The following is a 115343-nucleotide window of genomic DNA, read 5'->3' as shown; positions in this document are numbered from 1 at the left end:
ATCGACAAGGCGCAGAGGGCCCGGGGCGCGGCGCAGACCGCGGCGTTCCGCGAGATCAACTCCTACCTTCAGGACAACGCCTTCAACGCGCCCTGGGATGTGCTGGACGCCGTCCAGGGCAACTCCAAGAAGATCGAGGTGACGCCCCGGGCCTTCGTCTCCGCGGTACCGATCTACGACATGGCCCCCGCCGGCTGACGCGGAAGGAAAGAACGCGATGCTGACCTTTCTCGTGCGCCGCGTCGCGGCCGGTCTGGTGCTCCTCTATGTACTCGCGACGACGGCGTTCGCGATGATGAGCCTCACCGGGACCGACGCCGCGCGCAACATCGCCGGCACGATGGCGACGCCGGAGCAAATCACCGCCAAGAGACATGAGTTGGGCCTGGACCGGCCATGGATCAGCCAGTACGGACAGTGGCTGGCCCACGCGGTCCGGGGCGACTTCGGGACCTCCTGGTTCGGCGGTGACTCCGTCTCCGAAAGCCTGGTGCTCAAGGCACCGGTGTCCCTGTCCATCGTGGTCAGCGGACTGCTGCTGGCCACCGTCCTCAGTGCGGTGCTCGGTGTGGCCGCCGCCGTACGACGCGGATGGGTCGACCGGGTGGTCCAGGCGACCGCCATCGTCGGGTACGCGGTACCCAGCTTCCTGATGGCGCTGATGCTCTCCGCCACCTTCGCCGTCCAGCTGGGCTGGCTCCCCGCCACCGGATATGTGCCGCTCGCCTCCTCCCCCTCCGGCTGGCTCCGGTCCATCACCCTCCCCGCCGTCTCGCTCGCCATCGGCGCCATCGCCGCCACCGCCCAGCAGGTGCGCGGGTCGGTCATCGACGTACTGCGCCAGGACTTCGTGCGCACGCTGCGCAGCCGGGGGCTGAGCGAGCGGAGGGTGCTCTTCCGGCATGTGCTGCGCAACGCGGCACCCCCGGCGCTGACCGTGCTCTCCCTCCAGTTCATCTCCCTGGTCGGCGGCGCCGTCGTCATCGAGAAGGTCTTCGGACTCCCCGGAGTGGGCTCCGCCGCGGTGACAGCGACCGTCAATGGCGACACGCCCCTGGTCATGGGCGTCGTGGTCTACCTCGTCCTCATCGTCGTGGCGGTCAATCTGCTGGTGGACCTCGCCTACGGCTGGCTCAACCCGAAGGTGCGTGTCCGATGACGCATTCCGCGACCCGCGATACCCCCGGCACACCCGATTCCGCGCCGGGCACCACCCGCAGACGCGGCCATCCGCTGGGCCGTCTGCTCCGCCATCCGATGGCGGTGGTGTGCCTGGTCCTGCTGGCCCTCATCGTGGCGGCCAGTGTCTGCGCGCCCCTGCTCACCTCGGCCGGCCCCACCCGCGCCACCCTGGCCGACGCCTTCGCCCCGCCCGGTGGCGGCCACCCGCTCGGCGCCGACAGCGTCGGACGGGACGTGCTCGCGCGGCTGCTGTACGGCGGACGGGTCAGCCTGCTCGGCGGGTTCATCGCCGTCGCGGTCGCCCTGCTGATCGGTGTGCCGACCGGGTTGCTCGCCGGCTACTACCGGGGCCGGTCCGACGCCGTCATCAGCTGGCTGGCGAGCCTCGTCATGGCCGCGCCCGCCATCATGGTGCTGCTGGTCTCCATCGCCGCGATCGGCCCCGACACCAACGCGACGATGGCGGTGCTCGGCATCATCCTCGCTCCCGGGGTCTTCCGCCTCGTACGGGCCTCGGTCACCTCGGTGCGCGAGGAACTGTACGTCGACGCCGCCCGGGTCTCCGGACTCGGCGACACCCGTATCGTGCGCCGGCACATCCTGCCGGTGGTGCAGGCACCCACCATCGTCCAGTCGGCGCAGATGTTCGGCGTGGCCGTGGTCATCCAGGCGGGCATCGAGTTCCTCGGCCTCGGCTCGGCCGGGCAGGCCAGCTGGGGCGCGATGCTCAACGACGCGTTCGCCAACCTGTACACCAAGCCCTCCCTGCTGGTGGCCCCGGGTCTGGCGATCGTGATCACCGTGGCGGCACTCGGTCTGCTGGCCAACGCCCTGCGGGACGCGCTCCTGGAGACGGGCGCCCCGGCGGCGCGGCGGCCCGGACGCCCCGGGGCGGCACGGCCCAGCGCTCTCCCGGCGGGCGGTGACGACAGCCTCCTCGCGGTCGAGAACCTGCGGGTGACCTACCCCGCCCGGGACGGCGAGCGCACCGTGGTGGACGGGGTGTCGCTCACCGTACGCCGTGGTGAAGTGGTCGGTCTGGTCGGCGAGTCGGGCTCGGGCAAGGGCCAGACGGCGTTCGCGATCCTCGGACTGCTGCCCCCGGAAGGCCGGAGCGAGGCCGACCGGCTGAGCTTCGACGGCCGCGATCTGCGGGGGCTCGGGCGCAAGGAGCGGAACGCGCTGCGCGGCTGCCGCGTCGCCTACGTCCCCCAGGAGCCGATGTCCAACCTCGACCCGGCCTTCCGCATCGGCACCCAGCTCATCGACCCGATGCGGCGGCATCTGAAGGTGACGGCCCGGGAGGCGCGGGAGAAGGCCCTGGGCCTGCTGGAGCGGGTCGGCATCGCCGAGCCGGAGCGCGTCTACCACGCCTATCCGCACCAGATCTCCGGCGGCATGGCCCAGCGGGTCCTCATCGCGGGCGCCGTGTCCTGCGACCCCGATCTGCTGATCGCGGACGAGCCCACCACGGCGCTGGACGTCACCGTCCAGGCGGACGTCCTCGATCTGCTGCGGGAGTTCCAGCAGGAGCGGCGGATGGGTCTCATCCTGGTGACACACAACTTCGGCGTGGTCGCGGACATCTGCGACCGGGTGGTCGTCATGCGGACCGGCCAGGTCGTCGAAACCGCCCCGGCCGGGCGGCTGTTCGCCGAACCGCGCCACGAGTACACCCGCATGCTGCTGGACTCGACGCTGGAGGACGCCCCGCCCCGCGCCCCACTCCGGCAGGCCCCGGCGACCGGCACGTCCCTCCAGGAGAAGGTATGAACACCACCCCGGCCAATGTGCTGGAAGTCGACGGGCTGGTCGTGGCGTACGCCGTCAAGGGGCGGCGCGCCCAGCCGTTCCGGGCCCTGCACGGTGTCTCCCTGGACATCCGGCCCGGTGAGACGGTGGGGCTGGTCGGCGAATCGGGCTCGGGCAAAACCACGCTCGGGCGCGCGGTGCTCGGACTCGCCCCGGTGGCCGAGGGCGAGATCCGCTATGCGGGCCGGGTGATCTCACGGCTGAGCGCGCGGGAGCGGCGCGCGCTCAGCGCCGAGATCCAGGTCGTCTTCCAGGACCCCTACACCTCGCTGAACCCGGCGATGACGGTGGGCGACATCCTCACTGAGCCCCTGCTGGTCTCGGGCACCGCCCGCGCCTCCGCCGAGGAGCGGGTCCGCGGACTGCTCGACCAGGTGCGGCTGCCGGCCGACGCCGCACACCGGCTGCCCCGGGAGTTCTCCGGCGGTCAGCGCCAGCGCGTGGCGATCGCGCGGGCCCTGTGCCGCGAGCCACGGCTGATCGTGTGCGACGAACCGGTCAGCGCGCTGGACCTGTCCACCCAGGCGCGGGTGCTGGAGCTGTTCGTGGAGATCCAGGAGCGCACGGGTGTCGCCTATTTGTTCATCACCCACGATCTGTCGGTGGTGCGGTGTGTCAGTCATCGCGTGGCCGTGATGCACCGTGGCCGGATCGTGGAGTCGGGCGAGGCGACGGCCGTGACCGGCGACCCGCGGGACCCCTATACGCGACGGCTCATGCTCGCCGCCCCCGTACCGGACCCCGAGCGCCAGCGGGAACGCCGTGAGCGGCGTCGGAGCCTCAAGGCCGCGGCGGCGGAATGAGGAGCATGGACAACGCATACGGATTCACGGCGTACGGCGGCCCCGGCGTGGAGCGCTTCCTGGACCTTCCGCTCCCCTCCCCCGGGCCGGGGGAACTGCTGGTCGAGGTGTATGCGGCAGGTGTCAATCCGGTCGACTGGAAGGTGCGCGAGGGGATGCACCGGTCGTTCCTGCCGCTCGGCCTCCCGGCGGTGTTCGGGCGCGAGGCGGCCGGGGTGGTGGTGGCCCTCGGCCCCGGGGTCGAGGGGTTCGCCGTGGGCGACGCGGTGTTCGGCAGCAGTGCGCGTGGCTGCGGCGGCTATGCCCACCACGCCGTCCTGACCGCCGACTTCACGATCGTCAAGCCGGAGGGGCTGTCGTACACCGACGCGGCGGCGCTCCCCGTGGCGGCGGGGACCGCGTACGACTCCGTGCGCGGACTCGAGGTGACCGCCGGGGAGACCCTGCTGATCCTGGGCGCCGGAGGCGGGGTCGGGGTGGCGGCAGTCCAACTCGCCGCGTCGGAGGGGGTGTCGGTGGTCGGCACCGCGTCCGGTGCGAAGCGGGAGTTCGTGTCGTCCCTGGGCGCCACCGCCGTTCCGTACGACGGTGACGACACCGCGGACCGGCTGGCCGCCGCGCTCCCGAACGGTGCGGACGCCGTACTGGACCTGGTGGGCGGCGACGCCCTGGACACGGTCTCCGGGCTGATGTCCACGGGCTGCCGGGTCCTCACGGTCGCCGACCCGGAGACCGCGGCCCGCTTCGGTGCCCGGCAGCTGTCCCGTGGCAACCGGGCGGAGACCCTGGGCGAACTCGCCCGCCGGGTCCGGGACGGCCGGCTCGACCCCCACGTCCGGCAGGTCTTCCCCTTTGCCGAGGCCCCGGCCGCCCTCCGCGCGATCGAGTCCGGCCACCCGTGGGGAAAGGTGGTGCTGGAGATGCGGACCAGGACTCGATGACCTTCTCACCCAGGTACCAGCGGTGTGGCGTCCAGGCGGTGGAACGCCCGGTTGAAGTAGACGAGGCTCTGCCCGCCCGAGCGGGTGCGGATCTGCTCGATGTCGACGAACAGCACGCTGTGGGAGCCCATGGGGACGGCGTGCGTGATCGTGCCGATGACGCTCACCAGGGCGTCCTCGAGCACCGGCACATCGTGGGTCCGGTCCCAGACGTCCCAGGTGAAGCGCTCGGCCATCGGCACCTTCGTGGCCCCGGCGAAGTGCAGGGCCAGTTCCTGCTGGGCGCCGCCGAGCACATTGACGCAGACCCTTCCGTTGGCCCGGAACACATCGTGCATGGCGCTGCCGCGGTTGACGCAGACCAGAACGGTCGGCGGATCGTCGGTCACGGAGCAGACCGCGCTGACGGTGATGCCACAGCGGCCGTTCGGGCCGTTGGTGGTCAGGATGTTGACGGCTGCCGGGAGATGCGCCATCGCCTCCCGGAACTGGGACGGGTCGGGGGTCACGGCGGGGCCCCTCCTCTGCTGCCTCGTTTTCGGATTCAGTCAAGTGGGCGCGGTGCTCCGGGGGAACGTCAGCGCATGTACAGACCGCCGTTGGCGTCCCAGCACGCGCCGGTGACCGCGTCCGCATGGTCGGCAGCGAGCAGCACGGCCATGTCGGCGATGAACTCCGGACGTCCCAACCGCCCTACGGGGATGGCGCGTTCGAAGGCGTCGATCTTGTCCGGCGAGATGATGTCGCGGACCACCGGCAGGTCCAGGGGGCCCGGGGAGATGGCGTTCACCGTCACCCCGTGCGGCGCGAGTTCGCGGGCGAAGACCTTGGTCAGAGTGGCCACTCCGCCCTTCGCCGCCGCGTAGTGCGCGCCGGTCCCCGTACCGCCGTTCTGGCCGGCGACGGACGCGATGTTGACGATGCGCCCATAGCCCCGTTCGGCGAAGTAGCCGCCGAAGACCTGACAGCCGAAGAAGGCGCCGTTGAGGTTGGTGGACACGACCCGGTCGAAGCTCTCGGGGCTGATGTCCATCACCGATTCGGCCTTGGTCAGTGCGGCGTTGTTGACCAGCACATGGACGGCGCCCCAGCGGTCGACGAGCTGTTCGCGGACGGCCCCGAAGGCGCTCTTCTCGCGCACGTCCAGGGCCAGCCCCACGGTGGCGCGGCCCTCCGGGTCGAGGTCCGCCGCGGCCTGCACCGCGCCCTCCTCGTCCAGGTCGGTGAGGGCGACGCGGTAGCCCTGGCCGTGCAGCCGCCGGGCGATGCACTCGCCCAGGCCACGGGCGGCCCCGGTGACGAGGGCGACGCGGCGGGTCTCCTCGGTCATCGGGTGGCCTCCGGCTCGGGCAGCGGACGGCCGGCGCGCGCCTCGATCTTCATATAGCGCCACAGGCCGTGCTCGCCGACCTGGACGGTGCGGAAGAGGTCGCAGGCGGCGGCGACCGTCGGCTGGTCGGCGACGTCGGCGAGGACGTAGCAGGTCCAGGGCCAGGAGTCGGAGGGGCCGACCATGTGCTGGTCGTCGTCGATGGTGCCCAGGACGGTCACTCCGGGCAGTTCGTACAGCTGCCTCAGCATGGATGTGAAGCCATCCCAGACGATCTTGCTCCGGCCCGTGGGCAGGTCGAAGAAGTTCTGGTTGACGCCGATGCAGAACAGCACGCGCAGGGGCGCCTCGGGAGAAGCGGACATGATGGATTCCTGCCTTTCGGAAGTGGCCGGGCCACAGGTGCCGGGCCACAGGTGCCGGGGCGAAGGTGACCGGGTCAGAGGTAGCCGGGGAAGGGCTGAACGCCCATGAGGACCGCGCCCGCGCCGTCGTACATGCCCTCCTGCAGGAAGGCGTGCTGCGGGACGACCGAGGCATCGCGCAGACAGCGCTCCATGGGATTGCCGTCCGCGATGGCGGCGATGCCACCGAGCTGGTAGGCGGCTCGGACGACCTCGAAGGAGGTCTTCGCGAGGTGGGCGGAGGCGAGCCGCAGCGAGCTGGCCTGTCGGGCGCTCGCCGGGTCCCCCGCCGTCACGGTGGCCCATACCTCCTCGGTGGTTTCGTAGAAGTAGGCCCGCGCGGAACGGAGTTGGGCCTCGGCCTGGCCGACCGCGATGCGATAGGTGGCACGCTCGGCGGGGACCGGGGCGCCCGTGTAGCTCGCGCGTCCGCCCTGGGCGATGACGTGGTCGAGCGCGGCCCGCGCCACCCCGAGGCCGACGACGGCCAGCACCTGGGCGGCGTAGGGGACGGACGGGTAGCGGTAGAGCGGTTCGTCCACGGTGGGCTCGCCGCCGCGGACGAACGTCCACTCGTCGGGGACGACGGCCCCGTCCACCACCAGATCGTGGCTTCCGGTGCCGCGCATCCCGATGACGTTCCAGTTCTCGACGATCTCCACCTGCTCGGGCCGCAGCACGGCGGTGAGCGGACAGCCGCCCCCGTCCTCCCCGCCCTTGATGCCCACGCCGAGCACGTCCGCGCCCAGGCAGCCGCTGGCGAACCTCCAGCGGCCGGAGACCCGGTGGCCACCCGGAACCCGCTCGGCGGGCCGCACCGGGAACAGTCCGCCGGCGAAGACCAGATCGGGCCCGTCGGCGTACAGCCCGGCCTGGGTCTGAAGCGGAAGCGCGGCCAGGTAGATCAGGGACGAGCCGAAGCTGGCGACCCAGCCTGCCGAGCCGTCGACGACCGCGATCCGTTCGATGAGCCGGAGGAATTCGGCGGGCGGCAGGGCGTCTCCGCCGAATTTCTTCGGTGTGCTCGCCCGGTAGATTCCCGCGTTCTTGAATTCCTCGATCACATCCCGCGGAACATGCCTCTTCTCATCGAATTCGGCACGCCGCCGTTCGACCACGTCCAGCACCCGGTCGAAGGCCGCTCCGGAGGCCGACCGCCCTGCGGCCGCCGCCTTGGCGGCATCCAGCGTCTGCGTCATGAGCGAATCCCCTCGCATTGCCGGGCGCTTGTCCCGCCCGCCTTGTCATCACGCTAGGCGTGGCCGCTCATGGGCCTCAATTGGGCGTTGGATTCATCGCGTAGGGGATTTCCCCTATGCAGGAGTACCAACTACCGGCCGGGAACGGCCATGGGCAGCGTGAAACGGAAGGCCGCGCCGCGCGGCTGGTTCGCTCCGGCCTCCATCCGGCCGCCGTGACGGGTGATGATGCGGTGGCTGAGGGCGAGGCCGATGCCGCTGCCGTTCTCCTTCGAGGTGAAGACACCGTCGAAGAGCCGGTCCCCGGGCGGCGGTCCGTTCCCCCGGTCCCGGACCTCCAGCACGGCGGATCCGTCCCCGCCCCGCCGGGTGGTGACCCGCACCTCTCGTTCCGCCTCCGGCCAGTCGGCCATCTCGTCCACCGCGTTGAAGGCGAGGTTCATCACGACCTGCCCGATGAGTACGTTCTCGCACAGCACCGGCAGCGGCTCGCCGGTGAGGTCGTACTCGACGGCCACCGCGTGCTCCCGGGCCCTGAGCTCGATGAAGTACGCGCAGTCGCGCACGATCGCGTTGAGGTCGGTCCGTTGCTCGGACTGCTCCAGGCGGCCGACATAACCGCGCAGGCTGCCGAGGATCCGCCGGGCCCGCTCGATCTGCCGGACGGCGTTGTCCAGTCCCCAGGCCACGGCCTCGTCGCCGTCTCCGAGCCGGCCGCGGGCCCCCTCCACGAAGTTGTAGGCGGCCGCGAGCGGCTGGCTCACCTCGTGCGCGATCGCCATCGCCATGTCGCCCATGGCGTTGTTGCGGGCCAGGTGGTTCAGGCGCTGGGTGTCACGGCGGTGCTCCTCCTCGGCGCGGACCCGGTCGGTGATGTCGTAGAAGAGCAGCATCCGGCCGTGCAGATCGCTCTCGATCTCGATGTACTGGCAGGTGGCCGCGTACCAGCGGGGCTCGTCGCCGGGTGCGGCGAACCGGTAGCGGCCCTCGCGGTCGGGTACGGGTCCGTCGTGGCAGTAGCCGGCGAAGTCCGCCCCGTGGAGATCGCCGCCGAGCAGCCTGGCCGCGGATTCGCTGGCGAAGACCACCCGGTCGGCGTCGTCGAGGACGACGATCCCCTCGGCCAGGCCGCTCAGAAAGGCCCGCAGCCTGCTCTCGGTGCGGGACAGATCGCGCCGGACCGCCTTCTCCTCGGCGATGTCCCGGAACTGGACCATCACCACGGTCCGTGCCGGCAGGGCGACACGGATGGCGATCGCCTCGGTGAGGATCTCCTCGCCGCTCCGGGAGCGATAGCACCACTCGGTGGCGCTGATGCCGTGCCGCGCCGCGTGCCCGAGCCAGCGGTGCCCGAGTTCACGGCTGTACTGCCGGGCGTTCTTGCTCATGTCCGGTGCCTTGAGGGGCTTCAGCTCATCGACGGTCCAGCCGAGCAGTTCGCAGGCCGCCCGGTTGGCCCAGAGGATCTCGTACGTCCGGGCGTCGTGCAGCAGGACGCAGTACTTCAGGGCCTCCATCAACGTCCGGAAGCCCGCGGCGGGAAGACGGCCCGTGGCGGTGTCCCTCATCGCTCCGCCGGGGGCCGCAGCCCCAGCCGGAGGATGTCGTGCACGAGGGTCGCGATGGTCTCGGCGCCGGTCTTCTCCCGGATCCGGGCGCGGTGCACATCGACGGTCTTGGCGCTGATGCCGAGCCGGGTGGCGATGCGCTTGTTGGGCACGCCGTCGACGGACAGTGCGAGCACCTCCCGTTCACGGGCGGTCAGCCGGTCCAGGCCGGCCCGCAGTTCCCGCTGGACGGCGACCCGCTCGAAGCGTTCCCGCGCGGTGCGCCGCGCGGCCTGCACGACGTCCAGCATGTGCTGGGGCTCGTAGGGCTTCTCGAGGAAGTCGACCGCGCCGTTCTGCAGGGCGCGTACGGACATCCGGATGTCGCCGTGCGCGGAGACGAAGACGACGGGCATCGGCGTGCCCGTCTCGTTCAGCAGCTGCTGTACGTCGAACCCGCTCAGCTCGGGCATGCGGACGTCGAGGACCAGGCAGGCGGGACGGTCACGGTCGTAGGAGCGCAGGAAGGTCCGGGCGTCGTGGAAGCGCTCGGAGCGGATGCCGACCGACTCGAGGAGCCAGGCGAGCGATTCGCTCAGCTCCTCGTCGTCGTCCAGGATGTAGACGAGGGACATCTCAGTCGGCCCGCCGGTGGACCCGGTCGAGTCCCCGGGTGCGGAAGGTCATGAGGCGGCCTCCTTCAGCCGTTCGGCCCGGCGCCGCGCCTGGCGGTCGGGGTCCGGCACCGGCGCCGCGAGCAACAGCCGCCGCGTATAGGCGTGTTCCGGTGCCTCGGTGACCTGGGCGGCGGCTCCCGTCTCCACGATGTCGCCACGGTACAGCACGGCCACCCGGTGGCTGATGTGCCGGACCACGGACAGGTCATGGGTGACGAACAGATACGCCACGCCCGTGGCCTCCTGGATCTCGGTGAACAGGTCGAGCACCCGGGCCTGCGTCGTCAGGTCGAGGGCGCTGACCGGTTCATCGCAGACGATCAGCCTGGGGTCCCGGCACAGGGCGCGCGCGATGGCGATCCGCTGGCGCCGGCCGCCGGAGAACTCCCGGGGCAGCCGGTGCACCGCAGCATCATCCTGGCCGGTCCGTTGAGCGAACTCCGCGACGACCTGGTCTCCGCCGTACGAGCCGTCGTGTACCAGCGCGCCCTCCCCCTGGCCACCCGCAAACTGACCATCACCGCGACACAGCTCAAGGGCGGTTCCGGGCTCCACGGCGGCATCGCCCTCGCCACCCAGGATGTCTTCGGGCCGGCGGGCATCGTACGGCTGCTGGCCGACATGTCCGGAACGGGCGAGTAGGCGGACCGCTTCCGGACGGGTCCGGAAGCGGGACCGTTGTGGTGGCGGGTGTCAGACCACCGGGGCGGGGTAGGTCGGGTACTCCACCCCGGAGACGTACTGGACGACGCGGATGACCTGGCAGGAGTAGCCGAACTCGTTGTCGTACCAGAGGTAGAGGATCGCGTTGTCGCCCTCGACCTTGGTGGCGCCCGCGTCGACGATCGAGGCGTGGCGCGAGCCGATGAAGTCGTTGGAGACCGCGTCGGGGGCGCTGATGAAGTCGATCTGGCGCTTGAGCGGCGAGGTCAGGGACACATCGCGGAGATAATCCAGGACTTCCTCGCGGGTGGTCTCGCGCTCGAGCTGCAGATTGAGGATCGCGATCGAGACGTCCGGCACCGGAACGCGGATCGAGCTGCCGGTGATCTTCGCCTTGAGGTCGGGCAGGGCCTTCGCCACGGCGGAGGCGGCACCGGTCTCGGTGATGACCATGTTGAGCGGCGCGGAGCGGCCACGGCGGTCGGACTTGTGGTAGTTGTCCAGCAGGTTCTGGTCGTTGGTGAACGAGTGGACGGTCTCCACATGGCCGCGCAGCACGCCGTACTCGTCCGCCATCGCCTTCAGCGGCGGGACGATCGCGTTGGTGGTGCACGAGGCGCAGGACAGGATCTGCTCGTCCGGCTTGATCGTGTCGTGGTTGACGCCATGGACGACGTTGGGGACATCGCCCTTGCCCGGCGCGGTCAGCACCACCTTGTCGATACCGGGGCGCAGATGCCTGGACAGCCCTTCGCGGTCGCGCCACTTGCCGGTGTTGTCGATGAGGATGGCGTCCTTGATGCCGTACGCCGTGTAGTCCACCGACGTCGGGTCGTCGGCGTAGATCACCTTGATCTCGTTGCCATTGGCGATGATCTTGCCGTTCGTCTCGTCCACGGTGATCGTGCCCTGGAACTGGCCGTGGATGGAGTCGCGGCGCAGCAGCGAGGCCCGCTTGACGAGATCCTCACCGGCCCGCCCGCCGCTCCCGCGGACGACGATGGCCCGCAGCCGCAGCCCGTTGCCGGACCCGGCCTTCTCGATGAGCAGCCGGGCGACCAGCCGCCCGATCCGCCCGAACCCGTAGAGGACGACATCGCGCCCCTCACGGCACTCGATCTTGTTGGCGCCGGTGGCCCCGGCGACGGCCCCGGCGGTGAACTCCTCCACGGAGAGACCGCGGTCATCGGCCCGGTGCGTCTCGGCGAGCATGCCGATGTCGATCTGGGAGGGGCCGAGATCCAGCGCGGTGAGCGCCCGCAGGAACGGCAGAGTGTCGGTGACCGAGAGCTCCGCACCGGCGATCTGACGGGCGAATCGGTGGGTCTTCAGGATGCTGACGACCGACTTGTTCACCAAGGAGCGGCTGTGCAGCAGGACCGTGACGTCCCGCTCCCGATGCAGCTTCCCGATGAGGGGGATCATCGACTCCGCGATCTCCTCGCGGTGCTTCCAGTTGGTGAACGAGTCCTCGTTGAGAGTCACAAGTTTATCTTTCGAGCTAGGTGGCGCTCATATGCTAGCTCCCCAGGTCATGGGGGTCGTCGGCGCCCCCAACCATCCGCACCACGCGGGCTCTCGGCGCGGCTCCCACATGCTTGCCGAACGACACGCGAGCTCTTTAACCCCGGCCACCACCCATGTGCCGCGACCCATCACGGAGGGCCGGGGCCGGCACGGAGCCGTTCCTCCTCCTTCGTATACCGCCGGTCATTCCTCGATGAATTACGACGCGGATATCAGCCGTAAAATAGTGACTTAGTGGGCGTCGTTTTTCGGACAGCACGCATGACGAAACTTACCATTAACAGGAATTTACCAGTGAGAAATACCACTCCCCCGGAGATCAGCTCCCGGTAGCGATCCCCCTCCGGAGAGGTAGATGGTTTTCACAGGCAACCATCTCCCGCTGAGTGAAAGGGATGATCACTGTGTGCGGCATCACCGGCTGGGTCTCCTACCGTCGCGATCTGACCTCCCACCGCCACGTCCTCGACACCATGACGGAGACGATGGCCTGCCGGGGCCCGGACGCGGCCGGAGCGTGGGTGACCGGCAGGGCGGCGCTCGGGCACCGGAGGCTGGCCGTCATCGACCTGCCCGGCGGGGCGCAGCCCATGGTGGTCGACACGGCCGACGGCCCCGTGAGCATGGTCTACTCCGGTGAGGCGTACAACTTCACCGAGCTGCGCGACGAACTGCGCCGCAGGGGCCACGGCTTCACCACCGACTCCGACACCGAGGTCGTCCTGCGCGGCTATGTCGAATGGGGCGAATCCCTCACCGAGAAGTTGAACGGCATGTATGCCTTCGCCATCTGGGACTCCCGCACCGAGAAACTGGTGATGATCCGGGACCGGATGGGCATAAAGCCGTTCTACTACTACGAGACCGACGACGGCGTCCTCTTCGGATCCGAGCCCAAGGCCATCCTCGCCAATCCGCTCGCCGCCCCCGAGGTCGGTCTGGACGGGCTGCGGGAGATCTTCTCCTTCGCCAAGACCCCGGGCCATGCGATCTGGAAGGGCATGAAGGAGCTGCGCCCCGGCCACATCGCCGTCGTCGACCGCAATGGACTCCGCGAGCAGGCGTACTGGCGGCTGGAGGTCTCCGAGCACACCGATGGTCAGGAGGCGACCGTCGCCCATGTGCGGGAGCTCCTGGAGGACATCATCGCCCGTCAGCTCGTCTCCGACGTGCCCCGCTGCACCCTGCTCTCCGGGGGGCTCGACTCCTCGGCGATGACCTCGCTGGCCGCCCGCAAGCTCGGTGAACACGGCGAAACCGTCCGCAGCTTCGCCGTGGACTTCCCCGGGCAGGCGGAGAACTTCCGCGCGATCGACGTGGCGCCCAGCATCGACACGCCGTATGTGCACGCCGTGGCCGAGCATGTGAAATGCGACCACCGGGACATCGTGCTCGACGGCTCCGCCCTGTCCGACCCGGCCGTCAGGCGGGCGGCCATCGCGGCGAGGGATCTGCCCATCGGGCTCGGCGACCGGGACAACTCCCTCTATCTGCTGTTCAAGGCCGTTCGCGAACAGTCGACCGTGGCCCTGTCGGGCGAGTCGGCCGATGAGGTCTTCGGCGGCTACCCGTGGTTCCACGACGAGCGGCGCGAGGCCGACACCTTTCCCTGGCTCGCCGGAGGACTGACGCTCGGCGAGACCAAGGATCTGCTGTCCCAGGACCTCACCGAGAAGCTCGACCTGGACACCTACCTGCGCGACCACTACCTCAGCGCCCTGGACGAAGTCCCGCTCAAGGACGGAGAGACCGGTCTGGAGAAGCGCATGCGGCAGGTCTGCTATCTGCACCTCACCCGCATGGTCAACACCCTGCTCGACCGCAAGGACCGGATGAGCATGGCCGTCGGCCTCGAGGTCAGGGTGCCGTTCTGCGACCACCGCCTCGTCTCCTATGTCTTCAACACCCCCTGGTCGCTGAAGACATTCGACGGGCGGGAGAAGAGCATCCTGCGCGAGGCCACCCGCGATGTGCTGCCCGAGTCCGTGGCCAACCGTAAGAAGAGTGGTTACCCCGCCAGCTTCGACCCCGCCTATCTCGCCGCCATCAGGCGGCAGGCGGGCGACCTCATCACCTCCGGACACCCGGCCCTCGAACTGTGCCGCACCGAGACGCTGAGGGATGCGCTCGACGCACCGGCGGAGGTCATCACCACTCAGCAGCGCACCACCATCGAACGCGCCCTCGACCTGGCGGCATGGTTCGACCTGCGCAAGCCCATCATCGCGGTCGACTGACGCCCGCGGGCCGACCGCGGCACACATCACACATCGCGCAATTCACCCATCACACCTCACGAGGGACGGGCACCCGGGCCACCGGGTGCCCGTCCCTCGTCCCGTGGCCGGCCGACCCCGCCGGTTCCACCCGGCGCCGCCGTGAGATAGCGGGTGATCATCGCGACCAGTTCGTTCTCCAGCCGCTTGGTGTCGATGGGGTCGGGCGCCGCGATGAGCTGGTGGACGAGGAGCTCGACCGCGGACACCACGAGCCGGGCGGCGACGTAGGTGTCCTCGACCCGGACCTCGGGATGGCGCTCGAGCAACTCCTGGGTGTAGGCGACCCGTTCCCGCTGATGCCGGGCGACCTTCTCGAGCAACTCGGGTGACCGTGGCCCGTGTTCCATCATGACGCGGAGCAGCTGCGGGTCGTCCAGATGGTTGGCGATCACGGGGCGCGCGAAACCACGGATGATCTCTTCCATGGACTCCGGTTCGTCCTCGTCCTGGCGGCGCCTGATGGCGTCGCCCCCGGTGTCGAGGTGACGGATCAGCAACTCGGCCAGGATCACGTCCTTGTTCGGATAGTACTGATACAGCGAACCGATCGAGATCCGGGCGCGCTCGGCGATGCGATTGGTGGTCCCGGCGGCATAGCCGTACTCGGCGAAAATGTGAGCAGCGGCGGTGAGGATGCGCTGCCGGGTGAGCTCGGCCCGCGCCTGGCGTGGCTGCTTACGTGGCTGAAGTCCGCGACGGCCGGTCGTCATGACACCTCCTGCACAGCGCCCGTGAAAGCGAGTGGCGCGAGACCTGAGTAATTGCTCACAATAGTGCCATGAACTGCGGCGGAGCGGTGAGCCACCGTCGTCGGCAGGGAGGCGGGAGGCGACCGGCACGGACCCCGCGCCCTCCGCTCCCCCCCCTCCCGGAAGGAGTCCTCATGACGCAGACCAGCAAACGCCCCCGGCGGTTGTCGCCGGCCGAGGTCCACGCCCTGCTCGGGGAGCCCGAAGCCATGGTCAAGGCCAAGGTCCAGGACCATATCGACGAGTACTTCCGCCTCTTCATCGCGCACTCCCCCTTCCTGTCCATGGCCACGGCGGACGCGGAGGGGCGCGCCGACTGCTCCCCCCGCGGCGACTACCCGGGGTTCGTGAAGGTCCTCGACGACCACACGCTCGCGATTCCCGACCGCCCCGGCAACAAGATCGCCGACTCCTTCCGCAACCTCGCCGAGAACGACGGGATCGGGCTGCTCTTCCTCATCCCCGGGCTGCGGGAGACCTTGCGGATCAACGGCCGCGCCTACCCCACCGACGACCCCGATGTGCTCGCCCGGATGCAGACCGAGGCCAAGGATCCGGTGCTGGCGATCGTCGTCGAGGTGGCGGAGGCGTACTTCCACTGCGGTCGCGCGCTCATCCGCTCCCGGCTGTGGGATCCCGCGAGCCAGGCCCTCGCCGACGAGATCCCGTCGGTCGGCGAGATCGCCACCGCCCAATTCGGGATGGACATCGACCCGATGGCGCTCACCCACGCTCTCGAAGAGGGCTACCGGAAACTCTACTGACCACGGCACAAGGTGAATCAACGATGCAACAGACCGTCGTCGACCACATCGAGCAGGTCGCCGAAGACGTCGTCTCCCTCGTCCTGCGGGGCGCCACCGGCCCGCTGGCGCCCTGGGAGCCGGGCGCCCATATCGACCTGGCGCTGCCGAACTGGCTGACCCGGCAGTACTCGCTGTGCGGAGACCCGGCGGACCGGGAGTCCTATCGCGTCGCCGTACGCAACGACCGCCTCAGCCGCGGTGGTTCGGAGTACATCCACCGGTTCCTGCGCCGGGGCCGCACCCTCGATGTGTCGCTGCCGCGGAACCACTTCCCGCTGCTCCCCGCGCCGGAGTACCTCTTCCTCGCCGGCGGGATCGGCATCACCCCGATCCTGCCGATGCTGCGGGCGGCGGCCGCGTCGGACGTCCCGGCGTCGCTCGTGTACCTGGGGCAGTCGGTGGCGTCCATGCCCTTCGTCGACGAACTGCGCTCCTCCTACGGCGATCGGGTGCGGATCGTCGCCACGCGACAGCAGGGCAGGCCGGACTTCGCGGCGCTGGCATCCGCGCTGAGCCCCGGTGCCGTGGTCTACGCCTGCGGCCCCGGACCGATGCTCGCCGCGGCGGAGGACGCGTTCCCCTCGGGGCGGCTGTACGCGGAGCGGTTCCGCCCGGCGCCCAGGACGTTCGCGCCCAACACGGCGTTCGAGGCGGTGTGTGCCCGGTCGGGGCGGACGGTTCAGGTGCCCGACGACGAATCGCTGCTGGACGCCCTGACCCACGCCGGATTTCCCGTGGCGTCCGGATGCCGTGAAGGCGTCTGCGGCACCTGCGAAGTGGCCGTGCTCGACGGCGAACCCGAGCACCGGGACGACATCGGCGCCCCCGCGGGCCGGATGTACGCCTGTGTGTCCCGCGCCCTGTCCCCGCGGCTCGTCGTGGACCTGTGACCAGGCGGCGAGCGGCCTCCAACCCGACGTGAGGAACGACATGTTGCCCAAGATGCGCACGCCCGAATCACGGCAAATGATCACGCTGGAGGTGCGCCGGAACACATCGCTGACACCCGCCTTCTCGACCATCACGCTCGGCGGACCCGAACTGGAACATCTGAAGCCGATGGGCTTCGACCAGATGGTGCGGCTGTTCTTCCCCCGCGAAGGGCAGGACGGACTGAGGATGCCGAAGCTGTCCAGCGAGGCGTGGATGGCGGAATTGCTCCTCCTGCCGAAGTCACGCCGACCATGGGTGCGCAACTTCACCATCCGGCGCGCCCGGCCCGAACTCGGCGAGGTGGACATCGAGTTCGCCCTGCACGGCGACACCCCGGCCTCCGCCTGGGCCCGCCGCGCCCGGCCCGGAGACCCGGCGGGCATCTTCGACATGGGCATGAGCTATCTGCCACCGGCCCATGCCGAATGGCAGCTGCTCGCCGGGGACGAGAGCGCCGTACCGGCGATCCTCGCCATCCTCGAGGACGCTCCGGCGTCACTGGTGGCGGAGGTCTTCCTGGAGGTGCCCGGGACCGCCGACATCCGTAAGGACATCACCGCTCCCGAGGGTGTACGGGTGCGGTGGCTGGCCCGGGACGGCGCGGACACCCTGCCCGGCGGACTGGCCCTCGAGGCGGTCAGGACGTCGTCGCTGCGACCGGGCCGGTTCTACACCTGGGTCGCCGGGGAAGCCGGACTGGCCACCGGGCTGCGCCGCCACTTGGTGCGCGACCGCGGCGTGCCGAAGCCGGACATCGCGTTCTTCGGCTACTGGCGGCACGGCCGCTCCAGCCCCGGCTGAGAGCCTGTGTCATATCCCCGGCCGGGCGTGCGACGCCTGGCACGCACGCTCGCGGCGTTGCCGAAACGCCCATGTGGCTCCGCCACGAGGGCGCTCCGGCGCCTTGCGATCGCACGCTCCCCCAGCTACCGCTGGGAGGTGCCCCCTGACGCCGCACGCTGATCCGGCCGGGGATATGACACAGGCTCTGAGCTCACACCGGTGGCCGCGGGTCGTACTGGATGCCACGCCGCACCTGGCGTGCGCGCTCCGGCGAGGCCAGCCTGGCCACCAGGTGAAGGGCCATGTCGATACCGGCCGAGACCCCCGCGGAGGTGATCAGGTCACCGTCGTCGACGAACCGCTCATCGGGGCGTACGTCGATCGTCGGGTCGAGCTCGGTGAGCCGGTCCAGCGACGCCCAATGCGTGGTCGCGGGCCGCCCGGCCAGCAGTCCGGCCGCCGCGTAGACCAGCGAGCCCGTGCACACGCTCGTCATCAGGGGCACGGATCGCCGCTGGGCCCGGACCCACTCCAGATGCCGCTCGTCCCCGAGCTGGGGCCGGGTCCCCTGGCCGCCGGGGTGCAGCAGCACATCCAGGGCGGGCAGGTCGGCCATCGCGTGATGGGCCGCTACGGTGAGCCCCTTCGCGCAGGTCACAGGGTTTCCATCGGCGGAGAAGCAGAACACCCGCCACCCGTCCTCGGCGAAGTTGCGCGTCCAGTAGGACAGCACCTCCCATGGACCGATGGCGTCGAGCTCCTCCACGTCCGGGAACAGCAGGATCCCGATCTTCCGCGTGTCTTCCTGGGCCATACCGCGATCCAATCAGACCCCTCCCCGCTCGGCCACGGATTTCGCGGGGAGGGGCGAGACCGCCGGTCGATGCCGGCGGCCTCGCGCCATCGCGACGCGGTCGCGGTCAGTACGCCACCGGGCGGTTCTCCCGCACCCAGAGCTGTTCGGCTTCGCTGCGCGAGGGAGGGGGCCACATCCCGTCGATCATCCAGAGGTCCCGGGGCGTCTCGTCGACGTGGAACTCGCAGTGCAGCCCGCGGTCCCGGGTGTGAGGGGCCAGCAGACGGTTGAGCCCCTCGGTGCCCTTCTTCCTCACCTCGGGGTCCGTCAAGTGGCGGGCGAGGTGCTCGACCACGACCCGGACGGTGTTGTCCGACGGCTCCCCGCCGACCAGGAACGAGGACTCGGGGACCTCGTGGAAAAGGGTGACGACGTAGAACTTCGGCAGACCGACCCGGGTGTAGTACTCCGTGACGTCCGCGGCGAATTGCCGCTTCTGCTCCGCGGAGTAGGCGTCGACCGGATGATAGACGTGCCACAGGGGCATTGCTCTCTCCTTCAGGACGAGTGAAGTCGAACGGTGCTGACGAGCGGCTGTCCGCGGCGGGCGGTCAGCGTCCCAGGAGCAGGGTGAGGCCCTCCACCGGCCCGGCGAGCGCCGCCTTCATCTGCCGGGTCACGGCGTCGACGAGCACCTCGTTGCCGCCGCTCTCGACACCGTCCAGGACCGCCTCCACGACCTCGGCCGGGGAGATCTTCTGACTCGGTATCCCGGCGACCATGTCGGTGTCGGCGAGTCCGAGGTGCACCCCGACCACCTGGGTCCCCTGCTCCGCCAGCTCGATGCGGAGAGAGTTCGTGATCGACCACAGGGCGGCCTTCGAGGCGCCGTAGGCGGCCGCGCCGGCGCCCCAGGACAGCACGGAGTGCATGTCGACCAGCGCGCCGCCACCGCGCGCGGCGAGGACCGGGGCGAACGCACGGGCCACCCGGAGGGGCCCGAAGACATTCGTTTCGAACGTGGCCACCACGTCGGCCATGTCCGCCGTCAGCAGCGGCGAGGGCAGGAGCACTCCCGCGTTGTTGATGACGATGTCCACGTCCGTGGCCCGGTCGGCGAGAGCGGCGACCGCGTCCGCGTCGTTGACATCGAGGGAAACGGCCTCGACCCGCGGATCCTCGCTGGGGACGGGCTTTCGCGCCGTCGCGTAGACCTTCGCCGCTCCGCGCCGGAGCAGTGCCTCCACATACGCCTTGCCGATGCCACGTTGGCCTCCGGTCACCAGCACCACGGAACCATCGATCGCGACCATGTCGGACCTCCCTGTCGAACGTGTCGAATCGCGCGCACGAACCGGCAGGGACGGCGACCCATGTGGCCGCGGCCCGGCGGCGCGCTGGAATAGATTATTAGCATCATCTAAAATGGGCCGCAAATATCATCGACGCGGTACCGGCATCCGGTACCCCAGTCCGGCACCACGCGCAGAAGGAAGTACCGACCATGCCCCGAGCATCCCGAGCCGAGGCCGAACGCCACCGCGAGCAGGTGATCGCGGCCACCGCGAAGCTGGTGCGCACCCACGGCGCCGACAAGGTGAGCGTGCCGCAGGCGATGGCGGCGGCAGGTCTGACCCACGGCGGCTTCTACCGCCACTTCGCCTCGAAGGACGACCTGGTCGCCCAGGCGTGCTCGGCCGCGTTCGCCGAACGCCTCGCCGATATGGAGGAACCCCCCGAGGGCGAGGACACGAGCGGCGCCCGCGCCGCGTTCCTGGCCACCTATCTGTCCGCCCGCCACCGCGACAACCCCGGCCTGGGATGCGCCGCGGCGGCGCTGGCGGTGGACGCCGCACGTGCGGAGCCCGGCGACCCGCTCAAGGGGGCGTACACCGAGGGGGTGCGCAGCCTGATCGGCGGGATGGAGCGCAATGCGAGGACGTCCGGCGACACGGCGGCCGACGAGGATTCCGTTCTCGTCGAACTGTCCACCATGGTCGGGGCGTTGGTGCTGTCGCGGGCCTGCTCGGGCGACGATCTGTCGGACCGCATCCTGACCGCGGTGCGCGACCACGTCCTCGGCGCGTATGAGCACACCCCCGACGGGAAGGACGCGTCCGGCACCGCCGAGTGAAACGCGCTCGCGTCAGGGGTTCGCCCGCGCCTGGGCCCGCCCTCCGAGGGCGGGCCCAGGCGGGCTACCGTCCGAACGCCGGGGACAGCCGAGCCGCCAGCGGCTCGCCGTCGAGGAAGTCCAGCAGCTCGCCGGCGGTCGGTCCGGTGGCGGGGCCGTGGCGGGTGACCGCGAAGGCGGCCGCCGCGTTGGCGCCCCGTACGGCGCTGCTCAGGTCCAGCCCGTGGCCGAGGAGGGCCAGGAACGCTCCCGTATGGGCGTCGCCCGCGCCGTTGCTGTCGACCGCGGTCACCCGGCGGCCGGGGATGTGCGCGGGCTCTCCGCCGGGCGGGACCAGCCAGCAGCCGTCCGCGTCGGCCCGCAGCAGCACCCCGGTGCGCGGGCCCAGCCGGGCGGCGAGCGCCGCCGCGGCCTCCCGGGCGTCGTCCCGGCCGGTCAGCAGCCGCCCCTCGCGCTGGTTGCAGCTGACCCAGTCGCAGCGCGCCAGAACGGGCTCCAGCACCTCCTCCGGGATCTGGTCGGCCAGCGGACCCGGGTCGAGGAAGACCCGGGTGTGCTCCGGCAGCCGCGCCACGAGCGAGGCCAGGACCGGGCCGTTCACCGGGTAGGCGAGCCCGTATCCGGAGATCTGCACCAGGTCGCCGGGGCGCAGCGCGGCCAGCACGGCCGTCGCGTGGGCCTCGGTCAGCCGGGCCTCGGCGCCGAGGCTGGTGGCGAAGGTGCGCTCGCCACCGCCGTCGACGAAGGCCACGCAGAATCCGGTGTCCTCCTCCGTGAGAGGAGGCAGCGGCACCTCGATGCCTTCGCGGGCGAGGTCCGCCCGGACCCGGTCGCCGAACGGCCCGGTGCCGTGGGCGCCCGCGTACACGGCCGGCAGGCCCAGGCGGCGGGCGGCGGTGAGGACGTTGAATCCGCCGCCGGTGGTGAGGGCGGTGTCCTGCGAGACGATGTCGCCGCCGCGCTCGGGCAGTGCGGGCACCCGCATCACCAGGTCGACGATGGCGTTGCCGAGCAGGACCAGCCGACCGCCCATGGCCCCGCCGGAGGCCCCGGGGACGCCGTCGTGGCCGGTCATGAGAGCTCCCGCGCGGCCGGGGCGGGCAGCACCTGCTGCTGGGGCGGTTGCGCGGACGCCTCCTCGCGGACGGTGCCGTCGAGCCGGCGCAGCAGGGCGTAGACGCCGGCCGCGAGCACCAGGGTCACCACCCATCCCAGCCCGTTGGACCCGATCCAGCTGTGGGCGAGCGGCCCGGAGAACCACACATCGGTGGCGCTGGTGCTGGCCTCGGTGAACAGCAGGCCCACCACAATGGCCGCCGCCCAGGCGATCATCGCGGCCCAGGCGACCCCGCCCCGGAACCAGTAGCGGCTGGAGCGGCCGACGTCCATCAGGGCCGCGCCGTCGTAGGACCGGCGGAGTATCAGGTCGACCGCGAAGACGCCCACCCAGGCGTTGATGGGGACGGCGAGGAGGGTGAGGAAGGTGATGAACGGGCCGTAGAAGTCCTTGGCGATCAGGATGAAGTAGATCCCGCCCGCGAAGGTGACGACCACGTCAAGGCCGACGGCGAGGGTGCGCCGGACCCGTATGCCCAGGGTGATCATGGTGAGTCCGGCCGAGTAGACGGACAGGTGGTTGGAGAGCAGCAGTCCGCCGAACGCGGCGATCAGATACGGGATGGACATCCACGACGGCAGCATCGTGTTGATCGCCGAGACGGGGTCGGAGGCGGAGGCCAGATCGGGTTCACCCGCCGCGAGGAGCGAGCCCAGCGAGATCAGCACCACCAGCGGGATACCGGCGCCGAAGGCGGAAGCGGCCACCAGCCTGCCGCCGGGAATCCGGCGGGGCAGGTAACGGGCGTAGTCGGCCCCGGTGTTGGCCCAGCCGATGCCGGTACCGGCGGCGATCATGCCGACGCCCACGACCATCGAGCTCACCGGCCCGACCTGGGCGTGGAAGACCTTGCCCCAGTCCACGGTGGTGGCGAGAAAGCCGATCACGACCAGGTTGAGCAGCCCGAAGACATAGCTGGCCCACCTGTTGATCCACATGATGGTGGCGTGGCCCAGGCCGCTGATCAGCAGGGTGCAGCCGATGAAGACCAGCAGGCACACCACGGTGAGGACGGTGTTCCGCCGGATGCCGAAGGCGGCGTCGAGCAGCGCCAGCAGGGCGAAGGCGGCCGTGGTGGTGTTGATGGTCTCCCAGCCGAGCCGGCTCAGCCAGGTGACCAGCGTGGGCCCCGCGTTGCCACGGACCCCGAACACCGCGCGGGAGAGGGTGAGGGCGGGTGCTCCGCCCCGCTTCCCGGCGATGCTGAGGGCGCCCACCAGTGCGAAGGAGCCGAAGGACCCGAGGATGGCCACGACGGCCGCCTGCCAGATGTTCAGGCCGCGGAAGCTGACCAGCGCCGCGCCGAGCGGCAGGCCGAGGATGCTGATGTTCGCGGCGAACCAGGTCCAGAACATCTGGCTCGCGTGGCCGTGGCGCTCGGCGTCGGGAACCGGCTCGATGCCTCTGGTCTCCACGGAGCCGACGCGGTCGTTCTCTGAAGCCGCCATGGTGGTACCTGTCTTTCTGTCCGGGGGCGCTCCGGTGCGGATGTGGGGGCGGAGGTGTGTGTCATTCGGCCGTGTCGGCGCGCAGCGCGAGCAGGGCCTTGGCCAGCGGTTCCAGGTCGAGGTCGTTGACCGAGCGGAGGGTGGCGAGGGCGTCGTCGGGCAGGGCGGAGGCCCCGCTGACGGCACCGGCTATGGCGCCGGCTATGGCGCCGATGGTGTCGCAGTCGCCGCCGAGGTTGGCCGCCAGCAGGCAGGCCCGCCATGGCTCGCCCTCGGCGAGGGCCAGCACGGCGAAGGCGGCGGGGACCGACTCCTGGCTGGCGACGCTGGTGCCGACCAGGTCGCAGACGCGGTCCAGGGCCTGCCGCTCGGGAGTTGCGCGGACCAGGTCCACGGCCCAGCCGATGCGGGCGGCGATATCGGCCCCGGCGACCCAGTGGCCGCGCTCGGCACCGGCCGCGGCCGCCGTGATCGCCGCGCCGACGGCGTCCTCCAGGTTTCCGCCGTCGATGCCACGGCTCACCGCGGCGGCCACGGCGGCTGCGGAGGCGATGCCGATGGAGGTGTCATGGGTGACCTGGCACGCCTCCGCGACCCGGTCGAGGAAGGGCTCCAGGGGCGTGTCGGGGAAGGCGACGCCGACGGGGGTGATCCGCATGGCCGCGCCGTTGGTGGCGCCGGACTTGCCCGCCTCCTCCGGCGGTACGCCGCGGGACACGGCCTCCAGGGCGGCCTTGGTCGAGGGGCCGAGCAGGTCGAAGGAGCCCTTGGCCTTCATGGCGCGCTCCCACTCCAGGAGCTCGTGCGCGAGCCGCAGCGGGTCGATCCGGCCGCCGGACCCGGTCAGCAGCCGTCCGACGATGACGGCCTGGTCGGTGTCGTCCGTGACCGAACCGGCGGGCATTCCGGCGCTCACCGGGTTGTCCTCCGGGCCGGGTTCGAAACCGGTGACGGTGCCGAACCGGGCGACGATGGACCGCCGGGACATGATCTGGGTGGGCATACCGAGGGCGTCGCCCATCGCCAGGCCGTAGAGGGCGCCGAGCGCGCGGTCGTGCTGGTGGTTCATCGGGACTTCCTGTCAGTGCGCGGAGGCGGTACGTCGGGCGCGGGCGGGCGCGGTGTGCGGTCTCATCGGGGCTGCTTCACCGCGGATGCCCCATCGCCATTGCCCAGGGCCCTCTCGTCGGGGCTCTCCCCGAAGCCGAGGTGCAGCTGGAAGCGGGCGGGGTCCAGGAGGCTGGTCACCTGCTCGACGATCCGGCCGTCGGCCCCGCGGCTGACCCGGCGGGTGTTGAGCCAGACCTCTCCCACCTGGCGGCGGAGCAGGGTCGCCTCGTCGGCGGCCAGCTGACGCACGGACGCCCACTCGTCCCCGTGCGTGGCCCGGATGCCGACCGCGGCGAGGGTCTTGGTCAGCGAGCCGTCGAGGAGCCCGCCCACGGGGGCGTCGGCCAGGGCCGGGACCATCGGAACCCGGCTGCGCTCCAGCGCGACCGGAGTGCCCTCGGGCAGCACCCGCAACCGGTCGAGCGCCATGAACTCGACGCTCTCGATGCCGAGTTCGCCGGCCAGCCGGGCATCGCGCACCGCTTCGAGACGGAGCACCTCGGTGGTGACCTGGGCTCCCTGGTCGGCCAGCGCCCTGGTCCACCCCAGCCGGTTGTCCAGCAGGCCGCCGTCGAAGGTGACGAACGAGCCGACGCCCGCGTGGGTGGAGATCAGCCCCTGCTTGCTGAGCTCGTCCAGCGCCTGGCGGACGGTGGCCCTGCTGACCGCGAAGCGCCGGGTGAGCGCGTGTTCGCCGGGCAGCCTGCTGCCCGGCTCCAGGGCGCCGCTGTGGATCTCACGGGCCAGGACGCGGGCGATGCGCTGATGCTTGAGGACCTGTTTAGGCATGTCCGGACGTTAGCCATACATGTTCAGTCCTGTCTAGAGTCGCAAGCACTCGAATCGGAAACTGATCACTCTTGGTCCGGTAACGCCAGCCACCGCACCGGCATAGCTGTGCCATACCGGCACCACATCGTGCAGGTCCTCGTAACGGATCAGGTCGATCACATCGATGATGTGGGTTCGAGCACACCCGCGGCGTGCCGGTGTGACGCTCAGCCGCGGGGCCACCGTACGGCGGTGTCGGCCACGGCGGAACGCGCCCGCTCCAGTGTCTCGGGGTGCCCGAACAGACCCGGCAGTCCGCCCGTGTGCACGAAGACCGTACGCTGCCCGGGGCGCACCTGGCCATCGTGGACGGCCGCGATGAGACCGGCCAGGGCACGGCCGGTGTAGATGGGGTCGAGGACGATGCCTTCGGTGCGGGCCGCCGTGGTGATGGCGTCCATGACCGGTTCGGTGAGCGCGGAGTAGCCGGGCCCGACCTGATCCAGGCGCAGCCGCAGAGACGTGGCCGCGGGCTGTCCGGCCAGCCCCTCGACCAGGCGGCCGACGGTGTGCCCGGGATCGGCGACGGCTCCGCAGTGCACCCCCAGCACCCGCTCGGCCCCGAGGGTGTGGACGAGCCCGGCCATGGTGCCGCCCGATCCGACCGCCACCACCGCCGTGGTCAGGTCCGGGTCCTGTACCAGGAGTTCCGTCCCCGCCGCGGCATAGCCCTGGGCGCCCAGCACGCTGGAGCCGCCGAAGGGGATCACCGCGGGCCGGGCGCCCCGCTCACGCAGATCGCGGGCCACGTCCTCCACGGCTGCCGCGAGTTCCGCCTCGCTCACCTCGCCCGCCCATACGACGCGGGCGCCGAAGAGACCGTCGAGCGCGATGTTGCCGGTCATCCCCTCGCTCGGCGCACCGGCGAGGACCAGGACCACCTCCATGCCCAGCCGGGCCCCGGCCGCGGCCGTCAGACGGGCGTGGTTGCTCTGCGCGGCCCCGCTGGTCACCAGCGTGGTGGCGCCCTCGGCGCGGGCGGCCCCGGCCGTCCACTCCAGCTTGCGGACCTTGTTGCCCCCGCCGCCCAGCCCGATCAGATCGTCACGCTTGATCCACAGATCATCGGGCTCCAGCCCGATGGCACGGGCCAGGCGTGGCGCCGCCTCCAGCGGTGTGGGCCGGCTCATCAACTCGGCCCGAGCGGTGTCCTGGCCCCGCGTGGTGCCCTGCCCCCGCATGGCATCCTGGCCCCGCGTGGTGCCCTGATCCTGCGTGGTGTCCTGACGCTCTTCTGACACGATCGCCGCCTTCGCCTCACATACCGGGGCCGGGCTCGGCGTGAAGGGGTTGCGACAAGGCGGCCTTGGCCTGCCTGGTCTCCTCATCGGCGAGTACTTCCAGCCAGTCGTTCGCCAAGGCTTCCATGGTCTGCTCGGCCACGTCGACCGCGGTGATCTTCGGTGCGTCCACCCAGGCGCTGAGGTCCGTGTCCACGAAACCGGCGTGGACCCCGACCACGAGCGTGTTCTGTTCCCGCAGCGCCTGGCGCAGCGCGTCCGTCAACGACCACTGCGCCGCCTTGGAGGCCGCGTACCCGGGGAAGTCCGGCTGTCCGACCCAGGAGGCCAGCGACAGCATGTTCACCAGCGCGCCACCGCCGTTGCGGGCCAGGATCGGGGCGAACGCCCGGGAAACGGCCCAGGTGCCGAAGTAGTTGACCTCCATCGCCTGACGCGCGCCCTCGAAGCCGCCCGCCAGGAGCTCGGTGCCGGTGCCCCCGACGCCCGCGTTGTTGATCACGATGCTGACATCGCCCGCGATGGCGGCGGCCGTGGCGACCTGCGCCGGCTCGGTGACGTCCAGCCGCAGCGGGGTGAGGCCCTCGTCAACCCCGTGTGCCGGATCGCGGACACCCGCGTAGACCTTCGCCGCACCGTGTTCGAGCAGCCCCCGGGCGAAGGCGCGGCCGATACCGCGATTGGCCCCGGTGACCAGGGCGGCTGATCCCTTGATGTCCATCGTGCTCCCTTTCCGGCCCGCCCTCATGACCGGGGCCGGCCCATTCGCTCACCCCCGAGACCCTGACTATACAAATAAAATCCAGCTGGGCGTCAGTCGCCCGGTGCCGGTTCGACCACGAAGGCGACCTCGGCACAGGGCACCTCGCGCCCCTCCTCGTCCACGAACCCGACGTTCACGGCCTCGCCCGTGGAGCGTGTCCGCCGGAGCGACGAGGGGCCCGACGGGCGGGGGCGGTGGCGGTCGCCCCACTGCTGGAGCGCGGCGAGCACGATCCGCAATTCCTCCCCGGCCTGCGTCAGGTGGTAGCTCCGCCGATGCCTGCTGCCGGGCTCCTGATACGTCCGCGTACGCACCACCCCGGCCTCGACCAGCAGCTTGAGCCGGGCGCTGAGCAGATTGGGCGCCACCCCGAGAGACGCCTGGATCTCGGCGAACCGGTGTCTGCCCGCGAAGATCTCGCGCAGCACCAGCAGCGCCCACCGCTCGCCCAGAATCTGCAGGCTCCGCTCGATGGAGCAGGCGGGCTCATCATCGATGGGCCCCGAGATCTTGCTCTCAGGTGACACCGCACACCTCACGTCCGATCCGACTCAACTCTCCGCCCGCGAGCATAGGCGCTACATATTTTTTCTCTACTCAGATACGGAAGCGTCGGGCGCGGGTCGCCGCCGCTCGAGTTCGGTGTAGCGGGCGCGCATCGCCTCACTCGCGGCCGGACCCGCGGTGAACACGTACATCTCGCTGTCGTCGAGGCTTCGGCCGGTGCGCGCGTCCACCACGACGGGGTCGGCCTCCTCGCCGGTGCGGGCGTCGACCAGGATCATGGCGCGCTCCTCCGCCGCGAGGTGCTGATTGCCCCAGGCTGCCAGCGCGACGACCACGGGCCGCAGCGAACGGCCGCGCCCGGTCAGCACGTACTCATGGCGCACCGGGTTGGACTGGTAGGGGCGCCGCTCCAGCAGGCCGTCCGCCACCAGGGTCTTCAGTCGCGTGGTGAGCATGCTGGTGGAGATGTTGAGGCTCTGCTGGAACTGGTCGAAGCGCGTATAGCCGTCGAAGGCGTCATGGAGGATCAGCAGCGTCCACCACTCCCCCACGTGCTGAACCGTGGTCGACAGCGGGCACTCACGGTCCTCCAGCCTGATCCGGCTTGCCATTGCGACACCCTCCCGAGTTACTGCTAATGTGAAAGTTACTTGCTTCTATTTTAGCAGTCACAAGGGGTGCGCCCTGCGCGCATTCCGGAACGGACAGCCTTGCCCACACCCAATGACTCCCTCTCCGGCCGTCGCGCCCTCGTCACCGGTGGCACCAAGGGCACCGGAGCGGCGATCGCGGCCCGGCTGCGGACGGCCGGTGCGACCGTACTGGTCACCGCCCGCTCCCAGCCCGAGGACGTCCCCGACGACGACTTCGTGGGCGCCGACCTGACCACATCCGAAGGCGCGGAGCACATCGCGCGGGAGGCACGACGGCGGCTGGGCGGCACGGACATCCTGGTCCATACGCTCGGCGGCTCGGCCGCGCCCGCCGGTGGCTTCGAGACGATGTCCGAGGAGACCTGGCAGCAGGAGCTCAACCACAATCTGCTCGGCGCCGTCCGCCTGGACCGCGCCCTGATCCCGGGCATGATCGAACGGGGTGGGGGCGCGGTGGTCCATGTCTCCTCGATCCAGCGGCGGATGCCACTGTGGAACGGCACGCTGGCCTACGCCGCCGCCAAGGCCGCGCTCACCACCTACAGCAAGGGCCTGGCGAACCAGGTGGCACCGCTCGGGGTGCGGGTGAACACGGTGTCCCCCGGCTTCATCCAGACCAGCGCGGCCGACGCGCTCATCGACCGCATCGCCGAGCAGACCGGTGACCGGGAGTCCGCTCTGGCATCGCTCATGGACTCCCTCGGCGGCATCCCCCTCGGGCGCCCCAGCCGGCCCGAAGAGGTCGCCGAACTCATCGCCTTCCTCGTCTCCGACCGGGCCTCCGCCATCGTCGGCGCCGAGCACGTCATCGACGGCGGCACCGTACCCGCCGTCTGAGAACCGTCCCCACCGGGAACCGACCGAGAAACCCCCTTCGACAGACCATCAGCGAGGCAGCCATGACCGACCGCACCACGCCCCTCGACGCCACCGATCTGCCCGACGCCGTCAAGCGGTATCTGAAGGCACACAACGAGCACGACGTGTCCACGGCCTCAACCGCGCTGGCGCCGGACGCGACGGTCGTCGACGACGGCAACACCTACGAGGGGATCCCCGCCATCGAGCGGTGGCTGGACCGCGCCACCTCCGAGTTCACCTACACCACCGCATTCCTCGGGGCCGAGCACGAGGGCCCGGACCGCTGCACCGTCACCCAGCGGCTCGAGGGCGACTTCCCGGGCGGCACCGTCGACCTCCGCTTTCGCTTCACGCTCCATCAGGGCCTGATCAGCCACCTCATCATCGCCCCCTGAGGCGCTTCAGACGCTCTCCACCGCGGGTCCGCCGGGCACGGCCCGCACCCGGCCGGCGCGCACCACGTCGCTGAGCGGGCTCCCCGCCTCCAGGCGGTTGATGTTGGCCGCGATATCCGTGGCACGGGCGGCGAACGTCTCCTCCGTGTGACCCGAGTTGTGCGGTGTCATCACCACGTTGGACAGCGTGTGGAACGGCAGACGGCTCGGCGCGTGTGGTGGGCCGGCCCACCACACATCGAGAGCGGCCCCGGCGATGGTCCCGGCCGACAGCGCCTCGTACAGCGCCTCCTCCTGCACGACCGGGCCACGGGCGACATTGACCAGGAGGGACCGCGGGCCCATCGCGGCGAGTTCGGCGGGGCCGATCAGTCCGCGGGTCGCGGGGCTCAGCGGCACGGTCACCACGACGATGTCGGAGTCCGCCAGCAGTTCCGGGAGCCGGTCGGTGCCCCCCACCCAGTCGGGGCGCAGATCGTCCGGCAGCGGGGCCGACGGATCGCGGCGCACGGCCCGTACACCGAGGCCGACCGCCTGGCACAGCCGGCCGATCTCCCGCCCCGTCTCGCCGAAGCCGATGACGCCGACACGGCGGCCCCGCAGAGTGTCCCCGAAGGGCAGCGTGGCCTCGACGGCCACGTTCCGCCACCGCCCGGCCCGCAGTTCCCGGTCGGCCGTGAGCACCCGCCGGGACAGCATCAGCACGCACATCAGGACGTGTTCGGCGATCGACGCGCCGTGGTGAAAGGTGTTCGCCACGGTCACATCGGGCCCCAGCGCCTCCAGGGGGATGCCGTCGTAGCCCGCGCCGACGACATGGACGAGGCGGAGGCGCTGGGCCCGGCGCGCGTGGTCCTCGGAGAGCTGTGAGCCCACGTACACATCGACGGAGGCGATGGCGTCGGCGATCCGTGCCGCGTCCCAGTCGCAGACGTCCAGCCACTCGTGCCGGTCCTCGGTCCGTGCTCTCAGCCGCTCGCCGAACCTGCTCAGAATCCGGTGGTTGAGCATGATGCGCATCCCTCGGTCACCACCGGGGGCAGCCGTGCCGGCCATGACCACCGTCCTCATATATAGGCGCTGTCTTCATTTGTGCACGCGACCCATGAGGCTGTCAATGATCAGGAGGCTCCGGCGAAGGGTCGTTTCACCTGCACCTGTTGTCATATCCCTTGACGCCCCGGCACCTCCGGTTTAGCTTCGGCGTCCACAAATGCAGACCGGGTACGTAAGTGTAGACAGCCATGTCGACTGTCGTTCTCGGGCGGCAACCCGCCAGCACCCTCGGAGATACGCCGACGATGAAGTCCTCCGTACCCTCCAGCCCGCGCCGGGAACGGGGCCGGGCCCATACAGTTCTCGCCCTCCTCACGACCGGCACGCTGCTGCTGACCAGCGCGTGCGCCGTGGCGAACAGTGACGCGGCGGGTGACGCCGGCAGCGCGGACGGCCGCACCCTGCGGCTCGTCCTCACCCAGGAGCCCCCGACGCTGGAGCCCTGCGAGTCATCGCTGACCGCGACCGGTGTCGTCGTCCGCTCCAACATCACCGAGCCGCTGGTGGAACGCGACCCCACTTCGGGGAAGCTGGATCCGTTGCTGGCGACCGGATGGCGGCAGACGAAGCCCACGACATGGACCTTCGACATCCGCCCCGGTGTGACCTTCCAGAACGGGCAGCCGTTCACGGCGAAGGACGCCGCCTTCTCCATCGACCGCGCCGTCAACTCCGATCTCGCCTGCAACGTGGACGGCTACGTCTTCGGCGACGAGAAGCTCGAAGTACACGCCGTCAGCCCCACCCGGCTGACCGTCACCACCGAGAAGACCGACCCCATCCTCCCCCTGCGGCTCAGCTTCGTCGAGATCGTGCCGCGCACCACCAGCACCAAGGCCAAGGTGCGGATACCGATCGGGACCGGCCCCTACGCCGTCACGTCCTGGCAGACCGGTGTCTCGATCTCCCTCGCCCGCAACGAGGACTACTGGGGGAAGGCACCCGCCTACCCGCGGGCCCGGTATGTCTGGCGCAGCGACGCCAGTGTCCGCGCCGCGATGATCGACAAGGGCGAGGCCGACATCGCGACGGCGCTGGACCACACCAGCGCCGACAAGGGCAACACCGTGGCCTACCCCAACAACGAGACCACCGCCCTGCGTCTGGACGGCCGCGAGGCGCCGCTCGACGACATCCGGGTGCGCAAGGCGATCGGCATGGCCGTCGACCGCAAGGGCATCATCGACGCCCTCCTCGGCGGACTGGCCAAGCCCGCCGCACAACTCGTCCCGCCCGGTGTGGTGGGCCACAACGACGACCTCGCCCCAGTCCCGTACAAAGTGGCCGCCGCCCGCGCGCTGGTGAAGGAGGCCGCCGCCGACGGCGTCCCCGTGCACCGGCAGATCACCCTTGTGGCGCGCAACGGCATGTTCGCCGGAATCTCGGAAGTGGCCGAGGCCCTGCAGTACGAGATGGCACGGGTGGGGCTGAACGTAAGGATTCGCATGGCGGACACCGCCACCCACCTTCAGTACCAGCTGCGTCCGCTGCCCCGTGACGTCGGGCCGGTGGCGCTGCTGATCATGCACGGCAACCAGGCCGGGGACGCGGCGTTCACCACGAGTCAGTACCTGGTGAGCGACGGCCCGCAGTCCACCTTCGGCACCAAGGAGCTCGACCGGCGCATCGCCGCGGCGGACGCGCTGTCCGGCAAGGCCCGCGAGAAGGCGTTCGCCGAAGTGCTCGGCTACCAGAACGAGACGGTCGCGCAGTACGCCTATCTGGCCCATATGCGCGGGCTGCTGGGACTGTCGCCGAAGGTGCGGTACCGGCCGGACTCCGCCACCGGGGACGAGATGCGGCTGGCCGAGGTCAGCCCCGCGAAGGCGGGGAGGCACTGAGATGACGTCCTTCCTGCGCAAGCGCATCATCTCCAGCGCGATCCCCCTGGTGTTCGTGGTGCTCGGCGTGTTCTGTCTGGCCCGTCTGACCGGCAGCCCCGTCGATCTCTATCTCCCGCTGAGCGCCACCCCGCAGCAACGCGCGGAGTTCTCCGCCGCCCACGGCTTCGACGACTCCATTCCGGTGCAGCTGTGGGACTACCTCACCAACGCCGCGCGACTCGACTTCGGCACCTCGCTGCGCACCGGGGAGTCGGCCGGTTCGATGGTGCTCAAGGCGTTTCCCGTCACGCTCCAACTGGCCGGGATGACGATGCTCCTGGCGATCCTCGGGGCGCTGCTGGTCGGAAGCCTCGCCGCGTACCGGCCCAACTCGCTCATCGACCGGATCGCCGGTCTGCTGTCGATGACCGCGGCCAGCATCCCCGACTTCTGGTTCGCGATCGTGGGGGTGCTGGTCTTCGGCGTGGGCCTGGACTGGCTGCCGACCTCCGGCACCCTGGGCGGTCCGGAAATCTGGGTGCTGCCCATCGCCACTCTGCTGATCCGCCCGTTCGGGGTGCTGGTGCAGGTGGTCCGCGGCAGCATGGTCGGCGCGCTGTCCGCGCCGTATGTGAAGGTCGCGCGCAGCAAGGGAGCCGACCCCAAGCGCGTGGTGTTCGGACACGCGCTGCGCAACTCCATCACACCCGTGCTGACGGTGGCCGGGGATCTCACCGTCGGTCTCGTCAACGGCGCGGTGGTGGTGGAGACGATCTTCGGCTGGCCAGGGATCGGCAAGCTCATGATCGACTCGATTCTGCAGCGCGACTTCGCGGTGTTGCAGGCCGCCGTCCTGCTCACGGCGGTGACGATCTTCGCGTTGAACATCCTCGTGGACGTCTGCCACGCCCTGATCGACCCCCGAGTGCGCCAGGCGGTGCCGGCGTGAGCGAAGGAGCCACCATGACCGACCCCACCGACCCCGCCGACCGGCCCTCCGGCGCGGCAGCCGTCCCGTCGCGCCAACGCCCGCCCCGCTGGTGGCTGCTGCTCGGCCGGGACCGGGCCGCGGCAGTCGCGGCCGTCATCCTCGCCGGGGTGTTCCTCGTCGCGCTGTTCGGCGGGCTGTTCATCGGGGACCGAGCCGTACGGCAGGATCTGCGCGCCTCGCTGCGCCCGCCCTCCCTCGACCACGGCTTCTACGGGCTGCTCGGCACCGATGTGCTGGGCCGCAGCGTGCTGGCCCGGCTGGTGGACGCCGCCGGGACGACGCTGTCCGTCGCGGTGCCCGCGGTGCTGTGCTCGCTGCTGATCGGCTCGGCGCTGGGGCTGTGGGCCGGATACCACGGAGGTATGCGCGAGAACGTCGCGATGCGGGTCGCCGATGTCATCCTCAGCTTCCCGTCCCTGCTGATCGCGGTCGTGGTGCTGTATGTCTTCGCGCCCAGCGCGATGAACATCGTGCTGATCCTCGCCATCGCGCGCGTCCCGGTCTATCTGCGCACCGCCCGCGCGGAGTCGGCCGAGCTGAGGAGCCGTCTGTTCGTGGACGCGGCCCGGACCTTCGGCACACCGAGCCGGAACATCATCTACCGGCACATTCTGCCGATCGCGCTGCCCACACTGCTGACCGTGGCCACGCTCGACTTCTGTTTCGTCATGCTGACCGAGTCCAGCCTGAGTTTCCTCGGCATCGGCATCCAGCCCCCCGACGTGAGCTGGGGGCTGATGGTGGCGCAAGGGCGCCAGTACCTCCAGACGGCCTGGTGGATCGCCGTGCTGCCGGGTGTCGCGATCGTACTCACCACGGTGTCGGCCACGGTGCTCGCCGCCTGGGTCCGCCTGGCCACCGACCCGGCCCAGCGCTGGCGTCTGACGTTGCCCAGGAAGCGGCGCGGCAACCGGACCGCTGTTCCCTCGGAGATGATCGCGTGAAGTCCTCCACTCTGCCCACGCCCGCCGGGACCGGCGGCCCCGCGCTCGAGGTCGAGGGGCTCTGTGTCGACCTGCGCACTCCCTCCGGGACCGTACGCGCCGTGAACGGCGTCGGCTTCCAGGTGCGCAAGGGACGCACGCTGGCGTTGCTGGGCGAGTCCGGCTGCGGGAAGTCGATGACCGCGCTGTCCATCGCCGGACTGCTCGACCCGACGGCCGAGGTGACGGGCGGATCCGTGAAGGTGTCCGGCACCGATGTGCTGCGGCTGGGCCAGGCGGGGCGCAGAAAGCTCGCCGGTCCCGTGCTGTCGATCGTCTTCCAGGACGCGCTGACCGCGCTCAACCCCGTACAGCCGGTCGGCAGGCAGCTCGCCGAGCCGTTCCGCATCCATCGCGGGATGTCGCGCCGCGACGCCCGGGAGAAGGCGGTCGAGCTGATGACCCGCGTCGGCATCCCCGAGCCCCGGCTGCGGGCCCGCGCGTATCCGCATCAGTTCTCCGGCGGTATGCGCCAGCGGCTGCTGATCGCGATGGCCGTCGCGCTGGACCCCGATGTGCTCATCGCCGACGAGCCCACGACCGCGCTGGACGTCACCGTGCAGGCGCAGATCATGCGGCTGCTGCGGGATCTGCAGACCGAGCGGGACATGGCGCTGGTGCTCATCACCCACGATCTGGCGGTGGTGGCCCAGCGCGCGGACGATGTCGCGGTGATGTACGCGGGCAACGTGGTGGAGACCGGCCCGGTGGCGGAGGTGTTCTCCCGCCCCCGCCACCCCTACACCAGGGGCCTGCTCGACTCGGTTCCCGAACACGCCGTCAGGGGCCGTCCGCTGCCCGCCGTACCCGGGAGCCCGCCCGAGCTGAGCGCGGTCCCGTCCGGCTGTGTCTTCCAGGCCAGATGTCCACTGGCCCAGGAGCGCTGCGCCCAGGAGCGCCCCCGTCCGATGTCCGTCGGGGCCTCGCGTTCGGCCGCCTGCCACTTCTCCGAGGAGCTCGACCGTGTCTGAGACGCCCCTCACCGACGCCACGGCCGCCGGCCTCCGGGCCGATGGCTCCGCCGCTCCCCCGCCCCTGCTCGAGGTCCGCGGCGTGACCAAGTCGTTCGGCCATGGCCGCCGGCGCCTGACCGCGCTCGACGGCGTCGATGTACGGGTCGAGCGCGGGCAGACGCTCGGGCTGGTGGGCGAGTCCGGATGTGGCAAGTCGACCCTGGCCAGGGTGGTGCTCGGTCTTGAGCGGCCGGACTCGGGCACCGTACGCTTCGACGGCACCGATCCGTTCACCCTCAAGGGCAAGGAACTGCTGGCCTGGCGGCGCCGGGTGCAGATGGTGTTCCAGGACCCCTTCGCCTCGCTCAACGCCCGGATGTCCGCGACCGACCTCATCGGCGAGCCATGGCGCACCCACCGCGACATCGTGCCCACGGCACAGGCGCGGGAGCGGCGGGTCCGTGAGCTGCTGTCGCTCGTCGGGCTGCGGGACAGCGACGCCCACCGCTACCCGAACGAGTTCTCCGGCGGGCAGCGGCAGCGCATCGGCATCGCCCGCGCGCTGGCGCTGGACCCCGATCTCATCGTGTGCGACGAGCCGGTGTCCGCGCTCGACCTTTCGGTGCAGGCCCAAGTGCTCAATGTGCTCTCCGAGTTGCGGGAGCGGCTCGGTGTCTCCTACGTCTTCATCTCCCATGACCTGTCGGTGGTGAGACACGTCTCCGACCGGGTGACGGTGATGTACCTGGGCAAGGTCATCGAGCACGGCCCGACCGAGGACGTCTTCGACCGGCCCGTGCACCCCTACACCGCCGCCCTGATGTCCGCCGCGCCCACCCTCGACGTCTCCGGGCAGGCCCAGGACGACGAGATCCAGCTGCGCGGGGAGATCCCGTCCCCGTACGACATCCCGTCGGGCTGCCGGTTCCGCACCCGCTGCTGGAAGAGCGAGGCCCGGTGCGCCGAGCTCGCTCCTCCTGTCGTGACCCGCGACGGCACGGCGGACACCGGACGGGACCCGCACGAGGGCCTGTGCCACTTCCCGCTGGGCGCCGGGCCGACGGAAGCATGAGCCCGCCGGAGTTCACCCTGCTCTTCGTCACGGTGGCGGTCGGGTCGCTGCTCCAGGTCTCCATCGGCTTCGGGCTCGGCCTGCTGGCCGCCCCGGTGATCGCGATATTCGACCCGTCGCTCACCCCGGTGGTGGTCCTGCTGCTCGCCACCGGGGTCACGGCCGCGGTGCTGGCTTGGGAAGGCGGCCACCTGGACCTGCGGGGCGCGGGGTGGGCGCTGGTCGGCCGGGTGCCGGGGGTGCTGGGCGGCGCGGCGCTGGTGGCCGTGCTGCCCGCCCGGTACCTCGCCCTCCTCGTGGCCGCGGTCGTCCTCACGGGCGTGGCGGTGAGCCTGCGCGGCTTCGTGCCCGCGCCGCGACGGCGGTCGGTGCTGCTGGCCGGTCTGTTGTCGGGGCTGATGGGCACGGCGACCGCCATCGGAGGGCCGCCGATGGCCATGGTCTGGCAGCGCCTGAGCGGACCGCGGCTGCGCGCCACGATGAGCGCGTTCTTCCTGGCCGGTTCGGTGATGAGCCTGGCCACCCTGGCGGCGACGGGGGCGGTGCACACGTACAGCCTGTGGCGCACCGCCCTGCTGGCCCCGGCCGCGGCGATCGGGGTGCTGCTGGCCCGCCCGCTGTCGAGCCGGCTGGACATGCGGCGCACCAGGGCCGTCGCCATGGTGCTCGCGGTGGCGAGCGCGACCGTGCTGGTGGTCCAGCAGTTCGTCTGAGCCGGGCGGCACTTCTCCGCTGGAAGTCGGCACTGCCGCTTCCTCTTGCCCAGAGGGGCTACTCGGGCCGCTTGATCGTGGGTCAGTCCCCCGCTGCCACGGGGACGGCGCGGCGCTGTCCGGTGACCTTGGAGGAGGGCAGCCGCCCGGCCTTGGAGGTGCCGGTCATCGTCTCGCCGTCGACGGTCATCGTGAACGCGAGGTTCAGTCGCATCGGCTTGGTGATGGCCTGACGCCAGATGAGCCGGTCACCGTCGAGCGCCACATCGGCCAGCGGGACCTCCTCCCCCGCACCGTGGGCCGTACCGGTCAGGGTGCCGTCCTCGTCGCGGAGTTCGATCACGGCCTTGATCCGGCCGATGGGTGTGGAGATGGACAGATCCCAGGTGCCTTCGACGGAGTCTGCGACGGGCATGGTGGTGTGCTTCCTTACGGTCGGTCGGGACGGATGGCGGTGTAGCGGTGTGGCGGTGGGGCGGTGCGGTCACAGGGCGACGGGCGACGGCCCGTGGTGGCGCCAGGGGGTGCCACGGCGCTCGTAGGCGAACAGCTCCTCGACGGCGTGGGCGATCCGCGGCCCCAGTTCGCGCTCCAGCAGGTACAGGCCCAGGTCGAGTCCGGAGGTGACACCGGCCCCTGTGACGAGGTCGCCGTCGTCGACGACTCGGGCCCTGATCGCGTTGACGCCGGTGGCATCCAGCATGTCCAGGCCCATGTGGTGGGTGGTGGCGTAGCGGCCCTCCAGCAGACCGGCCATGGCCAGCACGAGCGAGCCGCCGCACACCGTGGCGACGGTCACCTCCGGGCGGTCCATGGCGGCCTTCAGCAGCCCCGGCAGCCCGGTGTTCAGGGTGCGGCCCAGCAGGACGGGGATGAACTCGTCCTCCCGCCACTCGCCCGCGTCCGCGTCCGCGTCGTGGTCCGGGACCTCGCCGGGCTCTCCGACACGGCCGGCCGCGCCGGGGACCACCACCAGGTCCGCCCTCGCGGGATCGAGTGCGGCCATGGCGCGCAGTGGCACGCCGCCGACCCCGCTCACCACCTCACGCGGCCCCTCGGCGGACACCAGCTCCGCGCGCAGCGCTCCTCCGGAAGCCATGCCACCGGCGTGCAGCACTTCGTAGGGGGCGAGCACATCGAGGAGGTCGAAGCCGTCGAACAGGACGATCTGCGCGAGCATGAAAATGTTCCCTCACATGCGGTGATGGCCAGTCCGTCTGGCCCTGTCCCGACGCTATGCGAGGGCGGAAACGGCTCCCAGTGGCACGAGTGACATGGTTCAACGGGATCTCGCCAAGCGGGCCGGAGCGTGCGGGGAGGTGCCGCGGTCAGGCGTCTCAGGCCGCGTCGGGCGGCATGTTGTACGGCGTGACGACCTGGATGGGCGAGGGCAGGGAGGGGCCGTCGTCGGGGAGGGCTCCGTGGGCCCGCATGATGATCTGGCAGGCGCGGCGCATGTCCTGGCGCAGATCGTGGTGGAGCACCGCGGACAGCCGGCGCTCGCGCAGCAGCCGGGTGTTGTCGTGGTCGAGGTCGTGGGCGATGAACACCTCATAGCCGCGGCCGAGTTCCTCGAAGGCCTGGATGGTCGCGGTGTTGCCGCCGCCGATCGAGTAGACCGCCCGGATGTCCGGGTCGCGCCGCAGCGCCCGCAGGACCAGGTCGCGCTGGGTCGCGTCCAAACCGTCGCTGTCGGTGACCTCGACGAGCGTGCGCCCGGGGTGTGCGTTGCGCAGGGCGCTGCGGAAGCCCATCTCGCGCTCCTCCTCACCGCGGAAGGACCCCCGGCTGACGGTGGTGAGCACATTGCCGGGGCGGTCGCCGAGCCACTGGCCCATGAGGTACGCGGCGGTGGCTCCGGCGGCGCGATTGTCGATGCCGACGTAGGCCCGGCGTGCGCTGCTGGGCAGATCGGTCACCAGGGTCACCACCGGTAGCCCGACGGCGGCCAGGCGGCCGACGGCGGCCGTGACCTCCGGGATGTCGGGCGCCTTCAGGACGATCCCCTGGCAGCCGCCGCGTTGGGCGATGCGGTCCAGCGTGGCGATCAGCTCCTCCACCGGACCGGTCTCGCGGAAGTGGAAGCGCGACCGCATCACCGCCGGGCGCAGCGAGGGCAGCTCCGCCTCCAGGGCGGCGCGGACCGCCGAGGAGAAGCGCTCGGGGGCCTGCATCACGATGTCGATCATGAAGGTGCGGCCACCGATGCGGACCTGGGTGCGCTGCCGGTCCAGATCCTTGATCGCCTGGTGGACCTCCCGGGTGGTGCTGTCGCGCACCCCGCCCCGGTTGTTCAGCACCCGGTCGACGGTGGCCTCGCTCAGACCCGCCTGCCGGGCGATCTCCCGGACGGGATACGGATGGGCCATCGGCGCGCCTCCCTGAGGGGTTTTTGATGGACTGCTGAGGATTGCCCGATGCTCGGCCGATCACAACACTGACAGAAAGCCGCAGCCCACGGGAAGGATCGGAAAGCAATGCCCCTCATCGCTCCGAGGTCTCATGCCTGGCTCAGTGAGGCCGACTGCTCCCTCGAGGCCTTCCGCACCCTGGTCGAGCGGACCACCGACCCCGGTGACCACCCCGGTGCCGACGCCGTGGAGCACAACGTCCCCGTCTACGACGGCGACCGCCTGCGGGCGCGGGCCGCCACGGCCCCCGGCCGCCGGGAGGCACAGGCGGAGCTGGTCCACGCCCTGCTGGACGGCCCCGGCATCGTGGTGTTCAGGGGAGCCTTCCGCGACGCGTCGGTCCTGGACCGGGCCACCGAGGCGTTCACGGCGCTGATCGAGCGGGAACGGGTGGCGGGCGCCGCCCGCGGTGACCACTTCGCCAAGCCCGGCGCCAACGACCGGGTGTGGAACGCGCTGGAGAAGCTGGCCCTGAGCGCACCGGAGGTCTTCGCCGACTACTACGCCAACGACCTCATCGCCCTCGTGGCCACCGCCTGGCTCGGCCCCGGCTACCAGATCACCTCACAGATCAACCAGGTCAACCCGGGCGGCGCGGCCCAGAGCGTGCACCGCGACTACCACCTCGGTTTCCTCTCCGAGGCGCGGGCCGCGGCCTATCCCGCCCATGTCCACCGGCTCTCCCCCGCGCTGACCCTGCAGGGCGCGGTCGCCCACTGCGCCATGCCGGTCGAGTCCGGCCCGACGCTCTACCTGCCGTACTCGCAAGCGTACGAGCCCGGCTATCTGGCCTGGCGCCGCCCGGAGTTCATGGCCTACTTCGCCGAGCACCACGTCCAGCTGCCCCTGGAGGCGGGCGACGCGGTCTTCTTCAACCCGGCGCTCTTCCACGCCGCCGGACACAATCGCTCGGCGGACATCCGGCGGATGGCGAACCTGCTGCAGATCTCCTCCGCCTTCGGCCGCGCCATGGAGACCGTCGACCGCGAGGCGGTGGCCAACGCGGTCTTCCCCGTACTGCGGCGGCGCAAGGCCGAAGGTGCCACCGAGGACTGGCTGCACAACGTGGTCGCGGCCTGCGCCGAGGGCTACCCCTTCCCCACCAATCTCGACCTCGACCCGCCGGTCGGCGGCCTCGCCCCGGACTCCCAGGCCGACGCCCTCCGGCGCGCCCTGGAGCGGGACTGGGCCCCGGACACCCTGCGTACGGAACTGCGGGCCGGCGCCGAGCGCCGCCAGAGCTGAAGGAGACGGACCGCTGATGGGACTGTTGCAGGACAAGATCGTCCTGGTCAACGGGGGCAGCCAGGGGATCGGCGCGGGCATCGTCCGCGCCGCCGCCCGCGAGGGGGCCACGGTGGCGTTCACCGGACGCCGCCCCGACGCCGGTGAGCAGCTGGCCGGGGAGCTCGCCGACCGGGGAGCCACGGCCTCCTTCCGCCGCGCCGACCTGGCCGATCCCGCGCAGGCACGCGGCAGCGTGGAACAGGTGGTGGCGGCCCACGGCAGGATCGACTGCCTGGTCAACTCCGCCGGGCTCACCTCGCGCGGGACGCTGCTGGACACCACGCCCGAGCTCTTCGACGCGCATGTCGCGATCAATCTGCGTGCCCCGTTCTTCGCCATGCAGGCCGCCGTCGCCGACATGGTGGCCAGGAGGGCCCCGGGCACCATCGTCAACATCATCTCCAACTGCGCACACGGCGGATATCCGTTCCTGGCGCCCTACTCCGCCGCGAAGGCCGGGCTCGCGGGCCTGACCCGCAACGCCGCACACGCCCACCGCTGGGACCGCGTCCGCGTCAACGGCCTCAACCTGGGCTGGACCGACACCGAGGGCGAGGACGCCATCCAGCGCGCCTTCCACGGCGCGGGCGACGACTGGCGCGAGGAGGCGGCCCGCGGCCAGCCGATGGGCAGGCTCGCCCAGGTCGACGAGATCGCCGATTTCGTCGTCCTCCTCCTCTCCGACCGCAGCGGGGTCGTCACCGGCTCGGTCATCGACTGGGACCAGAACGTCCTCGGCGGACTCGGCTGACCCGCCGCACCGCCAGAAGCACCACCCTCCAGAAGCCAACCCCCGCACCGCCAGAAGCACCACCGTCCGGAAGCCAACCCGCCCTCAAGCCACACCGTCACCACCCGCACCACCAGAAAGGGACACGACTCCCCATGCGTATCGGCATCATGGGCCTGGGCCGGATCGGCGCCTTCCACGCCGAGACCCTGTCCACGCTCGACGCGGTGGACTCCCTCGTGGTCACCGACCCGGTCGCCGCGGCCGCCGCCACCGCCGCCGAGCGCTTCGGCGCCCACGCGGTCGACTCGCCGGAGGCCGTACTCGCCGCCGATGTGGACGGCGTCGTGATCGCCGCCGCCACCGACGCCCACCCCGAGCTCATCGTCGCCGCCGTACGGGCGGGCGTACCGGTCTTCTGCGAGAAGCCCGTGGCGCGCACGATCGAGGAGAGCCTCGATGTCCTCCGCGCGGTGGAGGGCAGTGGGGTGGAGGTCCAGATCGGCTACAACCGGCGGTTCGACCCCGGTTACGCGGCCGCGCGGGCGGCGGTGGTCAGCGGTGAGCTCGGGCCGCTGCACACCGTTCGGTCCACGACTTTGGACCCCGCGCCGCCCCCGGCCGCCTATGTGGCCGTCTCCGGTGGCATCTTCCGCGACTGCGCCGTACACGACTTCGACACCGTCCGCTGGATCACCGGCCACGAGGTCACCGAGGTCTACGCGACCGGCGCCAACCGCGGCGCCGAGTACATCGCGGCCGCCGGAGACGTGGACACCGCCTCCGCCCTCCTCACCCTGGACGACGGCACCCTCGCCGTGGTCTCCAACACCCGCCACAACCCCCGCGGTTACGACGCCCGCCTGGAGCTCCACGGCATGACGGACAGCGTGGCCGCGGGCCTGGAGGACAGGCTGCCGCTGCGCTCCGTCGAACCGGGTGCCACCTTCCCCGGCGGCACACCGCACCACTTCTTCATGGACCGCTTCGCCGCCGCCTACCGGGCCGAGCTCACCGCCTTCACCGAGGTCGCGGCGGGTCTGCGGCCCTCCCCCTGCACCGTCGCCGACGCCGTCGAGGCCGGCTGGATCGCCGAGGCCTGCACGCTTTCGCTGCGCGAACACCGCCCCGTGACCATGGAAGAGGTACGCAAGGCATGACGACAGCCGAGCCGCTGCGCATCGGGGTCCTGGGCGCCGCCCGGATCTCCGAGCTCTCCCTCGTCGGCCCCGCCCGTGCGGGCGGCCATCGCCTCGTCGCGGTCGCCGCCCGCTCCCGGGGCCGGGCCGCTGCCTTCGCCGCCGAGCACGGTGTCGAGCGCGTCCTGGGCTCCTACGCCGATGTGATCGCCGACCCCGAGGTGGAGGTCGTCTACAACCCGCTGGCCAACAGTCTGCACGGGCCCTGGAACCTCGCCGCGCTCGCCGCGGGCAAGCACGTGCTGACCGAGAAGCCCTCGGCGAGCAACGCCGAGGAGGCCGCCGAGGTGCGCGACGCGGCCGCCAAGGCGGGCACCGTCTTCATGGAGGGCTTCCACTACCTCTTCCACCCCGTCACCCGCCGCCTCCATGAGCTGCTCGGCTCCGGGGAACTCGGGGAGCTGCGGCATGTCGAGACGATGATGACCATGCCCGCCCCGCCCGGGTCCGACCCCCGCTGGTCCCTGCCCCTGGCCGGGGGCGCCCTGATGGACCTGGGCTGCTACAGCCTGCATGCGCAAGCCACGCTCGCCCCCTGGGCCGGTGGTCCCCCGCGCCTGGTCACCGCCCGGGGCGGCGCCCGGCACGGCGCACCGGAGGTGGACGAGTGGCTGGACGCGGACCTGGCCTTCCCCGGCGGCGCCACCGGATCCGCCCGCTGCCATATGGCACACCAGGAGTGGCGGATGAGCTTCACGGTCATCGGCTCACGCGGGGAAGCGACGGCCATGAACTTCGTCCAGCCTCATCTCGACGACCGGGTCGTGGTGCGTACGCCCGCGGGTGAGCGGACCGAGGAGCTGGGCAAGCGGTCCTCGTACACCTACCAGCTGGACGCGTACGCCGCGCACCTGCGGCACGGCGCACCGCTTCCGCTGGACGCGGAGGACGCGCTGACCACCATGTCCCTGGTCGACGCGTGCTACCGCGCCGCCGGGTTCCCGCCCCGGCCGCGCACCGCGCTCCCGGTCCCGGGCTGATCCGCGGGACAAGCCGCGCTACGGAGGCCCGGCCCCCGCCCGCCGACGGGCAGGGCCTCCGACCGGGCTCAGCCCGCCGGGTCGGCTGCCGTCCCCGGCGGGCTCAGCCGGCTCAGCCCGCCCCGTCGGCCGCCGTCCCCGGCCCGGCCATCCCGGGCGCGCCCGTGCGCAGCCCGTCCATGACCAGGTCCAGAAGCCGTCGGGCGCGCGCCTGCCCGCTCTCGTCGGGGCCGATCTGCCACAGGCCGGCGATGGCGAGCAGGAAGTCGTCGGTGGTGACCCCCGGGCGGATGGTGCCGACCTCCTCGTTGGCCCGCAGCAGGAGCGCCACGGCCTCGGTCATCTGGCCGTGCCCCGGTTTCTCCTGGCCGCAGGATGCGCTGATGGCCTTGTGCAGCGCGTCGGCGAGACCGGCCTTGGCCATGGCGAACCGGGCCAGGTGCCCCATCCACTCCCGCAGGGCCTGATCCGGCGCGCGGGTACGCAGCAGCTCGGCCGCGGTGTCGGCCACCTGCCGCATCTCATGACGGTAGATCTCCAGAACGAGGGCCTCGCGGCTGGGGAAGTTGCGGTACAGCGTGCCCTGCCCGACGCCCGCCTTCTTCGCGATGGCGCTCAGCGGGACGTCCGCCGAGCGCGTCAGCTCCGCCAGCGCCACTTCCAGGATGCGCTCGCGGTTCGCAGCCGCGTCCGAGCGCAGACGCGCTTCCCTCTCTGCCCGCACTCGCCCTCCTCCGGGCCCCGCCGTAGCGCCAGCCTTGCTCACCGGACAGCTGTCCGCTAAGTTTCATGCACAGCGGACACTTGTCCGCTTAGGTCCACCTTACCGGCTGAAACGGCCAGTGTGGATGGCCGAAACCGAGTGCCGACAGGCATTGTCCCGCATCCCCCATCCCCGGGACCCCCTTCCCTGGACCCCGGGCCCCGTCCATCGGACGACTTCAACGCGCACCACACCCGCGAAAGAAGGCTGATCATGGCCCCATCGACGTCCAGCGTCATCACGCTGACCATCAACGGCGAGAAACACACGCTGCCCGTCGACCACCGCACCACCCTGCTCGACGCCCTGCGGGAGCAGCTCGACCTCACCGGCACCAAGAAGGGCTGCGACCAGGGCCAGTGCGGTGCCTGCACGGTGCTGATCGACGGCCGCCGGGCCGTCTCCTGCCTCCAGCTCGCGGTGGCGGCCGAGGGCCGTGAGGTCACCACGATCGAGGGCGTGGCCGAGGGCGACGAGCTGCACCCGGTGCAGCAGGCCTTCCTCGACCTCGACGGCTACCAGTGCGGTTACTGCACCCCGGGACAGATCTGTTCCGCCCTCGCCGTGCTCGAGGAGCACGCGGCGGGCTGGCCGAGCGCCGCCACCGCCGATGTCCGCCCCGAAGCGGGGCCCCCGCCCCTCAGCCCGGACGAGATCCGGGAGCGGATGAGCGGCAACCTGTGCCGCTGCGGCGCCTATGTGTCGATCGTGCAGGCGGTCGCGCGGGCGGCCGAGGCGCGCACGGCCGGGACCGAGGAGGCCCTCGCATGAAGGAGTTCGGCTACCAGCGGGTCCTCGAGGTCTCCGAGGCGGTCTCCGTGCTCGGCGCCGACCCCGACGCGCGCTTCCTCGGCGGCGGCACCAACCTGGTCGATCTGATGAAGACCGGCGTCGAGCGGCCGGGACGCCTGGTCGACGTGACCGAACTGCCCCTTGACCACGTCGAGGTGACGCCGGACGGGGCCTTGCGCATCGGGGCCACCGTCACCAACAGCGATCTCGCCGCCCACCCCGAGGTGCGGCGCCGCTACCCGGCCCTCGCCCAGGCCGTCCTGGCCGGTGCGTCCGGGCAGCTGCGCAACATGGCCACCGTCGGCGGCAATCTCCTCCAGCGCACCCGCTGCGGCTACTTCACCGATGTGGCCGGGCCCTGCAACAAGCGCCTCCCCGGCAGCGGCTGCCCGGCCATCGAGGGTGAGCACCACAACCACGCGATCCTCGGTGCCTCCGAGCACTGCGTGGCCACCCACCCCTCGGACATGGGGGTCGCGCTCGCCGCGTTCGACGCCGTCGTACGGTACGAAACCGCCGACGGGCCGGGCGAGTTGCCGCTCGCGGACTTCTATCTGCCCGTGGGCGACACCCCGCACCTGGAGACCGCGCTGCCGTCCGGCGCGCTGATCACCGGTATCACCCTGCCCCCGGCCCCGGTGGCCGCCCACTCCCGCTACCGCAAGGTCCGCGAGCGCGCGTCCTACGCCTTCGCGATCGGCTCGATCGCCGCCGCCCTCGACGTCCGCGACGGGGTCGTCCACGAGGTCCGCCTCGCCCTCGGGGCGGTCGCCTCCCGGCCGTGGCGGGCGCTGGCGGCCGAGCGGGCGCTGACCGGAGGCCCGGCGACCGCCGAGGCGTTCGCCGCCGCCGCGGACGCGGAGCTGGCCGCCGCCGAGGCACTGCCCCACAACGGATACAAGGTGCCGCTGACGCGCAACCTCGTCGTGGCCCTGCTGACCGAACTCACCGAGGAGGCCGCCCGATGACCACGACGACCGGAACCACCACGACGACGGGCGCCTTCGGCACCGCGCGCACCCGCGTGGAGGGCCGGGAGAAGGTCACCGGAGCGGCCCGCTACTCGGGCGACATCCCCCTGCCCGACCTCGCCCACGGCTGGATGGTGCTGTCCACCGTGGCCCGCGGCCGCGTCAGCGCGGTCGAGTCCGAGCCGGTCCTCGCCATGCCCGGGGTCCTCGCGGTCATCCACCACGAGAACGCCCCGCGGGTCAACCTGGACTACATGGGCATGATCGGGAAGCCCGACCCGATCATCGGGGTCTTCCAGCACGACCGGGTCCCCTTCATGGGCTGGCCGGTGGCGCTGGTCCTCGCCGAGCGGCCCGAGCAGGCAAGGGAGGCCGCGGAAGCGCTGGTCGTCCGGTACGACCAGGAGCCGCACGACATCGGCTTCACCTACGGACACCCGGATATGTACACCCCTCCGGATTCGCCCTTCGGGGCCGCGGTGGCGACGAAGGGGGACGTCGAGGCCGAACTCGCCGCATCCACCTTCGTCGTGGACTCCGAGTACACCACCCCGGAAGAGCACCACAACCCCATGGAGCCGCACGCGGCGACGGCCCACTGGGACGGCGGCCGCCTCGAGGTCTTCGACTCCAACCAGGGCAGCACGATGGTGGCCGCCGAGCTCGCGCAGATCTTCTCGCTCGACGCGGAGTCGGTGCGGGTACGGTCCGAGCACGTCGGCGGCGGCTTCGGCTCCAAAACCACCCGCCCGCACCAGGTGGCCGCCGCCATGGCCGCCACCCTCCTCCATCGCCCGGTGCGCGTCGTCATGACCCGCCGCCAGATGTTCTCGACGATCGGCTACCGCAGCCCCACCGCGCAGCGGGTCAGGCTCGGCGCCGATGAGTCGGGGCGGCTGCGGGTGCTCGACCACCGGTCCGAGTGCGTCACGTCCACGGTCCACGAGTTCGTCGAGCGGAGCGCCACGGTGGGCCGCGTGATGTACGACGCCGACGCGCACTACACCAGCGACCGTGTCGTACGGCTGGATGTGCCGAGCCCGACCTTCATGCGCGCGCCAGGCGAGGCACCGGGCTCGTTCGCGCTGGAGTGCGCCATGGACGAGCTCGCCGAGAAGACCGGCGTCGACCCGATCGAGCTGCGCGTCCGCAACGAGCCCGACCGGGGCCCGGTCTCGGGCCTGCCGTTCAGCAGCCGCAATCTGGTCGCCTGCTACGAGGAGGGCGCCCGCAGGTTCGGCTGGGCCGACCGGGATCCCCGTCCGGGGGTGCGCCGCGAGGGGCGCTGGCTGCTCGGGACCGGTATGGCGGCGGCCAGCTTCCACTCCGGCGCCGGGCCGTCCACGGCGGCCGTGACGGCGGAGGCGGACGGCACCTTCACCGTGCGCATCAACGCGGCGGACATCGGCACCGGCGCCCGGACCGCCATCAACCTGATCGCCGCGGACGCGCTGGCGGTGGATCCGGAGCGGGTCCGGGTGGTCATGGCGGACAGCGACCTCGGCCCGGCGATGCTGGCCGGTGGCTCGATGGGCACGCGCTCCTGGGCGTGGGCGGTGGCGATCGCGGTGAGCGAGCTGCGCGAGCGGCTGGCCCTGGGCGGCGACATCCCGCCCGAGGGGATCACCGCGCGGTCCGACACCACCGAGGCCATCGGCGCCCTGGCCAGTAAGGAACGGCACTCCTTCGGCGCGCAGTTCGCCGAGGTGGCCGTGGACGTCACCAGCGGAGAGGTCCGGGTGCGGCGGATGCTCGGCATCTTCGCGGCGGGCCGGATCGTCAACCCGCTGACCGCGCGCAACCAGTTCGTCGGCGGAATGATCTGGGGCATTTCCATGGCCCTGCACGAGGAGGCGGTCAGGGACCGGGCCTCGGGCGGCCTCGTCTCTCCCGACCTCGCGGGCTATCACTTCGCCGCGAACGCCGATGTGCCGGTCGTCGAGGCGGACTGGGTGGACGACCCGGACCCGGACGACCCGGTCGGCATCAAGGGCGTCGGTGAGGTCGGCATCGTGGGGGCCGCGGCGGCGATCTCCAACGCGGTGTGGCACGCCACCGGCGTCCGCCACCGCAACCTGCCGATCCGCCCGGACCGGGTCCTGTCGGCGGGGACGAACGTGCCGGAGCCCGGTCACGCGGGCTGACGCCTTCACCGCGGAGTGCTCGGCGCCGGCCAGGTTTCCCACCTGGCCGGCGCCGAGCTCGTACGAAACATCCAGGTGCCGGTCTCCGACAACGCCCGCCGCACCGCCCTGGACCTGGGCCCGCTCCCGGCGGCCGACCGGCCGACCGCCGACCGGCCGACCGCCGATCGGCTGGTGCTGTGCGGCGATCCAGTCATCTTCCCGCTCCGCCCGCTCCTCTCCGGGCCCCGGCGGGGAACACTCGCCCAAGCCGAGGAGAGCAGAGAGGGCACCGATGAGCGACGACTTCGTGCTGGACGTGACCAGGATCCGTGACGACGCCCGCCGGAAGATGGCGGCGGGCCCGGTGACCGGCACCTACGGTCTGGACAAGAACCGGGTCATCGGCATCCTCAATGACGTCATCGCGACCGAGGTGGTGTGCTGGCTGCGCTACACCCGTCACGCCATCTCGGCCAGCGGGATCGACCGCGCCCAGGTGTCCTCGGAGTTCACCGAGCACGCGAAGGAGGAGATGCAGCACGCGCTGCGCGCCGCCGAACGCGTCTCGCAGCTCGGCGGCGACCCCGACTTCGACCCCGCCTCGCTGACCCAGCGCTCCCACACCGACTACACCACCCCGGCCGACAACGACCTGAAGGCGATGCTGGAGCACAATCTGCTCGCCGAGCGCATCGTGATCGCCAGCTATCAGGAGATCATCCGCTGGCTCGCCGAACACGACCCGACCACCCGCCGGCTGATGGAGTCGATCCTGGAGGAAGAGGAGGAGCACGCCGACGATCTGGTGGATCTGATCGGCGTCTGACGCCGGTGGTGGGTCGGCCCATGACCACGCGGTGGCCCCGCTCGCTCTCCTGCCTCATCGTGACCGCGCTGTCCTCGGCCCTGCTCGCCGGGTGCGGGAAGGACGACGACCATGGCCGGAGCTGTTCCGGCCGTACGGGGAAGGATCTCTCCAGCCGCACCGTGGCCGGTGGCGATCTGTGGCAGAAGAAGCTGCGGTGCGTCAACCTCGAACGGTCCACCCTGACCGGGCTGGTGTCCGAGGCCAATCTGCGGCGCGGCAATCTCTACGCGGCGCGGCTGGCCGGGGTGTCGCTGGAGAACGTCGATCTGCGGGGCGCCGACCTCCGGCGGGTGGACCTCGGCTCCGCCACCCTTTCGCAGGTCGATCTGCGCGGCGCCGATCTGAGCGGCGCCAGGCTCGACAGGGGTCTGCTCACCGACGTCAGCTTGGAGGGCGCACAGCTGGACGGCGTGGAGCTGCGGGCGGCGTCCCTCACCCGTGTCGGCCTCAACGGAGCGGATCTGAGCGGCGCCGATCTGGCCGGAGCCACGGTGTCCGACTCCGATCTCCGCGGCGCGCGGCTGCGGGACGCCGATATTTCGACGACGACTTGGGAGAACGTCCTCTGCCCGGACGGCTCCCGGTCGAGCGCACGGGTCTCCTGCGCCGACCATCTGGCCCGGCCGGGGAAACGGGCGTCGGGTCAGCTTCCCCCGCCGTCGGCCGCCTTGTCGGCCGCCCCCTGAGAGGTCTTCTTCGCGGCGCGGTGCGCCTGCTCGAGGCCTTTCATATAGGCGTCCAGATAGTCGGCGTCCGACAGCCGGGCGCAGGGCGCGGGGACGGGGTGGGAACGGACCGCTCCGCCCTTGTGGGCGGCGGCCCGGTCGGCGATGGCATCGACGCAGGCCCGGGTGACCTCGGCCTTCTCGGCGGCGGCCGGGGTGCCACTCGGCGTGCTCTTGTCGCGCGCGTCACCGCTGGTGGAACAGCCGGTCAGGAGCAGGGTGATGGCGAAGACTGCGGCGGCTTGGACGGTGCGGGTGCCCATGTGTCTCCCCGTTGCGTGGATGGTGGGGTGCATCATCCGGCGCGGGGGCGGCGAAGTGGGAGGGCCATGTATGCGTTGTGATGAAACGGTAACCGAACGGACGTACAGATGAACCCCCGTCGGAATCCGGGCAAAGCGACGGCCGGGGCGTCCCGTGGCCGACCGGCGTACCCGACCGGACCGGGCACAGGATGTCGGGTCCGGCAGGGTGCCGACTTCCTAACGTGATCAGCGTCAAGGAAGGAGACCGAGGTGCTGGAGCGGCTGAACGAGGCCCTGGACCACATCGATTCGCGTCTGGATCAGCGGATCGAGGTGGCCGAGCTGGCGCGGATCGCGATGACGTCGGAGTACCACTTCCGGCGGCTGTTCTCGGCGCTGGCGGGGATCTCGCTGTCGGAGTACATCCGGCGCAGACGGCTCACCCTCGCGGGGGCCGAGGTGCTCGCCGGGGAGCGGACGCTCCTGGAGATCGCGGTGCGCTACGGCTACGGCTCGGGGGAGGCGTTCGCGCGGGCGTTCCGGGCCATGCACGGTGTGGGCCCGGGTGAGGCCCGGCGGGCGGGTGCCTCGCTGAGCTCCCAGCCCCGGATGTCCTTCCGCCTCATCGTCGAAGGGAGCAGCAGTATGCGATACCGGGTCGTGGAGAAGGAGCGGTTCCAGGTGGTCGGCAAGAAGGTCCGTGTGCCGCTCGTCCATGAGGGGGTGAATCCGGGGATCGCGGAGTTCATCCGGGGGATCGGCCAGGAGACGATACGGCGGATCGCCGCTCTGTCCGATCAGGAGCCGGAGGGGATCCTGGGGGTGAGCGACAACCTCGACCCGAGCCGGGCCGAGGGAACCGAACTCGACTACTACCACGGGGTGGTGACCAGGGCCGCCGCTCCGGAGGACCTGGATACGCTGGCCGTCCCGGCGGGGACATGGGCCGTCTTCGAGAACTCCGGGCCGTTCCCGCGGGCGCTCCAGCACCTGTGGCGGGACGTCTTCACGCAGTGGTTCCCGTCCAACCCGTACCAGAGCAGGCCGGGTCCGGAGATCCTGCGCACCCGGCTGTCGCAGGACGGGGCGCGGGCGGACGCGGAGCTGTGGATCCCCGTGGAGCGAACCGCGGTCTGACGCTTTCGTACCCGTGGTCCGGTCCGGCCGCCCGCGCCTTGCCCGGACGGCCGGACCGGGCGCCTCTCATGTGCGCTCCCGCGCGCCGCGGTCCCCTCGGACCAGGCCCGCGATGAGGGCGAGGAAGGGGATGACGCCGAGGACGACGCTCGCGCCCACACCGACGCCGGTGACGAGGGTGAAGTTGGAGAAGACCAGCCACAGCGCGGTCAGCAGTCCGGCCACGGCCAGCACCGGCGCGATCCGGGTCTGCCAGACCCGGCCCGAGGCGAGCCGGGCGTCGCGCGCGAAGAAGACGACCACGGCGATGGACGTGATGAGCATGAGCAGGATCATGCCGACCGTCGCCACTCCCGCCATGGAGCCGAAGACGCCCACCAGCGGATCCAGTCCGGCGACCGCGCAGCAGACGACCAGGACCAGCGCGGTGACGGTCTGGACGATCGAGGAGACGGACGGCGAGTGGTGGCGCGGATGGACGGCGCCCAGCCGTGCGGGGAGGAGGTCCTTACGGGCGAGGGTGAAGGTGTAACGGGCGATGACGTTGTGGAAGGAGAGCACACAGGCGAAGAGGCTGCTGAGCAGCAGCACCTGCATGACGTCCCGCAGCGCGGTGCCGACGTAGGCCTGGGCGGTGTCCATGAGCATGTTGCCCTGCCCGTCCAGGGTCTTCCTCGCCACGGCCGGGGCGTCATCGGTGCCCGCCGCCAGGACCAGCGCCCAGCAGGACAGCGTGTAGAACCCGCCGATGATCAGGACGGCGAGGTAGGTGGCCCGGGGGATGGTCCGCTCCGGGTCGCGGGCCTCGTCCCGGAAGACGGCGGTGGCCTCGAAGCCGATGAATCCGGTGACGGCGAAGAGCACGGCCACGCCCAGCGGTCCGGAGAACGCCGCATGCGGGGTGAACGACTCGACGTTGACACCGTGGGCGCCGCCCCTGGCGAAGATCCCGGCGTCCAGGACGAGCACCACCGCGATCTCCAGGACGAGTGCCACACCGAGGACCTTGGAGCTGAGGTCGATATGGCGGTAGCCGAGGAGGGCCACGATGCCGAGCGCCGCGAGCGCCCACACCCACCAGGGCAGGGACGGCCCGCCGAAGGTGTGGAGGACGTCGTTCACGGCCCATCCCAGATAGCCGTAGACGCCGACCTGGATCGCCGTGTACGCGACGAGCGCGACGGCGGCCGTACCCACTCCGACCCGGCCCCCCAGGCCACGGGTGGCGTACGCGTAGAAGGCCCCGGCCTGCGGAACGTGGGGCGTCATGGTGACGAAGCCGACCGCGAACACCAGCAGGACCAGCGAGGCGAGGGCGAAGCCGACAGGGGCTCCGGCGCCGGGGCCGCCGGCGATGGCGAGCGGGACGTTGCCGCCGACCACCGTGAGGGGGGCGGCGGCGGCGATCACCATGAAGACGATGGCACCGGTGCCGAGCCGCCCCGAGAGATTCGTCCGGGTCGGTTGCGCGGTGGGTTCGTGCACATCGGGGTCGGTCAGCATGACGGATCCTTGGTGGCGCGGGCGGACGGGGTGAAGAGGTCTGGCCGGAGGTCGGCCAGATACGGATTGGCCTTGCGCGCTTGCCGGACCGTGTGCGGTTCCACGGTGGCGAAGAGCAGCCGGTTGCCGTGTTCGACGCTGTCCAGCACGGTCGCCGACGGGCTCACGATGGAGCTGCGGCCGACGTAGCGCAGTGAACCCTCGTCGCCGTCATGGTTGACGTAGGCGATGTAGATCTGGTTTTCCCAAGCGCGCACCCTCAGCAGGTGCTCGGCGATGAACTCGTACGGTTGCATCTGGGCGGTCGGGACCGCGACGAGGTCCGCGCCGGCGAGGGCGGCGGCCCGTACGTTCTCGGGGAACTCCACGTCGTAGCAGATCAGCATCGCGATCCGGACGCCCGCGTAGTCGATGACGGGGGCGGTCCGGTCGCCCGGCGTGAAGTACCTGCGGTCGAGTTCGCCGAAGAGGTGGGTCTTGCGGTGGCGGCCGAGGATCGCTCCGGCCGGGTCGATGAAGAAGGCGCTGTTGTAGTAGGCCCCGTCGTCGTACTCGGGGGCTCCGAGGACGAGTGCGATGCCGTGGGCGGCGGCGATCTCCTGGGCCGGGGAGAGCAGATCGGTGCGGGCCAGGTCCCGGACGGCGTCGCCGATGTCGTAGCCGGTGATGAACAGCTCGGTGGTGATCAGGAGTTCGGCGCCTTCGGCACGGGCCCGGCGGCATGCCGCGTCCAGTTCGCGCAGGTTGGCGTCGACGTCGCCGGGCGTTCCCGCCGTCTGCAGTCCGGAGATCTTCATCAGTGCCTTCGACAGTGGGTGTCCAGGGGTGAATGCGAGCCATGAAAACATGCTCACTTTGATCAGGTAAACCCCCGGAGGTAACGGTTCCGCAAAGCGGCGGCCCCCGTCCGAGGACCGTGGGGAGGCCGCGGGGCGGGATGCCTACGCTGAGGGAATGGCGACCCAGGAACCGTCCGGCGCACCGAGCGCCCTGACCAGCAGCGCCCTCGCCGCGATCCGCCGCACCAGCGCCGTCGACACCGTACGGGCCCGGATCTCGCTGGCGGTGGACCTGGGCCTGCTGGCGCCCGGCGAGCGGCTGCCCAATGTCCAGGCCACGGCGGCGGCGCTCGGGGTCGGCGAGATCACCGTCCGCCGGGCCCTCAGCACCCTGGAGCGCGAGGGCGTCGTCCAGCGGCGCCCGGGGCGTACGGGCGGCACCTTCATCGCGGAGCGGCCGCGCCGCCGCACCGTGGCGCAGGTCGCCGCGTACCGGGAGGACAGCGAACGGGTGCACCGGCTGATCGACGAGCGCATCGTGCTGGAGGCCGGCTTCGCGCATCTGGCCGCCGAGCGGCTCGGCCGGCCGGGGCTCGACCGGCTCGACGAGTGCGTCCGGGAGATGGACGCGGCCGGGAGCTGGGCCGAGTTCCACGCCAGCGACAAGCGGTTCCACCTGGCACTCGCCGAGGGCGCCGGGCTGCCCTCCGCGCTGGGGATGTACGAGCGGATCACCGGAGAGCTGTACGCGTACTTCCTGCCGTATCCGCTGGACTACCTCCGCGGCAGCAACGCGCAGCACAAGGCCATCCGGGCCGCGCTCGCCGCGCAGGACGCCACCTCGGCGGCCGCCCTCCTCCGGGACCATGTGGCGGAGCTGCACCACTCGATGTACGTGGGCTTCGCGGACACCGCCGAGCGGGGCGAGGACGGCTGACCCGAGGCCATCCGTATCCGTGGCCGACTCCAGCTGTGGCCGACTCCACAGATCGCATGGTGAGACCGGGGTCCAATTCTTGAAACCCGGACCATATCCTGGAGGGCATGTCCGCACCCGCCCGTCTGCTCTGTCTCGCGCTGTTCGCGAGCTCGGCGTGGTGCGTCGACGACGGCCTCTGTCGCCGCTGAGCCGGAACCAGCCGGTTTCCCCCCACCGCGCGCCGCCGCCCTCGGCGCCACGCCGCTCGGCCGGGCCCTCCCGCCCGGCGTCCTACCCCTCTCCTCCATCTCCGGAGTCCGCACGTGACCACCGCCCCGCCCGCCGATGCGGCGAAGACCGCCGCACTGCTGTCCCCCTCCCCCACCTCCGTGCCGCGGCCGGAGGCGCCCGCCGCGCCGCCGGTGCGGCGGGTGCCGCTCGCCGTGTCCGGGCTGCTCGCCGCGGCGCTGACCGCGTACGTATGGTCCGCCCACGGGGCCAAGCCCGGCGTCCTGCTGCTGCTCGGCCTCGCCCTGGGCGTCGCCCTCTTCCACTCCCGCTTCGGCTTCACCTCCGCCTGGCGGCAGCTGGTGGCCGTCGGCAACGGCACCGGGCTGCGCGCCCACGCCCTGCTGCTGGGCACCACGGCCACCCTGTTCGCCCTGCTCATCGGCACGAAGACCGGGCTGTTCGGGTCCGTTCCGGCGCCCTCGGGCGGACCGCTGGGGCTCGGGCTGCTGATCGGCTCGTTCCTCTTCGCCATCGGCATGCAGCTCGGTGGAGCCTGCGCCTCCGGCACCCTCTTCGCGGTCGGCTCGGGGCAGACGTCGATCGTGCTCACGCTCGGCGGCTTCATCGGCGGCGCCACCCTGGCCGCCTGGCAGTTCGACCTGTGGAAGGACCTGCCCTCGCTGGAGCCGGTCGTCATGGCGGACCACATCGGCTGGTTCGGCTCCTGGGCGGTGACGATCCTCGTGCTCGCCGCCATCGTCCTGGTCAGCCGGCGCGTCCAGGCCCGCCGCAACCCGCCGCCGACCGGTCCGGTGCCCTCCGCGCGCGGTGCCGCCGCCCGTGTGCTGCGCGGCTCCTGGCCGCTGGCGGTCGGCGCGCTGGCGCTGGCCGTGCTGGGCGCCGGTGTGCTGCTCGTCTCCGGTGGCGCGTGGGGCGTCACCAGCGCCTTCAGCCTGTGGGGCTCGGAGCTGGTACGCGCGCTCGGCGGCCATCCGGAGAGCTGGAGCTGGTGGCAGCAGCCCGGGAACAAGGAGATGCTCGCGGGGCCCGTGTTCGCCGACAAGACCAGCCTCACCGACATCGGCATCATGATCGGCGCGGCGGTCGCGGCGGCGCTCGGCGGCACCTGGACCCTGCACCGCGGTGTGCCGTGGCGTACGGCGACCGCGGCGGTGCTCGGCGGGGTGCTGATGGGCATCGGTGCCCGGCTGGCGGGCGGCTGCAACATCGGTGCCTATCTCGCGGGCATCGCCTCCGGCAGCCTGCACGGCTGGGTCTGGGGTGCCTTCGCCCTCCTCGGCACCTGGGCCGGGCTGAGGCTGCGGCCGTTCTTCGGGCTCGGGAACCCGAAGCCAGGCGACGGCGTCTGCTGACGGCGGCGGGCCCGTGGGCGGGAGTCTCGGGAGTCCACCGCTGAGAGTCCACGGGCCGGGACTTCCATGGGCCGGGACTGGTTCACGGGCCGTGAGCGGTTCATGTTCGATGATCGTTCATGCGCACGCCATGTGGATGATCCATCGTCAGGGCGGTGTGCCGGTCCGCCGGCCGGCCCCGCAGCCGACGAAGGGTACTCACGATGGTCCCGTCCCATGCCACTCCTCCGCGCCGTACCCGCCGGGTCCTCCCCGCCGCCGCGCTGGCGCTCGTGACCGGTGCCGTGACGCTGTCCGCGCTCCCGGGCTCCGCGGTGGCCGGAAACGCGAGCGGTTATGGCACACCGACCATCAAGCTCGCCACCTCGTACCTGTCCGGCGCCGTCGGCGCCACCGGCGACCCGACGGTGACCGTGAAGGTCGGCCAGAGCGGCGCCGACACGGGCGCGCTCACCGTGTCCGCCACCGCCACCACCCACGGCTCGGTCGCCCAGGCCGGGGACGTCACGGTGACCGGCACCGGCGCCACCCGCGAGGTGGCCGTACGGGCACGTGGCAAGGGCTACACCGACCTCACCCTCAAGGTGACCGGCCTCGGTGGCAAGAGCGCCACCACCACCCTGCACTACGCGGCCTCCGGCGCCGTGCGGAACGCCGCGGACACCCGCTACCTGACCGGCTCCAGCGACTCCTCCGCCGCCGTGGACGTCGGCGGCGGCTATATGGTCGTCGCCGACGACGAGTCCAACATCCTGCGCCTGTACCGCCGCGACGCGTCCGGCGCGCCGGTGCGCACCTGGGACGTCGGCTCCGGGCTGGACGTCGACAAGGAGATCGACATCGAGGGCGCGGCCCGCGTCGGCGACACCATCTACTGGACCGGCTCGCTGGGCAACGACAAGGACGGGGAGCCGAAGGAGGACCGCTTCACCCTCTTCACCACCACCGTCTCCGGTTCGGGCGCCGACACCGACCTCGAGGTCGGCGGCTCGTACCAGGGCCTGCGCGACGACCTGGTGGACTGGGACAAGGCCAACGGCGACCGGCTCGGCTTCGCCAAGGGCACCGCGGACGGCCAGGTGCCCAAGCAGATCGACGGATTCAACGTCGAGGGCCTGGAGTTCGCGCCCGGCTCAGGATCCACCGCGTACATCGGCTTCCGGGCGCCTCTGGTGCCGCCCGCCGACGGCGGCAAGGCGCTGCTGGTCCCGGTCACCAACGCCGACGAGCTGGCCCGGTCCGTGGGCGACAAGGACACCCACGCCACCTTCGGCGACCCGGTCACCCTCGACCTCGGGGGCCTGAGCGTCCGCGACATCCGCCGCAACGACAAGGGCCAGTACCTCATCGTGGCCGGTTCCTGGGCGGCCGAGGACAACAGCGCCCCGTACGCGCTCTACTCCTGGGACGGCGTCGCCGGACACCAGCCGGTCAAGCGGCTCGACCTGCCGACCGCCGACCCGGGCGGCTGGGAGATCGTGGTGGACGTGCCCGACCTCGCGGCGCCCGGCGCCCGCGCCCAGGTCATCACCGACGGGGGCTCGGCCGACCTGTACGGGGACGGCACCGAGGCCAAGGATCTGGAGCACGAGGAGTGGAAGAAGTCCCGGTCGGTCAGCTTCCCCCTGAACCCTTGAACTCGACGGCTGGTCAGCAGCCGATACGGGAGGTGCCGACGGCCACGTCGTCGTACCAGAGGGTGTCGTCGCCCTCGCCGTAGCTCTCCCAGCCCAGCCGCAGATCGGCCGGGGCGGGCCGCCACCCGCCCCGGTTCAGCCACTGCTGATCGACGTCCTGGGTCGGGGTGCCGTCGACCACCAGGCCGGTGACGAGCCCGCCGTTCACCCAGGTGTCCAGGCGGCCCGCGGTGCGGTCGAGGCGGAACTCCAGACACGTCCAGGTGTTGACGGGCAACGGGGTGCTGAGCGCGACGCCCGCCGGGCTCTGGGCGGGGAGGGTGGCGTCGTCGGACTCGCGGTTCCACTGGAGCGCCTTGTTCTGGCCGCCCATGCGCAGGTCCTTGCCGTTGTCGTTGGCGTCGCGCAGGGCGGCGAACGTGACGTGCTGGGCGGGCAGCGCGGTGGTGTGGCGGACCCAGAAGCGGGCGTAGAGGTCACCGCCGGACGGCAGGCCGGACAGCGAGGTGCCGGCGAAGGCGTGGTTGCAGTACCCCGCCTTCCCGGCGATCCGCACCGACTTGGTGCCGCCGTGCGCCATCGTGGTGTCCACGGTGGCGGTGCCGGTTCCCGAGCAGTTGGCCACGGCCGTGGTCCAGCGGCCCGCGGGGGTGGTCCCGGTCCGGGACTCGAAGTCCTCGCAGAAGCCGTCGGCGGCGCAGGCCGCCGGTTGCGCCGAGGCCCGTGGCGCGGCCGGGGCGGCCAGCGCCACCGCCACGGCCACCGCGGCGACGGCCAGGGCGCGGTGTGGTGTGGGGGTCATGGGAGATCCTTCGGCTGGTCGGGAGGATCGGGAGCGCTTGAGGCTTGGGAGCGCTCCCACGCATACTCCGCACTGTAGCCCGTACATGACAAACCCGGAAGGCCGGACGTCCGCGCAACCGGTGCGCGAGCCGCTTCGCCCGTCGGTCACCAAAAGGTTCCTCGGTCACCGAAAAGTGCGTTCTTCCATGTCAGAGGAGACTCTCCTACGGTTTCCGAGTAACCACGAGAGATGACGAGAAGGCAGGCAGCATGGCCATCACCCTGGTGAACCCCAGCGGATTGCCGGAGATCGACGCATACCGGCAGGTGTCGATCGCGACCGGGTCGAGGCTGATCCACATCGCCGGGCAGGTGGCCTGGGACGCCGATGGGGTCACGGTCGGCGAAGGCGATCTCGCCGCTCAGGTCGAGCGGTGTTACCTCAACATCGCCACCGCCCTGGCCGAGGTCGGTGGCTCCTTCGACGACGTGGCGAAGCTGACCGTCCACGTCGTCGACTGGACCCCCGACAAGATGCCCCAGTTCCTCGACGGAGCCGCTCGGGCGGCCGCGAAGCTAGGGGTCACCCCGGTCCCGCCGGGCACGCTGCTGGGCGTCGCGGCGCTGGACGTACCCGAGCATCTGGTCGAGATCGAGGCCACCGCGGTCCTGGACTGAGCGTGGCCGGTGTGGTGGCCCCACCTCTCGTGGGGCCACCACCCGGCACGGGTGAGCGCTCCGCTCGTTCAGGCGTCGAAGCGGCGGCGGGATTCCTCGATATGACCGAGGTACGTATGCGTCCAGCCGCACATTCCATCGACCGTCGCGCGCAGGGCCCGGCCCGCTTCGGTGAGGGTGTACTCGACCCGTGGCGGCACGGTGGGGTGCACCTTCCGCTGGACCAGGCCGTTGCGCTCCAGCATGCGCAGGTTCTGGGTGAGCATCTTGTGGCTGATGCCCTCGACCTCGTTCCGCAACTCGCTGAAGCGCAGGGTGCGTTCACCGAGGAACTCGATGATCAGGAACGCCCACTTGTTGGCGACATCCGCGAAGATCTCCCGCGCCAGGGAGTCCGCGCGCATCAGATCGGCGTCCTCGGGCGAGCCCGTGTACTGCTTGGTCCCCATAGGATCACTCTCCTACGGTTCCCGAGTCACCACAAGAGAGCAGGGGGGCCGGCTCCGATCACGTGAGCCGGTCGGCCAGGAACGCCAGCAGTACATCGGCCACTTCGTCCGGCGCCTCCTCGGCGAGGTCGTGTCCGGCCTCGAAGACATGGCCGGTGACGTCGTGCGCGAGGAGCCGCATCTGGGCCTCGTTCCGGTCGCCGATGAACGCGTCGCCACCGAGCGCCAGCACCGGGATGTCCAGCTTCGTCCGCGCCGCCTCCCGGTTCTGCCCGGCGTCGACGAGCATCGCCCGATAGATCGCCAGCATCGAGCGGATGCCGCCGGGCATGGAGTAGCAGCGCACATATTCCTCGATCGCGTCCGCGGTGGCGGTGTCGGGGTAGCTGCGCTCGTCCTTCAGCATGTACGTGATGAGCTCGCGCTCATGTCCGGCGATCAGCATCTCGGGTACGTCCGGCTGGAAGTAGAAGCCCAGATGCCACAGGAACATCCCGCCCGAGACGTTCTCATGAGTCAGGGCGGTGTGGTCCTCGAAGCCGAACCCGGGCAGCAGTGCCTCGGCGAAGACCAGTGCCTCGACGTGATCGCCATGCCGGGCGGCGAGCTGATAGCCGACCACCGCTCCCCAGTCCTCGCCCATCACGGTGTAGGTGTCGTGCCCGAGGTGGGCCATCAGCGCGGCGATGTCGTCGCTCATCGTGGCGCAGTCGAAGCCGTCCGCGGGGTGGGCGGAGTCGCCCAGACCACGGAGGTCCGGTACGACGACGGTGTGCCGTGCCGTCAGCTTCGGGACCAGGTGCCGCCAGTGATAGCCGGTCTTGGGCACGCCGTGCAGCAGTACCACCACCGGGCCGGAGCCCGCGGTTCGGTAATGGAGCTTCGTCCCGTTGACGGCGACGCGGCCGGTGCGGAGAGGTGCTCCACGATGGTCGGAAATCATTGCTTCTCCATGATCGATCTCAGCATTTTCGGGACTGAGTAGTCTCGAATTAAGGCACGCATGAGTCACTGGCAACCACAGGTGTCCTCCGCGCTCGCGCGGCCGTGGCCCGCCGCCGTCAGCCGGTGGCGGCCGCCGGCGGGGTCAGCATCGCCATGACGGCGTCGACGGAGGTGGTGATGCGGTCGCGCTGGTCCGCGCCCGCGCACGACAGCACCTTCAGGCCGCTGTTGAGCGAGGCCAGCATGGTGGCCGCGGACCTCGGATCGACGCCGGGGGCCAGCTCGCCCTCCGCGTGGGCCCTCAGCAGCGCGCCGTAGAGCGCGGTCTCGAGGCGGCTTCGGTTGCCCTCTAGGCGCCGCGCGATCTCGGGGTCGGAGTCGCCGTGCTCCACCGTGGCGTTGACCGCGAAACAGCCCTGGGGCGTGTCCGGTTTCGGGGCCGCAGCGCTGGTTTCCAGGAGATCCCGGACGGCGTCCAGGGCCGATGTCCGCGACGCCAGGATGTCGGCCGGGCTCGGCCCCGCGGCGCCGGAGAGGAAGCGGTCGAGCGCGGCCAGATACAGTCCGCGCTTGGACCCGAAGGTCCCGTACAGACTCGCCCGCGCGATGCCCAGCTCGTCCACCAGGTCGCTGGTGGACGTCCCCTCGTAGCCATTGCGCCAGAACAGCCGCATCGCGGCGTCCAGCGCGACCTCCGGATCGAATTCCTTCCTCCGTGCCATACCGGCACGCTAACCCTTTTGAGATCGATCAGTCAATTACACGGGGGCGCTGCCCGGGGGCAGCGCCTCCATCACCGCCTCGCCCGGCGGGCACTCCTCTGCCGGACCCGCGGGCGCATCGCCTTGCGGGCGTCGATGGCCACGACCTCGAAGTTGTCCACGGTGCGGTTCACCCGGCCGAAGAGATTGTCGGGACCCGCGATGCAGACCTTGGTGATGCCGTGCTCCCGCATCGTGTCCACCATGTCCGGCCAGCGGATCGGGCGGTTGAAGGTGTCGAGCAGCATGGTGCGTACACCGTCCGCGCCGGTCAGCAGCTCGCCGTTCTGGTCGGCGACGACCGGCAGCTTGGGGTCGGCCACCTCGAAGGTGCCGAGGACCTCCTCCTCCGCCTTGCGGCGCAGGGCGCCGAACGCCGGGGCGTGCACGGGCGGCCACATGGTGTACATGTTGTATCCGCCGAGCTCGCCGATCCGCTTCTTGAACCGGTCGAGCACGGGCTCGCGCAGGGACACGAGGTAGAAGCCCTGGTCGATGTAGCCGGAGACGTCGTGCCACTCCCCCTCCGCGTCCAGTTCGGCCAGCGCCTCCTGGAGCCGCTCCTCGGGGGTGTGGATCACGCAGTGCGTGACCGCCTCACGGTGCTCCTGCCGGAAGTACTCCTCCTCGCAGCGCGCCAGTTCGGCGGTGAGCCGCACGGTCTCCTCGAACGGCAGGGCCCCGGCGTAGGTCACCGCGCCCCGCTGGCCGAAGCTCGGTCCGGCGCACAGCTCGGGCCGCTCTCCCAGCGTCTCCTCCGCCCAGTCGGCGAGGGAGAGACAGAGGGTCAGGAAGGCGATCTGGGTGTGCTCGGCGTACTGCGCCTCCTCATCGGCGTCCGACGCGCGGTACCGGTCGAAGACGGAGTACCCCACCACCTCGTCGGCGATCGCCAGCCGGCGCCGGGCATGGGGGTTGGTCAGCAGGAACTCGCCCACGTCGGTGAAGCGGAAGGGCCCCATTCCGGGGAAGACCATCGCCGTACGGCCGGTCTCCGGATCGGATGTCTCCGGATCGGATGTCCGCGGCCCTGTGGTCTGTGGCCCGGTGGTCTGCTGCTCTGTCATGCCTTCGCTCCCGGCGCCAGGTCGAGAGCCAGCTGCTCGAGCTGTCGTTTGTCGGGCTTGCCGTTGCGGTTCAGGGGGAATCGCTCCAGGACGTGAATGCGGTTGGGGTGCTCGAAGTCGGGCAGCAGGGCGGTGATCGGCTCCCGCCAGTGCCGCGGCTCCCGCTGCTGCTCGTCCTCCACGAAGAAGAGGAGCTGGCAGCCGCGCTGTTCGTCGGGGACGGGGACGACCTTGACGAGGCAGCCGCCCGCGGCCAGCTTGTGCTCGATGATCTCGGGGTAGAGCGTGTGGCCGTTGCGGTGCACCGCGGCCTTCCTGCCGAGGACGAAGAGGTTGTCCCCGCCGTCCAGATAGCCGAAGTCGCCGGTGGGGTACCAGTCGGTCCTGGCCGGGTCGACGGGGGCGACGGTGCCGTCCTCCGCCAGATAGCCCTCCATCAGGTCGGGCGAGTGGACCTGGATCTCCCCGACCTCGCCGGAGGTGAGCACGGCGCCCTCGTCGTCGACGATCCGCAGCTTCAGACCCTCGACGGCCCGCCCGCAGGCGACCACGTTGTCCTCGGTCGCGAAGGCCACGTTCCCGGCCTCGGTGCTGCCGTAGCTGTCCAGCAGGGGCAGTCCGAACCGCTTGACGTAGTCGTCGACCAGGCCGGGGTCCAGCGGGGCCGCCCCGCTGCAGAACATCCGGACGCCGGACAGCTCGTCCGCCAGGGCGGGCTTGCGGCCGATCATGTTGAGCATGCTGCGGTAGCTGGCCGGGGTGGCGTCGACCACCGTGGCCCCGCATGTGCCCGCCATGGTCATCGCCCGGTCCAGCCGCCGGTAGGGCGCGATGACCAGCGAGCACTTGACCAGCCAGGCGATGAGCACCATGGACAGCCCGTACTGGTGGGAGAAGGGCAGCAGCGGCAGCAGGACGTCATCGGGGCGATGGCCCACCTGCTGGGCGTTGCGCTCCAGGTTCTTCAGGAACTTCGCCCCGGTCTTGACGACGCCCTTGGGCTCCCCAGTGGATCCGGAGGACCACATGATCAGGCCGTCGGGCAGCTCGCACCAGGTGTCGAGGGACAGCCGCCGCTCGGCGGGGGTCTGCTCCATGGACGCCACGAGCAGCTCGTAGATGGTGACCCGGGCCGGGCCGCTCTCGGGCATCGGGGTGTCGTCGTCGACCACGCAGATCTTGACCCCGGCCCGGTCGCAGATGCGCTGAGTGGCCTCCGCCCGCTCCTGGTGGTCGACCATGACGATCGACGCGCCGGTGTGCATCAGGGCGAGGAGGGCCCCGACATAGCCGGTGGAGTTGCCTGCCTTCAGCATGACCCGGGTGCCGTCGCTGACGCCGCGCTCGCGGAGCGCTTCGGCGATGGCCAGGGCCCTCTGTTCGAACTCGGGAAGCGAATGCACCGCTTCCGTCGCAAAGACCTTTGCGGTCATCGGGTTTCACTGAGCCTTTCTTCTTCTTGAAGTCTCTTGGGGTGAGAGCCACCCGCGGCGCCGACGCTCCGCGAGACGTGGGCCGGGACCGCGAGTCCCCCCGGAGGTCTCCGAGGGGACTCGCAGGCCGTCAGGTATCGAGATCCCCGAGCATCATGTCGATCAGGTCGTCGTCGTCCATCGCGTCGATGGAGTCCGTCTCCTTCTCCTCGGTGTCCTTCTCGGCCTGCTCCTTGCCGCTCGCCAGCTCGGTGAGCGTGTCGAGCAGACCGGCGCGGCGCAGCCGCTCCAGCGGAATCGACGTCAGAAGGGCACGGATCCTGGCCTCTTCCGGATCGACGTCCGGCTCGGCCGGGCTGTCCGTCGCCACCCGGCCGCGCAGATACTCGGCGAGCGCCGCGGGCGTGGGGTTGTCGAAGATCAGCGTGGAGGGAAGGCGGAGCCCGGTGGCCGAGTTCAGCCGGTTACGGAACTCCACGCCCGCCAGTGAGTCGAAGCCGAGGTTCTGGAAGGAGCGGTCGGGCTCGATGGACTGGGCGCCGCTGTGCCCCAGGACCATCGCCGCGCTGCCGCGCACCAGATCGAGCAGCGCCCGGTCGAGTTCGGCGCCGGACAGACCGGCCAGCTGCACCTTGGCCGATTCGGGAGCGGCCGACTTCCCGTCCGCCGCCGCCTTGCTCCGCACCCGGACCACACCGCGCAGCAGGGTGGGGATGTCGGTCTGGCCGCTGAGCGCCGAGGTCTCCAGCCGCATCGGAACGAGCAGGGCGTCCTCGCTCGTGCCGCCGGCGTCCAGCAGCCGCAGACCACCCGCCATGGACAGGGCCGCCATGCCCTCACGTGCCATGCGCACCATGTCCGCCTGGCTGAGGGTGCCGGTCATGCCGCCGGCCTGCTCCCACGGGCCCCAGGCAAGTGAGACCGCCGGGAGGCCGAGGCCGCGCCGGTGTGCGGCGAGCGCGTCCAGGAACGAGTTGGCGGCGGCGTAGTTGCCCTGTCCCGGGCTGCCGAACACACCGGCGACGGAGGAGAACATCACGAACTCCGCCAGGTCCAGCTCCCGCGTCAGCTCGTGCAGGTTCCACGCCGCGTCGACCTTCGGCTCGAAGACCGCGTCGATCCGCTTCGGCGACAGGGTGTCGATGACACCGTCGTCGAGTACGCCCGCCGCGTGCACGACCGCGGTCAGCGGGTGGTCGGCGGGTATGCCGGACAGCACCCGCTCCAGCGAGGCGCGGTCGGCCACGTCACAGGCCGCCAGCGTCACCGACGCGCCCGCCTCGGTCAGTTCGGCCTCGAGGTCGGCGGCGCCTTCCGCGTCCGGACCGCGCCGGGAGACCAGCACCAGGTTGCGCACTCCGCGCTCGGCCACCAGATGGCGTGCCACCTCGCGGCCCAGGCCGCCGGTGCCACCGGTCACCAGCACCGAACCCTCGGGGTTCAGGGCGTGGGGCATGGTGAACACATTCTTGCCGATGTGCCGGGCCTGGCTGATGTACCGCACCGCGTCCGGGGCCCGCCGCACGTCCCACGCCGTCACCGGGAGGGGGTGCAGCGCACCGCTGTCGAAGAGCTCGACCAGCTCGACCAGCATCCGCTGGACCCAGTCGTAGTCGGCCACGACCAGGTCGTACGCCGTGTACTTCACCCCGGGGTGGTCCTGGGCGACGACCTCCGGGTCGCGCACGTCGATCTTGCCCATCTCCAGGAACCTCCCGCCCCTGGGCATCAGCCGCAGGGAGGCGTCGACGAACTCGCGGGCGAGCGAGTCCAGCACCATGTCCATGCCCCGGCCGCCGGTCGCCTCCATGAAGCGCGGCTCGAAGTCCAGGTCGCGGGAGGAGGAGATGTGCTTCTCGTCGAATCCCATCGCCCGCAGGGTGTCCCACTTGCCGGGGCTCGCCGTGGCGTACACCTCGGCGCCGAGGTGGCGGGCGAGCTGCACGGCCGCCATGCCCACACCGCCGGTGGCGGTGTGCACCAGGATGGACTCGCCCGCCCGCAGCTTGCCGAGCTCCACCAGGCCGATGTAGGCGGTCAGGAAGACCACCGGCACCGAGGCACCCTGCGCGAACGTCCAGCCGCGCGGCATGCGGACGATCTGCCGCCGGTCGGCGATCGCGATGGGCCCGAACGAGGCGTTGATCATGCCCATGACCCGGTCACCGGGGGCCAGGTCGGTCACCCCCGGGCCGACCTCCAGGACCACACCGGCGCCCTCGCCGCCCATGGTGGCGTGGTCGTCGGGGTACATGCCGATGGCGATCAGCGCGTCACGGAAGTTCAGACCTGCGGCGCGCACCGCGATCCGCACGTACCCGGGGGCCAGCGGCGCCTCCGCCGCCGGGTCGGGCAGCAGCGAGAGGTTGTCGAGGGTGCCGCCGCCCGTGGTGCCGAGTTTCCACGCCGCGGTGCCCGCGGGGGCCTCGAGGACCCGCCCGGCGGCGTTCCTGGCGAGCCGGGGGATCAGCCCCTGGCCCGCGCGGAGCGCCACCTCGCGCTCGCCCGCCGCGATCGCGGCCGTCACCACACCGGCGGCCGCGGTGGCCGATTCGGCGTGGCGGTCGATGTCCACCAGCTGGATCCGACCCGGGTTCTCCGTGGCGGCCGAGCGCAGCAGTCCCCAGACGGCGGCGTTGGACAGTCCGGCGACGCCCTCGCCCGGACCCGTCGCGACCGCGTCGCTGGTGACGACCACCAGCCGGGCCCCATCGAACCGGTCCTCCGCGAGCCAGGACTGCACCAGGGCCAGCGCCCGGTGGGTCGCCTTGCGGGCGGCCTCGGCGAGATCGTCGACGTCCGGTCCGGTGCCGCACCAGGCCCAGACCACGTCCGGCACCGCGGCACCCTCGTCGACGGCGGCGAGGAGCGCGTCCACCCCGGTGTACTCGGTGTGCCCGACGGCGGAGGCGGTGAGCAGTGCGGCCACCCGCGCCCGGTCGGCGCCGATCACGGCCGTGGACGCGCCGCCCACGGTGTGTTCGCCACCGCGGGCGGCGGCGAACACGTCCCAGTTGGCCCGGAACAGCGTTCCGTCGCCACCGTTGCCGCGCGGACCCGAGGCGAACCGCTCGGCCGCCACCTCGCGCACCACCAGCGACTCCACCGAGGCGACGGGAGCGCCCGTGGCGTCGGTCACCAGCAGCGCGACCGTGTCCTTGCCCTGCGGGCGCAGCCGCACCCGCACCCGTCCGGCGCCCACCGCGTGCAGGGACACCCCGGTGAAGGAGAACGGCAGCGTCACGCGCCCGCTCTCGCCGCCGAAGTCGCCCATCTCCATGGCGTGCAGAGCGGCGTCGAGCAGCGCGGGGTGCAGGCCGAACCGTCCGGCCTCCTGGGCGGCCGAGTCCGGCAGCGCCACCTCGGCGTAGACGTCGCCGTCCAGCCGCCAGACCGACTCCAGCCCCTGGAAGACCGGCCCGTATCCGTAACCGACCTGGGCCAGGCCCTCGTAGAACCCCTCCATCGGCACCGGCTCCGCGCCCGGGACGGGCCACCGCAGCAGGCTGTCGGTGACCGCGGCGCCGCTTTCGGCCTCGAGGACGCCCTGGGCGTGCCGCACCCATTCCTCCCCCGGCTCGTCGCTGTCGGAGCGCGAGTACACGCCGAGGGGCCGTACGCCGGACTCGTCGGCGGGGCCGACCACGAGCTGGACGCGGACGCCGCCCTGCTCCGGCAGCAGGAGCGGGGTCTCGAGGGTGAGTTCGCCGAGCCGCCCCGCCCCGGTCTCGGTGCCCGCGAGCAGGCCCAGCTCCACGAATCCGGTGCCGGGGAAGAGCACTCCGCCGGCCACGGCGTGGTCGGCGAGCCAGGGGTGGGTCTGCAGCGACAGGCGCCCGGTCAGCACCGTGCGGTCGCCCTCGGCCAGTTCGGTGAGGCCGCCGAGCAGCGGGTGGTCCACCCTGCCGAGGCCGACACTCCGGGCGTCGCCGGTCACGGCGGCGCCCGACTCGAGCCAGTACCGCTTGTGCTGGAAGGCGTAGGTCGGCAGGGCGACGCGGCGGGCACCGCGCCCGGAGTACACCGCGTCCCAGTCCACGCCGACGCCGTTCGCGTACAGCGTGGCGACCGCCTCCGCCAGCGTCTGGGCCTCGGCGCGCCCGGAGCGGGCCAGGGGCACGAAGGCCGCGTCGGCGCCGACGGCGTCCAGGCAGTCCTGGCCCATCGCGGTCAGCACGGCGTCGGGGCCGAGCTCCACACAGGTCGTCACGCCCTGGTCGGCGAGCTGCCGCATGCCGTCGTCGAAGCGGACCGCCTCGCGCACATGGCGGACCCAGTACTCGGGGGTGGCCAGTTCGGCGCCCGCGACCTCGCCGCTGACGTTGGAGATGACCGGGATGGCCGGGGCCGAGTACGCCAGGCAGGCGGCGATCTGGCCGAACTCCTCCAGCATGGCGTCCATCCGGGGGGAGTGGAACGCGTGGCTCACCCGCAGCCGCTTGGTCTTGCGGCCCTGGGCCTCCCAGTGGCCGGCGAGTTCGAGCACCGCGTCCTCGTCGCCGGAGAGCACCACCGAGGTGGGGCCGTTGAGCGCCGCCAGCGACACCTTGTCCTCGCGGCCCTCCAGGCTCTCGGCCACCTCCTGCTCCGACGCCTGGACGGCCACCATGGCGCCGCCCTCGGGCAGTTCCTGCATCAGCCGTCCGCGGGCCGCCACCAGGGCGCACGCGTCCTCCAGGGACAGCACCCCGGCGACGTGGGCCGCGGCGATCTCGCCCACCGAGTGCCCCATCAGGAAGTCGGGGCGCACGCCCCAGGACTCCAGCAGGCGGAACAGGGCCACCTCGAAGGCGAACAGCCCGGCCTGGGTGAACATCGTCTGATCGAGCTCGTCACCGGTCGCGGCCGCGTCGTCGTCCTCGGGGCCGAAGACCACGTCGAGCACGGAGGTCCCGAGGCGCACCTCAAGGTAGTCACACGCCTCGTCGAAGACGTCGGCGAAGACCGGGTAGGTCTCGTAGAGCTCGCGGCCCATGCCCAGCCGCTGGGCGCCCTGGCCGGTGAACAGGAACGCCACGCGCTGTGCCATGGACCTGCCCAGCACCAGGCCCGGCGAGTCGGTCTCCTCGGCGAGCGCCGCGAGGCCGCGCAGCAGCCCCTCGCGGTCGGAGGCCACCACCACGCCACGGTGTTCGAGCGCGGCACGCGTCATGGCGGACGACCATCCGACGTCGACCGGCCGCGCGTCGGGGTGGCGCACCACGTGCTCGCGCAGCCGCGCGGCCTGCGCCCGCAGCGCCTCCTCGCTCCTGGCGGACACCAGCCACGACACGGGCTGGGAGGCCGTGTCCGCGTCGGCGTCGTCGTCCGTGGCGGGGGCGGACTCCTGCGGCGGGGCCTGCTCGATGATGGCGTGCGCGTTGGTGCCGCTCATGCCGAACGAGGAGACACCGGCACGGCGCGGCTGTCCGGTCTCCGGCCAGGCGCGCTGCTCGGCGAGCAGTGCCACGCCGCCCGACGACCAGTCCACGTGCGGGGTCGGCACCTCCACGTGCAGCGTCTTGGGCAGGACGCCGTGGCGCATGGCCATCACCATCTTGATGACGGCACCCGCACCGGCCGCCGCCTGGGTGTGGCCGATGTTCGATTTGAGGGACCCCAGCCACACCGGCTCCCCCTCCGGGCGGCTCTCGCCGTAGGTGGCGATCAGCGCCTGCGCCTCGATGGGGTCGCCGAGCGAGGTTCCGGTGCCGTGCGCCTCGATCACGTCGATCTGGTCCGCGGCCAGCTCGGCGTTGGCCAGCGCCTGGCGGATGACACGCTGCTGGGAACGGCCGTTGGGGGCCGTCAGACCGTTGCTGGCGCCGTCCTGGTTGACGGCGGTGCCACGCACGATCGCCAGCACCTCGTGGCCGTTGCGCCGGGCGTCCGAGAGCCGCTCCACCAGGAGGACGCCGACGCCCTCGGCCCATGACGTGCCGTCGGCCTCGGCGCCGAACGCCTTGCAGCGCCCGTTGGAGGAGAGTCCGCGCTGGCGGCTGAAGAGGATGAAGTCACCCGGGGTGGGCATCGTGGCGACACCGGTGGCGAGCGCCAGATCGCACTCCCCCTGGCGCAGCGAGTGCGCCGCCTGGTGCAGGGAGACCAGCGACGAGGAGCACGCGGTGTCCACGGTCCACGCCGGGCCTTCGAAGCCGAAGGTGTAGGCGATGCGCCCGGAGGCGACGCTGCCCGCGATCCCGGTCAGCGCGTAGCCCTCGAGGCCGTTCTTGGTGCTCTGTAGGTGGGGGCCGTAGTCGTGGTGCTCCGCGCCGGTGAAGACGGCGGTCCTGCTCCCCCGCAGCTTGGTCACGTCGATACCGGCCCGCTCGAAGACCTCCCAGCTGGTCTCCAGCAGCAGCCGCTGCTGCGGGTCCATGGCGAGGGCCTCACGCGGCGATATGCCGAAGAACTCCGCGTCGAACTCGGGGGCGTCGTGGATGAATCCGCCCTCGGTCGCGTAGCTGGTGCCGGGCTGGTCCGGGTCCGGGCTGTAGAGCGCCTCCAGGTCCCAGCCCCGGTCGGTGGGGAACGGGGTGATGGCGTCCACGCCCTCGGAGACGACCTTCCACAGGTCCTCGGGGCTGTTGACACCGCCGGGGAAGCGGCAGCTCATCCCGACGATCGCGATGGGGTCGTCGGAGCCCACGACGGCACGCGCGGGGGCGGTGTCGTCCGTGGCCACGGGGAAGATCTGCCGGTGGAGGTGGTCCACCAGCTCGCTGGGCGTCGGGTGGTCGTAGGCGAGCGACACCTCGAGCGTGAGCCCGGTGGCCGCCACCAGTCCGCGGTGCAGATTGACCGCCGCGAGCGAGTCAAGACCCAGGTCGAGGAAGGAGCTCTCGGCATCGAGTGTGCGCGGTGACTCGGACCGCAGCGCCGCGGCGACGTATGCGCGTACCAGGTCGAACAGGACCCTGCGCTGTTCGAGGTCCGGCAGTTCCCTGAAATCCGGACCGAGTGACGGCAGTTCGGGACTGTCGTCACGATCCGGCCCAGCCTGCGCGATGGACTCTCCCGAGTCGCTGGACCCGTTCAACATGGTGCTCACCTAACTCCTGCCTTGTGGAAGACCCTGCGTCAAAGCTGTGTGTGCCGCGCCGACCTCGGCTTCGGCATGGGCGCCCGCCCGCGGGCCATCGATGCGGGCGGGCGCGTGCTGCGCTAGAGGTTGGCCACCCAGTCCTCGATGGCCTGTGCGGTGGTGCCCGCCTGCTTCTCCATCATCGTGAAGTGGGTTCCGGGCACGTCGATCGTGGAGTCGGCCGGCCAGTCCGCCTGCCAGCTCGACGCGTCCGGGGCCACTTCACCCATCGGTTCCGCCGCCCGGACGAGAAGGCTGGGAACCGCGCTCTCCGGCGGTTTCCACCCCTCGAACAGATGCAGATACCACCCCATGGCGGACATCCGGACACCCTCCATGGAGACGAGGGCCTCCCGCTCGTACATCTCGTCCAGCATGGCGTCCTCGAACTGGCCGATGCTCGCGCTGTACGGCAGGTAGGTGTCCAGCAGGACGACTCCCGCGGGCGGTGTGCCCTGGCTCTCCAGAGCGGCGGCCACCGAGTGGGCGATCATTCCTCCGGCCGACGAGCCGAGAAGGACGACCGGGGCGCCGTCGGCGTACTCGGCAACGATCCGCGCCTGGAAGCGGAACAGCGCCTCCGGGGTGGCCGGAAGGCTCTCGCCCTGGACGAACCCCACGGCCGGAAGGGCCGCGACGTCCCGGCCGCCCCGGAAGGGGGCGGCGAGCTGCGCGTACTGGTGGACACCGCCCAGCGCCATGTACGAGGAGAAGCACATCAGCTTGAGGTGTTCGACGCCCCGGGAGAGCCGTACGGGCCTGATGTGCCCCTCGAAGTCGGCCGGGTCCTCGAAGGTGGGACGCAGCCGCGCGGCGTTCACCAGCAGATCCATGCCGACCTTGGTCTTGCCCTGCGCCGCCGCCTCCCGGAACAGGGAGCCCAGGGTGTCGGGCGCGTCCCCCTGCGCCGCCGGAGACGCGTCGGCGGGCGCCGGAGCGGCGGCCTGGGCGGCGGCCGGAGCGGCCGGTACCGACGGCTCCTGGACCTGGCGGCCGGCGGGCGCGGAGGCGATCCCGGCCGCGATCCGGGGCCGCAGATGGGCCACCAGCTCGGTGGGGCTCGGGAAGTCGAAGACCACCGTGGTGTTGAGCCGGAGGCCGGTGACCGTGGCGAGCTGGTTGCGGAACTCCACCGCCGTCAGGGAGTTGAAGCCCATCTCCATGAACTCGTGGCCGGTGTCCACGTCATGGGGCGACCCGAACCCGAGCACCGCGGCGGCGAGGGTACGCACCAGTTCGAGCAGCGCCTCCTCGGTCTCGGCCTCCGACAGCCCGGCCAGCTGCTGCCGCAGCTGGGTGGACTGGTCGCCCGCCTCGGACTTCGCCGCTCCGGCCGCACGCCGGACGGGGGAATCCGGGACGACGGCACGGAACACCGCGGGCAGTGCGGCGCCCTGGGCGCGCAGGGCGCCCAGGTCCAGCCGGGTGGGGATCACCACGGCCTGACCGGAGATGACACCCGCGTCGAAGAGCTCCAGGCCCTCCTCGGAGGAGAGCGGCACCAGACCGGAGCGCGACACCCGGCGGAGGTCCCCCTGCTCCAGATGCCGGGTCATGCCACTGGCCTGCGCCCACAGGCCCCACGCCAGCGAGACACCCGGCAGCCCCTGGGCGCGGCGCCATGAGGCGAGGCCGTCCAGGAACACGTTCGCCGCCGCGTAGTTGCTCTGCCCGGCCGCGCCGAGCACACCGGCGGCCGACGAGAACAGGACGAAGGCCGACAGGTCCATCCCCGCCGTCAGCTCGTGCAGGTTCCACGCCGCGTCCACCTTCGCGCGCAGCACCGCGCTCACCCGCTCGGGCGTCAACGAGGCGAACAGCCCGTCGTCGAGCACCCCGGCCGCGTGCACCACGGCACTCGGCGCGAAGCCGTCCGGCAGCCCCGACAGCACGGCGGCGAGCGCCTCACGGTCGGCGGCGTCACACGCCTCGATCAGCACCTCGGCACCGGCGGCCGCCAGCTCGGCCCGTGTCTCGGCGGCGCCGTCCGCCTCCGCGCCACGGCGGGAGAGCAGCACCAGCTTCTTGACGCCGTGCCGGGTGACCAGATGCCGGGCCACCAGGCCGCCCAGCACACCCGTGCCGCCGGTGAGCAGCACCGCGCCGGAGCCGAACACCTCCGACTCCGGGGCGTCGGCTGAGGGCAGCGCCCGGCCCAGGCGGGGCACGCGGACCTCACCGGAGCGCACCACCACCTGCTCCTCGCCGGCGGCCACCACCCCGGCGAGCAGCGCCGCCGACCGCTCGACATCGTCGGTGTCGACCAGCACCACCCGGCCCGGGTTCTCCGACTGCGCCGAGCGCACCAGCCCCCATACGGCCGCGCCCGCCAGGTCCGTCACACCGTCACCGGTGTCCACGGCGCCCCGTGTCACGAGCACCAGCCGGGTGCCCGCGAACCGCTCGTCCGCCACCCACGACTGGACGGCCTCCAGCGCCTCGGCTACCCGCGTGTGCACCTCGTCCACCACGTCCGGGCCGCCCGAGACGACCGGCAACACCACCATGCCGGGCATGAGCGTGCCCGCCGCCACGGCGTCGCCGAGCGCCACCGGGTCCGTGTACACATCGGCGGTGCCGCCGGATGCCTCCAGGGCGGCGCCCACGCCGAGGCGGTCGTCGCCCAGCACCGCCGACCAGCCCGCGGCCACGCCCTCGGCGGGCTTGGCCGTGTCCGCCGTCCACTCCATGCGGAACAGCGCGTCACCGGCGACGCGGCCCGCGTTGCGCAGCGCGTCGGCCTGCATGGGCCGCAGGACGAGGGAGTCGACGGAGGCCACCGGGCGGCCCGAGGTGTCGGCGATCGCCAGCGACACCGCCTGCCGCCCGTCCGGGATCACCCGTACGCGCAGCGCTCCCGCGCCGACGGCGTCCAGGGAGAAGCCCCGCCAGGAGAACGGCAGCAGCGTGCCCGCGCTCGGCGCGTCCTCGCCGCCGCGTGCCGCGTTGCCCACGCCGATGGCGTGGAGTGCCGCGTCGAACAGGGCCGGGTGCAGTCCGAAGTACTTCGCGGTGCCGAGCTGGTCCTCGGACAGCTCCACATCGGCGAAGACCGCGTCGCCGCGCCGCCAGGCGCGCCGCAGCCCCTGGAACGCGGGGCCGTAGCGCAGCCCGTGCTCGGCGGCGTGCTCGTACCCGCCGGAGACGTCGACCGGCTTGGAGCCGCCCGGCGGCCACTTGGCGAAGTCGAACGAGGCCGCCGGGCCGGGCGGGGTCAGCACACCGTGCGCGTGCCGCACCCACGGCTGCCCGAGGTCGGCCCGGTCGTCGGCCGACTCGTTCCGCGAGTAGACGCTCACCTCACGATGGCCGAGGGCGTCGACCTCGCCCACCTCGACCTGGATCTGGACGCCACCGCGCTCGGGCACCACCAGGGGCGCCTCGAGGACCAGCTCCTCGACCCGGCCGCAGCCCACCTGGTCGCCCGCCTGGACGGCCATCTCCACGAAGGCCGTTCCGGGCACCAGCGCCACTCCGTGCACCGCGTGGTCGGCGAGCCAGGCGTGGGTGGCGAGCGACAGCCGCCCGCTCAGCAGCACTCCGCCACCGCCCGCCAGCGAGACCACGGCGCCCAGCAGGGGGTGCCACACCGGTCCGAGGCCCACCGAGCCGACGTCGCCGATGGCCGCGGTGGAGTCGAGCCAGTAGCGCTGACGCTGGAAGGCGTAGGTGGGGAGGTCCATCCGCCGCGCGCCGCGCCCGGAGAAGACCCGCTCCCAGTCGACCGTGGCGCCGTGGAGGTGGAGTTCGGTGACGGCGGCCGTCAGCGCCTGGGCCTCCGGCCGGTCCCTGCGCAGCACCGGCACCAACACCGGGCCACCCGTGGCGCGCTCGGACCGCTCGGTCAGACAGTCCTGGGCCATGGCCGACAGCACGGCGTCCGGGCCGACCTCCAGGAAGGTGTTCACATCCTGCGCCTCGAGGCTGCGCACCCCGTCCGCGAAGCGCACGGCCCCGCGCACATGCCGCACCCAGTAGTCGGGGGTGCGGACCTCGGCCTCCGTGGCCAGTGCCCCGGTGACGTTGGAGACGAAGGGAAGGGCCGGCGCGGCGAACGAGAGCCCTTCGACGACCTTGCGGAAGTCGTCCAGCATGGCGTCCATGCGGGGCGAGTGGAAGGCGTGGCTGACCCGCAGCCGGCGGGTCTTGCGGCCCTGCTCCGCCCACTGCCCGGCGATCTCCAGCGCCGCCGCCTCGTCGCCCGCGATGACCACGGAGCCGGGGCCGTTGACGGCGGCGATGCTCACCTCGGCCGCACGCCCCGCCAGCGAACCGGAGATCTCCTCCTCCGACGCCTGGACCGCCACCATCGCGCCGCCCTCGGGCAGCGCCTGCATCAGACGCCCCCGGGCCGCGATCAGTGTGCACGCGTCCGCCAGCGAGAACACGCCCGCCACATGCGCGGCGGCGATCTCGCCCACCGAGTGGCCGATCAGCACGTCCGGGGTGACACCCCAGTGCTCCAGCAGCCGGAACAACGCCACCTCGACCGCGAACAGCGCGGGCTGGGTGAACGCCGTCCGGTCCAGCAGCTCGGCGTCCGCACTGCCCTCCGCCGCGAACATCACGTCCTTCAGCGGGCGGTCCAGAGCTACGTCCAGATGCGTACACACCTCGTCCAGGGCGCGGGCGAACACCGGGAAGGCGTCGTACAGTTCCCGCCCCATGCCGGGGCGCTGCGCGCCCTGGCCGGTGAAGAGGAAGGCGGTCCTGCGTCCCTTCGCCGCCTGCCCCCTGGCCACGCCCGGCGCGATCTCGCCCTGGGCCAGGGCCCGAAGGCCGCGCAGCAGGCTCTCGCGGTCCTCGCCGATCACCGCCGCGCGGTGCTCGAACGCCGACCGGGACACCGCCAGGGAGTAGCCGACGTCCGCCGCCGACGCCATCGCGGGATCTCCGTCCAGGGCGGGGCCGTGCTCCGTCAGACGGGCGTAAAGGCGCTCGGCCTGGTCCCGCAGCGCGGCCTCGCCCTTGCCGGAGACCAGCCACGGGACGACGGCGGAGACGACGGGTTCGGGCGCCTCCCCGGCCCCGGGCTCGGTCTGCTCGGGCTCCTCGGCCTCGGGGGCCTGCTCGATGATGGTGTGCGCGTTGGTGCCGCTGATGGCGAACGAGGAGATCCCCACCCGGCGCGGACGGCCCGTCTCCGGCCAGGGCCGGGCCTCGGTCAGCAGCTCCACGGCCCCCGCCGACCAGTCCACGTGCGGGGTCGGCTCGTCCACGTGCAGCGTCCTGGGCAGGACGCCGTGCCGCATGGCCATCACCATCTTGATGATGCCCGCGACACCCGCAGCCGCCTGCGCGTGGCCGATGTTGGACTTGATGGATCCGAGCCACAGCGGCCGGTCCTCCGGCCGGTCCTGGCCGTAGGAGGCGAGCAGCGCCTGGGCCTCGATCGGGTCGCCCAGGGAGGTGCCCGTGCCGTGCGCCTCGACCACGTCGATCTCGTCGGGGGTGAGCCCGGCGTTGTCGAGCGCCTGGCGGATGACCCTGCGCTGCGAGGGGCCGTTGGGGGCCGTCAGACCGTTGCTGGCGCCGTCCTGGTTCACCGCGGAGCCGCGCACCACGGCCAGCACCGGGTGGCCGTGGCGGCGGGCGTCGGACAGCCGCTCCACGAGCAGCACGCCGACGCCCTCGGACCAGTTGGTGCCGTCCGCGGCCGCCGCGAAGGGCTTGCAGCGGCCGTCGGACGCGAGCCCTCGCTGGCGGCTGAACTCGGTGAACGTCCCGGGGACGGCCATCACGGTGATGCCGCCGGCCAGGGCGAAGTCGCATTCGCCCTGGCGCAGCGCCTGCGCGGCCAGGTGCAGTGTCACCAGGGACGACGAGCACGCCGTGTCCACCGTCACCGCGGGGCCCTCGAGGCCGAGGACGTAGGAGACCCGGCCGGAGGTGACGGCGGGGGTCTGCCCCGTCATCAGATGGCCTTCGACCTCCTCGGCCTCCAGGGGGCCGGCCGAGCCGTATCCCTGGTAGGCGGCGCCCATGAACACACCGCCGGTGGTGCCCTTGACGGACAGCGGGTCGATGCCGGCCCGCTCCAGGACCTCCCAGGACGCCTCCAGCAGCAGCCGCTGCTGCGGGTCCATCGCCAGCGCCTCACGCGGGGAGATCCCGAAGAACACGGGGTCGAACAGGGCGGCGTCGTGCAGGAACCCGCCCTCGTTCACATAGCTGGTGCCCTGGCTCTCGGGGTCCGGGTTGTAGACCTCCTCGTGCCAGCCGCGGTCCTTCGGGAACGGTGAGAGTCCGTCGGCGCCGTCGGCGACCATGCGCCACAACTCCTCCGGAGAGCTGACCCCGCCGGGGAAGCGGCAGCTCATCGCGACGATCGCGATCGGCTCCCGGTTCTTCGCCTCCACTTCCTTCAGGCGCAGACGGGTGCGGTGCAGATCGGTCGTGACCTTGTTCAGATAGTCGCGGAGCTTTGTCTCACTCACCGTTCTCCGTCACTCTCTTTCCAGTCGGGATTGGCGGGCTCTTGAGAACGGTTCACGAGAGACCCAGTTCGTTGTCGATGAAGGCGAACAGCTCGTCGTTGGAGGAGGATCCGATGCGTTCGGCCATCTCGGCGGTGGCGTCGGCGCCGTCGGCGGCCTCGCCCAGCTTCTCCAGGAGCTCCCTCAGCCGGTCGGCCACCTTGGTGCGGGTCTCGCCGTCGTCCATCACGTTGGAGAGCAGCGGCTCCAGCTTGTCGAGCTCGGCGAAGACCACGGGCTCGCCCGCGCCGCCGTCCGGCAGGAGTTCCTCCCGCAGGTGATCCACCAGCGCCGTGGGGGTCGGGTGGTCGAAGACCAGCACGGCCGACAGCCGCAGCCCGGTCTCCGCGTTGAGCCGGTTGCGCAGCTCCACCGTGGTCAGGGAGTCGAATCCCATGTCCTTGAAGGCCATGTCGGGCTCCACGGCCTCCGGCGAGCCATGCCCGAGTACGGTCGCCACCTGCACCCGCACCAGGTCCAGCAGGGCCCGGTACTGGTCGGCCGCGGAGAGACCGGCCAGGCGGTCCCGCAGCGACCCGGTGCCGGTCTGCGCGGTCTCCGCCGCCGCGACCCGGCGCCGGGGCACACGCACCAGACCGCGCAGCAGAGCGGGCACGTCGCCGGTGCGGGCCTGGACGCGCAGGGCGGCGAGGTCCACATGGGTCGGCACGAGCACGGTCTCGTCGGTCCCGAGCGCGTCGTCGAACAGCGCGAGGCCCTCTTCGGAGGTGAGCGCGTTGAGCCCGGCGCGGGCGATGCGCTGGAGGTCGGCCTCGCCGAGGTCCCCGGTCATCTCGCTGCGCTGCTCCCACATGCCCCAGGCCAGGGAGACCGCGGGGAGGCCGAGCGCGCGGCGCTGGTGCGCCAGGGCGTCAAGGAAGGCGTTGGCCGCCGCGTAGTTGGCCTGGCCGCCGCCACCGAAGTTGGAGGAGGCCGACGAGAACACCACGAACGCGGAGAGGTCGAGGCCGCGCGTGAGCTCGTGGAGGTGCAGCGCCGCGTCCACCTTCGGACGCAGCACCCTGTCCACCCGCTCCGGCGTCAGCGACTCCACCACACCGTCATCCAGCACACCCGCCGCATGCACCACGGCCGACAGCGGACGCTCCGAACCAATCCCCTTCAACAGGCTCTCCACCGAAGCACGATCGGCGACATCACACGCCACCGCCGCCGCCTCGGCACCCAGCCCCGCCAACTCCGCCACCAACTCCGCCGCACCCGGCGCCTCCACACCACGACGACTCGTCAACACCAACCGCCGGACACCGTGCTCCACCACCAGATGACGGGCCAACAGCGCACCCAGACCACCCGTACCACCCGTGATCAGCACCGTGCCACGGCCGTCGAACGGCGTGGTCTCCGGCTCGGGCCGGTCCTCGGCCGGGGCCACCCGGGCGAGACGCGCCGCGAGCACCCGTCCGTCGCGCACCGCCACCTGCGGCTCCTCGGCGGTCAGGGCCGTCCGGAGCACCGAGGACACCTCGCCCTGCTCCTCCGGGTCCAGGTCCACCAGGAGGAACTTCCCGGGGTGCTCGGTCTGCGCGGAGCGCAGCAGGCCCCATACGGCGGCCTCGGCCGGGGTGCGCACCTCGTCGGATGCGCGGGCGCCCATCGCGCCGCGGGTCACGAACACCAGGTAGGAGTCGTCGAACCGGTCGTCGGTGACCCACGTCCGCACCAGCTCCAGCGCGCGGTACGTGGTGCCACGCACCCGTCCCGCCAGGTCCGCGCCGTCGTCGATGCCGACCGCCTCCGCGGCGCCCGCCACCATGACGACGTCCGGCGCCGTGGCCCCGGCGTCGACCGCCTCGCGCAGCGCGGCCAGATCCGCGTACGCCACCACGTCCGCGCCCGCGGCCTCGAAGCCGGAGCGCACCCCCAGTTCGTCGGTGCCCAGCACGGCCCAGGTGCCTTCGGAGGCGGGGGCCGGGGCGCCGACGGGGACGGGGGTCCAGTCCAGCCGGAAGAGCGAGTCATGCCCGCCCGCCGGGGAGCCGGCCGACTGGATCTGCCCCTCCGCGACGAGCCGCAGCACCAGGGAGTCGACGGTGGCCACGGAGCGGCCACTGGTGTCGGCCACCGTGAGGCCGATCGAGTCGGGCCCGAGCGAGCTGAGGCGCACCCGCAGCTCCGAGGCGCCCGTGGCCCGCAGTGATACGCCGGTCCAGGAGAACGGGAGCCTGGCGAGACCCGCCTCCTCCTGGGGTACGAACATGACGGCCTGGACCGCCGCGTCCAGCAGGGCCGGGTGCAGTCCGAACCGCCCGGCGTCCGAGGTGTTCTCCTCGGGCAGCCGCACCTCGGCGAAGACCTCGTCGCCACGGATCCACACCGACCGAAGCCCCTGGAACACCGGGCCGTAGGCGAAGCCACCCGCGGCCATCCGGTCGTAGACGTCCTCGGTGTCGATCCGCTCCGCGCCCTCCGGGGGCCATACGGCGAGGTCGGCCGGGCCGGTCTCGTCCGGTGCGCCGCCCTGGGCGAGCAGGCCGGAGGCGTGCTGGATCCACGGCTGCTCCATACCGGGCTCTTCCAGCCGGGAGTACACGTTCAGCGAGCGCGCGCCGTTCTCGTCCGGCCCGCTCACCGCCAGCTGGAGGTGGACCGCGCCGCGTTCGGGCAGCGCCAGCGGCGCCGTGAGGGTCAGCTCCTCGACCCGGTCGCAGCCCACCTGGTCGGCGGCGTACAGGGCCAGTTCGAGGAAGGCGGTGCCGGGCAGCAGGATCGTGTCCTGGATCGTGTGGTCGACGAGCCACGGGTGCGTCTGCGGCGAGAGGCGGCTGGTGAAGAGGAAGCCGTCCGCGTCGGGCAGCTCCACGGCGGCGCCCAGCAGCGGATGCGTCGGCGGGATGAGCCCCACGGCGGTGACATCGCTGGCGAACGACGTCAGGGCCTCCAGCCAGTAGCGCTCCCGCTGGAAGGCGTAGGTGGGCAGCTCGACCTGCCGGGCGTCACGTCCGGCGAAGAGCCGCTCCCAGTCCACCGCGACGCCGTTCACGTGGAGCTCGGCCAGCGCCGTGGTCAGCGCCCGCGTCTCGGGACGGTCCTTGCGCAGCACCGGCACCACGACGGGAGCCGAAGGCTCCTCGGCCGTCAGGCACTCCCGCGCCATCGCGGTGAGCACGCCATCGGGGCCGACCTCGACGAACCGGGACACGCCCTGCGCTTCGAGCGCCCGCACACCGTCCGCGAACCGCACCGCCTCCCGCACATGGCGGACCCAGTACTCCGCGGAGCACACCTCGTCCGCACCGGCCGGCCGACCCGTCACATTGGAGACCAGGGCGATGGCCGGCGGGGTGAACGACAGTTCCTCGACGACCTTGCGGAAGTCGCCGAGCATCGCGTCCATGCGGGGCGAGTGGAAGGCGTGGCTGACCCGCAGCCGACGGGTCTTGCGGCCCTGCCGCTCCCACTCGGCGGCGATCTCCAGCGCCGGTGCCTCGTCGCCCGCGATGACCACGGACGTGGGGCCGTTGACGGCGGCGACGCTCACCTCGGCCGCACGCCCGGCCAGCGACGGAGCGATCTCGTCCTCCGACGCCTGCACCGCCACCATGGCGCCGCCCGCGGGCAGCGCCTGCATCAGCCGGCCACGGGCGGCCACCAGGGCGCACGCGTCCTCCAGCGAGAACACCCCGGCCACGTGGGCGGCGGCGATCTCACCGATGGAGTGGCCGATCACCACATCGGGGCTGACGCCCCAGTGCTCCAGCAGCCGGAACAGCGCCACCTCGACCGCGAACAGCGCGGGCTGGGTGAACGCCGTCCGGTCCAGCAGCTCGGCGTCCGCGCTCCCCTCCGCCGCGAACACCACGTCCCGCAGCGGACGGTCGAGCAGACCGTCCAGGTGGGCGCACACCTCGTCCCACGCGTCGGCGAACGCCGGGAAGGCGTCGTACAGCTCCCGTCCCATGCCGAGGCGCTGCGCGCCCTGGCCCGAGAACAGGAACGCCGTCTTGCCGGCCGCTCCCGCCACGCCGCGTACGACGCCGGGCGCGGTCTCGCCCTTCGCGATGGCCTCGAGGCCACGCAACAGGTCCGCGCGGTCCTCGCCGACGAGCGCGGCCCGGTGGTCGAAGAGCGACCGGGTCATCGCGAGGGAATAACCGACGTCCACGGTGGGCATGAACTCTGCGGTGGCGGTGGCCAGTTGGTCCCGCAGCCGCTCGGCCTGACCCCGGAGGGCGGCGTCGGTCCGGCCGGACAGGATCCACGGCACCGGGGCCGCGGTGGTGTCCGGGGCCTCCTCCGCCCGTGGCGCCTCCGGCTCGTCGGAGACCGGCGCCTGCTCGATGATGGTGTGCGCGTTGGTGCCGCTCACGCCGAAGGCGGACACCGCCGCCCTGCGCGGGTGGTCCCGCTCCGGCCAGGGCACGGCCTCGGTCAGCAGCTCCAGGTCGCCCGCCGACCAGTCCACATGCGGCGACGCCTCGTCCACGTGCAGCGTCTTGGGAAGGGTGCCTTCGCGCATGGCCATCACCATCTTGATGACCCCGGCGACACCGGCGGCCGCCTGCGTATGACCGATGTTGGACTTGATGGCGCCCAGCAGCAGCGGCTGGCCCTCGGGGCGGCCCTGGCCGTAGGTGGCCAGCAGTGCCTGCGCCTCGATCGGGTCGCCGAGCGGAGTGCCGGTGCCATGTGCCTCGACCACGTCCACGTCGGCGGAGACCAGCCGGGCACCGGCCAGCGTCTGCTCGATCAGCCGCTGCTGCGACGGGCCGTTGGGCGCCGTCAGACCGTTGGAGGCGCCGTCCTGGTTGATGGCCGAACCCCGGATGACGGCCAGCACCTTGTGGCCCTTGCGCTGCGCGTCCGACAGCCGCTCCACGAGCAGCATGCCGACGCCCTCGGACCAGCCGGTGCCGTCGGCGGCCGCCGAGAACGCCTTGCACCGGCCGTCGAACGACAGCACCCGCTGGGCGCTGAACTCGATGAACGTACCCGGCGTGGCCATGATGGTCACACCGCCGGCCAGCGCCACCGAGGACTCGCCCTGCCGCAGCGACTGGCAGGCCAGGTGGAGTGCGACCAGCGACGACGAGCACGCCGTGTCCACCGTGACGGCCGGGCCCTCGAAGCCGAAGGTGTAGGAGATACGGCCGGACGAGACGCTGGGGGCGCTGCCGAGTCCGAGGTATCCCTCCACTCCCTCGGCGTCGCTCAGGATGCGCGAGCCGTAGTCGTGGTAGTTGGAGCCGATGAAGACGCCGGTCTGGCTGCCGCGCAGCGCCACGGGGTCGACCCCGGCGCGCTCGAACGCCTCCCAGGAGGTCTCCAGCAGCAGCCGCTGCTGCGGGTCGATCGCCATCGCCTCACGCGGCGAGATCCCGAAGAAGCCCGGGTCGAAGTGGCCCACCTCGTCGAGGAAGCCGCCCGCCTGGACGTAGCTGGTGCCGGACTTCTCGGGGTCCGGGTCGTAGAGGCCGTCGATGTCCCAGCCACGGTCGTCGGGGAACGCGGAGATCACGTCTCCCTCGGCCATCAGCAGGTTCCACAGCTCCTCGGGGCTGCGCACCCCGCCGGGGAACCGGCAGCTCATGCCGATGATGGCGATGGGCTCATCGGTGGTCAGGGGCTTGTCGAGCCCCTCCGGCCGCTGGGGTGCGGCGGCGGTGGCGCCCGAGGTGACCGGCTGGTCGCCGAACATCTCGGTGTGCAGGTACCGGGCCAGCACCGTGGCGGTCGGGTAGTCGAAGACGCAGGTGACCGGCAGTCGGAGGCCGGTCACCACACCGAGGCGGTTGCGCAGCTCGACGGCGGTCAGCGAGTCGAAGCCGAGGTCGCGGAAGGCACGGTCGGCCTCCACCGCGTCCGCGCTGTCGTAGCCGAGGACGTCGGCGGCCTGGTTGCGCACCAGCTCCAGGAGCAGCTTGGGCTGCTCGGCGGCGGGCAGCTCGGCCATCTCCCGGCGCAGCGCGGAAATCGCGTCGTCGCCGTCGCCCGCGTCGGCGCCACCGGCGGCGGCCGGACGGTTCAGCTCGGGCACCTCGCGGAACAGCGCGTTCGGACGTGAGCCGACGAAGTCCGGCTGGAAGCGGTCCCAGTCGATCTCGGCGATGACCAGGAAGGTCTCGTCCAGTTCCAGGGCCTGCTGCATTCCGGAGATGGCCAGCTCGGGCACCATGCCGACCATGCCGGAGCGGTCCATCCGCTCGCCGACCGCGCCGGAGCCGAGGCCGCCTCCGGCCCAGGCGCCCCAGGCGATGGACGTGGCCGGAAGGCCGTCCGCGCGCCGCTGCAGCGCCAGCGCGTCGAGGTAGGCGTTGCCCGCCGCGTAGCTGCCCTGACCCGGGCCGCCCAGCGTGCCCGCCCCGGAGGAGAACAGCACGAAGGCCGACAGGTCCATTCCGGCGGTCAGCTCGTGCAGATTCCGCGTGGCGTCCACCTTCGGGCGCAGCACCCCGGCCGCGCGGCGCACCGTCAGCGCGTCCACCACACCGTCGTCCAGCACACCGGCGGTGTGCACCACGGCGGTCAGCGGGAACTCCCGCGGGATTCCATTCAGCACCGCGGCCAGCGCATCCCGGTCGGCCGCGTCACACGCCGCCACCGTCACCCGGGCCCCGAGGTCTTCCAGCTCCGCCTTCAACTCGGCGGCGCCCTCGGCCTCCATGCCACGACGGCTCGTCAATACCAGATGCCCGGCACCCGTACGCGCCAGCCACCGGGCCACATGGCCACCGAGCGCGCCCGTGCCACCGGTCACCAGCACCGAGCCCCGGCTCTGCCAGGAGCCAAGGCCCTCGGCGTCCTCGGCCGCGGAGGCACGCACCATGCGCTTGGCGAACACACCGGAGCCGCGCACCGCGACCTGGTCCTCGCCCTCCGTGTCCGCCAGCACTCCGATCAGACGGGCCACCGCGCGGCCGTCCATGGTCTCGGGCAGATCGACCGCGCCGCCCCAGCGCTGGGGGTACTCCACGCCGACAATGCGGCCCAGGCCCCACACCATCGCCTGCGCCGGGCTCATCAGCCGGTCGGAGCGACCGACGGAAACCGCGCCACGGGTGCCGCACCACAGCGGGGCCACCACACCCGCGTCGCCCAGCCCCTGGACCAGCGCCACCATGGCCGCCAGTCCGGCGGGCACCACCTCGAACGTCGCGTGGCCGGACTCGTCAAGACCCAGCAGCGAGAACACGCCCGCCACGCCCGAGGGCTCCGCCCCGGCCCCGTCGAGCGCCGCGCGCAGCCGCTCCGCCACTGTCCAGCGGTCGTTGCCCGATTCGTCGAGCACCACCCGGACGATGTCGGCGCCGCTCGTCTCCAGCCCGTTCACCGTGGCGGACACGAGGGCGTCGTCGGCGTGCGACGCGGGGAGGACGACGAGCCAGGTGCCCGAGAGGGCCGCCTCGGTGGCGGACGCCAGGGGCTTCCAGACCACCTTGTAGCGCCAGCTGTCCACCGTGTTCTGCTCACGGCGCTGACGGCGCCAGGACGACAGTGCGGGAAGCAGCGCCGTCAGCGACGACTGCTGCTCCTCGTCCTCCACCTCCAGCGTGCGGACCAGCGCCTCCAGATCCTCGCGCTCCACGGCCTCCCAGAAGCGCGCGTCCACCGCGTCCGCGGCCAGGCCGTCGGCGGTGGCGGACACCTCGGCGGCCGACACGTCCAGCCAGTAGCGCTGACGGCGGAAGGCGTAGGTCGGCAGCTCGACCCGGCGGGCGCCACGGCCCTCGATCAGGGCGGCCCAGTCCACCGTGACGCCGCGCACGAACACCTCGGCGGCGGAGTTCAGGAACCGCTCCGGACCGCCCTCGTCACGCCGCAGCGTGCCGACGACCACGGCCTGCGTCTCAGCGGTTTCAACCGTCTGCTGCACGGGGAGGGTAAGGACCGGGTGCGGGCTGGCCTCGATGAACACGGAGTGGCCGTCGTCCAGCAGCCTCCGCGTGGTGGCCTCCAGTTCGACGGTCTGCCGCAGGTTGCGGTACCAGTACTCGGCGTCCAGACCGGTCGTGTCCACCAGCTCGCCGGACACCGTCGAGTAGAACGGCACCTCGGACGCGCGCGGCTCGATACCGGCGAGGACCCTCAGCAGCTCGTCGCGGATCGCCTCCACGTGTGCGGAGTGCGAGGCGTAGTCCACCGGAACCCGGCGAACCCGGATCTCCTCGCCCTCCAGCCGGACCACCATCTCGTCCAGCGCGCCCGGGTCACCGGACACCACGACGGAACCCGGACCGTTGACCGCGGCGACCGAGATCGCGCCATCCCAGGCGGCGATACGCTCCCTGACCTGCTCGACCGGCAGCCCGACGGACACCATGCCACCACGGCCCGCAAGGCCCACCGCGATGGCCTGCGAGCGCAAGCTGACCACCTTGGCCGCGTCCTGCAGCGAGAGCGCACCGGCCACGCACGCCGCGGCGATCTCGCCCTGGCTGTGCCCCATGACGGCATCCGGCTCCACACCCACCGAACGCCACAGCCTCGCCAGCGACACCATCACCGCGAACAGCACCGGCTGGACCACGTCCACCCGGTCGAAGCCCGGAGCGCCCTCGGCTCCGCGCAGTACGTCCGTCAGCGACCAGTCGACATGGGCCGACAGGGCCGTCTCACACTCGGCCATCGCCTCGGCGAACACCGGCGAGGACTCCAGCAAGTCCACCGCCATGCCCATCCACTGCGCCCCCTGACCGGGGAACACGAACACCGAACGGCCGGCGTCGCCGGTCCTCCCGCGCACCACTCCGTTCGACGTGGAGGTGTCCTCGGCGACCGCCTCCAGCCGCTGGAGGAGTTCCTCACGGCCGGTCCCGGTCACCACGGCCCGGTGCTCGAAGGCGGACCTCGTCGTGGCCAGCGAGAGCGCCACGTCCGCCGTGCTCAGCTCCGGGCGCTCCGTGAGGAATGCGCGGAGCTGCCCGGCCTGCGCCCGCAGCCCCTCGGCGCCACGGCCCGACACGACCCATGCCACCGGGCCGTCGACGGCCCCGGACTCAGTGGCCTCGGCCGCCTCGGACTCCGGGGCCTGCTCCAGGATGGTGTGGGCGTTGGTGCCGCTCATGCCGAACGAGGACACGGCGGCACGGCGCGGGTGATCCCGGTCCGGCCACGGGGCCGTCTCGTGCAGCAGGGAGACGGCGCCGCCGGTCCAGTCGATGTGCGGCGACGGCTCCTCCGCGTGGAGCGTCTTCGGCAGCACGCCCTCGCGCATGGCCATCACCATCTTGATGACCCCGGCGACACCGGCGGCGGCCTGTGTATGACCGATGTTGGACTTGATGCCGCCCAGCCACAGCGGCTGGTCGGTGGGCCGGTCCTGCCCGTACGTGGCCATCAGCGCCTGGGCCTCGATCGGGTCACCGAGGGTCGTACCCGTACCGTGCGCCTCGACCGCGTCCACCTCGGCGGCCGACAGCCGGGCGCTGGTCAGCGCCTGGCGGATGACCCGCTGCTGCGAGATGCCGTTGGGCGCCGTCAGACCGTTGGACGCGCCGTCCTGGTTGATCGCCGAACCCCGGACGACGGCCAGCACCTTGTGGCCGTTGCGCTCGGCGTCGGACAGCCGCTCCACGAGCAGCATGCCGACGCCCTCGCCCCAGCCGGTGCCGTCGGCCGCGGCGCCGAACGGCTTGCACCGGCCGTCCGCCGCCAAGCCGCGCTGCCTGCTGAACTGGACGAACGCCGACGGGGTGGACATCACCGTGACGCCACCGGCCAGCGCGAGCGTGCACTCGCGCTGACGCAGCGCCTGAACGGCGAGGTGCAGGGCCACGAGGGACGACGAGCACGCCGTGTCGACGGAGAGCGCGGGGCCCTCGAGACCCATGGTGTAGGAGATCCGGCCGGAGACGATGCTCGCCGCGTTGCCGGTGCCCGAGTGGCCCTCGACATCCTCCAGGCTCTCGGCCGCGCCGAGCAGGAGCATGGAGTAGTCCTGGCCGTTGGTGCCGACGAACACGCCGGTCCTGCTGCCGCGCAGGGACGTCGGGTCGATGCCCGCCCGCTCGATCGCCTCCCACGAGGTTTCCAGCAGCAGCCGCTGCTGCGGGTCCATCGACAGCGCCTCACGCGGCGAGATCCCGAAGAACGCCGGGTCGAACTGGTCGGCGTTCTCCAGGAAACCGCCCTCGGTCGTATAGCTGGTGCCGGGACGGTCCGGGTCCTCGTCGTAGAGGGCGTCGATGTCCCAGCCCCGGTCCATGGGGAATTCCGAGATCGCGTCGGTGCCCTCCGCCACCATGCGCCACAGGTCTTCGGGAGAGTTCACCCCGCCGGGGAACCGGCAGCTCATGGCGACGATCGCGATCGGTTCCTGGTCCGCCGACTCGGCCTCGAGCAGGCGCTGGCGAGTCTGCTGGAGATCCGCGGTCACCCGCTTGAGATAGTCGAGAAGCTTCTCTTCGTTCATTGTTATGTCACCCATGGAAGTAGTAAGGAACGACCCTCGGGAACCGACCGCGCCAGCTCAGGAGATCCCGAGCTCCTTGTCGATGAAGTCGAAGATCTCGTCCGACGTCGCCGACTGAATCTTGTCCGAAACCGCCTTCTTGCCCGAGGTGGGCGATTCCTGTTCCGCCTCTCCCCACTTCAGAAGGAGCGTCTGCAGGCGCGTGGTGATCCTCGGCCGGTCCACGTCGTCGGCGGAGATCGTGGCCATCGCCGCCTCGATCCGGTCCAGTTCGCCGAGGATCGGTGCGGCCGCCGAGACCCCGTCCCGCACGACGTCGGTCCGCAGTCGGCGGGCGAGCGCCACGGGCGTCGGGTGGTCGAAGACGATCGTCGCGGGCAGGCGCAGGCCCGTCGCCGCGTCGAGCCGGTTGCGCAGTTCGACGGCGGTCAGCGAGTCGAAGCCGAGTTCGCGGAAGGCCCGCTGGGACTCGACCGACTCCACCGACGGGAAGCCCAGCACCATCGCCACCTGCGTGGTGACCAGGTCGAGCAGCGCTCGTTCCTGTTCCGCCTCGGACAGTCCGGCGAGCCGCTCCCGCAGCTCCGAGCCACCGGTCTCGAACTGTGTGGCGGTGCCACCGCCGATCGCGGCCTCCAGGATCCGCCGCGCCTCGGGCACCTCGTCCAGCAGCCGGCTGGCCCGTACGGCGGTGTAGGAGGGGACGAATCGCTCCCAGTCGAGGTCGGCGACGGCCAGGTGGGTCTCCTGCAGGTCGAGGGCCTGCTGAAGGGCCTTGACCGCCAGCTCCGGGGTCATCGCGGCCATGCCGCCGCGCCGCAGCCGGTCCTCCAGCGCCCCATCGACCGCCATGCCGCCCTCGGCCCACGGGCCCCAGGCCACCGAGGTGGCCGCCAGGCCCTGGGCCCGGCGCTGCTGCGCCAGGGCGTCGAGGTAGGCGTTGGCCGCCGCGTAACTGCCCTGCCCGGCGCCGCCGATGGCTCCGGCGAGCGAGGAGAACAGCACGAACGCGGAGAGGTCGAGGCCCTCGGTCAGCTCGTGCAGGTTGCGGGCCCCGTCCACCTTGGGACGCAGCACGCCCGCGACCCGCTCCACCGACATCGCGTCCAGGACACCGTCGTCCAGGACACCCGCCGCGTGTACCACGGCGCTCAGCGGATACCGCTCCGGGATGGCGGCCAGTACGGCGGCCAGGGCCTCGCGGTCGGCGGTGTCACACGCCGCGATGGTCACGTCCGCGCCCAACGCGGTGAGCTCGTCGCGCAGTTCGGCCGCACCGTCGGCCTCCGGGCCACGGCGGCTGGTCAGCACCAGGTGCTCGGCACCGGCGCTTGCCAGCCACCGGGCCACCTGGCTGCCCACTCCCCCGGTGCCGCCGGTCACCAGCACCGAGCCGCGCGCGCTCCACGGCCGGGCCGCGGTCCGCGGCGCGGTGGCCCGCACCAGGCGCCGGGTGAACACACCGGACGTGCGCACCGCCACCTGGTCCTCGAACTCGCCCGCGCCACCGCCCAGCACACCGGACAGCCGGGCCGCGGCCCGCTCGTCGAGCGTCTCCGGGAGGTCGACCAGACCGCCCCAGAGCCGGGGGTGCTCCAGACCGGCGACCCGGCCGAGGCCCCACATCTGCGCCTGGGCGGCGCTGTGCAGGCTGTCGGATCCGGTCACCGACACGGCGCCCCGCGTCGCCACCCACAGCGGGGCCTCGACACCGGCGTCCACGAGTGCCTGCAGGGCGACGAGGTTGAGCGCGAGCCCCTGTGGCACGACCGCGTGCTCGGGGGTGGGGCTCTCGTCCAGGGCCAACAGGGAGAGCACCCCACTGACGGCCCCGTCCGGCGCGGCCTCGGCCGCCGTGCGCAGTCGCCCGGCGACCGCCGCGCGGTCGATGTCCGCCGCGCCGTCGAGGGCGATCCGCGCCACCTCCGCGCCCTGCCGCTCCAGCATGGCCACCGCGGAGGTGACCAGCTCGTCGTCGGCGTGCGACCGCGGAACGATGACCATCCAGGTCCCGGTCAGCGCCCGCTCCGCGAGCTCGGACACCGGGGTCCAGGCGATCTGGTAGCGCCAGCCGTCCACCGTGGACCGCTCGCGGTGGCCCTTGCGGTAGGACGACAGGGCGGGGAGCACCTCGGTCAGCGAGGCGTTCCCGTCCACGTGCAGCGCGGTGGTCAGGGCCTCCAGATCCTCGCGCTCGACCGCGTCCCAGAACCGGGCGTCACCTTCGTCCGCGGAGACGGAGGCGTCGGAGGCACCGCTCGCGGGGGCGTCCAGCCAGTAGCGCTGCCGCTGGAACGCGTACGTCGGCAGCTCGACCCGCCGGACCTCCTCGCCCGCGAACAGGGCCTCCCAGGCCACGGTGACGCCGTGGACGTGGAGTTCGGCCAGCGCCGCCGTCAGGGCCTGGGCCTCCGGGCGGTCCTTGCGCAGCGCGGGCACCACGACGGGGGCGAAAGTCTCCTCCGCCGTCAGGCACTCGCGTGCCATCGCCGAGAGGACACCGTCGGGGCCCACCTCGAAGAACCTGGTCACTCCCGCGTTCTCCAGGGAGCGCATCCCGTCCGCGAAGCGCACCGCCTCGCGGACGTGGCGCACCCAGTACTCCGGCGAGCACACCTCGTCGGCGCCCGCCGACTTGCCCGTCACATTGGACACCAGGGCGATGGCCGGCGGGGCGAACGACAGTCCCTCGACGACCTTGCGGAAGTCGGCCAGCATCGCGTCCATGCGCGGCGAGTGGAACGCGTGGCTGACCCGCAGCCGGCGGGTCTTGCGGCCCTGCTCCGCCCACTGTCCGGCGATCTCCAGCGCCGCTCCCTCGTCACCGGCGATGACCACGGAGGCGTGGCTGTTGACCGCGGCGATGCCCACCTCGGCCGCACGCCCGGCCAGCGACGGCGCGACCTCCTCCTCCGACGCCTCGATGGCGACCATCGCGCCGCCCTCGGGCAGCGCCTCCATCAGCCGGCCACGGGCGGCCACCAGGGTGCAGGCGTCCTCCAGGGAGAACACCCCGGCCACATGGGCGGCGGCGATCTCACCGATGGAGTGGCCGATCACCACATCCGGTGCCACGCCCCACGCGGACAGCAGCCGGAACAGCGCCACCTCGACCGCGAACAGCGCGGGCTGGGTGAACGCCGTCCGGTCCAGCAGCTCGGCATCGGCGCTGCCCTCCGCCGCGAACATCACGTCCTTCAGCGGACGGTCCAGAGTTACGTCCAGGTGTGCGCACACCTCGTCCAGGGCCTGGGCGAACACCGGGAAGGCGTCGTACAACTCCCGCCCCATGCCCAGGCGCTGGGCGCCCTGGCCCGAGAACAGGAACGCGGTGATCCCGGTCGGAGTGGCGACCGAGCGCACGACCCCGGGGGCCTCCTCGCCGGTGGCGACGGCCTCGAGCCCGCGCAGCAGCTCCGTACGGTCCGCGCCGGTCAGCACGGCACGGTGCTCGAACACCGACCGGGTGGCGACCAGGGAGTATCCGACGTCCCTCAGGCTCAGCTCCGGCCGTGCGCTCAGCTGGGCCCGCAGTCGCCGTGCCTGGGCGCGCAGCCCGTCCGCGCTCCGGGCGGAGAGCGTCCAGGGAGCCGCGCCACGGTCGTCGGGAGACGCCACCTCGGCCGGTCGCGTGTCCTGGCCGTCCGAGGGGGCCTGCTCGATGATGGTGTGCGCGTTGGTGCCGCTCACGCCGAACGCGGAGACACCGGCCCGGCGCGGCTGCCCCGTCTCCGGCCACGCGGTGGCCTCGGTCAGCAGCCGCACCTCGCCCGCCGACCAGTCCACTTCGCGTGACGGCTCGTCCACGTGCAGCATCTTCGGCAGCACACCGTGCCGCATCGCCATGACCATCTTGATGACACCGGCGAGCCCGGACGCGGCCTGGGTGTGCCCGATGTTCGACTTCAGCGCGCCCAGCCACAGCGGGCGGCCCTCCGGCCGCTCCTTGCCGTAGGTGGCCAGCAGCGCCTGCGCCTCGATCGGGTCACCCAGCGAGGTGCCCGTACCGTGTGCCTCCACCGCGTCCACCTCGGCGGCCGACACCCCGGCGCTGGCCAGCGCCTGACGGATCACCCGCTGCTGCGAGGGGCCGTTGGGCGCGGTCAGGCCATTGCTCGCACCGTCCTGGTTCACGGCCGAACCCCGCACGATGCCCAGCACCTGGTGGCCGTTGCGCCGGGCGTCCGACAGCCGCTCCACCAGCAGCACATCGGCGCCCTCGCTCCAGCCGGTACCGTCCGCCGCCGCCGAGAACGGCTTGCAGCGGCCGTCGGGAGCGAGCCCGCCCTGCCGGCTGAACTCGACGAACGCCATCGGAGTGGCCATCACCGCCACACCGCCCACCAGCGCCATGGAGCATTCGCCCTGACGCAGCGACTGGCAGGCCAGATGCAGGGCCACCAGCGAGGACGAGCACGCGGTGTCCACCGTGACGGCGGGGCCCTCCAGGCCGTAGGTGTAGGCGAGACGGCCGGAGACCACGCTGCCCGCGTTGCCGGTCAGCAGATGGCCCTCGACGTCCTCGGGCACCGTCTCCAGGTTGGTGCCGTATCCGGAGCCCGAGAAGCCGACGAACACACCGACCTGGCTGCCCCGCACCGACGCGGGGTTGATGCCCGCCCGCTCGAACGCCTCCCACGAGGTCTCCAGCAGCAGCCGCTGCTGGGGGTCGGTGGCCAGCGCCTCACGGGGCGAGATCCCGAAGAAGCCGGGGTCGAACTCGCCCGCGTCGTAGAGGAATCCGCCTTCCCGGGCGTAGAACGTGCCCGGCCGGTCCGGGTCCGGGTCGTACATGCCCGACAGGTCCCAGCCGCGGTCCGACGGGAAGGACGAGATGGCGTCACCGCCGCCGTCGACCAGCTGCCACAGGTCCTCCGGGCTCCGCACCCCACCGGGGAAGCGGCAGCTCATGGAGACGATCGCGATGGGATCGTCGTCCGCGCCGGGCCCGGCCACGGCCCCTGACCCGGTGGCGAGCGCCGGGGACGAGGTGCCCAGCACCTCGGTGCGCAGATGCGCCGCGAGCGTGCCGGCGCTGGGGTAGTCGAAGACCAGCGTGGCGGGCAGGCTGAGACCGGTCTCGGCGGCCAGCCGGTTGCGCAGGTCGACCGCGGTCAGCGAGTCGAAGCCCAGATCCCGGAAGGCCCGGTTCGGCTCGACCATCTCCGCGGAGGCGTAGCCGAGCACGGAGGCGGCGTGCTTGCGCACCAGATCGAGCAGCGCCCGGTCCCGCTCGCCCTCGGTGAGGGGCTTCAGCCGGTCGCGCAGCTGCGCCCCGGCGGCGTCGGCGCCCTCGCCACCGTCGCCCTTCGTCTCCAGCGCCCGGACCTCGTCGAGGTCGCTCAGCAACGGGCTGGGGCGGACCGCGGTGAACGAGGGCGCGAACCGCTCCCAGTCCACGTCCACGACCGTCACCACACCGTCGTCACCGGCCACCGCGCGCTCCAGAGCGGCGATCGCCAACTGGGGTGCCATCGCGGGCAGTCCACGCCGCGCCAGCTGCTCCCCGGCGTCGTCCCGGGTGGCCATGCCGCCCTCGGCCCACGGGCCCCAGGAGACGGCGGTGCCCGCGAGACCCCGCGCACGGCGCCGCTCCACCAGCGCGTCCAGGAAGGCGTTGCCCGAGCCGTAGACGCCCTGGCTGCCGCCACCCCACACACCGGAGATGGACGAGAAGACCACGAACGCGTCGAGCTCACGGTCGCCGAGCAGCTCGTCCAGGTTGACGGCGCCCGCGACCTTGCCCGACACCACCCGGGCCGCGTCCGCGAGCTCGGTCTCCAGCAGGGAGGCCGCGATCGTGACACCCGCCGCGTGCACCACTGCGGTGAGCGGCCGGTGCTCCGGCACGGCGGCCAGGACGGCGGCGAGCGCGTCGCGGTCCGCCGCGTCGCACGCGGCCACCGTCACCTCGGCGCCCATGGCCTCCAGCTCCGCCTTCAACTCGGCGGCGCCTTCGGCCTCGAGACCGCGGCGGCTGGTCAGCACCAGGTGCTCGGCACCGCTCCGGACCAGCCAGCGGGCCACCTGGCCGCCGAGCCCGCCCGTGCCACCGGTGACCAGCACCGTGCCGCGCGCCCGCCACGACGTCTCCTCGCCGACGGCCGGGGCGGACCGCACCAGACGGCGTACGAAGACACCGGAGCCGCGCACCGCGACCTGGTCCTCGCCGCCCTCGACGGACAGCACACCGGCCAGCCGCGCCGCGCCGCGCTCGTCCAGCGACTCGGGCAGATCGACCAGACCGCCCCACAGCGGGGGCAGCTCAAGACCGGCCACCCGGCCCAGCGCCCAGACCATGGCCTGGGTCGGACTGGTGAGCCGGTCCGAACGGCCCACCGACACGGCACCGCGCGTACCGCACCACAACCGGGCCGGAATGTCGGCCTGCACCATGGCCCGCACCAGCACCAGGGTCAGCGCATAGCCGCCCGACAGCGCCGGGTGCCCCGGGCAGGGCTCCTCGTCCAGGGCGAGCAGCGACAGCACACCGCCCAGCTCGGGCGTGTCGGCTGCCACCTCGCGCAGCCGCTCCGCCAGCGCGTCCGCGTCGAGGTCCCGCTCGTCCACCGCGACCGGGACCACACCCGCGCCGTGCCGCTCGAGCCCGGTGACAACCTCCGAGACGAGTTGGTCCCCGGCACGGGCTGCCGGAACCACCACCAGCCACGTCCCCGACAGCGAGCCGTCGGCGGCGTCGGAGAGCGGCTTCCACGACACCCGGTAGCGCCAGCCGTCGATCGTGGACTGGTCGCGGTTGTTGCGGTGGTACGCCGACAGGGCGGGCAGCACCGCGCTCAGCGGCGCCTCGCTGTCGACGGCCAGCGCTCCGGCCAGCGACTCCAGGTCCTGGCGCTCCACCACGTCCCAGAACCGCTCGTCGACGGAGCCGATGGCGTCGGCCACGCCTCCGCCGGTCGGCAGGCCGAAGCCGTCGAGCCAGTAGCGGTCGCGCTGGAAGGCGTAGGTCGGCAGCTCGGCCTGGCGGCCGCCACGGCCCTCCAGCGTGGTCCTCCACTCGACCTTGGTGCCGCGCGCGAACACCTCGGCGGCAGAGGTCAGGAACCGCTCCAGACCGCCCTCGTCCCGCCGCAGCGTGCCGACGACCACGGCCTGCGCCGCAGCGGATTCAACCGTCTGCTGGACGGGAAGGGTGAGCACCGGATGCGGGCTCACCTCGATGAACGTGGCGTGGCCGGCGCCGAGGAGGGTGCGGGTGGTGGCCTCAAGCTCGACGGTCCGGCGCAGGTTGCGGTACCAGTACTCGGCGTCCAGACCGGTGGTGTCCACCAGTTCGCCGGACACCGTGGAGTAGAACGGCACTTCCGACGAAAGGGGCGTGATGTCCGCCAGGACCTTCAGCAGCTCCTCGCGGATGGCCTCCACGTGTGCGGAGTGCGAGGCGTAGTCCACCGGAACCCGGCGAACCCGGATCTCCTCGCCCTCCAACTGGGCGACCATCTCATCCAGCGCCTTCGGGTCGCCGGAGACCACCACCGAACCCGGGCCGTTGACCGCGGCGACCGAGATCGCGCCATCCCAGGCGGCGATTCGCTCCTTGGCCCGGTCCGCCGGCAGTCCGACGGACACCATGCCACCACGGCCCGCGAGACCGGCCGCGATGGCCTGCGACCGCAACGCCACCACCTTCGCGGCGTCCTGCAGCGAGAGCGCACCCGCGACACACGCCGCGGCGATCTCACCCTGGCTGTGCCCCATCACGGCGTCCGGCTCGACGCCCACCGAACGCCACAGCCTCGCCAGCGACACCATCACCGCGAACAGCACCGGCTGGACCACGTCCACCCGGTCGAAGCCCGGAGCACCGTCAACACCGCGCAGTACGTCCGTCAGCGACCAGTCCACGTACGCCGACAGGGCCGTCTCACACTCGGCGATCGCCTCCGCGAACACCGGCGAGGACTCCAGCAAGTCCACCGCCATGCCCATCCACTGCGCCCCCTGACCGGGGAACACGAACACCGAACGGCCACGGACATCCGCCACGCCACGCGTCACACCCGAGGCAACCTCATCCTCGGCCAACGCGCCGAGCCGCTCCAGGAGCTCCTCACGGTCGGCTCCCGTCACCACCCCGCGATGCTCGAACACCGACCGGGTCGCCACCAGCGAGTACGCCACATCGGCGGCGCTCAGCTCCGGACGCTCGGCCAGGAAGCTCCGCAGCCTGCCCGCCTGTGCCCGCAGTCCGGCCGCGCTGCGGCCGGACACCACCCAGGCCACCGGCCCCTCGGTGACCTCGGTCTCGGCCTCCTCGCCCCCCTCGGGCTCGGGAGCCTGCTCCAGGATCGCGTGGGCGTTCGTGCCGCTGATGCCGAACGAGGACACACCGGCCCGGCGAGGCTGCTCGGTCCCGGGCCAGGGGGTCGGCTCGTTGAGCAGCCGGATGTCGCCCTCCGACCAGTCCACCTGGGATGACGGCTCATCCGCGTGGAGGGTCCTGGGCAGCACGCCGTTCCGCATGGCCATCACCATCTTGATGACCCCACCGACACCGGCGGCGGCCTGGGAGTGGCCGATGTTGGACTTCAGCGAGCCCAGCCACAGCGGCTTGTCCTCCGGCCGCTCCTTGCCGTAGGTGGCGAGCAGCGCCTGCGCCTCGATCGGGTCGCCCAGCGACGTACCCGTGCCGTGCGCCTCCACCGCGTCCACCTCGGCGGGCGTCAGCCCCGCGTTCTTGAGCGCCTGGCGGATCACCCGGCGCTGCGAGGGGCCGTTGGGGGCCGTCAGACCGTTGGACGCGCCGTCCTGGTTGATCGCCGAGCCCCGGACGACGGCCAGCACGGGGTGGCCGTTGCGCCGGGCGTCGGAGAGCCGCTCCAGGAGGAGCAGGCCCACGCCCTCCGCCCAGCCGGTGCCGTCGGCACCCGCGCCGAACGCCTTGCACCGGCCGTCGGGAGCGAGCCCTCCCTGCCTGCTGAACTCCACGAACATGCTGGGGGTGAACATGACGGCGACACCGCCCGCGAGGGCCAGCGAGCACTCCTCCTGGCGGAGCGCCTGGCAGGCCCAGTGCAGCGCCACCAGCGACGACGAGCACGCGGTGTCCACCGTCACGGCCGGGCCCTCCAGGCCCAGGGTGTAGGCCACCCGCCCGGAGACCACGGAGGTGGCGTTGCCCGCGAGCAGCAGCCCCTCCACGCCTTCGGGCATCTCGCTGACCCCGGCGCCGTAGCCGGAGGGCGAGGCGCCGACGAACACACCGGCCTGGCTGCCCCGCACCGACGCCGGGTCGATTCCGGCGCGCTCGAACGCCTCCCAGGCGGTCTCCAGCAGCAGCCGCTGCTGGGGGTCGGTGGCGAGCGCCTCCCGCGGGCTCATGGAGAAGAAGCCGGGGTCGAAGTCGCCGGGCGCGTCCAGGAATCCGCCCTCACGGACGGAGAAGGTGCCGGACCGGTCCGAGTCCGGGTCGAAGAAGCCATCCACGTCCCAGCCCCGGTCGGGCGGGAACTCGGTGATGGCGTCGCCGCCTTCGGCGACGAGCCGCCACAGCTCCTCCGGAGTCCTCACACCCCCCGGGTACCGGCAGCTCATCGCCACGATGGCGATGGGCTCCCGGTCCCGCTCCTCCACCTGTCGAAGTCGCCGACGAGCCTGACGCAGGTCAGCGGTCACCTTCTTGAGGTAGTCAAGGAGTTTTTCGTCTTCCGCCACTATCCCCAGCCCCTTGAAACACTCTGTGAGTTCCAGCTCACCACGTCAGGACATTCCGAATTCGTCGTCGATGAGTTTGAAGATCTCGTCGGCGGTGGCCGATTCGATCTCGCTGTCGTCGTCCATCTCGTCGTCCGGCGCCGTCGCGGTGCCGGACACCTGCCCGGTGCCGCCCGCGGACCACTTGGCCACCAGACCCTGGAGCCGCGCCATGATCTGGGCGTGCGTCTCCGTGTCGGAGTCGAGTGCCGACAGGGTGGATTCCAGCCGGTCGAGTTCTCCGAAGACGGGCTCGGTCGCGGGCCCGTCCGCCGGGGTGACCTCCTCCCGCAGGAATCGCCCGAGCGACGCCGGTGTCGGGTAGTCGAACACCAGGGTCGCCGGCAGCCGCGTTCCGGTGATCGCGTTGAGCCGGTTGCGCAGCTCGACGGCCGACAGGGAGTCGAAGCCCAGATCCTTGAAGGCGTGTCCGGGTTCGATCGCCTGCCCCGACGCGTAGCCGAGGACGACGGCCACCTGGTCGCACACCAGGTCCACCAGGATGCGCTCGCGCTCCGTCTCGGACTTCCCGGCCAGGTGCTGCTTGAGCGCGGTGGCCGGGTCGGCCGTGGTGCTCGCCGCGCCCGACTCGGCGGTCCTGCGGGCGGGTGCCCGCACCAGTCCGCGCAGCAGCGCGGGCACCGGCTCGCCCACCGAGGCCATGTCCATCGTCATGGGCACCAGGACGGCCCCGTCGAGATCGCGGGTCGCGTCGAACAGCGCGAGCCCGGCCTCGGGGGTGAGGGCGACCATGCCGGTCCTGGTCATGCGGGTGACGTCGGCGTCGGCCAGTTCGGTGGTCATACCGCCGTCCTGTGTCCACGGACCCCAGACGAGCGAGGCGGCCGCGAGCCCTTCGGCCCTGCGGTGCTGGGCCAGGGCGTCCATGAAGGCGTTGCCCGCCGCGTAGTTGGCCTGGCCGGCGCCGCCGAAGGTACCGGAGACGGAGGAGAACAGGATGAAGGCGGAGAGGTCGAGATCGCGCGTGAGCTCGTGGAGGTGCAGCGCCGCGTCCACCTTCGGACGCAGCACCCTGTCCACCCGCTCCGGCGTCAGCGACTCCACCACACCGTCATCCAGCACACCCGCCGCATGCACCACGGCCGACAGCGGACGCTCCGAACCAATCCCCTTCAACAGGCTCTCCACCGAAGCACGATCGGCGACATCACACGCCACCGCCGCCGCCTCGGCACCCAGCCCCGCCAACTCCGCCACCAACTCCGCCGCACCCGGCGCCTCCACACCACGACGACTCGTCAACACCAACCGCCGGACACCGTGCTCCACCACCAGATGACGGGCCAACAGCGCACCCAGACCACCCGTACCACCCGTGATCAGCACCGTGCCCGGACCGTCCAGCGTCCTCGGCATGGTCAGCGCCACCTTGCCGGTGTGGCGGGCCTGGCTGATGAACCGGAAGGCGTCGGGCGCCCTGCGGACATCCCAGGTGCGCACCGGCAGCGGCCGCAGCACCCCGCGCTCGAACAGCGAGATCAGGTCGTTCCACATCTCGTGAATGCGGTCGGGACCCGCCTCGATGAGGTCGAACGCCTGGTAGGAGACGCCGCTGTACTCGGCGGCCACCTCTTCCGGGTTCCTGATGTCGGTCTTGCCCATCTCCAGGAACCAGCCGCCGCGCGGCAGCAGTCGCAGACCCGCGTCCACGAACTCCCGTGCCAGCGAGTCGAGCACCACGTCCATGCCGCGCCCGCCGGTCACATCGAGGAAGCGCTTCTCGAAGTCCAGCGTCCGCGACGACGCGATGTGGTCGTCGTCCAGGCCCAGCGACCGCAGGGTGTCCCACTTGCCCTCGCTCGCCGTGCCGAACACCTCGGCCCCGAAGTGCCGTGCCAGCTGGAGCGTGGCCATGCCCACACCACCGGCCGCCGAGTGCACCAGCACCGACTGGCCCTTCTTCAGGTCCGCCAGGTCCCGCATGGCGTAGTAGGCGGTCAGGAACACGATGGGGGTGGAGGCGGCCTGCTCGAACGTCCAGTCCCGCGGGACCCGGGCGACGACGCGCGAGTCGGTGATGGCGACCGGGCCGAACGACCCGCTGAAGATGCCCATCACCTTGTCGCCGGGCACGAGGTCCTTGACCGCGGAGCCGACCTCGGTCACCACACCGGCACCCTCGCCACCGAGCGGCCCGGCCTCCCCGGGGTACATCCCCAGGGCGTTGAGCACATCGCGGAAGTTCAGGCCCGCGGCGCGCAGCGCCACCCTGATCTCGGTCGCGCCCAGTTCCTCCGTGGCGTCGGGGCAGGGCAGCAGCGCCAGGTTCTCCAAGGTCCCCTTGGCGTGCATGTCCAGCCGCCATTCGCGCACCCCGGCGGGCGGCAGCAGCGCGGTGCCCGAGGAGACCCGGGCCATGCGCTGGCCGAGCACCGTTCCCTCGCGGACCACGGCCTGCGGCTCGTCGGTGGCGAGCACCGAGGGCAGCATCGCCTTGGACGCCTCGTCCTCGTCCAGGTCGACCAGGACGAAGCAGTCCGGGTTCTCCGACTGCGCGGACCGCACCATGCCCCACAGAGGCGCGTGGATCAGGTCCGGGGTCTCGTCGCGCTCCTCGGGTGCCATGGCGCCCGAGGTCACGAAGACCAGCCGGGAGGAGGCGAACCTGCGGTCGCCGAGCCAGCCCTGGATCATGCCGAGCGTGTGGTGCGTCACCGCGTGGATGGCGCCCGCCGGCTCCAGGCCCGGCTTGGCCCTGCTCTTGCCCTTGGCCTTGGCCTTGCTCTTCGCCTTGCTCTTGGGCCTGCCCTGGGCCGCCTCGTCGTCGAGGCCCGGTGCGTAGGAGACCAGTACGGCCTCCGGGGCGGCGGCGCCACCGTCGATCGCTGCACCCAGCGCGTCGAGGTCGGCGTAGGCGGTCACCTCGGCTCCGGCGATCGCGCCGGCGGCCAGTCCGTAGTGGTCGGTGCCCACCACGGCCCACCGCGCCGCCTCCGCCTCGCCCGCGGCGATGGCCGGTACGGGGGTCCAGTCCAGCGTGAACAGCGAGTCGCGGAACGCCGACGTCCTGGCCGTGTCGATGTGGTCCACCGACACCGGGCGCAGCACGAGGGATTCGATCGACGCCACCGGGCGGCCGGTTCCATCGGCCACCGCGAGGGCGATGGAGTCCGGTCCCAGTTGAGTGAGCCGCACCCGCAGCGTGGACGCGCCACCGGCGTGGAGCGACACCCCGCTCCAGGAGAACGGGAGCCGGGAGAGGCCGACGTCCTCCAGGGCGACGAAGGTCACCGCCTGCACGGCGGCGTCCAGCAGCGCCGGGTGGAGGCCGAAGTCGGCCGCGTCCGACGCGTGCTCCTCACCGAGCCCGACCTCGACGTAGACGTCGTCGCCGGAGCGCCAGGCGGCCCGCAGGCCCTGGAACACCGGGCCGTAGGCGAAGCCGGAGGCGGCGAAGCGCTCGTAGAAGTCGCTGATGTCCAGCGCTTCCGCGTCCGCCGGGGGCCATGCGGCCAGGTCGAACGACGGCTCGGGGCCGGTCGGGGCCAGCGCACCGGCCGCGTGCTGTGTCCACGGCTCGTCCGAGGACGCGTCGGCCGGGCGGGAGTACAGGCTGAGCGAGCGATGGCCCGTCTCGTCGGTGTCACCCACCCACAGTTGCACCTGGACCGGTTGGTTCTCGGGCAGGACCATCGGGGTCGCGAGGGTGACCTCCTCGACCCGGCCGCAGCCGACCTGGTCGGCGGCGCGGATGGCCAGTTCGAGGAATCCGGTCCCGGGGAACAGGGCCGCGCCCGCGATCGCGTGGTCGGCCAGCCATGGCTGGCTCTGCACCGACAGCCTGCTGGTGAACAGGAATCCGTCGCGGCCCGCGAGCTCGACTCCGGCACCCAGCAGCGGGTGGTTGGGAGAGCTGAGCCCGACGGAGGAGATGTCCCCGGTCATGGGGCCGCCGGCCTTCGGCCAGTAGCGCTGCCGCTGGAAGGCGTAGGTGGGCAGCTCCACCCGCCGGACGTCGAGCCCGGCGAACGCCGTCGACCAGTTCACGGTGGTGCCGTGGACGTGGAGTTCGGCCAGCGCCGTGGTCAGCGACTGGGCCTCGGGGCGGTTCTTGCGCAGCGCGGGGACGAGGGTGAGAGCGTCTCCGGCCTCGTCGGCCGTCAGGCAGTCCTGGGCCATCGCGGTGAGCACACCGTCGGGACCGACCTCCAGGAACGAGGTCACCCCGAGCTTCTCCAGGGCCCGTACGCCGTCGGCGAACCGGACCGCCTCCCGCACATGCCGCACCCAGTACTCCGGCGAGCACACCTCGGCCGCGCCCGCCGACGCACCCGTGAGGTTGGAGACCAGCGAGATCGACGGTGCCTCGAAGGACAGGCCGGAGACGACGTCACGGAAGTCGTCCAGCATCGCGTCCATGCGGGGCGAGTGGAAGGCGTGGCTGACCCGCAGCCGGCGGGTCTTACGGCCTTGTCCGGCCCAGTCCTCGGCGATCTCCAGCGCCGCGGCCTCGTCACCGGCGATGACCACGGCCGTCGGGCCGTTGACCGCGGCGATGCTCACCTCGGCCTCGCGACCGGACAGCGACAGAGCGATTTCCGCCTCGGAGGCCTGCACCGCCACCATCGCGCCACCCTCCGGCAGCGCCTGCATCAGACGGCCGCGCGCCGCGATGAGCGCGCACGCGTCCTCCAGCGAGAGCACCCCGGCCACATGGGCCGCGGCCACCTCGCCCACCGAGTGGCCGATCAGCACATCCGGGGTGACACCCCAGTGCTCCAGCAGCCGGAACAGCGCCACCTCGACCGCGAACAGCGCGGGCTGGGTGAACGCCGTCAGGTCCAGCAACTCGGCATCCGCACTGCCCTCGGCCGCGAACATCACATCCCGCAGCGGCCGGTCCAGCAGCACATCGAGATACGCACACACCTCGTCCAGAGCACGGGCGAACACCGGGAACGCCTCGTACAACTCCCGTCCCATGCCCGGACGCTGCGCACCCTGACCCGAGAACATGAAGGCCGTCCTACCGGCCGTGCCCACGGATCCCTGGATGACTCCGGGGGCCGTGGCACCGGAGGCGATGGCGTCCAGACCGCTCAGCAGCCCGTCCCGGTCACCGCTCATGAGCACGGCGCGGTGGTCGAAGACGGACCGGGTGGCCGCCAGCGAGTGGCCCACGTCGTTCAGGTCGAGCCCGGGGTGGGCCGCCACATAGTCGTACAGGCTCCGGGCCTGGGCGCGGAGCGCCTCGGCGCCCTTGCCGGCGACCGTCCAGGGGAGCGTTTCCGAGCCGGTCGAGGGGGTGTCGTCCGTACGGACCCGCTCCACCGCCTCCGGCTCCTCCGGCTCCGGGGCCTGCTCGATGATGGTGTGGGCGTTGGTGCCGCTGATGCCGAACGAGGAGATACCCGCCCGGCGCGGCTCGCCGTCCTCCGGCCACGCGGTCGGCGCGGTCAGCAGCCGGACCTCGCCCGCCGTCCAGTCCACATGCGGCGTGGGCTCATTGACGTGGAGCGTCTGCGGCAGCACGCCCTCACGCATCGCCATCACCATCTTGATGACACCGGCCACACCGGCGGCCGCCTGCGTGTGCCCGATGTTGGACTTGATGGAGCCAAGCCACAGCGGCTGGCCGTCCTGCCGCCCCTGGCCGTAGGTGGCCAGCAGCGCCTGCGCCTCGATCGGGTCACCGAGCCTGGTGCCGGTGCCGTGTGCCTCGACCGCCTGCACCTGGTGGGCGGCGAGGTCGGCGCTGGCCAGCGCCTGGCGGATCACCCGCTGCTGCGACGGGCCGTTGGGCGCCGTCAGACCGTTGGAGGCGCCGTCCTGGTTGACGGCGGAGCCGCGCACGATCGCCATCACCGGGTGGCCGTTGCGCCGCGCGTCGGACAGCCGCTCGAGCAGCAGCATACCGACGCCCTCGCCCCAGCCCGTGCCGTCGGCCGAGGCCGCGAACGCCTTGCACCGCCCGTCCGACGACAGCCCCTTCTGGCGGCTGAAGTCCACGAACGAGCCCGGGGTGGACATGATCGTGACACCGCCGGCCAGCGCCAGGGAGGACTCGCCCTGACGCAGCGACTGCACGGCCATGTGCAGCGCCACCAGGGACGAGGAGCACGCCGTGTCCACCGTGACGGCCGGTCCTTCGAGGCCGAAGGTGTAGGAGATACGGCCCGAGACGACGCTGCCCGCGTTGCCGGTGCCGAGGTAGCCGTCGGGCCCGCCCGGGGCGGTCAGCAGCAGGCCGATGTAGTCCTGGCCGTTGCTTCCCGCGAAGACGCCGGTCCGGCTTCCCTTGAGCGACGTGGGGTCGATGCCCGCCCGCTCGAACGCCTCCCAGGAGGTCTCCAGCAGCAGCCGCTGCTGGGGGTCGATGGTCAGCGCCTCGCGCGGGGCGATCCCGAAGAACGCCGGGTCGAACTCGTCGGCGTCATAGACGAAGCCGCCGCCGCTCGCATAGCTGGTGCCCGTGTTCTCCGGGTCCGGGTCGTAGAGGTCGTCCAGGTCCCAGCCACGGTTGGTTGGGTAGGCGTTGATCACGTCGCTGCCCTCGGAGACCAGTCGCCACAGGTCCTCCGGAGTGCGCACCCCGCCGGGGAAGCGGCAGCTCATCGACACGATCGCGATCGGGTCGTCGTCCACGACCGTGCCCGTCACCACCGGCAGGTCATCGGCCGGCGCGGGCGCGGTGCCCAGCACCTCGCCGAGGATGAACCGGGCGAGCACCGTGGGCGTCGGGTAGTCGAAGGCCATCGTGACCGGCAGGTTCACACCCGCCGCCGCGCTGAGGCCGTTGCGCAGTTCCACGGCGGTCAGCGAGTCGAACCCGATGTCCCGGAAGGCCCGCTCCGGCTCCACCGCGTCGGCGCTCGGGTATCCGATCACCTCGGCGGCGTGGGACCTGACGAGGTCGAGCACCTCCGCCTCGCGTTCGACGGCCGACAGCCCTTCGAGCCGCACGGCCAGCCCGGTGAGCGCCGCGCCCAGCTCGGCCTCCGCCGCCTCCAGGGCCTGCCGCACCTCCGGCAGTTCGTTCAGCAGCGGACGCGGCCGGGCCGAGGCGAAGCCGGGGGCGTAGCGCTCCCAGTCCACATCGGCGACGGTGATGTCCACCTCGTCGTGGTCGAGCGCCTGCTGAAGGGCGTCGACGGCGAGTTCGGGCACCAGCGGCGGCATACCGCGCCGCTTCAGCTGGGCCGCGGTGGCGTCGTCCACCAGACCGCCGCCGCCCCAGGCGCCCCAGGCCACCGAGGTGGCCGCCAGCCCCTGGGCCCGGCGCTGCTGCGCCAGGGCGTCGAGGAAGGCGTTCGCGGCGGCGTAGCTGCCCTGACCGGCACCACCGACGGTTCCGGCGTAGGAGGAGAAGAGGATGAACGCGGACAGGTCCAGATCCTGGGTGAGCTCGTGGAGGTTCACCACGGCGTCCACCTTGGGCCGGAAGACCCCCTGCGCCCTGGGGACGGTGAGGGTGTCGATGAGGCCGTCGTCCAGGACACCGGCCGCGTGCACCACCCCGGTCAGCGGGTACTCCGCGGGCAGCCCGTCGAGGAGCTCCCGCAGCGCGCCACGGTCGGCGACGTCGCACGCCGCGACGGTGACCCGCGCGCCCAGAGCGGTCAGCTCGTCCCTCAACTCGGCCGCGCCGGGGGCCTCCAGGCCGCGACGGCTGGTCAGCACCAGGTGTTCGGCGCCGCCACGGGCGAGCCAGCGGGCGAGACGGCCACCGAGCGCACCGGTACCACCGGTGATCAGGACGCTGCCGCGAGGCTCCCAGGCGCGGGCCGGCCGGGCGTCGCCCAAGGGGGCCCGGACGAGCCGTCGGGCGAAGACACCGGAGGCGCGCACCGCCACCTGGTCCTCGTCACCGGAGCGCCCGATCAGGCCGACCAGGCGGTTCAGCGCCCGCTCGTCGAGCGCGTCCGGCGACTCGGGAAGGTCGACCAGACCGCCCCAGCGCTGTGCGTACTCCAGGCCGACCACTCGGCCCAGACCCCACACCAGGGACTGCTTGACGCTGCCGACCCGGTCGGAGCGGCCCACGGACACGGCTCCGGTGGTGGCGAGCCACAGCGGCACGTCGATGTCGATGTCGGCGAGCGCCTGGACCAGGGCCACGGTGCCGGCGAAGCCGCGCGGAATGCCCGGGTGTTCGGCGAGTGCCTCCTCGTCGAGCGCGAGCAGGGAGAGCACTCCGTCGATCGCGAGCGTCCCCTCCTGCTCGTCTCCGTCCGCGGACGGCGTGCCGGGGGCCGCGGCCCGCAGGAGTCCGACCAGCGACGACCGCTCCGGCTCCGCCCCGTCCAGGTCGACCCGCACCATGCGGGCACCGTGACGTTCCACGTCCCGCGCGATGCGCTCGGCCAGTTCGCGGGCGGTGTCGACCGGCGGGACGACGACCATCCACGTACCGGTGATCGGGGCGCCCTGCCCCGGCTCGGAGCCGGACGACGGCTGGTCGATGACGGGCTTCCAGTTGATCCGGTAGCGCCAGTTGTCGACCGTCGAGCGGTCACGCCTGCCTCGCCGGTACGACGACAGGGCGGGCAGTACCGCGCTCAGCGGCGCCTCCCCGTCGAGCTCCAGCGTCCGTGCCAGCCCCTCCAGGTCTTCGCGCTCCACGGCCTCCCAGAACCGGGCGTCCACCGCGTCGGCCTCGGACACGGGGCCGTTGCCGAACCCGCCGTCCTCGGCCGCCTGCGGCCAGTAGCGCTGCCGCTGGAAGGCGTACGTCGGCAGGTCGACCCGGTGGGCCCCGTTTGCGGCGAACACCTTCCGCCACTCGACGTCGGCCCCGTTGACATGAAGCTCGGCGATCGAGGTCAGGAACCGCTCCAGGCCACCTTCGTCGCGGCGCAGTGTGCCGATGACCACGGCCTGCGCCTCGGCGGCCTCCACGGTCTGCTGAACGGGGAGAGTGAGGACCGGATGCGGGCTCACCTCGATGAACACACCGTGACCGTTGTCGAGGAGAGTACGGGTGGTGGCCTCCAGCTCGACCGTCTGCCGCAGATTGCGGTACCAGTACTCGGCGTCCAGACCAGCGGTGTCCACCAGCTCGCCGGACACCGTCGAGTAGAACGGCACCTCCGGCACCCGCGGCTCCAGGTCCCCCAGAACCTCCAGCAACTCCGCCCGAATCGCCTCCACATGCGCCGAGTGCGAGGCGTAGTCCACCGGAACCCGACGGACCCGGATCTCCTCGCCCTCCAACCGCGCGACCATCTCATCCAGCGCGCCCGGGTCACCCGAGACCACGACCGAGCCGGGCCCGTTGACCGCCGCGACGGATATTCCACCGTCCCAGGCGCCGATGCGCTCCCTGGCCTGGTCGACCGGCAGCCCGACGGACACCATGCCACCACGACCGGCCAGACCGGCCGCGATGGCCTGCGACCGCAGGGTCACCACCTTCGCGGCGTCCTGCAGCGAGAGCGCACCCGCGACACACGCCGCGGCGATCTCACCCTGGCTGTGGCCCATCACCGCATCGGGCTCCACGCCCACCGAACGCCACAGCCTCGCCAGCGACACCATCACCGCGAACAACACCGGCTGAACGACATCCACCCGGTCAAAGCCCGGAGCGCCCTCCGCGCCACGCAGCACCTCGGTGAGCGACCAGTCCACGTACGCCGACAGGGCCGTCTCACACTCGGCTATCGCCTCAGCGAACACCGGCGAGGACTCCAACAGCCCCACCGCCATGCCCATCCACTGCGCACCCTGGCCGGGGAAGACGAACACCGAACGGCCCGGCTCCTCGACGGCGCTCGCGCGGACCACGCCCGGTGCCTTCGCGCCCTCGGCCACCGCCTCCAGGCGCTCCAGGAGTTCCTCCCGGCCGGTTCCGGTCACCGCGGCCCGGTACTGGAACGCGGACCTGGTCGTCGCCAGGGAGTGGGCCACATCGGCGGCACGCAACTCCGGGTGCTCGGCCACGAACTCCCGCAGCCGGTCCGCCTGGGCCCGCACCGCGTCGTTGCTCTTGCCCGCCACGATCCACGCCACCGGACCGTCGGTCACCTCGGCCTCGGCGGTCTCGGCCGCCTCGGCCTCCGGAGCCTGCTCCAGGATGGTGTGCACGTTGGTGCCGCTCATGCCGAACGCCGACACACCCGCGCGTCGCGGATGCCCGGTCTCCGGCCACGGCCTGGCCTCGGCCAGCAGCTCGACGTCGCCCTCCGTCCAATCGACGTGCGGCGAGGGCTCGTCGAGGTGCAGGGTCTTCGGCAGCACGCCGTGGCGCATGGCCATCACCATCTTGATGACGCCACCCACGCCGGCGGCCGCCTGCGAATGGCCGATGTTGGACTTGATGGCGCCCAGCCACAGCGGCTGGCCCTCGGGGCGCTCCTGGCCATAGGTGGCCAGCAGCGCCTGCGCCTCGATCGGGTCACCCAGCGAGGTGCCCGTACCGTGCGCCTCCACCGCGTCGACCTCGGCGGCCGACAGGCGGGCGTTGGCCAGCGCCTGGCGGATGACCCGCTGCTGCGAGGGGCCGTTGGGCGCCGTCAGGCCGTTGGACGCACCGTCCTGGTTCACCGCGCTGCCCCGCACCACGGCGAGGATGGGGTGTCCGTTGCGGCGGGCGTCCGACAGCCGTTCGAGGACGAGCATGCCGACGCCCTCGGCCCAGCTGGCACCGTCCGCGGCGGCCGAGAACGGCTTGCTGCGGCCGTCGGAGGCGAGCGCGCGCTGTCGGCTGAACTCGACCAGCGACATCGGTGTGGACATCACCGTCACACCGCCGGCGAGCGCCAGCGAGCACTCGCCCTGGCGCAGCGCCTGCCACGCCAGATGCAGGGCGACCAGCGACGACGAGCACGCGGTGTCCACTGTCACGGCGGGCCCTTCCAGGCCCAGGGTGTAGGAGATACGGCCGGAGAGCACGCTGGGCGAGACGCCGGTGCCGATGTAGCCCTCGACGCTCTCCTGGGATCCGGCGAGGACACCGCCGTAGTCCTGGTAGGTCACGCCCGCGAAGACGCCGGTCTGGCTGCCCTTCGCGGAGACCGGGTCGATACCGGCCCGCTCCAGCGCCTCCCACGAGGTCTCCAGCAGCAGTCGGTGCTGCGGATCCATCGACAGCGCCTCACGCGGCGAGATCCCGAAGAACGCCGGGTCGAACTGGCTGGCGCCGTGCAGGAAGCCACCTTCCTGCGTGTAGCACTTGCCCGGCTCGTCCGGGTCCGGGTCGTAGAGGTTCTCCACATCCCAGCCGCGGTCGGTCGGGAAGGGGGAGATGCCGTCCCGGCCCTCGGCGACCAGGTTCCACAGGTCCTCGGGGGTGGCCACCTCTCCGGGGTAGCGGCAGCTCATCCCGACGATCACGATCGGCTCGTCGTTGCCCGCCACCGCGACCGGCACCGGCCGCAGCGCTCCGGTCCGCGCGCCGAGCACCTCGGCACGGGCGAACTTCGCCAGTTCGGCGGGGGTCGGGTAGTCGAACACCGCGGTCGCCGGAAGGCGCAGGCCCGTGGCCTTGCTCACCCGGTTACGGAATTCGACGGCGGTCAGCGAGCTGAAGCCGATGTCCTTGAACGCCTGCGACCCCTGCACCGCGTCGGCGGAGGCGTGTCCGAGCACCGCCGCGACGTGGGTGCGAATCACATCGAGCAGCACCCGGTCCTGTTCGGGCTCGGAGAGCCCGGTCAGCCGCTCCCGCAGCGCGGCGAGCGGTCCGGAGTCCGATCCGGCGCCCCGCTTGGCGGCCCGCCGTGCGGTCTTGCGCCGACGGGCGGGCTTGGCGGGGGTTTCCTCGGCAGGCGTTTCCGTGGCCACCTCGGCGGGAGTGTCGGTGGCCACCTCGGCGGGAGTGTCGGTGGTCACCTCGGCTGCGGTGTTGGTGGCCGCCTCGGCTGAGGTGGCGGTCTCGGCCTCATCCGGCGCCGGGACCTCCACCTGCTCCGCGGCGACCTGGCGCAGCGTCAGCGTATCGGCGGAGAGCACGGCTTCGCCGGCCCCGTCGACCGCGGCCAGGGAGAGGGTCTCCGGACCGGTGCGGGCGAGCCGGACGCGCAGCGCGGAGGCACCGGCGGCGTACAGCGACACCCCGGCCAGGCTGAACAGGACGCGACCGCGTCCCACACCGTCCAGCACTCCGAGGCCGAGCGGTTGCAGCGCCGCGTCCAGCAGGGCGGGGTGCAGCCCGAACCGCTGGGCGTCCACGACGGACTCCTCAGCCAGACTGACCTCGGCGAAGACCTCGTCGTCGCGCTGCCAGACGGCTCGGAGGCCACGGAACGAGGGTCCGTAGACGAGGCCGTCCGCCGCGAGCAGCTCATACAGGCCGTCCACATCGACGCGCTCGGCGCCGGGCGGGGGCCATGCGGTGGAGTCGAATCGCGCCGCCCGTTCGGCGGTCGCGGCGTCGTCCGGCTCCGGGGCGAGCACACCGCTGGCGTGGCAGATCCACTCGTCCTCGTCCTCCGGCTCGGCCACCCGGGAGTACATCTCCAGCGAGCGGGTGCCGGACTCGTCCTCCTCGCCGAGGACGAGCTGGATCTGGACGCCGCCCCCTCGGGGGAGGACCAGCGGCGCCTGGATGACGAGCTCTTCCACCTGGCCGAGGCCGACCTCGTCACCGGCGCGGATGGCCAGTTCGACGAGGGCCGTGGTGGCCAGGACCGCCTCGCCGCGCAGGACGTGGTCGGCCAGCCAGGGCTGGGTGTGCAGCGAGAGCGTTCCGGTGAACACCAGGCCGTCGGCGCCCGCGAGGGGGACGGCTCCGCCCAGCAACGGGTGGTCGGCCGGGTCGAGGCCGAAGGCGGCGGCGTCTCCCGCGGAGGCGCCGGGCTCCAGCCAGTAGCGCTGGTGCTGGAACGCGTAGGTCGGCAGGTCCACGCGGCGGGCGCCGCGCCCGGCGAAGAAGGCCCGCCAGTCGACGGTTTCGCCGTGGACGTGCGTCTCGGCGAGGGCCGCGACGAGCGCCTGCGTCTCGGGGCGGTCCTTGCGCAGCACCGGAACCAGCAGGGAGGCCGGTGTGCCATCGGCCGCGATGTCGTCGGCCGGTTCGGTCAGGCAGTCCTGGGCCAGCGCGGACAGTACGCCGTCGGGGCCCACCTCGATGTACGCGGTGACGCCCCGCGCTTCGAGCGCCCGCACCCCGCCCCGGAAGCGGACGGTCTCCCGCACATGGCGCACCCAGTACTCCGGCGAGCACACCTCTTCGGCACCGGCCTGCTCACCCGTGACATTCGAGATGAAGGCGATGGACGGTGCCTGGAAGGACAGGCCGGAGACGACGGCGCGGAAGCCGTCCAGCATGGCGTCCATGTGCGGCGAGTGGAAGGCGTGGCTGACCCGCAGGCGGCGGGTCTTGCGGCCCTGCTCCGCCCACTGTCCGGCGATCTCCAGCGCCGCGGCCTCGTCGCCCGCGATGACCACCGCGGTCGGGCCGTTGACGGCGGCGATGCTCAGCTCGGCCTCACGACCGGCCAGCGACGCCGCGATCTCCTCCTCGGACGCCTCGATGGCGACCATCGCGCCACCGGCCGGCAGGGCCTGCATCAGACGGCCACGAGCGGCCACCAGGGTGCAGGCGTCCTCCAGCGAGAAGACCCCGGCCACATGGGCGGCGGCGATCTCACCGATGGAGTGGCCGATCACCACATCCGGTGCCACACCCCACGCGGACAGCAGCCGGAACAGCGCCACCTCGACCGCGAAGAGGGCGGGCTGGGTGAAGGCCGTCCGGTCGAGCAGTTCGGCATCCGCACTGCCCTCGTCCGCGAACATCACATCCCGCAGCGGCCGGTCCAGCAGCACATCGAGATACGCACACACCTCGTCCAGAGCACGGGCGAACACCGGGAACGCCTCGTACAACTCCCGGCCCATGCCGAGGCGTTGGGCACCCTGACCGGTGAACAGGAACGCGGTCTTTCCGGCCGTGGCCGCCTGCCCCTGGACGATGCCGGGGGCGTCGTCGCCCGCGGCGACGGTCTCCAGGCCGCGCAGCAACGTGTCGCGGTCGGTGCCCAGCAGCACCGCGCGGTGCTCGAACACCGACCGCGTGGCGACCAGCGATTCGGCGATGTCCAGGACGCCGGACCCGGCCCCTTCGGACAGCTGGGCGCGCAGCCGCTCGGCCTGGTCGCGCAGGGCTTCCGGGCTCCGCGCGGAGAGCACCCAGGGGGCGATGCCGTGGTCGTCGGCGGGGGCCGCCGGGGCGGGCTCCGCCTCGTCCGGTACGGGGGCCTGCTCGATGATGGTGTGCGCGTTGGTCCCGCTCACACCGAACGCGGAGACACCGGCCCGGCGCGGCTGTCCGGTCTCGGGCCACGCGGCGGCCTCGGTCAGCAGCCGCACCTCGCCCGCCGACCAGTCCACTTCGTGTGACGGCTGGTCCACGTGCAGGGTCTGCGGCAGCATGCCGTGCCGCATGGCCATCACCATCTTGATGACGCCCGCGACACCGGCGGCGGCCTGTGTGTGACCGATGTTCGACTTGATCGATCCGAGCCAGAGCGGCAGGTTCTCCGGGCGCTCCTGGCCGTAGGTGGCCAGCAGTGCCTGGGCCTCGATCGGGTCACCCAGCGTCGTTCCGGTGCCGTGTGCCTCGATCACCTGGACGTCGGCGGCGGAGAGCTGGGCGTTGGCGAGGGCCTGGCGGATGACCCGCTGCTGCGAGGGGCCGTTGGGGGCCGTCAGACCGTTGGACGCGCCGTCCTGGTTGACCGCCGAGCCCCGCACGATCGCCAGCACCTCGTGGCCGTTGCGCCGGGCGTCGGACAGCCGCTCCACGAGCAGCATGCCCACGCCCTCGGACCAGCCCGTGCCGTCCGCGGCGTCCGCGAACGGCTTGCACCGGCCGTCGGGGGCGAGCCCGCGCTGACGGCTGAACTCCACGAACGCGGCGGGGCTGGTCATCACGGTGACGCCACCGGCGAGCGCCATGGAGCACTCGCCCTGGCGCAGCGCCTGCGCGGCCTGGTGCAGGGCGACCAGCGACGACGAGCACGCCGTGTCCACCGTCAGCGCGGGCCCCTCCAGACCCAGCGTGTAGGAGATGCGGCCCGAGACGACGGAGGTGGCGCTGCCGGTCAGCAACTGCCCTTCGAGCCCCTCGGGGATCTCGTGCAGCCCGGTGCCGTAGCCGGAGGTCGCGGCGCCGACGTAGACGCCGATCTGGTTGCCGCGCACGGAGGCCGGGTCGATACCGGCCCGCTCGAACGCCTCCCAGGACGTCTCCAGCAGCAGCCGCTGCTGCGGATCCATGGCGAGCGCCTCACGCGGCGAGATCCCGAAGAAGGCGGCGTCGAACTCGCTCGCCCCGTCGAGGAACCCGCCCTCGCGGGCGTAGAACGTGCCCAGCCGCTCCGGGTCGGGGTCGTACATCCCCTCGACGTCCCATCCACGGTCGGAGGGGAAGTCCGTGATGGCGTCGGTACCGGCCGCCACGAGGTTCCACAGGTCTTCGGGGCTTCCGACACCGCCGGGGAAGCGGCAGCTCATCCCGACGATCGCGATCGGGTCACCATCGGCCGGGGCCACCACCGTCGACGGCGCCGCCACCGCACCCCGCGTCCCCAGCACCTCGGCACGCAGATGGTCGGCCAGCACCGTGGCACTGGGGTAGTCGAAGACCAGCGTGGCCGGAAGCACCAGCCCGGTCTCCACGTTCAGCCGGTTACGGAACTCCACCGCCGTGAGCGAATCGAAACCCAGCTCCTTGAACGCCCGCGCGGGCTCCACCGAGTCCGCGCCCGCGAAGCCGAGGACCGCGGCGGCGTGGGCGCGCACCAGGTCGAGCAGGGTCCGGTCGATCTCGGCCTCGGTGAGCCCCGTGAGGCGCTCCCGCAGTGCCGAGCCGGCCGAAGTGCCTTCGGCGCTTCCGGCGTTCGCCAGCGCCCGCTGGACCTCGGGCAGATCGCCGAGGAGCGGGCTGGGCCGCCCGATCGTGAACGCGGGGGCGAAACGCTCCCAGTCCACATCGGCGACCGCCACCACACCGTCGTCACCCGCGACCGCCCCCCGCAGAGCGGCGATCGCCAGGCCCGGCGCCATCGCGGGCAGACCGCGGCGCGCCAGCTGGTCGCCCTCGTCTCCGGCCGCCATGCCGCCTTCGGCCCAGGGGCCCCAGGCCACGGCCGTTCCGGCGAGACCCCGCGCACGGCGGTCCTCCACCAGCGCGTCCAGATAGGCGTTGGCCGCACCGTACGCGGCCTGGCCACCACTGCCCCACACACCCGCGATCGAGGAGAACACCACGAACGCGTCCAGCTCTCGGTCGCCGAGCAGCTCATCCAGGTTGACGGCGCCCGCCACCTTGCCGGAGACCACGGCGGCGGCGTCGGCCAGCCCGGTCTCGGCCAGCGGCCCGGTCCCGTTGGCGCCCGCCGCGTGGACCACCGCCGTCAGCGGAAGCTCCTCCGGCACGGCGTCCAGTACGGCGGCCAGTTGCTCACGGTCGGCCACATCGCAGGCCGCCACGGTCACCCGGACGCCCAGCGCCTCCAACTCCTCACGCAGCTCGGCCGCGCCCGGCGCCTCGATGCCACGACGGCTGGTCAGCACCAGATGCTCAGCACCGTCGCGCACCAGCCAGCGGGCCACCTGACCGCCCAGCGCACCCGTACCACCGGTCACCAGCACCGTGCCACGCGCCCGCCACGCCGTTCCATCGGCAGCGGGGGCGGCCGACCGCGTCAGCCGGCGTGCGAACACTCCCGAACCGCGCACCGCCACCTGGTCTTCGGCGACCTCGGTGGCCTCGGCGGACAGCACACCGGCCAGCCGCGCGGCCGCACGCTCGTCCAGGGACTCGGGCAGGTCGACCAGACCGCCCCACAGCTGCGGCAGCTCCAGCGCGGCCACTCGGCCCAGCGCCCACACCATCGCCTGCGCCGGGTGGCTGAGCCGCTCGGAGCGGCCCACCGACACGGCGCCGCGCGTGGCGCACCACAGCGAAGCCTCGACGCCGGTGTCCGCCATGGCCCGCACCAGCGTCAGCGTCAGGGCGAGACCACTGGAGAGCGCGAGGTGCCCCGGGCAGGGCTCCTCGTCCAGGGCGAGCAGCGACAACACGCCGCCCAGTGCGGGCGTGTCGGCGATCGCCACGCGCAGCCGCTCCCCCAGCGCCTCGGCGTCCAGGTCACGCTCGTCGGCCACCAGCGACACCACATCCGCGCCGTGCCGCTCAAGCCCGGTGACGACCTCCGCCACCAGCTCGTCCTCGGTACGGGACGCGGGGACCACCACCAGCCACGTCCCCGACAGGGACCCGTCGGCCGCGTCCGGAACCGGCTTCCACGCCACCCGGTAGCGCCAGTTGTCGATCGTGGACTGGTCGCGCCGGTTGCGGTGGTACGTGGACAGCGCGGGCAGCACCGCGCTCAGCGGCGTCTCGCCGTCGACGTCGAGCGTCTCGGCGAGCGCTTCGAGATCCTCGCGCTCGACCGCCTCCCAGAACCGGGCGTCCACCGAGTCCGCGGCGGCCGACGTGTCCCAGCCGCTCAGGGAGAGGGACACCTCCGGCCAGTACCGCTCGCGCTGAAAGGCGTACGTCGGCAGCTCCACCATGCGCGCACCGCGCCCGGCGACGACGGACTCCCACTCCACCGAGGCTCCGTGGACGTGGAGTTCGGCCAGCGCCATCGTCAGCGCCTGGGTCTCGGGGCGGTCCTTGCGCAGCACCGGCACCACGGCCGAGGCCGCGGCCTGGTCCCCCGTCAGGCAGTCCCGCGCCATCGCGGACAGCACACCGTCGGGGCCGACCTCCAGGAACCTGGTGACGCCCTGGGCGGTGAGTGCCCGCATGCCGTCGGCGAAGCGCACGGCCTCGCGCACATGCCGCACCCAGTACTCCGGCGAGCACACCTCGGCCGCGTCCGCCGCCTCGCCCGTCACATTCGAGACCAGGGCGATGGACGGCGCCCG

71 protein-coding genes and 2 pseudogenes (1 of these 73 running past the window's edge) are annotated in these 115343 nt (G+C 72.0%); 34 read left to right on the top strand and 39 right to left on the bottom strand.

Annotated features, from left to right (window positions below; translation table 11 throughout):
- The 5 genes in view from J2Z30_RS36475 to J2Z30_RS36455 are tightly spaced (at most 19 nt apart) and all read left to right on the top strand, a layout consistent with a single transcriptional unit that may run on beyond the window.
- Positions 1–198, top strand: partial view of an ABC transporter substrate-binding protein gene (locus tag J2Z30_RS36475; RefSeq protein WP_044567379.1) — the final stretch only. The gene continues 1308 nt to the left of window position 1, outside the view; only the last 198 of its 1506 coding nucleotides appear in the window; its start codon lies beyond the left edge, outside the window; its stop codon occupies positions 196–198.
- Positions 199–217: 19 nt separating this feature from the next.
- Positions 218–1159, top strand: a complete 942-nt coding sequence (locus J2Z30_RS36470) for an ABC transporter permease (RefSeq protein WP_044567380.1) — start codon at positions 218–220, stop codon at positions 1157–1159.
- Positions 1156–2955: a dipeptide/oligopeptide/nickel ABC transporter permease/ATP-binding protein gene (locus J2Z30_RS36465; protein ID WP_044567382.1), complete on the top strand. Its 1800-nt coding sequence runs from the start codon at positions 1156–1158 to the stop codon at positions 2953–2955. The genes J2Z30_RS36470 and J2Z30_RS36465 overlap by 4 nt, the downstream gene beginning before the upstream one ends.
- The gene (locus J2Z30_RS36460) at positions 2952–3797 is read left to right on the top strand and encodes an ATP-binding cassette domain-containing protein (protein WP_044567384.1); all 846 of its coding nucleotides are present in this window, start codon (positions 2952–2954) and stop codon (positions 3795–3797) included. Before J2Z30_RS36465 ends, J2Z30_RS36460 begins: the two co-directional genes overlap by 4 nt.
- 5 nt (positions 3798–3802) lie before the next feature.
- Complete coding sequence (locus tag J2Z30_RS36455) at positions 3803–4738, top strand: NADP-dependent oxidoreductase (protein ID WP_044567385.1); 936 nt, start codon at positions 3803–3805, stop codon at positions 4736–4738.
- A gap of 5 nt (positions 4739–4743) precedes the next feature.
- Here the strand turns inward: J2Z30_RS36455 and J2Z30_RS36450 are convergent, their stop codons facing one another.
- The 7 genes and pseudogenes from J2Z30_RS36450 to J2Z30_RS36420 all read right to left on the bottom strand — a co-directional run.
- Positions 4744–5247, bottom strand: a complete 504-nt coding sequence (locus tag J2Z30_RS36450) for a flavin reductase (RefSeq protein WP_308280214.1) — start codon at positions 5245–5247, stop codon at positions 4744–4746.
- A gap of 68 nt (positions 5248–5315) precedes the next feature.
- A complete protein-coding gene (locus tag J2Z30_RS36445) occupies positions 5316–6068 on the bottom strand; it encodes an SDR family NAD(P)-dependent oxidoreductase (protein ID WP_044567388.1) in 753 nt (250 codons plus the stop codon).
- Positions 6065–6433, bottom strand: a complete 369-nt coding sequence (locus tag J2Z30_RS36440; protein WP_044567389.1) for a hypothetical protein — start codon at positions 6431–6433, stop codon at positions 6065–6067. The genes J2Z30_RS36445 and J2Z30_RS36440 overlap by 4 nt, the downstream gene beginning before the upstream one ends.
- A 74-nt stretch (positions 6434–6507) precedes the next feature.
- Positions 6508–7671 (bottom strand): acyl-CoA dehydrogenase family protein, encoded by a 1164-nt coding sequence (locus J2Z30_RS36435; RefSeq protein ID WP_044567391.1) that lies wholly within the window; start codon positions 7669–7671, stop codon positions 6508–6510.
- Between the two features lie 131 nt (positions 7672–7802).
- The gene (locus J2Z30_RS36430; protein ID WP_044567393.1) at positions 7803–9239 is read right to left on the bottom strand and encodes a PAS domain-containing sensor histidine kinase; all 1437 of its coding nucleotides are present in this window, start codon (positions 9237–9239) and stop codon (positions 7803–7805) included.
- Positions 9236–9853, bottom strand: a complete 618-nt coding sequence (locus tag J2Z30_RS36425; RefSeq protein ID WP_044567394.1) for a response regulator transcription factor — start codon at positions 9851–9853, stop codon at positions 9236–9238. The genes J2Z30_RS36430 and J2Z30_RS36425 overlap by 4 nt, the downstream gene beginning before the upstream one ends.
- Positions 9854–9901: 48 nt before the next feature.
- Positions 9902–10303: pseudogene (locus J2Z30_RS36420) on the bottom strand (ATP-binding cassette domain-containing protein); the annotation flags it as partial.
- Between J2Z30_RS36420 and J2Z30_RS36415 the strand changes: the two are divergent.
- Positions 10295–10537 carry a hypothetical protein gene (locus tag J2Z30_RS36415; protein WP_052701175.1) on the top strand — a complete coding sequence of 81 codons (243 nt, stop codon included), beginning with the start codon at positions 10295–10297 and terminating at the stop codon, positions 10535–10537. The pseudogene J2Z30_RS36420 and the gene J2Z30_RS36415 sit on opposite strands and share 9 nt — an antisense overlap.
- Before the next feature lie 51 nt (positions 10538–10588).
- Here J2Z30_RS36415 and J2Z30_RS36410 read toward each other — a convergent pair whose 3' ends face one another.
- Entirely contained in the window at positions 10589–12043 is a 1455-nt protein-coding gene (locus J2Z30_RS36410; RefSeq protein ID WP_044567396.1) for a glyceraldehyde-3-phosphate dehydrogenase, read from the bottom strand.
- A gap of 446 nt (positions 12044–12489) precedes the next feature.
- Between J2Z30_RS36410 and asnB the strand changes: the two genes are divergently transcribed.
- Positions 12490–14322 carry an asparagine synthase (glutamine-hydrolyzing) gene (gene asnB / locus J2Z30_RS36405; protein ID WP_044580824.1) on the top strand — a complete coding sequence of 611 codons (1833 nt, stop codon included), beginning with the start codon at positions 12490–12492 and terminating at the stop codon, positions 14320–14322.
- Between the two features lie 56 nt (positions 14323–14378).
- On the opposite strand, the gene J2Z30_RS36400 is transcribed toward asnB, so the two are convergent.
- Positions 14379–15074 carry a TetR/AcrR family transcriptional regulator gene (locus tag J2Z30_RS36400; protein WP_078956454.1) on the bottom strand — a complete coding sequence of 232 codons (696 nt, stop codon included), beginning with the start codon at positions 15072–15074 and terminating at the stop codon, positions 14379–14381.
- 173 nt (positions 15075–15247) lie between these two features.
- On the opposite strand from J2Z30_RS36400, the gene J2Z30_RS36395 reads away from it, so the two are divergent.
- The 3 genes from J2Z30_RS36395 to J2Z30_RS36385 are packed head-to-tail and all read left to right on the top strand — an operon-like array spanning position 15248 to position 17653.
- Positions 15248–15877, top strand: a complete 630-nt coding sequence (locus J2Z30_RS36395) for an MSMEG_1061 family FMN-dependent PPOX-type flavoprotein (protein ID WP_044567398.1) — start codon at positions 15248–15250, stop codon at positions 15875–15877.
- A gap of 23 nt (positions 15878–15900) precedes the next feature.
- A complete protein-coding gene (locus J2Z30_RS36390; protein ID WP_044567400.1) occupies positions 15901–16809 on the top strand; it encodes a PDR/VanB family oxidoreductase in 909 nt (302 codons plus the stop codon).
- A 40-nt stretch (positions 16810–16849) separates the two neighbouring features.
- Entirely contained in the window at positions 16850–17653 is an 804-nt protein-coding gene (locus tag J2Z30_RS36385) for a siderophore-interacting protein (RefSeq protein WP_044567402.1), read from the top strand.
- A 193-nt stretch (positions 17654–17846) separates the two neighbouring features.
- On the opposite strand, the gene J2Z30_RS36380 is transcribed toward J2Z30_RS36385, so the two are convergent.
- From J2Z30_RS36380 to J2Z30_RS36370, 3 genes are all read right to left on the bottom strand, one after another.
- Positions 17847–18449, bottom strand: a complete 603-nt coding sequence (locus J2Z30_RS36380; protein ID WP_044567404.1) for a DJ-1/PfpI family protein — start codon at positions 18447–18449, stop codon at positions 17847–17849.
- 106 nt (positions 18450–18555) lie between these two features.
- Positions 18556–18978: a tautomerase family protein gene (locus J2Z30_RS36375; RefSeq protein WP_044567406.1), complete on the bottom strand. Its 423-nt coding sequence runs from the start codon at positions 18976–18978 to the stop codon at positions 18556–18558.
- Positions 18979–19042: 64 nt separating this feature from the next.
- The gene (locus J2Z30_RS36370) at positions 19043–19744 is read right to left on the bottom strand and encodes an SDR family oxidoreductase (RefSeq protein ID WP_044567408.1); all 702 of its coding nucleotides are present in this window, start codon (positions 19742–19744) and stop codon (positions 19043–19045) included.
- 191 nt (positions 19745–19935) lie between these two features.
- Between J2Z30_RS36370 and J2Z30_RS36365 the strand changes: the two genes are divergently transcribed.
- Positions 19936–20565, top strand: a complete 630-nt coding sequence (locus tag J2Z30_RS36365) for a TetR/AcrR family transcriptional regulator (RefSeq protein WP_044567410.1) — start codon at positions 19936–19938, stop codon at positions 20563–20565.
- Positions 20566–20629: 64 nt separating this feature from the next.
- Here the strand turns inward: J2Z30_RS36365 and J2Z30_RS36360 are convergent, their stop codons facing one another.
- The 8 genes from J2Z30_RS36360 to J2Z30_RS36325 form a co-directional block, all read right to left on the bottom strand.
- On the bottom strand, positions 20630–21640 hold the full coding sequence (locus tag J2Z30_RS36360; RefSeq protein ID WP_078956455.1) for a PfkB family carbohydrate kinase: 1011 nt from the start codon (positions 21638–21640) through the stop codon (positions 20630–20632).
- A complete protein-coding gene (locus J2Z30_RS36355) occupies positions 21637–23130 on the bottom strand; it encodes a purine-cytosine permease family protein (RefSeq protein WP_044567412.1) in 1494 nt (497 codons plus the stop codon). The genes J2Z30_RS36360 and J2Z30_RS36355 overlap by 4 nt, the downstream gene beginning before the upstream one ends.
- 61 nt (positions 23131–23191) lie before the next feature.
- Positions 23192–24199 (bottom strand): ADP-ribosylglycohydrolase family protein, encoded by a 1008-nt coding sequence (locus J2Z30_RS36350; RefSeq protein ID WP_044567415.1) that lies wholly within the window; start codon positions 24197–24199, stop codon positions 23192–23194.
- A gap of 62 nt (positions 24200–24261) precedes the next feature.
- Complete coding sequence (locus tag J2Z30_RS36345) at positions 24262–25029, bottom strand: GntR family transcriptional regulator (RefSeq protein WP_044567417.1); 768 nt, start codon at positions 25027–25029, stop codon at positions 24262–24264.
- Between the two features lie 209 nt (positions 25030–25238).
- On the bottom strand, positions 25239–26252 hold the full coding sequence (locus J2Z30_RS36340) for a D-cysteine desulfhydrase family protein (RefSeq protein ID WP_044567419.1): 1014 nt from the start codon (positions 26250–26252) through the stop codon (positions 25239–25241).
- 76 nt (positions 26253–26328) lie between these two features.
- Positions 26329–27033: an SDR family oxidoreductase gene (locus J2Z30_RS36335; RefSeq protein WP_044567421.1), complete on the bottom strand. Its 705-nt coding sequence runs from the start codon at positions 27031–27033 to the stop codon at positions 26329–26331.
- Between the two features lie 92 nt (positions 27034–27125).
- Positions 27126–27602: a winged helix-turn-helix transcriptional regulator gene (locus J2Z30_RS36330; RefSeq protein ID WP_308280212.1), complete on the bottom strand. Its 477-nt coding sequence runs from the start codon at positions 27600–27602 to the stop codon at positions 27126–27128.
- A 66-nt stretch (positions 27603–27668) separates the two neighbouring features.
- Entirely contained in the window at positions 27669–28193 is a 525-nt protein-coding gene (locus tag J2Z30_RS36325) for a winged helix-turn-helix transcriptional regulator (RefSeq protein ID WP_044567423.1), read from the bottom strand.
- Between the two features lie 99 nt (positions 28194–28292).
- Here J2Z30_RS36325 and J2Z30_RS36320 point away from each other — a divergent pair, with 99 nt between their 5' ends.
- Entirely contained in the window at positions 28293–29072 is a 780-nt protein-coding gene (locus tag J2Z30_RS36320; protein WP_044567425.1) for an SDR family oxidoreductase, read from the top strand.
- Positions 29073–29134: 62 nt separating this feature from the next.
- Positions 29135–29491 carry a nuclear transport factor 2 family protein gene (locus J2Z30_RS36315; protein WP_044567427.1) on the top strand — a complete coding sequence of 119 codons (357 nt, stop codon included), beginning with the start codon at positions 29135–29137 and terminating at the stop codon, positions 29489–29491.
- 6 nt (positions 29492–29497) lie between these two features.
- Here the strand turns inward: J2Z30_RS36315 and J2Z30_RS36310 are convergent, their stop codons facing one another.
- Entirely contained in the window at positions 29498–30547 is a 1050-nt protein-coding gene (locus J2Z30_RS36310) for a 2-hydroxyacid dehydrogenase (RefSeq protein WP_245388852.1), read from the bottom strand.
- 245 nt (positions 30548–30792) lie between these two features.
- Between J2Z30_RS36310 and J2Z30_RS36305 the strand changes: the two genes are divergently transcribed.
- From J2Z30_RS36305 to J2Z30_RS36280, 6 genes are read left to right on the top strand one after another with little or no spacing between them, the layout of a single operon-like run.
- Positions 30793–32388: an ABC transporter substrate-binding protein gene (locus J2Z30_RS36305; protein WP_044567429.1), complete on the top strand. Its 1596-nt coding sequence runs from the start codon at positions 30793–30795 to the stop codon at positions 32386–32388.
- Between the two features lies 1 nt (position 32389).
- Entirely contained in the window at positions 32390–33319 is a 930-nt protein-coding gene (locus tag J2Z30_RS36300) for an ABC transporter permease (RefSeq protein WP_044567431.1), read from the top strand.
- Between the two features lie 14 nt (positions 33320–33333).
- Entirely contained in the window at positions 33334–34305 is a 972-nt protein-coding gene (locus J2Z30_RS36295) for an ABC transporter permease (protein ID WP_044567433.1), read from the top strand.
- Entirely contained in the window at positions 34302–35315 is a 1014-nt protein-coding gene (locus tag J2Z30_RS36290) for an ABC transporter ATP-binding protein (protein WP_044567436.1), read from the top strand. Before J2Z30_RS36295 ends, J2Z30_RS36290 begins: the two co-directional genes overlap by 4 nt.
- Positions 35308–36369, top strand: a complete 1062-nt coding sequence (locus J2Z30_RS36285; protein WP_078956457.1) for an ABC transporter ATP-binding protein — start codon at positions 35308–35310, stop codon at positions 36367–36369. Before J2Z30_RS36290 ends, J2Z30_RS36285 begins: the two co-directional genes overlap by 8 nt.
- Positions 36366–37082, top strand: coding sequence for a sulfite exporter TauE/SafE family protein (locus J2Z30_RS36280; RefSeq protein ID WP_044567438.1), 717 nt, complete (start codon positions 36366–36368; stop codon positions 37080–37082). The genes J2Z30_RS36285 and J2Z30_RS36280 overlap by 4 nt, the downstream gene beginning before the upstream one ends.
- A gap of 82 nt (positions 37083–37164) precedes the next feature.
- Here J2Z30_RS36280 and J2Z30_RS36275 read toward each other — a convergent pair whose 3' ends face one another.
- The 3 genes from J2Z30_RS36275 to J2Z30_RS36265 form a co-directional block, all read right to left on the bottom strand.
- On the bottom strand, positions 37165–37497 hold the full coding sequence (locus tag J2Z30_RS36275) for a hypothetical protein (protein WP_044567440.1): 333 nt from the start codon (positions 37495–37497) through the stop codon (positions 37165–37167).
- 69 nt (positions 37498–37566) lie between these two features.
- Positions 37567–38262 (bottom strand): DJ-1/PfpI family protein, encoded by a 696-nt coding sequence (locus tag J2Z30_RS36270; protein WP_044567442.1) that lies wholly within the window; start codon positions 38260–38262, stop codon positions 37567–37569.
- Positions 38263–38419: 157 nt separating this feature from the next.
- Entirely contained in the window at positions 38420–39451 is a 1032-nt protein-coding gene (locus tag J2Z30_RS36265) for a LacI family DNA-binding transcriptional regulator (RefSeq protein ID WP_044567444.1), read from the bottom strand.
- 108 nt (positions 39452–39559) lie between these two features.
- On the opposite strand from J2Z30_RS36265, the gene J2Z30_RS36260 reads away from it, so the two are divergent.
- The 4 genes from J2Z30_RS36260 to J2Z30_RS36245 all read left to right on the top strand — a co-directional run bounded on the left by J2Z30_RS36260 (position 39560) and on the right by J2Z30_RS36245 (position 43689).
- Positions 39560–40738 carry a phytanoyl-CoA dioxygenase family protein gene (locus tag J2Z30_RS36260; RefSeq protein WP_044567446.1) on the top strand — a complete coding sequence of 393 codons (1179 nt, stop codon included), beginning with the start codon at positions 39560–39562 and terminating at the stop codon, positions 40736–40738.
- A gap of 16 nt (positions 40739–40754) precedes the next feature.
- Positions 40755–41531, top strand: coding sequence for an SDR family oxidoreductase (locus J2Z30_RS36255; protein ID WP_044567448.1), 777 nt, complete (start codon positions 40755–40757; stop codon positions 41529–41531).
- A gap of 134 nt (positions 41532–41665) precedes the next feature.
- The gene (locus J2Z30_RS36250) at positions 41666–42670 is read left to right on the top strand and encodes a Gfo/Idh/MocA family protein (protein WP_044567450.1); all 1005 of its coding nucleotides are present in this window, start codon (positions 41666–41668) and stop codon (positions 42668–42670) included.
- Positions 42667–43689 carry a Gfo/Idh/MocA family protein gene (locus J2Z30_RS36245; protein WP_044567451.1) on the top strand — a complete coding sequence of 341 codons (1023 nt, stop codon included), beginning with the start codon at positions 42667–42669 and terminating at the stop codon, positions 43687–43689. Before J2Z30_RS36250 ends, J2Z30_RS36245 begins: the two co-directional genes overlap by 4 nt.
- A gap of 112 nt (positions 43690–43801) precedes the next feature.
- Here J2Z30_RS36245 and J2Z30_RS36240 read toward each other — a convergent pair whose 3' ends face one another.
- Positions 43802–44413 carry a TetR/AcrR family transcriptional regulator gene (locus J2Z30_RS36240; RefSeq protein WP_044567453.1) on the bottom strand — a complete coding sequence of 204 codons (612 nt, stop codon included), beginning with the start codon at positions 44411–44413 and terminating at the stop codon, positions 43802–43804.
- Between the two features lie 252 nt (positions 44414–44665).
- On the opposite strand from J2Z30_RS36240, the gene J2Z30_RS36235 reads away from it, so the two are divergent.
- From J2Z30_RS36235 to J2Z30_RS36210, 6 genes are all read left to right on the top strand, one after another.
- Complete coding sequence (locus J2Z30_RS36235; RefSeq protein WP_044567454.1) at positions 44666–45223, top strand: (2Fe-2S)-binding protein; 558 nt, start codon at positions 44666–44668, stop codon at positions 45221–45223.
- The gene (locus tag J2Z30_RS36230) at positions 45220–46212 is read left to right on the top strand and encodes an FAD binding domain-containing protein (RefSeq protein WP_044567456.1); all 993 of its coding nucleotides are present in this window, start codon (positions 45220–45222) and stop codon (positions 46210–46212) included. The genes J2Z30_RS36235 and J2Z30_RS36230 overlap by 4 nt, the downstream gene beginning before the upstream one ends.
- The gene (locus J2Z30_RS36225) at positions 46209–48359 is read left to right on the top strand and encodes a xanthine dehydrogenase family protein molybdopterin-binding subunit (RefSeq protein WP_044567458.1); all 2151 of its coding nucleotides are present in this window, start codon (positions 46209–46211) and stop codon (positions 48357–48359) included. Before J2Z30_RS36230 ends, J2Z30_RS36225 begins: the two co-directional genes overlap by 4 nt.
- 75 nt (positions 48360–48434) lie before the next feature.
- Complete coding sequence (locus J2Z30_RS36220) at positions 48435–48674, top strand: hypothetical protein (protein ID WP_209468992.1); 240 nt, start codon at positions 48435–48437, stop codon at positions 48672–48674.
- Positions 48634–49167 (top strand): ferritin-like domain-containing protein, encoded by a 534-nt coding sequence (locus J2Z30_RS36215; RefSeq protein ID WP_044567462.1) that lies wholly within the window; start codon positions 48634–48636, stop codon positions 49165–49167. Before J2Z30_RS36220 ends, J2Z30_RS36215 begins: the two co-directional genes overlap by 41 nt.
- A gap of 20 nt (positions 49168–49187) precedes the next feature.
- Positions 49188–49895 (top strand): pentapeptide repeat-containing protein, encoded by a 708-nt coding sequence (locus J2Z30_RS36210; RefSeq protein ID WP_044567464.1) that lies wholly within the window; start codon positions 49188–49190, stop codon positions 49893–49895.
- Here J2Z30_RS36210 and J2Z30_RS36205 read toward each other — a convergent pair.
- Complete coding sequence (locus J2Z30_RS36205) at positions 49853–50197, bottom strand: hypothetical protein (RefSeq protein ID WP_044567466.1); 345 nt, start codon at positions 50195–50197, stop codon at positions 49853–49855. The genes J2Z30_RS36210 and J2Z30_RS36205 overlap by 43 nt on opposite strands.
- Positions 50198–50449: 252 nt before the next feature.
- On the opposite strand from J2Z30_RS36205, the gene J2Z30_RS36200 reads away from it, so the two are divergent.
- Positions 50450–51316 carry an AraC family transcriptional regulator gene (locus J2Z30_RS36200; protein WP_044567468.1) on the top strand — a complete coding sequence of 289 codons (867 nt, stop codon included), beginning with the start codon at positions 50450–50452 and terminating at the stop codon, positions 51314–51316.
- Positions 51317–51382: 66 nt separating this feature from the next.
- Here J2Z30_RS36200 and J2Z30_RS36195 read toward each other — a convergent pair whose 3' ends face one another.
- The gene (locus J2Z30_RS36195) at positions 51383–52819 is read right to left on the bottom strand and encodes an APC family permease (protein ID WP_044567470.1); all 1437 of its coding nucleotides are present in this window, start codon (positions 52817–52819) and stop codon (positions 51383–51385) included.
- A complete protein-coding gene (locus tag J2Z30_RS36190) occupies positions 52813–53616 on the bottom strand; it encodes a carbon-nitrogen hydrolase family protein (protein ID WP_044567472.1) in 804 nt (267 codons plus the stop codon). The genes J2Z30_RS36195 and J2Z30_RS36190 overlap by 7 nt, the downstream gene beginning before the upstream one ends.
- A 157-nt stretch (positions 53617–53773) precedes the next feature.
- Between J2Z30_RS36190 and J2Z30_RS36185 the strand changes: the two genes are divergently transcribed.
- The 3 genes from J2Z30_RS36185 (at position 53774) to J2Z30_RS36175 (ending at position 57758) form a co-directional block, all read left to right on the top strand.
- Positions 53774–54535 (top strand): FadR/GntR family transcriptional regulator, encoded by a 762-nt coding sequence (locus J2Z30_RS36185; protein ID WP_044567474.1) that lies wholly within the window; start codon positions 53774–53776, stop codon positions 54533–54535.
- A 305-nt stretch (positions 54536–54840) separates the two neighbouring features.
- Positions 54841–56121, top strand: coding sequence for a YeeE/YedE family protein (locus J2Z30_RS36180; protein WP_044567476.1), 1281 nt, complete (start codon positions 54841–54843; stop codon positions 56119–56121).
- Positions 56122–56324: 203 nt separating this feature from the next.
- Positions 56325–57758, top strand: coding sequence for a DUF3616 domain-containing protein (locus J2Z30_RS36175; protein WP_107073235.1), 1434 nt, complete (start codon positions 56325–56327; stop codon positions 57756–57758).
- Positions 57759–57771: 13 nt separating this feature from the next.
- Here the strand turns inward: J2Z30_RS36175 and J2Z30_RS36170 are convergent, their stop codons facing one another.
- Positions 57772–58560 carry a hypothetical protein gene (locus tag J2Z30_RS36170; RefSeq protein ID WP_044567478.1) on the bottom strand — a complete coding sequence of 263 codons (789 nt, stop codon included), beginning with the start codon at positions 58558–58560 and terminating at the stop codon, positions 57772–57774.
- A 251-nt stretch (positions 58561–58811) separates the two neighbouring features.
- On the opposite strand from J2Z30_RS36170, the gene J2Z30_RS36165 reads away from it, so the two are divergent.
- Positions 58812–59219: a RidA family protein gene (locus J2Z30_RS36165; protein WP_044567480.1), complete on the top strand. Its 408-nt coding sequence runs from the start codon at positions 58812–58814 to the stop codon at positions 59217–59219.
- Positions 59220–59287: 68 nt separating this feature from the next.
- On the opposite strand, the gene J2Z30_RS36160 is transcribed toward J2Z30_RS36165, so the two are convergent.
- The 10 genes and pseudogenes from J2Z30_RS36160 to J2Z30_RS36115 all read right to left on the bottom strand — a co-directional run bounded on the left by J2Z30_RS36160 (position 59288) and on the right by J2Z30_RS36115 (position 115313).
- Positions 59288–59668, bottom strand: coding sequence for a winged helix-turn-helix transcriptional regulator (locus J2Z30_RS36160; protein WP_044567482.1), 381 nt, complete (start codon positions 59666–59668; stop codon positions 59288–59290).
- A 58-nt stretch (positions 59669–59726) separates the two neighbouring features.
- Positions 59727–60611: an alpha/beta fold hydrolase gene (locus J2Z30_RS36155; RefSeq protein ID WP_044567483.1), complete on the bottom strand. Its 885-nt coding sequence runs from the start codon at positions 60609–60611 to the stop codon at positions 59727–59729.
- A 118-nt stretch (positions 60612–60729) separates the two neighbouring features.
- Positions 60730–61335: a TetR/AcrR family transcriptional regulator gene (locus J2Z30_RS36150; protein ID WP_044567485.1), complete on the bottom strand. Its 606-nt coding sequence runs from the start codon at positions 61333–61335 to the stop codon at positions 60730–60732.
- 71 nt (positions 61336–61406) lie between these two features.
- Positions 61407–62441: an ACP S-malonyltransferase gene (locus tag J2Z30_RS36145; RefSeq protein ID WP_044567487.1), complete on the bottom strand. Its 1035-nt coding sequence runs from the start codon at positions 62439–62441 to the stop codon at positions 61407–61409.
- Positions 62438–63874, bottom strand: coding sequence for a class I adenylate-forming enzyme family protein (locus J2Z30_RS36140; protein WP_044567489.1), 1437 nt, complete (start codon positions 63872–63874; stop codon positions 62438–62440). Before J2Z30_RS36140 ends, J2Z30_RS36145 begins: the two co-directional genes overlap by 4 nt.
- Positions 63875–64004: 130 nt before the next feature.
- On the bottom strand, positions 64005–70895 hold the full coding sequence (locus J2Z30_RS36135) for a type I polyketide synthase (protein ID WP_044567490.1): 6891 nt from the start codon (positions 70893–70895) through the stop codon (positions 64005–64007).
- 122 nt (positions 70896–71017) lie between these two features.
- Positions 71018–77359, bottom strand: a pseudogene (locus J2Z30_RS36130) (type I polyketide synthase); the annotation flags it as partial.
- A 67-nt stretch (positions 77360–77426) separates the two neighbouring features.
- The gene (locus J2Z30_RS36125; RefSeq protein ID WP_209468991.1) at positions 77427–87785 is read right to left on the bottom strand and encodes a type I polyketide synthase; all 10359 of its coding nucleotides are present in this window, start codon (positions 87783–87785) and stop codon (positions 77427–77429) included.
- 57 nt (positions 87786–87842) lie between these two features.
- Complete coding sequence (locus J2Z30_RS36120) at positions 87843–97460, bottom strand: type I polyketide synthase (protein ID WP_209468990.1); 9618 nt, start codon at positions 97458–97460, stop codon at positions 87843–87845.
- 45 nt (positions 97461–97505) lie between these two features.
- Positions 97506–115313 carry a type I polyketide synthase gene (locus tag J2Z30_RS36115; RefSeq protein WP_443732397.1) on the bottom strand — a complete coding sequence of 5936 codons (17808 nt, stop codon included), beginning with the start codon at positions 115311–115313 and terminating at the stop codon, positions 97506–97508.
- Positions 115314–115343: the final 30 nt, after the last annotated feature.

It is taken from the genome of Streptomyces iranensis (assembly GCF_017874715.1).
Lineage (GTDB): Bacteria > Actinomycetota > Actinomycetes > Streptomycetales > Streptomycetaceae > Streptomyces > Streptomyces iranensis.
The sequence above is the reverse complement of the archived record's forward strand: the minus strand, read 5'-3'. Positions and strand labels throughout refer to the sequence as shown.

What these genes read in the sequence shown, in the direction of transcription:
- J2Z30_RS36195 (WP_044567470.1), bottom strand. Translation starts at nt 52,819, where the DNA reads ATGCTGACCGACCCCGATGTGCACGAACCCACCGCGCAACCGACCCGG.
- J2Z30_RS36300 (WP_044567431.1), top strand. Translation starts at nt 32,390, where the DNA reads ATGACGTCCTTCCTGCGCAAGCGCATCATCTCCAGCGCGATCCCCCTG.
- J2Z30_RS36360 (WP_078956455.1), bottom strand. Translation starts at nt 21,640, where the DNA reads ATGACCGGCCACGACGGCGTCCCCGGGGCCTCCGGCGGGGCCATGGGC.
- J2Z30_RS36175 (WP_107073235.1), top strand. Translation starts at nt 56,325, where the DNA reads ATGGTCCCGTCCCATGCCACTCCTCCGCGCCGTACCCGCCGGGTCCTC.
- J2Z30_RS36185 (WP_044567474.1), top strand. Translation starts at nt 53,774, where the DNA reads ATGGCGACCCAGGAACCGTCCGGCGCACCGAGCGCCCTGACCAGCAGC.
- J2Z30_RS36165 (WP_044567480.1), top strand. Translation starts at nt 58,812, where the DNA reads ATGGCCATCACCCTGGTGAACCCCAGCGGATTGCCGGAGATCGACGCA.
- J2Z30_RS36310 (WP_245388852.1), bottom strand. Translation starts at nt 30,547, where the DNA reads ATGGCCGGCACGGCTGCCCCCGGTGGTGACCGAGGGATGCGCATCATG.
- J2Z30_RS36255 (WP_044567448.1), top strand. Translation starts at nt 40,755, where the DNA reads ATGGGACTGTTGCAGGACAAGATCGTCCTGGTCAACGGGGGCAGCCAG.
- J2Z30_RS36465 (WP_044567382.1), top strand. Translation starts at nt 1,156, where the DNA reads ATGACGCATTCCGCGACCCGCGATACCCCCGGCACACCCGATTCCGCG.
- J2Z30_RS36445 (WP_044567388.1), bottom strand. Translation starts at nt 6,068, where the DNA reads ATGACCGAGGAGACCCGCCGCGTCGCCCTCGTCACCGGGGCCGCCCGT.
- J2Z30_RS36260 (WP_044567446.1), top strand. Translation starts at nt 39,560, where the DNA reads ATGCCCCTCATCGCTCCGAGGTCTCATGCCTGGCTCAGTGAGGCCGAC.
- J2Z30_RS36205 (WP_044567466.1), bottom strand. Translation starts at nt 50,197, where the DNA reads ATGGGCACCCGCACCGTCCAAGCCGCCGCAGTCTTCGCCATCACCCTG.
- J2Z30_RS36345 (WP_044567417.1), bottom strand. Translation starts at nt 25,029, where the DNA reads ATGCCTAAACAGGTCCTCAAGCATCAGCGCATCGCCCGCGTCCTGGCC.
- J2Z30_RS36125 (WP_209468991.1), bottom strand. Translation starts at nt 87,785, where the DNA reads ATGAACGAAGAGAAGCTTCTCGACTATCTCAAGCGGGTGACCGCGGAT.
- J2Z30_RS36395 (WP_044567398.1), top strand. Translation starts at nt 15,248, where the DNA reads ATGACGCAGACCAGCAAACGCCCCCGGCGGTTGTCGCCGGCCGAGGTC.
- J2Z30_RS36385 (WP_044567402.1), top strand. Translation starts at nt 16,850, where the DNA reads ATGTTGCCCAAGATGCGCACGCCCGAATCACGGCAAATGATCACGCTG.
- J2Z30_RS36225 (WP_044567458.1), top strand. Translation starts at nt 46,209, where the DNA reads ATGACCACGACGACCGGAACCACCACGACGACGGGCGCCTTCGGCACC.
- J2Z30_RS36335 (WP_044567421.1), bottom strand. Translation starts at nt 27,033, where the DNA reads ATGGACATCAAGGGATCAGCCGCCCTGGTCACCGGGGCCAATCGCGGT.
- J2Z30_RS36280 (WP_044567438.1), top strand. Translation starts at nt 36,366, where the DNA reads ATGAGCCCGCCGGAGTTCACCCTGCTCTTCGTCACGGTGGCGGTCGGG.
- J2Z30_RS36270 (WP_044567442.1), bottom strand. Translation starts at nt 38,262, where the DNA reads ATGCTCGCGCAGATCGTCCTGTTCGACGGCTTCGACCTCCTCGATGTG.
- J2Z30_RS36430 (WP_044567393.1), bottom strand. Translation starts at nt 9,239, where the DNA reads ATGAGGGACACCGCCACGGGCCGTCTTCCCGCCGCGGGCTTCCGGACG.
- J2Z30_RS36190 (WP_044567472.1), bottom strand. Translation starts at nt 53,616, where the DNA reads ATGAAGATCTCCGGACTGCAGACGGCGGGAACGCCCGGCGACGTCGAC.
- J2Z30_RS36295 (WP_044567433.1), top strand. Translation starts at nt 33,334, where the DNA reads ATGACCGACCCCACCGACCCCGCCGACCGGCCCTCCGGCGCGGCAGCC.
- J2Z30_RS36435 (WP_044567391.1), bottom strand. Translation starts at nt 7,671, where the DNA reads ATGACGCAGACGCTGGATGCCGCCAAGGCGGCGGCCGCAGGGCGGTCG.
- J2Z30_RS36340 (WP_044567419.1), bottom strand. Translation starts at nt 26,252, where the DNA reads ATGCGGGGGCAGGGCACCACGCGGGGCCAGGACACCGCTCGGGCCGAG.
- J2Z30_RS36440 (WP_044567389.1), bottom strand. Translation starts at nt 6,433, where the DNA reads ATGTCCGCTTCTCCCGAGGCGCCCCTGCGCGTGCTGTTCTGCATCGGC.
- J2Z30_RS36140 (WP_044567489.1), bottom strand. Translation starts at nt 63,874, where the DNA reads ATGACCGCAAAGGTCTTTGCGACGGAAGCGGTGCATTCGCTTCCCGAG.
- J2Z30_RS36455 (WP_044567385.1), top strand. Translation starts at nt 3,803, where the DNA reads ATGGACAACGCATACGGATTCACGGCGTACGGCGGCCCCGGCGTGGAG.
- J2Z30_RS36145 (WP_044567487.1), bottom strand. Translation starts at nt 62,441, where the DNA reads ATGACAGAGCAGCAGACCACCGGGCCACAGACCACAGGGCCGCGGACA.
- J2Z30_RS36170 (WP_044567478.1), bottom strand. Translation starts at nt 58,560, where the DNA reads ATGACCCCCACACCACACCGCGCCCTGGCCGTCGCCGCGGTGGCCGTG.
- J2Z30_RS36150 (WP_044567485.1), bottom strand. Translation starts at nt 61,335, where the DNA reads ATGGCACGGAGGAAGGAATTCGATCCGGAGGTCGCGCTGGACGCCGCG.
- J2Z30_RS36380 (WP_044567404.1), bottom strand. Translation starts at nt 18,449, where the DNA reads ATGGCCCAGGAAGACACGCGGAAGATCGGGATCCTGCTGTTCCCGGAC.
- J2Z30_RS36275 (WP_044567440.1), bottom strand. Translation starts at nt 37,497, where the DNA reads ATGCCCGTCGCAGACTCCGTCGAAGGCACCTGGGATCTGTCCATCTCC.
- J2Z30_RS36460 (WP_044567384.1), top strand. Translation starts at nt 2,952, where the DNA reads ATGAACACCACCCCGGCCAATGTGCTGGAAGTCGACGGGCTGGTCGTG.
- J2Z30_RS36400 (WP_078956454.1), bottom strand. Translation starts at nt 15,074, where the DNA reads ATGACGACCGGCCGTCGCGGACTTCAGCCACGTAAGCAGCCACGCCAG.
- J2Z30_RS36365 (WP_044567410.1), top strand. Translation starts at nt 19,936, where the DNA reads ATGCCCCGAGCATCCCGAGCCGAGGCCGAACGCCACCGCGAGCAGGTG.
- J2Z30_RS36160 (WP_044567482.1), bottom strand. Translation starts at nt 59,668, where the DNA reads ATGGGGACCAAGCAGTACACGGGCTCGCCCGAGGACGCCGATCTGATG.
- J2Z30_RS36250 (WP_044567450.1), top strand. Translation starts at nt 41,666, where the DNA reads ATGCGTATCGGCATCATGGGCCTGGGCCGGATCGGCGCCTTCCACGCC.
- J2Z30_RS36325 (WP_044567423.1), bottom strand. Translation starts at nt 28,193, where the DNA reads ATGGCAAGCCGGATCAGGCTGGAGGACCGTGAGTGCCCGCTGTCGACC.
- J2Z30_RS36355 (WP_044567412.1), bottom strand. Translation starts at nt 23,130, where the DNA reads ATGGCGGCTTCAGAGAACGACCGCGTCGGCTCCGTGGAGACCAGAGGC.
- J2Z30_RS36210 (WP_044567464.1), top strand. Translation starts at nt 49,188, where the DNA reads ATGACCACGCGGTGGCCCCGCTCGCTCTCCTGCCTCATCGTGACCGCG.
- J2Z30_RS36425 (WP_044567394.1), bottom strand. Translation starts at nt 9,853, where the DNA reads ATGTCCCTCGTCTACATCCTGGACGACGACGAGGAGCTGAGCGAATCG.
- J2Z30_RS36375 (WP_044567406.1), bottom strand. Translation starts at nt 18,978, where the DNA reads ATGCCCCTGTGGCACGTCTATCATCCGGTCGACGCCTACTCCGCGGAG.
- J2Z30_RS36315 (WP_044567427.1), top strand. Translation starts at nt 29,135, where the DNA reads ATGACCGACCGCACCACGCCCCTCGACGCCACCGATCTGCCCGACGCC.
- J2Z30_RS36215 (WP_044567462.1), top strand. Translation starts at nt 48,634, where the DNA reads ATGAGCGACGACTTCGTGCTGGACGTGACCAGGATCCGTGACGACGCC.
- J2Z30_RS36390 (WP_044567400.1), top strand. Translation starts at nt 15,901, where the DNA reads ATGCAACAGACCGTCGTCGACCACATCGAGCAGGTCGCCGAAGACGTC.
- J2Z30_RS36135 (WP_044567490.1), bottom strand. Translation starts at nt 70,895, where the DNA reads ATGTTGAACGGGTCCAGCGACTCGGGAGAGTCCATCGCGCAGGCTGGG.
- J2Z30_RS36155 (WP_044567483.1), bottom strand. Translation starts at nt 60,611, where the DNA reads ATGATTTCCGACCATCGTGGAGCACCTCTCCGCACCGGCCGCGTCGCC.
- J2Z30_RS36245 (WP_044567451.1), top strand. Translation starts at nt 42,667, where the DNA reads ATGACGACAGCCGAGCCGCTGCGCATCGGGGTCCTGGGCGCCGCCCGG.
- J2Z30_RS36370 (WP_044567408.1), bottom strand. Translation starts at nt 19,744, where the DNA reads ATGGTCGCGATCGATGGTTCCGTGGTGCTGGTGACCGGAGGCCAACGT.
- J2Z30_RS36470 (WP_044567380.1), top strand. Translation starts at nt 218, where the DNA reads ATGCTGACCTTTCTCGTGCGCCGCGTCGCGGCCGGTCTGGTGCTCCTC.
- J2Z30_RS36230 (WP_044567456.1), top strand. Translation starts at nt 45,220, where the DNA reads ATGAAGGAGTTCGGCTACCAGCGGGTCCTCGAGGTCTCCGAGGCGGTC.
- J2Z30_RS36235 (WP_044567454.1), top strand. Translation starts at nt 44,666, where the DNA reads ATGGCCCCATCGACGTCCAGCGTCATCACGCTGACCATCAACGGCGAG.
- J2Z30_RS36350 (WP_044567415.1), bottom strand. Translation starts at nt 24,199, where the DNA reads ATGAACCACCAGCACGACCGCGCGCTCGGCGCCCTCTACGGCCTGGCG.
- J2Z30_RS36305 (WP_044567429.1), top strand. Translation starts at nt 30,793, where the DNA reads ATGAAGTCCTCCGTACCCTCCAGCCCGCGCCGGGAACGGGGCCGGGCC.
- J2Z30_RS36265 (WP_044567444.1), bottom strand. Translation starts at nt 39,451, where the DNA reads ATGGCCCATCCGTATCCCGTCCGGGAGATCGCCCGGCAGGCGGGTCTG.